The 110278-nt window shown below is 64.5% G+C and carries 113 protein-coding genes, 2 tRNA genes and 1 pseudogene (1 of these 116 cut by a window edge); 64 read left to right on the top strand and 52 right to left on the bottom strand.

Annotated elements, in window-relative coordinates; translation table 11 throughout:
* From nuoI to E2K76_RS12380, 10 genes are all read left to right on the top strand, one after another.
* A protein-coding gene (gene nuoI / locus E2K76_RS12425) for an NADH-quinone oxidoreductase subunit NuoI (protein ID WP_136684635.1) crosses the window boundary here: on the top strand, positions 1-119 show its 3' end. 379 nt of this gene lie to the left of the window's left edge; the window shows 119 of its 498 coding nt (coding positions 380-498); its start codon lies beyond the left edge, outside the window; the stop codon is at positions 117-119.
* Positions 116-526, top strand: a complete 411-nt coding sequence (locus E2K76_RS12420) for a carboxymuconolactone decarboxylase family protein (RefSeq protein WP_136684634.1) — start codon at positions 116-118, stop codon at positions 524-526. Before nuoI ends, E2K76_RS12420 begins: the two co-directional genes overlap by 4 nt.
* Positions 523-1137 carry an NADH-quinone oxidoreductase subunit J gene (locus E2K76_RS12415; RefSeq protein WP_136684633.1) on the top strand — a complete coding sequence of 205 codons (615 nt, stop codon included), beginning with the start codon at positions 523-525 and terminating at the stop codon, positions 1135-1137. Before E2K76_RS12420 ends, E2K76_RS12415 begins: the two co-directional genes overlap by 4 nt.
* Positions 1138-1245: 108 nt before the next feature.
* A complete protein-coding gene (gene nuoK / locus E2K76_RS12410; RefSeq protein WP_136684632.1) occupies positions 1246-1551 on the top strand; it encodes an NADH-quinone oxidoreductase subunit NuoK in 306 nt (101 codons plus the stop codon).
* A 4-nt stretch (positions 1552-1555) separates the two neighbouring features.
* Entirely contained in the window at positions 1556-3655 is a 2100-nt protein-coding gene (gene nuoL, locus E2K76_RS12405) for an NADH-quinone oxidoreductase subunit L (protein WP_136684631.1), read from the top strand.
* A complete protein-coding gene (locus E2K76_RS12400) occupies positions 3655-5196 on the top strand; it encodes an NADH-quinone oxidoreductase subunit M (RefSeq protein ID WP_136684630.1) in 1542 nt (513 codons plus the stop codon). The genes nuoL and E2K76_RS12400 overlap by 1 nt, the downstream gene beginning before the upstream one ends.
* Positions 5197-5206: 10 nt before the next feature.
* Positions 5207-6643, top strand: a complete 1437-nt coding sequence (nuoN, locus tag E2K76_RS12395) for an NADH-quinone oxidoreductase subunit NuoN (protein WP_136684629.1) — start codon at positions 5207-5209, stop codon at positions 6641-6643.
* The gene (locus tag E2K76_RS12390) at positions 6633-7370 is read left to right on the top strand and encodes a biotin--[acetyl-CoA-carboxylase] ligase (protein ID WP_136684628.1); all 738 of its coding nucleotides are present in this window, start codon (positions 6633-6635) and stop codon (positions 7368-7370) included. Before nuoN ends, E2K76_RS12390 begins: the two co-directional genes overlap by 11 nt.
* A gap of 1 nt (position 7371) precedes the next feature.
* Positions 7372-8151, top strand: coding sequence for a type III pantothenate kinase (locus tag E2K76_RS12385; protein ID WP_136684627.1), 780 nt, complete (start codon positions 7372-7374; stop codon positions 8149-8151).
* Complete coding sequence (locus E2K76_RS12380) at positions 8148-9824, top strand: ribonuclease J (protein WP_136684626.1); 1677 nt, start codon at positions 8148-8150, stop codon at positions 9822-9824. Before E2K76_RS12385 ends, E2K76_RS12380 begins: the two co-directional genes overlap by 4 nt.
* 30 nt (positions 9825-9854) lie before the next feature.
* Here E2K76_RS12380 and E2K76_RS12375 read toward each other — a convergent pair whose 3' ends face one another.
* Together E2K76_RS12375 and E2K76_RS12370 are read right to left on the bottom strand one after the other, a co-directional pair.
* Positions 9855-11270 carry a DEAD/DEAH box helicase gene (locus E2K76_RS12375; RefSeq protein WP_136684625.1) on the bottom strand — a complete coding sequence of 472 codons (1416 nt, stop codon included), beginning with the start codon at positions 11268-11270 and terminating at the stop codon, positions 9855-9857.
* Positions 11271-11403: 133 nt separating this feature from the next.
* On the bottom strand, positions 11404-13002 hold the full coding sequence (locus E2K76_RS12370; protein WP_136684624.1) for a peptide chain release factor 3: 1599 nt from the start codon (positions 13000-13002) through the stop codon (positions 11404-11406).
* 51 nt (positions 13003-13053) lie between these two features.
* Between E2K76_RS12370 and E2K76_RS12365 the strand changes: the two genes are divergently transcribed.
* The 5 genes from E2K76_RS12365 to E2K76_RS12345 all read left to right on the top strand — a co-directional run bounded on the left by E2K76_RS12365 (position 13054) and on the right by E2K76_RS12345 (position 16356).
* Entirely contained in the window at positions 13054-13827 is a 774-nt protein-coding gene (locus E2K76_RS12365; protein WP_136684623.1) for an SDR family oxidoreductase, read from the top strand.
* 119 nt (positions 13828-13946) lie between these two features.
* The gene (locus E2K76_RS12360; protein WP_246032955.1) at positions 13947-14165 is read left to right on the top strand and encodes a twin-arginine translocase TatA/TatE family subunit; all 219 of its coding nucleotides are present in this window, start codon (positions 13947-13949) and stop codon (positions 14163-14165) included.
* A 24-nt stretch (positions 14166-14189) separates the two neighbouring features.
* Positions 14190-14702, top strand: coding sequence for a Sec-independent protein translocase protein TatB (gene tatB, locus E2K76_RS12355; protein ID WP_136684621.1), 513 nt, complete (start codon positions 14190-14192; stop codon positions 14700-14702).
* On the top strand, positions 14702-15523 hold the full coding sequence (gene tatC / locus E2K76_RS12350; protein ID WP_136684620.1) for a twin-arginine translocase subunit TatC: 822 nt from the start codon (positions 14702-14704) through the stop codon (positions 15521-15523). Before tatB ends, tatC begins: the two co-directional genes overlap by 1 nt.
* On the top strand, positions 15520-16356 hold the full coding sequence (locus tag E2K76_RS12345) for an ATP-binding protein (protein ID WP_136684619.1): 837 nt from the start codon (positions 15520-15522) through the stop codon (positions 16354-16356). The genes tatC and E2K76_RS12345 overlap by 4 nt, the downstream gene beginning before the upstream one ends.
* Here E2K76_RS12345 and E2K76_RS21055 read toward each other — a convergent pair.
* From E2K76_RS21055 to E2K76_RS12305, 9 genes are all read right to left on the bottom strand, one after another.
* Positions 16353-16490: a hypothetical protein gene (locus tag E2K76_RS21055; RefSeq protein WP_342773635.1), complete on the bottom strand. Its 138-nt coding sequence runs from the start codon at positions 16488-16490 to the stop codon at positions 16353-16355. The genes E2K76_RS12345 and E2K76_RS21055 overlap by 4 nt on opposite strands.
* A gap of 18 nt (positions 16491-16508) precedes the next feature.
* Positions 16509-17912 (bottom strand): choice-of-anchor L domain-containing protein, encoded by a 1404-nt coding sequence (locus E2K76_RS12340; RefSeq protein ID WP_342773634.1) that lies wholly within the window; start codon positions 17910-17912, stop codon positions 16509-16511.
* A 105-nt stretch (positions 17913-18017) separates the two neighbouring features.
* On the bottom strand, positions 18018-18647 hold the full coding sequence (gene tmk, locus E2K76_RS12335; protein WP_136684618.1) for a dTMP kinase: 630 nt from the start codon (positions 18645-18647) through the stop codon (positions 18018-18020).
* A 3-nt stretch (positions 18648-18650) separates the two neighbouring features.
* On the bottom strand, positions 18651-19835 hold the full coding sequence (locus E2K76_RS12330) for a D-alanyl-D-alanine carboxypeptidase family protein (RefSeq protein ID WP_136684617.1): 1185 nt from the start codon (positions 19833-19835) through the stop codon (positions 18651-18653).
* A 71-nt stretch (positions 19836-19906) separates the two neighbouring features.
* Positions 19907-20248 carry a hypothetical protein gene (locus E2K76_RS12325; protein ID WP_169053296.1) on the bottom strand — a complete coding sequence of 114 codons (342 nt, stop codon included), beginning with the start codon at positions 20246-20248 and terminating at the stop codon, positions 19907-19909.
* A 55-nt stretch (positions 20249-20303) separates the two neighbouring features.
* A complete protein-coding gene (locus E2K76_RS12320; protein WP_136684616.1) occupies positions 20304-20465 on the bottom strand; it encodes a YqaE/Pmp3 family membrane protein in 162 nt (53 codons plus the stop codon).
* A gap of 175 nt (positions 20466-20640) precedes the next feature.
* Positions 20641-21399 carry an alpha/beta fold hydrolase gene (locus E2K76_RS12315; RefSeq protein ID WP_136684615.1) on the bottom strand — a complete coding sequence of 253 codons (759 nt, stop codon included), beginning with the start codon at positions 21397-21399 and terminating at the stop codon, positions 20641-20643.
* Positions 21399-22361, bottom strand: coding sequence for a threonine ammonia-lyase (locus tag E2K76_RS12310; protein ID WP_136684614.1), 963 nt, complete (start codon positions 22359-22361; stop codon positions 21399-21401). The genes E2K76_RS12315 and E2K76_RS12310 overlap by 1 nt, the downstream gene beginning before the upstream one ends.
* Positions 22358-23188 (bottom strand): alpha/beta fold hydrolase, encoded by an 831-nt coding sequence (locus tag E2K76_RS12305; RefSeq protein ID WP_136684613.1) that lies wholly within the window; start codon positions 23186-23188, stop codon positions 22358-22360. Before E2K76_RS12305 ends, E2K76_RS12310 begins: the two co-directional genes overlap by 4 nt.
* Before the next feature lie 276 nt (positions 23189-23464).
* On the opposite strand from E2K76_RS12305, the gene E2K76_RS12300 reads away from it, so the two are divergent.
* On the top strand, positions 23465-25240 hold the full coding sequence (locus tag E2K76_RS12300; protein WP_169053295.1) for an ABC transporter transmembrane domain-containing protein: 1776 nt from the start codon (positions 23465-23467) through the stop codon (positions 25238-25240).
* A gap of 69 nt (positions 25241-25309) precedes the next feature.
* A complete protein-coding gene (locus E2K76_RS12295) occupies positions 25310-27199 on the top strand; it encodes an acyl-CoA synthetase (RefSeq protein WP_136684612.1) in 1890 nt (629 codons plus the stop codon).
* A gap of 30 nt (positions 27200-27229) precedes the next feature.
* Here E2K76_RS12295 and tldD read toward each other — a convergent pair whose 3' ends face one another.
* The gene (tldD, locus tag E2K76_RS12290; protein WP_136684611.1) at positions 27230-28651 is read right to left on the bottom strand and encodes a metalloprotease TldD; all 1422 of its coding nucleotides are present in this window, start codon (positions 28649-28651) and stop codon (positions 27230-27232) included.
* Between the two features lie 141 nt (positions 28652-28792).
* On the opposite strand from tldD, the gene coxB reads away from it, so the two are divergent.
* Genes coxB through E2K76_RS12235 form a run of 11 tightly spaced genes read left to right on the top strand, consistent with a single transcriptional unit; the run spans position 28793 to position 38393 of the window.
* Positions 28793-29698: a cytochrome c oxidase subunit II gene (gene coxB / locus E2K76_RS12285; RefSeq protein WP_136684610.1), complete on the top strand. Its 906-nt coding sequence runs from the start codon at positions 28793-28795 to the stop codon at positions 29696-29698.
* A 10-nt stretch (positions 29699-29708) separates the two neighbouring features.
* Entirely contained in the window at positions 29709-30641 is a 933-nt protein-coding gene (gene cyoE / locus E2K76_RS12280; RefSeq protein ID WP_136684609.1) for a heme o synthase, read from the top strand.
* Positions 30641-30826 carry a hypothetical protein gene (locus tag E2K76_RS12275; RefSeq protein WP_136684608.1) on the top strand — a complete coding sequence of 62 codons (186 nt, stop codon included), beginning with the start codon at positions 30641-30643 and terminating at the stop codon, positions 30824-30826. Before cyoE ends, E2K76_RS12275 begins: the two co-directional genes overlap by 1 nt.
* Positions 30823-31392: a cytochrome c oxidase assembly protein gene (locus E2K76_RS12270; protein ID WP_136684607.1), complete on the top strand. Its 570-nt coding sequence runs from the start codon at positions 30823-30825 to the stop codon at positions 31390-31392. Before E2K76_RS12275 ends, E2K76_RS12270 begins: the two co-directional genes overlap by 4 nt.
* 25 nt (positions 31393-31417) lie before the next feature.
* Positions 31418-32227 carry a cytochrome c oxidase subunit 3 gene (locus E2K76_RS12265; protein WP_136684606.1) on the top strand — a complete coding sequence of 270 codons (810 nt, stop codon included), beginning with the start codon at positions 31418-31420 and terminating at the stop codon, positions 32225-32227.
* A gap of 60 nt (positions 32228-32287) precedes the next feature.
* The gene (locus E2K76_RS12260; protein WP_136684605.1) at positions 32288-32953 is read left to right on the top strand and encodes an SURF1 family protein; all 666 of its coding nucleotides are present in this window, start codon (positions 32288-32290) and stop codon (positions 32951-32953) included.
* Entirely contained in the window at positions 32954-34339 is a 1386-nt protein-coding gene (gene thrC, locus E2K76_RS12255; RefSeq protein ID WP_136684604.1) for a threonine synthase, read from the top strand. It abuts the gene before it with no gap.
* The gene (locus E2K76_RS12250) at positions 34336-35595 is read left to right on the top strand and encodes a M16 family metallopeptidase (protein WP_136684603.1); all 1260 of its coding nucleotides are present in this window, start codon (positions 34336-34338) and stop codon (positions 35593-35595) included. The genes thrC and E2K76_RS12250 overlap by 4 nt, the downstream gene beginning before the upstream one ends.
* A complete protein-coding gene (locus tag E2K76_RS12245) occupies positions 35595-36179 on the top strand; it encodes a GNAT family N-acetyltransferase (RefSeq protein ID WP_136684602.1) in 585 nt (194 codons plus the stop codon). Before E2K76_RS12250 ends, E2K76_RS12245 begins: the two co-directional genes overlap by 1 nt.
* A gap of 60 nt (positions 36180-36239) precedes the next feature.
* Complete coding sequence (locus tag E2K76_RS12240) at positions 36240-37004, top strand: MBL fold metallo-hydrolase (protein ID WP_136684601.1); 765 nt, start codon at positions 36240-36242, stop codon at positions 37002-37004.
* Positions 37005-37016: 12 nt separating this feature from the next.
* On the top strand, positions 37017-38393 hold the full coding sequence (locus E2K76_RS12235; protein WP_136684600.1) for an FAD-binding oxidoreductase: 1377 nt from the start codon (positions 37017-37019) through the stop codon (positions 38391-38393).
* A 31-nt stretch (positions 38394-38424) separates the two neighbouring features.
* Here the strand turns inward: E2K76_RS12235 and tig are convergent, their stop codons facing one another.
* The 3 genes from tig to E2K76_RS12220 all read right to left on the bottom strand — a co-directional run bounded on the left by tig (position 38425) and on the right by E2K76_RS12220 (position 41355).
* Entirely contained in the window at positions 38425-39759 is a 1335-nt protein-coding gene (tig, locus tag E2K76_RS12230) for a trigger factor (protein ID WP_136684599.1), read from the bottom strand.
* A gap of 21 nt (positions 39760-39780) precedes the next feature.
* Positions 39781-39865, bottom strand: a tRNA-Leu gene (locus E2K76_RS12225).
* Between the two features lie 77 nt (positions 39866-39942).
* Complete coding sequence (locus E2K76_RS12220; protein WP_342773632.1) at positions 39943-41355, bottom strand: NAD(P)H-hydrate dehydratase; 1413 nt, start codon at positions 41353-41355, stop codon at positions 39943-39945.
* 156 nt (positions 41356-41511) lie between these two features.
* Here E2K76_RS12220 and E2K76_RS12215 point away from each other — a divergent pair, with 156 nt between their 5' ends.
* On the top strand, positions 41512-41850 hold the full coding sequence (locus E2K76_RS12215) for a P-II family nitrogen regulator (RefSeq protein WP_136684597.1): 339 nt from the start codon (positions 41512-41514) through the stop codon (positions 41848-41850).
* Between the two features lie 32 nt (positions 41851-41882).
* Positions 41883-43292 carry a type I glutamate--ammonia ligase gene (gene glnA, locus E2K76_RS12210; protein WP_136684596.1) on the top strand — a complete coding sequence of 470 codons (1410 nt, stop codon included), beginning with the start codon at positions 41883-41885 and terminating at the stop codon, positions 43290-43292.
* Between the two features lie 66 nt (positions 43293-43358).
* Here glnA and E2K76_RS12205 read toward each other — a convergent pair whose 3' ends face one another.
* The gene (locus tag E2K76_RS12205; protein ID WP_136684595.1) at positions 43359-44510 is read right to left on the bottom strand and encodes a cytochrome b/b6 domain-containing protein; all 1152 of its coding nucleotides are present in this window, start codon (positions 44508-44510) and stop codon (positions 43359-43361) included.
* Positions 44511-44662: 152 nt separating this feature from the next.
* Here E2K76_RS12205 and fabD point away from each other — a divergent pair, with 152 nt between their 5' ends.
* A complete protein-coding gene (gene fabD, locus E2K76_RS12200; protein WP_136684594.1) occupies positions 44663-45601 on the top strand; it encodes an ACP S-malonyltransferase in 939 nt (312 codons plus the stop codon).
* Positions 45602-45686: 85 nt separating this feature from the next.
* On the opposite strand, the gene E2K76_RS12195 is transcribed toward fabD, so the two are convergent.
* Complete coding sequence (locus E2K76_RS12195; RefSeq protein WP_136684593.1) at positions 45687-45917, bottom strand: hypothetical protein; 231 nt, start codon at positions 45915-45917, stop codon at positions 45687-45689.
* Positions 45918-46100: 183 nt separating this feature from the next.
* On the opposite strand from E2K76_RS12195, the gene fabG reads away from it, so the two are divergent.
* Complete coding sequence (gene fabG, locus E2K76_RS12190; RefSeq protein ID WP_136684592.1) at positions 46101-46838, top strand: 3-oxoacyl-[acyl-carrier-protein] reductase; 738 nt, start codon at positions 46101-46103, stop codon at positions 46836-46838.
* Positions 46839-47007: 169 nt separating this feature from the next.
* The gene (locus E2K76_RS12185) at positions 47008-47241 is read left to right on the top strand and encodes an acyl carrier protein (protein WP_136684591.1); all 234 of its coding nucleotides are present in this window, start codon (positions 47008-47010) and stop codon (positions 47239-47241) included.
* Positions 47242-47293: 52 nt separating this feature from the next.
* Here E2K76_RS12185 and E2K76_RS12180 read toward each other — a convergent pair whose 3' ends face one another.
* Both E2K76_RS12180 and E2K76_RS12175 read right to left on the bottom strand, forming a co-directional pair.
* Positions 47294-49801, bottom strand: a complete 2508-nt coding sequence (locus E2K76_RS12180) for an HWE histidine kinase domain-containing protein (RefSeq protein ID WP_136684590.1) — start codon at positions 49799-49801, stop codon at positions 47294-47296.
* Positions 49798-50295, bottom strand: a complete 498-nt coding sequence (locus E2K76_RS12175) for a biliverdin-producing heme oxygenase (RefSeq protein WP_136684589.1) — start codon at positions 50293-50295, stop codon at positions 49798-49800. The genes E2K76_RS12180 and E2K76_RS12175 overlap by 4 nt, the downstream gene beginning before the upstream one ends.
* Positions 50296-50427: 132 nt before the next feature.
* On the opposite strand from E2K76_RS12175, the gene fabF reads away from it, so the two are divergent.
* The 19 genes from fabF (at position 50428) to E2K76_RS12080 (ending at position 66656) form a co-directional block, all read left to right on the top strand.
* On the top strand, positions 50428-51690 hold the full coding sequence (fabF, locus tag E2K76_RS12170) for a beta-ketoacyl-ACP synthase II (RefSeq protein WP_136684588.1): 1263 nt from the start codon (positions 50428-50430) through the stop codon (positions 51688-51690).
* Entirely contained in the window at positions 51690-52868 is a 1179-nt protein-coding gene (gene mltG / locus E2K76_RS12165; RefSeq protein ID WP_136684587.1) for an endolytic transglycosylase MltG, read from the top strand. Before fabF ends, mltG begins: the two co-directional genes overlap by 1 nt.
* Positions 52869-53047: 179 nt before the next feature.
* Positions 53048-53371 carry a hypothetical protein gene (locus E2K76_RS12160; RefSeq protein ID WP_136684586.1) on the top strand — a complete coding sequence of 108 codons (324 nt, stop codon included), beginning with the start codon at positions 53048-53050 and terminating at the stop codon, positions 53369-53371.
* Positions 53322-54665 (top strand): DNA-packaging protein, encoded by a 1344-nt coding sequence (locus E2K76_RS12155; protein ID WP_136684585.1) that lies wholly within the window; start codon positions 53322-53324, stop codon positions 54663-54665. Before E2K76_RS12160 ends, E2K76_RS12155 begins: the two co-directional genes overlap by 50 nt.
* A gap of 143 nt (positions 54666-54808) precedes the next feature.
* Complete coding sequence (locus tag E2K76_RS12150; protein ID WP_136684584.1) at positions 54809-55966, top strand: phage portal protein; 1158 nt, start codon at positions 54809-54811, stop codon at positions 55964-55966.
* Positions 55963-56202 carry a GTA head formation protein, RCAP_rcc01685 family gene (locus tag E2K76_RS12145; RefSeq protein WP_136684583.1) on the top strand — a complete coding sequence of 80 codons (240 nt, stop codon included), beginning with the start codon at positions 55963-55965 and terminating at the stop codon, positions 56200-56202. The genes E2K76_RS12150 and E2K76_RS12145 overlap by 4 nt, the downstream gene beginning before the upstream one ends.
* 4 nt (positions 56203-56206) lie before the next feature.
* Positions 56207-56716, top strand: a complete 510-nt coding sequence (locus E2K76_RS12140) for an HK97 family phage prohead protease (protein ID WP_136684582.1) — start codon at positions 56207-56209, stop codon at positions 56714-56716.
* A gap of 24 nt (positions 56717-56740) precedes the next feature.
* Positions 56741-57925 (top strand): phage major capsid protein, encoded by a 1185-nt coding sequence (locus E2K76_RS12135; protein WP_136684581.1) that lies wholly within the window; start codon positions 56741-56743, stop codon positions 57923-57925.
* A gap of 123 nt (positions 57926-58048) precedes the next feature.
* Complete coding sequence (locus tag E2K76_RS12130; protein WP_136684580.1) at positions 58049-58630, top strand: head-tail connector protein; 582 nt, start codon at positions 58049-58051, stop codon at positions 58628-58630.
* The gene (locus E2K76_RS12125) at positions 58627-58947 is read left to right on the top strand and encodes a head-tail adaptor protein (RefSeq protein ID WP_136684579.1); all 321 of its coding nucleotides are present in this window, start codon (positions 58627-58629) and stop codon (positions 58945-58947) included. Before E2K76_RS12130 ends, E2K76_RS12125 begins: the two co-directional genes overlap by 4 nt.
* Positions 58944-59336: a DUF3168 domain-containing protein gene (locus E2K76_RS12120; protein ID WP_136684578.1), complete on the top strand. Its 393-nt coding sequence runs from the start codon at positions 58944-58946 to the stop codon at positions 59334-59336. Before E2K76_RS12125 ends, E2K76_RS12120 begins: the two co-directional genes overlap by 4 nt.
* A 13-nt stretch (positions 59337-59349) precedes the next feature.
* On the top strand, positions 59350-59766 hold the full coding sequence (locus E2K76_RS12115) for a phage major tail protein, TP901-1 family (protein WP_136684577.1): 417 nt from the start codon (positions 59350-59352) through the stop codon (positions 59764-59766).
* A complete protein-coding gene (locus E2K76_RS12110) occupies positions 59763-60071 on the top strand; it encodes a gene transfer agent family protein (protein WP_136684576.1) in 309 nt (102 codons plus the stop codon). The genes E2K76_RS12115 and E2K76_RS12110 overlap by 4 nt, the downstream gene beginning before the upstream one ends.
* A 13-nt stretch (positions 60072-60084) precedes the next feature.
* Positions 60085-60282 (top strand): rcc01693 family protein, encoded by a 198-nt coding sequence (locus E2K76_RS12105; RefSeq protein ID WP_136684670.1) that lies wholly within the window; start codon positions 60085-60087, stop codon positions 60280-60282.
* Positions 60269-60922 carry a phage tail tape measure protein gene (locus tag E2K76_RS12100; protein WP_136684575.1) on the top strand — a complete coding sequence of 218 codons (654 nt, stop codon included), beginning with the start codon at positions 60269-60271 and terminating at the stop codon, positions 60920-60922. The genes E2K76_RS12105 and E2K76_RS12100 overlap by 14 nt, the downstream gene beginning before the upstream one ends.
* Positions 60923-61555, top strand: coding sequence for a DUF2460 domain-containing protein (locus E2K76_RS12095; RefSeq protein ID WP_136684574.1), 633 nt, complete (start codon positions 60923-60925; stop codon positions 61553-61555).
* On the top strand, positions 61552-62427 hold the full coding sequence (locus E2K76_RS12090; RefSeq protein WP_136684573.1) for a DUF2163 domain-containing protein: 876 nt from the start codon (positions 61552-61554) through the stop codon (positions 62425-62427). The genes E2K76_RS12095 and E2K76_RS12090 overlap by 4 nt, the downstream gene beginning before the upstream one ends.
* Positions 62424-62846, top strand: a complete 423-nt coding sequence (locus tag E2K76_RS12085) for an NlpC/P60 family protein (protein WP_136684572.1) — start codon at positions 62424-62426, stop codon at positions 62844-62846. The genes E2K76_RS12090 and E2K76_RS12085 overlap by 4 nt, the downstream gene beginning before the upstream one ends.
* 3 nt (positions 62847-62849) lie before the next feature.
* Positions 62850-66656, top strand: coding sequence for a baseplate multidomain protein megatron (locus E2K76_RS12080; RefSeq protein ID WP_136684571.1), 3807 nt, complete (start codon positions 62850-62852; stop codon positions 66654-66656).
* Here E2K76_RS12080 and E2K76_RS12075 read toward each other — a convergent pair.
* Entirely contained in the window at positions 66653-67684 is a 1032-nt protein-coding gene (locus E2K76_RS12075; RefSeq protein WP_136684570.1) for a flagellar motor switch protein FliG, read from the bottom strand. The two genes, E2K76_RS12080 and E2K76_RS12075, sit on opposite strands and share 4 nt — an antisense overlap.
* Before the next feature lie 58 nt (positions 67685-67742).
* Positions 67743-69044, bottom strand: coding sequence for an adenylosuccinate lyase (gene purB / locus E2K76_RS12070; protein WP_136684569.1), 1302 nt, complete (start codon positions 69042-69044; stop codon positions 67743-67745).
* Positions 69045-69235: 191 nt separating this feature from the next.
* Between purB and E2K76_RS12065 the strand changes: the two genes are divergently transcribed.
* Positions 69236-70288, top strand: coding sequence for a glycerophosphodiester phosphodiesterase family protein (locus E2K76_RS12065; RefSeq protein WP_136684669.1), 1053 nt, complete (start codon positions 69236-69238; stop codon positions 70286-70288).
* Between the two features lie 36 nt (positions 70289-70324).
* On the opposite strand, the gene E2K76_RS12060 is transcribed toward E2K76_RS12065, so the two are convergent.
* Positions 70325-71647, bottom strand: a complete 1323-nt coding sequence (locus tag E2K76_RS12060) for a cellulase family glycosylhydrolase (RefSeq protein WP_136684568.1) — start codon at positions 71645-71647, stop codon at positions 70325-70327.
* Between the two features lie 364 nt (positions 71648-72011).
* Positions 72012-72200 carry a hypothetical protein gene (locus E2K76_RS12055; RefSeq protein WP_136684567.1) on the bottom strand — a complete coding sequence of 63 codons (189 nt, stop codon included), beginning with the start codon at positions 72198-72200 and terminating at the stop codon, positions 72012-72014.
* 161 nt (positions 72201-72361) lie between these two features.
* Here E2K76_RS12055 and E2K76_RS12050 point away from each other — a divergent pair, with 161 nt between their 5' ends.
* On the top strand, positions 72362-73762 hold the full coding sequence (locus tag E2K76_RS12050) for a protein adenylyltransferase SelO (RefSeq protein ID WP_136684566.1): 1401 nt from the start codon (positions 72362-72364) through the stop codon (positions 73760-73762).
* On the opposite strand, the gene E2K76_RS12045 is transcribed toward E2K76_RS12050, so the two are convergent.
* The 6 genes from E2K76_RS12045 to acnA all read right to left on the bottom strand — a co-directional run bounded on the left by E2K76_RS12045 (position 73738) and on the right by acnA (position 79213).
* Positions 73738-74274 carry a DsbE family thiol:disulfide interchange protein gene (locus E2K76_RS12045; protein WP_136684565.1) on the bottom strand — a complete coding sequence of 179 codons (537 nt, stop codon included), beginning with the start codon at positions 74272-74274 and terminating at the stop codon, positions 73738-73740. The genes E2K76_RS12050 and E2K76_RS12045 overlap by 25 nt on opposite strands.
* Entirely contained in the window at positions 74271-74417 is a 147-nt protein-coding gene (ccmD, locus tag E2K76_RS12040; RefSeq protein ID WP_136684564.1) for a heme exporter protein CcmD, read from the bottom strand. The genes E2K76_RS12045 and ccmD overlap by 4 nt, the downstream gene beginning before the upstream one ends.
* Positions 74414-75142, bottom strand: a complete 729-nt coding sequence (locus tag E2K76_RS12035) for a heme ABC transporter permease (RefSeq protein WP_136684563.1) — start codon at positions 75140-75142, stop codon at positions 74414-74416. Before E2K76_RS12035 ends, ccmD begins: the two co-directional genes overlap by 4 nt.
* Positions 75143-75180: 38 nt before the next feature.
* Positions 75181-75834 carry a heme exporter protein CcmB gene (gene ccmB / locus E2K76_RS12030; RefSeq protein WP_136684562.1) on the bottom strand — a complete coding sequence of 218 codons (654 nt, stop codon included), beginning with the start codon at positions 75832-75834 and terminating at the stop codon, positions 75181-75183.
* Positions 75831-76442 carry a heme ABC exporter ATP-binding protein CcmA gene (ccmA, locus tag E2K76_RS12025; RefSeq protein WP_136684561.1) on the bottom strand — a complete coding sequence of 204 codons (612 nt, stop codon included), beginning with the start codon at positions 76440-76442 and terminating at the stop codon, positions 75831-75833. Before ccmA ends, ccmB begins: the two co-directional genes overlap by 4 nt.
* Positions 76443-76507: 65 nt before the next feature.
* On the bottom strand, positions 76508-79213 hold the full coding sequence (acnA, locus tag E2K76_RS12020) for an aconitate hydratase AcnA (protein WP_136684560.1): 2706 nt from the start codon (positions 79211-79213) through the stop codon (positions 76508-76510).
* Between the two features lie 268 nt (positions 79214-79481).
* Between acnA and E2K76_RS12015 the strand changes: the two genes are divergently transcribed.
* The gene (locus E2K76_RS12015; RefSeq protein ID WP_246032954.1) at positions 79482-80126 is read left to right on the top strand and encodes a DUF1223 domain-containing protein; all 645 of its coding nucleotides are present in this window, start codon (positions 79482-79484) and stop codon (positions 80124-80126) included.
* On the opposite strand, the gene E2K76_RS12010 is transcribed toward E2K76_RS12015, so the two are convergent.
* The 6 genes from E2K76_RS12010 to E2K76_RS11985 are packed head-to-tail and all read right to left on the bottom strand — an operon-like array spanning position 80123 to position 85957.
* The gene (locus E2K76_RS12010; RefSeq protein WP_136684558.1) at positions 80123-81007 is read right to left on the bottom strand and encodes a lysophospholipid acyltransferase family protein; all 885 of its coding nucleotides are present in this window, start codon (positions 81005-81007) and stop codon (positions 80123-80125) included. The genes E2K76_RS12015 and E2K76_RS12010 overlap by 4 nt on opposite strands.
* A 48-nt stretch (positions 81008-81055) precedes the next feature.
* Complete coding sequence (locus tag E2K76_RS12005; protein WP_136684557.1) at positions 81056-82033, bottom strand: serine hydrolase domain-containing protein; 978 nt, start codon at positions 82031-82033, stop codon at positions 81056-81058.
* Positions 82034-82090: 57 nt separating this feature from the next.
* Positions 82091-82645 carry a PqiC family protein gene (locus tag E2K76_RS12000; protein ID WP_136684556.1) on the bottom strand — a complete coding sequence of 185 codons (555 nt, stop codon included), beginning with the start codon at positions 82643-82645 and terminating at the stop codon, positions 82091-82093.
* 2 nt (positions 82646-82647) lie between these two features.
* Positions 82648-84726, bottom strand: a complete 2079-nt coding sequence (locus tag E2K76_RS11995) for a PqiB family protein (protein WP_136684555.1) — start codon at positions 84724-84726, stop codon at positions 82648-82650.
* Positions 84723-85319, bottom strand: a complete 597-nt coding sequence (locus E2K76_RS11990) for a paraquat-inducible protein A (protein ID WP_136684668.1) — start codon at positions 85317-85319, stop codon at positions 84723-84725. Before E2K76_RS11990 ends, E2K76_RS11995 begins: the two co-directional genes overlap by 4 nt.
* On the bottom strand, positions 85319-85957 hold the full coding sequence (locus tag E2K76_RS11985; protein WP_136684554.1) for a paraquat-inducible protein A: 639 nt from the start codon (positions 85955-85957) through the stop codon (positions 85319-85321). The genes E2K76_RS11990 and E2K76_RS11985 overlap by 1 nt, the downstream gene beginning before the upstream one ends.
* Positions 85958-86053: 96 nt before the next feature.
* On the opposite strand from E2K76_RS11985, the gene E2K76_RS11980 reads away from it, so the two are divergent.
* Positions 86054-86869 (top strand): exodeoxyribonuclease III, encoded by an 816-nt coding sequence (locus E2K76_RS11980; RefSeq protein WP_136684553.1) that lies wholly within the window; start codon positions 86054-86056, stop codon positions 86867-86869.
* 305 nt (positions 86870-87174) lie between these two features.
* On the opposite strand, the gene E2K76_RS11975 is transcribed toward E2K76_RS11980, so the two are convergent.
* The 5 genes from E2K76_RS11975 to E2K76_RS11960 form a co-directional block, all read right to left on the bottom strand.
* Complete coding sequence (locus E2K76_RS11975; RefSeq protein ID WP_136684552.1) at positions 87175-87801, bottom strand: hypothetical protein; 627 nt, start codon at positions 87799-87801, stop codon at positions 87175-87177.
* Positions 87802-87872: 71 nt separating this feature from the next.
* A complete protein-coding gene (locus E2K76_RS11970) occupies positions 87873-88136 on the bottom strand; it encodes a hypothetical protein (protein WP_136684551.1) in 264 nt (87 codons plus the stop codon).
* A gap of 215 nt (positions 88137-88351) precedes the next feature.
* Positions 88352-88423, bottom strand: a tRNA-Met gene (locus E2K76_RS20355).
* 255 nt (positions 88424-88678) lie between these two features.
* A complete protein-coding gene (locus tag E2K76_RS11965; protein WP_136684550.1) occupies positions 88679-89095 on the bottom strand; it encodes a hypothetical protein in 417 nt (138 codons plus the stop codon).
* A complete protein-coding gene (locus E2K76_RS11960; protein WP_136684549.1) occupies positions 89092-89484 on the bottom strand; it encodes a hypothetical protein in 393 nt (130 codons plus the stop codon). The genes E2K76_RS11965 and E2K76_RS11960 overlap by 4 nt, the downstream gene beginning before the upstream one ends.
* A gap of 355 nt (positions 89485-89839) precedes the next feature.
* Here E2K76_RS11960 and E2K76_RS20840 point away from each other — a divergent pair, with 355 nt between their 5' ends.
* The 3 genes from E2K76_RS20840 to E2K76_RS11950 are packed head-to-tail and all read left to right on the top strand — an operon-like array spanning position 89840 to position 91719.
* Complete coding sequence (locus tag E2K76_RS20840) at positions 89840-90355, top strand: ADP-ribosylglycohydrolase family protein (protein WP_246032953.1); 516 nt, start codon at positions 89840-89842, stop codon at positions 90353-90355.
* Positions 90331-90882, top strand: coding sequence for an ADP-ribosylglycohydrolase family protein (locus E2K76_RS11955; RefSeq protein ID WP_350339345.1), 552 nt, complete (start codon positions 90331-90333; stop codon positions 90880-90882). The genes E2K76_RS20840 and E2K76_RS11955 overlap by 25 nt, the downstream gene beginning before the upstream one ends.
* Positions 90883-90885: 3 nt before the next feature.
* Positions 90886-91719 carry a metallophosphoesterase gene (locus E2K76_RS11950; RefSeq protein ID WP_136684548.1) on the top strand — a complete coding sequence of 278 codons (834 nt, stop codon included), beginning with the start codon at positions 90886-90888 and terminating at the stop codon, positions 91717-91719.
* Here E2K76_RS11950 and E2K76_RS11945 read toward each other — a convergent pair.
* Positions 91665-92363, bottom strand: coding sequence for an 8-oxoguanine DNA glycosylase OGG fold protein (locus E2K76_RS11945; RefSeq protein WP_136684547.1), 699 nt, complete (start codon positions 92361-92363; stop codon positions 91665-91667). The genes E2K76_RS11950 and E2K76_RS11945 overlap by 55 nt on opposite strands.
* A complete protein-coding gene (locus E2K76_RS11940; RefSeq protein ID WP_136684546.1) occupies positions 92360-92806 on the bottom strand; it encodes a hypothetical protein in 447 nt (148 codons plus the stop codon). Before E2K76_RS11940 ends, E2K76_RS11945 begins: the two co-directional genes overlap by 4 nt.
* A gap of 123 nt (positions 92807-92929) precedes the next feature.
* Between E2K76_RS11940 and E2K76_RS11935 the strand changes: the two genes are divergently transcribed.
* From E2K76_RS11935 to E2K76_RS20835, 5 genes and pseudogenes are all read left to right on the top strand, one after another.
* A complete protein-coding gene (locus E2K76_RS11935) occupies positions 92930-93622 on the top strand; it encodes an NAD-dependent deacylase (RefSeq protein ID WP_136684545.1) in 693 nt (230 codons plus the stop codon).
* Positions 93623-93664: 42 nt separating this feature from the next.
* Complete coding sequence (locus tag E2K76_RS11930) at positions 93665-94660, top strand: GTPase family protein (protein ID WP_136684544.1); 996 nt, start codon at positions 93665-93667, stop codon at positions 94658-94660.
* A complete protein-coding gene (locus E2K76_RS11925) occupies positions 94657-96186 on the top strand; it encodes a GTPase (RefSeq protein WP_136684543.1) in 1530 nt (509 codons plus the stop codon). Before E2K76_RS11930 ends, E2K76_RS11925 begins: the two co-directional genes overlap by 4 nt.
* Positions 96183-96665, top strand: a complete 483-nt coding sequence (locus E2K76_RS11920; RefSeq protein ID WP_136684542.1) for a hypothetical protein — start codon at positions 96183-96185, stop codon at positions 96663-96665. Before E2K76_RS11925 ends, E2K76_RS11920 begins: the two co-directional genes overlap by 4 nt.
* A gap of 47 nt (positions 96666-96712) precedes the next feature.
* Positions 96713-97011 (top strand): annotated as a pseudogene (locus E2K76_RS20835) (HNH endonuclease).
* An 11-nt stretch (positions 97012-97022) separates the two neighbouring features.
* On the opposite strand, the gene E2K76_RS11910 reads toward E2K76_RS20835, so the two are convergent.
* The 10 genes from E2K76_RS11910 to E2K76_RS11860 form a co-directional block, all read right to left on the bottom strand.
* A complete protein-coding gene (locus E2K76_RS11910; RefSeq protein ID WP_136684541.1) occupies positions 97023-98393 on the bottom strand; it encodes an LEM-3-like GIY-YIG domain-containing protein in 1371 nt (456 codons plus the stop codon).
* Positions 98394-98473: 80 nt separating this feature from the next.
* The gene (locus tag E2K76_RS11905; protein WP_136684540.1) at positions 98474-99061 is read right to left on the bottom strand and encodes a hypothetical protein; all 588 of its coding nucleotides are present in this window, start codon (positions 99059-99061) and stop codon (positions 98474-98476) included.
* 1 nt (position 99062) lies between these two features.
* Positions 99063-100055 carry a helix-turn-helix transcriptional regulator gene (locus E2K76_RS11900; RefSeq protein ID WP_136684539.1) on the bottom strand — a complete coding sequence of 331 codons (993 nt, stop codon included), beginning with the start codon at positions 100053-100055 and terminating at the stop codon, positions 99063-99065.
* Entirely contained in the window at positions 100048-103143 is a 3096-nt protein-coding gene (locus tag E2K76_RS11895; protein ID WP_136684538.1) for a UvrD-helicase domain-containing protein, read from the bottom strand. The genes E2K76_RS11900 and E2K76_RS11895 overlap by 8 nt, the downstream gene beginning before the upstream one ends.
* The gene (locus E2K76_RS11890) at positions 103140-105641 is read right to left on the bottom strand and encodes a PD-(D/E)XK nuclease family protein (RefSeq protein ID WP_136684537.1); all 2502 of its coding nucleotides are present in this window, start codon (positions 105639-105641) and stop codon (positions 103140-103142) included. Before E2K76_RS11890 ends, E2K76_RS11895 begins: the two co-directional genes overlap by 4 nt.
* A 69-nt stretch (positions 105642-105710) precedes the next feature.
* Entirely contained in the window at positions 105711-106223 is a 513-nt protein-coding gene (locus E2K76_RS11885) for a hypothetical protein (RefSeq protein ID WP_136684536.1), read from the bottom strand.
* 1 nt (position 106224) lies between these two features.
* Positions 106225-107004: a hypothetical protein gene (locus E2K76_RS11880; protein ID WP_136684535.1), complete on the bottom strand. Its 780-nt coding sequence runs from the start codon at positions 107002-107004 to the stop codon at positions 106225-106227.
* A gap of 52 nt (positions 107005-107056) precedes the next feature.
* The gene (locus tag E2K76_RS11875) at positions 107057-108028 is read right to left on the bottom strand and encodes a hypothetical protein (RefSeq protein ID WP_136684534.1); all 972 of its coding nucleotides are present in this window, start codon (positions 108026-108028) and stop codon (positions 107057-107059) included.
* Entirely contained in the window at positions 108028-108690 is a 663-nt protein-coding gene (locus tag E2K76_RS11870) for a hypothetical protein (RefSeq protein ID WP_136684533.1), read from the bottom strand. The genes E2K76_RS11875 and E2K76_RS11870 overlap by 1 nt, the downstream gene beginning before the upstream one ends.
* A gap of 717 nt (positions 108691-109407) precedes the next feature.
* Complete coding sequence (locus tag E2K76_RS11860) at positions 109408-109743, bottom strand: hypothetical protein (protein WP_136684532.1); 336 nt, start codon at positions 109741-109743, stop codon at positions 109408-109410.
* Between the last annotated feature and the right edge of the window lie 535 nt (positions 109744-110278).

Raw genomic sequence — 110278 nt, 5'->3', positions numbered from 1 at the left:
AATTCTCGACCGAGACGCGCGAAGAGCTTTTCTATGACAAGGAAAAGCTGCTTGAGAACGGCGCGCGTTGGGAAGCCGAGATTGCCCGCAACCTCGAACTGGATGCACCCTACAGATGAGCGATGACCTCACCCGGATGTTCAAGGCGATGATCGAGCAGGGCCACGAGATGGCCCGCGCGTTCAACCCTGCGTTGGAGAATTTCCAGGTGAAGGGCTTCGACACCCTGTTTCCCACCATGTCCAAGGACATGATGGAGATGTGGTTCGGCAAGACGTTCAACCGCGACGGACTGGATGCCAAGACGCGGCTTCTGGTCACCGTTGCGGCGCTGACCGTTCTGGGTGCGCAGGCGGAGCCGCAGATGCGGCTGACGATCCGCCACGCGCTTGAGGCGGGCGCAAAGAAGAAGGAGATCGCCGAGGTGATCTACCAGATGAGCATGTTCGGCGGGCTTCCCGCCATGCAGAAGGCCCTGGAAATCGCCCAGAAGGTCTTCAGCGAAACCGAGGAGAAAAGCGAATGACCGTCGCTGATCTGGCATTCTATGCCTTTGCGATCGTGACCGTGGTGGCGGGTGTGCTGGTGACGATGTCGCGCAACCCTGTCCATTCGGTGCTGTGGCTGATCCTGGCCTTTCTTTCCTCGGCCGGGCTGTTCGTCCTTCTGGGGGCGGAATTCGTCGCGATGCTGCTGATCATCGTCTATGTCGGCGCCGTCGCGGTTCTGTTCCTTTTCGTCGTCATGATGCTGGACATCGACTTTGCCGAATTGAAGGGCGAGATGGCGAAATACATGCCGCTGGGCCTGTTGGTCGGGGTGATCCTGCTGATGCAGCTGTCGCTGGGTCTTGGCGCTTGGGTTCAGGCCGAAGGGGCGATGGGGCTGCGCCAGTCGGTGACGCCGGACATGGCGCAGATCGACAACACGCGCGCGCTGGGCCTGTTGATGTATGACCGTTACCTGCTGGTCTTCCAGCTGTCGGGTCTGGTGCTGCTGGTCGCGATGATCGGGGCGATCGTGCTGACGCTGCGCCACCGGACGGATGTGAAGCGCCAGAACGTGCTGCACCAGATGTGGCGCGATCCGGCCAAGACGATGGAAATGAAAGACGTGAAGCCGGGGCAGGGCCTCTGATGGATCTGGCAAGCTGGATCGCCGTGGCCTTTGCCTGCGCGATCCCGCTGCCGCTCCTGCTCGGGAAGAAAAGGAAATAGGGCCGCACGCGCGCCCGGAGGGACGACAATGGTGGGACTGGAACATTACCTTACGGTGGCGGCGGCGCTTTTCGTCGTCGGCATCTTCGGCATCTTCCTGAACCGGAAGAACGTGATCGTCATCCTGATGTCGATCGAGCTGATGCTGCTGGCGGTGAACATCAACTTCGTCGCCTTCTCCAGCTACTTGGGCGACCTGACGGGGCAGATCTTCACGATGCTGGTCCTGACGGTGGCGGCGGCCGAGGCGGCGATCGGGCTTGCGATCCTGGTCACCTTCTTCCGCAACAAGGGTTCCATCGACGTCGAAGACGTCAACGTGATGAAGGGCTGAGCCGATGGCGACGATCATCCTTTTGGCGCCGCTGGTCGGCGCGCTGATCTGCGGCTTCGGCTGGCGGTTCATCGGCGAGAAGCCTGCCCAGATCGTGGCGACCGCGCTGGTGTTCCTTGCGGCGTTCCTGTCCTGGATCGTGTTCCTGACCTTCGACGGGCAGACGCAACAGATCGTTCTGCTGCGCTGGATCGAAAGCGGCAGCCTGTCGACCGAATGGGCGATCCGTCTGGACCGTCTGACGGCGATCATGCTGATCGTGGTGAACTCGGTCTCGGCGCTCGTCCACCTCTACAGCTTCGGCTACATGGCCCATGACGACAACTGGGGCCATCACGAGCATTACAAGGCGCGCTTCTTAGCCTACCTCTCCTTCTTCACCTTCGCGATGCTGACGCTGGTGACGGCGGACAACCTCGTGCAGATGTTCTTCGGCTGGGAAGGGGTGGGGGTCGCCTCCTATCTTCTGATCGGCTTCTACTATCGCAAACCGTCCGCCAATGCCGCGGCGATGAAGGCGTTCATTGTGAACCGCGTCGGCGACTTCGGCTTCGCGCTGGGCATCTTCGCGCTGTTCTTCCTGACTGACTCGGTGCGCTTCGACGACCTGTTCGCGGCTGGCCCCGATCTGGCGCAGACGCAGCTGAGCTTCCTGTGGACCGAGTGGAATGCGGCCAACCTGATCGGCGTGCTGCTGTTCATCGGTGCGATGGGCAAATCGGCACAGCTTGGCCTGCACACCTGGCTGCCGGACGCGATGGAAGGTCCGACCCCGGTGTCCGCGCTGATCCACGCGGCGACCATGGTTACGGCAGGTGTGTTCCTCGTTTGCCGCATGTCGCCGATCTATGAATTCGCGCCGGACGCAAAGACGCTGATCGTGGTGCTTGGCGCGACGACGGCTTTCTTCGCCGCGACCGTGGGCCTCGTGCAGAACGACATCAAGCGCGTGATTGCCTATTCGACCTGTTCGCAGCTTGGCTACATGTTCGTGGCGGCGGGGACGGGGGTTTACTCGGTCGCGATGTTCCACCTGCTGACCCATGCCTTCTTCAAGGCAATGCTGTTCCTTGGCGCGGGCTCCGTCATCCATGCGATGCACCACGAGCAGGACATGCGGAACTATGGCGGTCTGCGGAAGAAAATCCCCGTGACCTTCTGGGCAATGATGATCGGCACGCTGGCCATCACCGGCGTTGGCATTCCGCTGACCCATATCGGCTTCGCGGGCTTCCTGTCCAAGGACGCCGTCATCGAGAGCGCCTATGTCGGGTCGCAATACGCCTTCTGGATGCTCGTGATCGCGGCTTTCATGACCTCGTTCTATTCGTGGCGTCTGATGTTCCTGACCTTCTACGGCAAGCCGCGGGGCGATCATCATACGCATGACCACGCGCATGAAAGCCCGAAGATCATGCTGATCCCGCTGGGCGTTCTGGCTCTGGGCGCGGTCTTCTCGGGGATGCTGTGGTATAACGTCTTCTTCGGCGAGGAAGACGAGATGCGGGCATGGTTCGGGATGGAGGCTGCGCATCACGTCAGCGCCACCGACGAACATGCACCTGCCGAAGTTGCAGGCGAGCCGGCCCCGGCGCATGAAGCTCCGGCGGAAGATCACGCTGCGGCCGAGGTTGGCGCACATATGCCGGCTCCGCAGGGCGCGCTCTATATCCACCCGGAAAACCACGTCATGCACGATGCGCATTACGTTCCGGCCTGGGTCAAGGTTTCGCCCTTCATCGCGATGATCCTTGGTCTGGCACTGGCCTTCCAGATGTATATCCGCCGCCCCGACCTGCCGGGCAAGCTGGCTGCCACGCAGAAGCCGCTTTACGACTTCCTGCTGAACAAGTGGTATTTCGACCAGCTTTACGACTTCATCTTCGTCCGTCCGACGAAATGGCTGGGCGGGTTCCTGTGGAAACGCGGTGACGGCAATGTCATCGACGGGTCCATCAACGGGATCGCCATGGGCATCATCCCGGCGCTGACGCGCCTCGCCGTCCGGGCGCAGTCCGGGTATCTGTTCCACTATGCCTTTGCCATGGTTCTGGGGATTGCGGCCCTCATCACCTGGATGACGTTCTCTGGGGGCTCGAACTAATGGAAAACCTCCTTTCCATCATCATCTTCATCCCGGCGGTTGCGGCGCTGATCCTTGCGCTGTTCCTGCGCGGAGATGATCCGGCGGCCCAGCGCAACGCCAAATGGCTGGCGCTGCTGGCCACCACGATGACCTTCCTGATCTCGATCTTCCTGATCGCGGGGTTCGATCCGTCCGATACCGGCTTCCAGTTCGTCGAGGACTACGCCTGGATCGGCGGGATGCGCTACAAGCTGGGCATCGACGGGATCTCGGTCCTGTTCGTCATGCTGACGACCGCGCTGATGCCGCTGACCATCGCTTCGTGCTGGAGCGTCGAGCATCGCGTCAAGGAATACATGATCGCCTTCCTCGTGCTGGAGACGTTCATGATCGGCGTGTTCTGCGCGCTGGATCTGGTGCTGTTCTACGTCTTCTTCGAGGCGTCGCTGATCCCGATGTTCCTGATCATCGGCATCTGGGGCGGCAAGGACCGCATCTACGCCTCGTTCAAGTTCTTCCTCTACACCTTCCTTGGCTCCGTGCTGATGCTGGTGGCGATGGTTGCGATGTATTACGATGCGGGCACCACCGATATCGTGCAACTGCTGCAACACGACTTCTCCTCCTCGACCATCGCGCTTGGCGGGATGACGATCGTGGGCGGGATGCAGACGCTGCTGTTCCTCGCCTTCTTCGCCAGCTTCGCGGTGAAGATGCCGATGTGGCCGGTTCACACATGGCTGCCCGACGCACACGTTCAGGCACCGACGGCGGGCTCGGTCATCCTGGCCGCGATCCTGCTGAAAATGGGCGGCTACGGCTTCCTGCGGTTCAGCCTGCCGATGTTTCCGGTCGGGGCGGATCAGCTGTCCACGCTGGTGCTGTGGATGTCGGCCATCGCCATCGTCTACACTTCGGTCGTGGCGTTGGCGCAGTCGGATATGAAGAAGCTGATCGCCTATTCGTCGGTCGCCCACATGGGCTATGTCACGATGGGGATCTTTGCCGCCAACCAACAGGGGATCGACGGCGCGATCTTCCAGATGATCTCGCACGGGTTCATCTCGGGGGCTCTGTTCCTGTGTGTCGGCGTGATCTATGACCGTATGCACACGCGCGACATCGACGCCTATGGCGGTCTGGTGATCCGCATGCCCGCCTATGCGCTGATCTTCATGTTCTTTACCATGGCGAACGTCGGCCTGCCGGGCACTTCGGGCTTCATCGGCGAATTCCTGACGCTCATGGGCATCTTCCAGGTGAACACCTGGGTGGCGGTCGTCGCGACCTCGGGGGTGATCTTCTCGGCGGCTTACGGGCTGTGGCTCTATCGCCGCGTGGTCTTCGGCGACCTGATCAAGGAGGCGCTGAAGTCGATCTCCGACATGACCGGACGCGAACGGGCGATCTTTGCGCCGCTGGTGTTCATGACGCTGCTACTGGGCATCTATCCCAGCCTCGTCACCGACATCATCGGGCCGTCCGTCGCGCAGTTGACCCAGAACTACCATGCCTCCCTTCCGGCTGTTGCCGCGACGGGGCAGGCCGCGCTCCATTGAGGGACGAGAGATGACGCAAGCCGATTTTTCCACCATCCTGCCGGAATGCCTTCTGGCCTTCTATGCGATGGCGGCGCTGCTGTTCGGGGTCTCGGCCGGCAAGGACCGGATCGCGGGGCTGATCGTCTGGGCGACCGCCGGGCTGTTCGTGGCGCTTGCGCTGTGGATCGGCCTGTCGGGCGAGGGTGCGCGCACGGGCTTCCACGGGATGTTCAACGACGATCCCTTCTCGCGCTTCGCCAAGGTGACGATCCTGCTGTCCGCCGCCGCGGTTCTGGCGATGAGCCAGGATTACATGGCGCGGCGCAACCTGCTGCGCTTTGAATATCCGATCCTGATCACCCTTGCCGTGATCGGCATGATGGTCATGGTTTCGGCTGGCGATCTGGTCACGCTCTATATGGGGCTGGAGCTGCAATCGCTGTCGCTTTACGTCGTGGCGTCCATGCGGCGGGATTCGGCGAAGTCGTCGGAAGCGGGGATGAAGTATTTCGTCCTTGGCGCCCTGTCGTCCGGCCTGCTGCTTTACGGTGCGTCGCTGACCTATGGCTATGCCGGCACGACCCAATTCGCGGGCATCCTGTCCACGCTGGGCGGCGAGGCTCCGATCGGTCTGCTGTTCGGTCTGGTCTTCATGCTGTCGGGGCTGGCATTCAAGGTGTCTGCTGCGCCGTTCCACATGTGGACGCCGGACGTTTATGAAGGCTCGCCGACGCCGGTTACCGCGTTCTTCGCGACGGCGCCCAAGGTTGCGGCGCTGGGCCTTCTGGCGCGGCTGATGCACGACGCCTTCGGCTCGATCCCCGGCGATTGGGGGCAGGTCGTGGCGGTGCTGGCGGTCCTGTCGATCTTCGTCGGCTCTATCGCCGCCATCGGGCAAAAGGACATCAAGCGTCTGATGGCCTATTCGTCGATCGCGCATATGGGCTTTGCGCTGATGGGGCTGGCCTCGGGGACGGCTGCGGGCGTGCAGGCGATGCTGATCTATGTCGCGATCTATGTCACGATGAACGTCGGCACCTTCGCCTTCATCCTGTCGATGCAGAAGGACGGCAGGCCCGTCACCAGCATCGATTCGCTGAACATGTATTCGCGGCGCGAACCGCTGAAGGCGCTGGCGCTGCTGGTGCTGTTCTTCAGCCTCGCCGGGGTTCCCCCGTTTATCGGCTTCTTCGGAAAGTTCTATGTGCTGCGCGCGGCTGTCGATGCCGGGCTGGTCTGGCTGGCGGTTCTGGGTGTCATCGGCTCGGTCATCGGGGCGTTCTACTATCTTCGCGTCGTGTTCTTCATGTATTTCGGCAAGGAGACCGAGGGTCTGGATCGCGGAATGGCTCCGGTGCAATGGGTCATGCTGATGGGGTCGGCGGCGCTGGTGGCGCTGGGCATCATCAATCTGTTCGGCATCGAGGGCGTTGCGGCTTTGGCGGCGGAAACGCTTGTCCGCTGATTGGCCCAAGGGCGTACGCCGTCACCTGCTGGAGACGGTGGACAGCACGAACGCATACGGCCTTCGGCTTGACGCGCTGCCCGCATGGGTGGTCGCGGGCGAGCAGACGGCGGGACGTGGACGCAGGGGGCGGGCTTGGGCCAGCCCCCGCGGCAATTTCTATGGCAGTCTGATCCTCGCGCTGAACGAGCCGCCGGAGCAGGTGGCGCTGCGGTCCTTCGTCGCCGCGCTGGCGCTGCGCGACGCTTGTATCGCGCTGACGGATCTGCCCGAGGCATTCCGGCTGAAATGGCCGAACGACGTGCTTCTGAACGGCGGCAAGCTGTCGGGCATCCTGCTGGAAGCGCAGCCGGGTGGCAGGCTTGCCATCGGAATAGGGATCAACCTGATCTCGGCCCCGCCGCCCGCCGAGGTGGAAGCCGGCGCCGTTCCTCCGGTCAGCCTCTTGGCCGAAACGGGCGTGCGGGTCAGCCCGGAAGCGTTCCTCGACCGGCTCGCTCCGGCCTATGCCGCGCGCGAGGCGCAATTCCAGAGCGGCTTCGCGTCCATCCGAGAGGACTTCCTGAGCGTTGCGGCTCGGCTGGGCGAGACGATCATCGCCCGCACCGGGCAGATCGAGCGTCGGGGCGTCTATCGCACCATCGACGACAGCGGCGCCCTCGTCCTCGACTGCGCCGAGGGGCGGGTTGCGATCCCCGCCGCCGATGTCTTCTTCCACGGAGGATAGGATGCTGCTGGCCATCGACTGCGGAAACACCAACACGGTCTTTTCGATCTGGGACGGCACGGGCTTTGCCGCGACATGGCGGATCTCGACCGATCATGCGCGCACGGCGGACGAATATTACGTCTGGCTGACGGGGCTGATGCGCCTGACCGGTGTGACGGCCGAGGTCACGGATGCGATCATCTCCTCGACCGTGCCGCGCGTGGTGTTCAATCTGCGCGTCCTGTGCAACCGATACTTCAACTGCCGCCCGCTGGTGGTCGGCAAGCCCGAGTGCCGCCTTCCGGTCGCGCCGCGTGTGGATCAGGGAACGACCGTGGGGCCGGATCGGCTTGTGAACACGGTGGCGGGGTTCGCGCGTCACGGCGGCGATCTGATCGTGGTCGATTTCGGCACCGCGACCACTTTCGACGTGGTGGACAGCGACGGCGCCTATATCGGCGGGGTCATCTCTCCGGGCGTCAACCTCAGCCTTGAGGCACTGCACATGGCTGCCGCCGCGCTGCCGCATGTGGATGTGACCCGGCCACAATCCGCCATCGGCACGAATACGGTGGCCTGCATGCAGTCCGGCGTGTATTGGGGCTATATAGGCCTTGTGGAAGGTATCGTGCGCCAGATCAGGCTGGAACGCGACCGCCCCATGAAGGTCATCGCCACGGGCGGCCTTGCCGCGCTTTTCGATCAGGGGTTCGACCTCTTTGACAAGGTGGAGGACGATCTGACCATGCACGGTCTGGTCCTCATCCACGACTACAACATGGAACTGGACAGGGCATGAAAACCGAACGGCTGATCTATCTACCCCTTGGCGGCGCGGGCGAGATCGGCATGAACTGCTATGTCTACGGCTATGGCCCCGCGGATCGCGAGCGGCTGATCGTCGTGGATCTGGGCGTGACCTTTCCCGACATGGACACGACGCCGGGCGTCGATCTGATCATGGCGGACATCGCGTGGCTTGAAGCGCGGGTCGACCGGATCGAGGCGATTTTCATCACCCACGCGCACGAGGATCACATCGGCGCGCTGGGCCACCTGTGGCCGAAGCTGCGCGCCCCGGTCTATGCCCGCCGTTTCACGGCGACCATCGGGCGGCTGAAATTCGAGGAACACGGCCACCCGCGCGACGCGATCAAGACGGTGGGCGCGCGTCCCGAAACGGTCGAGGCGGGGCCCTTCCGCGTGCAGTTCGTGCCCGTCAGCCATTCGGTTCCCGAAAGCTCGGCGCTGGTGATCGACACGCCGGCGGGGCGGATCGTCCACTCGGGCGACTTCAAGCTGGACCCGGCCCCGATCGTGGGCGAGCCTTGGGACCCGGATGCCTTCGCCGCCATCGCTGCGGAACGTCCGGTCAAGGCGCTGATGTGCGATTCCACCAATGTGTTCAGCCTGCATCCGGGGCGTTCCGAAAGCACCCTCGGCGGGCCGCTGCGCGAGCTGATCGGCAATGCGCGCGGCATGGTGGTGGCGACGACCTTTGCATCCAACGTGGCACGTCTGAAAACGCTGGCCGAAGCGGCGCGGGCGTCGGACCGTTCCATCTGCCTTCTGGGCCGCGCGATGCGGCGCATGGTGTCGGCGGCGCTGGAATCCGGAGTTCTGACCGATTTCCCCCCGACGATCAGCCCCGAACAGGCGCAGGAAATCCCGCGCGGGAACCTGATGCTGCTGGTCACCGGATCGCAGGGCGAACGGCGCGCGGCGGCGGCGCAGCTATCGCGCGGCAAGTATCTGGGAATGGAAGTGAAGGAGGGGGATCTGTTCCTTTTCTCGTCCAAAACCATTCCGGGGAACGAGCGCGAAGTCGGCAAGATCATGAACGCGCTGTCGGAAAAGGGTGTGCGGTTGCAGGATGATGCGGGCGGGCTTTACCACGTCTCGGGCCACGCCAACCGGCCCGATCTGGTGACGGTGCATACGACGCTGAAGCCGAAGATTCTGATCCCGATGCATGGCGAGCATCGCCATCTGCGCGAACATGCCGAAATCGGCGCGGCGTCCGGCATCGTCAGCGGCATCGTGACCAACGGCACGATGGTGGACCTGACCGGCGACGCGATCAAGCTGGCCGAGCATATCGAGGCGGGGCGCACCTATCTGGACGGTTCGGTTCTGATCGGGGCCTATGACGGGGTCGTGCGCGACCGTATCCGCATGGCGCTGAACGGCCATGTCATGGTCACGCTGCTGATGGACGAAGCCGACGAGCCGCTGGGCGACGCCTGGGTCGAGGTGATGGGCCTGCCGAAACGCGGGCGCAGCGGGGCGGAATTGGCCGAACAGCTGGAAGCCGAGCTTGCGGACTTTCTGGACCGGTCGGGTGCCAAGATCATGCGCGACGACGACAAGCTGGAGGAAGGGCTGCGCCGCGCCGTCCGACAGGTCGCGGTGGAGGAGATCGGGAAGAAGCCCGAAGTCACCGTCGTCATATCCCGCCTGCAGGACGAATGAAAAAAGCCCCGGATCATCCGGGGCTTTCTTTTATTCTTCGGTTTCCGGCGCTGGCACTATGGCAAAGCTGCGAAGCAGGAAGTCGGGGACGTGATCGCCCAGACCCACGACGCGGTCATCGCCGCGCCGGTCGGCCCGAGGCGTTTCGACGCGTTGCGGTTCCGCCTGAACTTCGACGCGCGGCGCTTCCACTGCGGGCGCGCTTTCGGAGTTGCGGCCCCGGCTGCGCGAACGGCTGCGCGGGCGACGCTCGCTCTCGCCCTCGGGGGCGGCTGCGGTAGGCTCGGCCATGGTCACTCCTTCCGGCAGGTCGCCGCGCGGGATGGGCTGCTTCACGAGGTTTTCGATCGCGGTCACGTATTTCTCGTCATAGGGCGTCGCGATGGTGAAGGCCTTGCCCTTGCGCCCGGCGCGGCCCGTGCGGCCGATGCGGTGGACGTAATCCTCGGGGTGGGTCGGCACGTCGAAGTTGAAGACATGGCTGACGGTCGGGATGTCGAGGCCCCGTGCGGCAACGTCGGACGCGACCAGCAGTTGCAGGCGGCCTTCGCGGAAATCGTCCAGCGTCGCCATGCGCTGGCGTTGTTCCAGATCGCCGTGGATCGCACCGGCATTGAACCCGTGCTGTTTCAGCGATTTCGCGACGACGTCCACATCCATCTTGCGGTTGCAGAAGATGATCGCATTGGTGCAGCTTTCACCTTCGGCGCGGACCAGCGCGCGCAGCACCTGCCGCTTGTCGGCGAAGCTGCGATCCTTGCGGGACGGGGTCACCTGAATCAGCGCCTGTTCGATGGTTGAAGACGTGGAGTTCTGGCGCGCCACCTCGATCTTCACCGCGGCTTGCAGGAAGGTGTTGGTGATGCGTTCGATCTCGGGCGCCATGGTGGCGGAATAGAAGAAGGTCTGGCGCGTGAAGGGCGTCAGGCTGAAGATGCGTTCGATGTCGGGGATGAAGCCCATGTCCAGCATCCGGTCGGCCTCGTCCACGACCATGATCTGCACGCCGGTCAGCAGCAGCTTGCCGCGTTCGAAATGGTCCAGCAGACGGCCCGGCGTCGCGATCAGCACGTCCACGCCGCGGTCGATCAGCTTGTCCTGTTCACCGAAGGACACGCCGCCGATCAGCAGCGCCTTGGTCAGCTTGGTGTGCTTGGCATAGATATCGAAGTTTTCGGCCACCTGCGCGGCCAGTTCGCGCGTGGGCGCCAGCACCAGCGAACGCGGCATCCGCGCGCGGGCGCGGCCCTTGCCCAGCAGGGTGATCATCGGCAGCGTGAAGCTGGCGGTCTTGCCGGTGCCGGTCTGGGCGATGCCCAGCACGTCCTTGCCTTCCAGCGCATGCGGGATGGCCTGTGCCTGAATGGGGGTAGGGGTCTCGTATCCGGCTTCCTGCACGGCTTTCAGCACGCGGGGGTCCAGCGCGAGATCTGTGAATTTGGTCATTGGCGTCCTGAGTGATGCGGTATCGGACCGCATGGATGTATGGGACGCTACAATTTCCGGGCGCCCCGGCGTCATGTTCCGCCCCCTACAGGAAATTGAGGGGGCGGTCAAGTTTAGCGCGGGAATCCGCCCGTCAGACCATCATTTCCTTGGTCGCGGTCAGCTTCACGTCGGGATGATCGCGCTGCACGCGGTCGATGTCCCATTGCAGGCGGGTCAAGAAAACCGCGTCGCCATCGCTGTCGGTGGCCATGTGGCCCTTGTTGACGTTCGCCAGCTTGTCCACCGCCGGTTTCGGCCCCTGCACCCAGCGGGCCGAGGTGAACTGCGACGGCTCGAACCGGACGGGCAGCGAGTATTCCTGCTCGATCCGGGATGCCAGAACCTCGAACTGCAACTGCCCGACCACGCCGACGATGAAGCCCGAGCCGATTGCAGGTTTGAACACCTTGGCCGCGCCTTCTTCGGCGAATTGCATCAGCGCCTTTTCCAGATGCTTGGCCTTCATCGGATCGCCCGCGCGCACGCCTTGCAGCAGTTCCGGCGCAAAGCTGGGAATGCCGGTGAAGTGCAGGGCCTCACCCTCGGTCAGCGCGTCGCCGATGCGAAGCTGGCCGTGGTTCGGGATGCCGATGATGTCGCCGGCCCAGGCCTCCTCGGCCAGTTCGCGGTCGGCGGCAAGGAACAGGACGGGGTTGGACACCGCCATCTGTTTCTTGGACCGGACGTGCAGCAGCTTCATCCCGCGTTCGAAATGCCCGGATGCCAGACGGACAAACGCCACGCGGTCGCGGTGTTTCGGGTCCATGTTGGCCTGAACCTTGAACACGAAGCCCGCCACCTTGTTTTCCCCGGCATCGAGCTGGCGTTCCTTGGCATTCTGCGGCTGCGGCTCGGGGCCGTATTCGCCCATGCCGTCCATCAACTCCTTCACCCCGAAGGAGTTGATGGCAGATCCGAACCAGATCGGCGTCATATGCCCTTCAAGGAAGGATTGCCGATCAAAGGCGGGCAGCAGTTCGCGCGCCATCTGCACTTCCTCGCGCAGCTTCTCCAGCAGGTCGGCCGGGACGTGATCGGCCAGCTTCGGATCATCGAGGCCGGTGATCTTGATCGATTCCGCCACCTTGTTGCGGTCGGCGCGGTCCATGATCTCCAGCCGGTCGTGCAGCAGGTCATAGGCGCCGACGAAGTCGCGGCCCATGCCGATCGGCCACGAGGCGGGGGCGACGTCGATGGCGAGGTTTTCCTGAATCTCGTCGATGATTTCGAACGTGTCGCGGGATTCGCGGTCCATCTTGTTGCAGAACGTCAGGATCGGCAGATCGCGCAGGCGGCACACCTCGAACAGCTTGCGGGTCTGCGATTCCACGCCTTTGGCGCCATCGATCACCATGATCGCGGCGTCCACCGCCGTCAGCGTGCGGTAGGTGTCTTCCGAAAAATCGCTGTGGCCGGGCGTATCGACCAGGTTGAAGCGATACTGCCCGAATTCGAACGACATGGCCGAGGCGGAAACCGAGATCCCGCGATCCTGTTCCATCTTCATGAAGTCGGACCGCGTGCGCCGCGCTTCGCCCTTGGCGCGGACCTGTCCGGCCATCTGGATCGCCCCGCCGAACAGCAGGAACTTTTCGGTCAGCGTTGTTTTCCCGGCGTCGGGATGCGAAATGATCGCAAAGGTCCGGCGGCGAGCGATTTCGGGCGGAAGGGTCGGGCGGTTGTCCAGCATGGGCAGCGGCATACATCACGGCGCGATGCGCGTCCATAAGGGAGAGACGGGATGGACTTGGGTATTCGCGGCAAACGGGCTTTGGTTTGCGCCTCCAGCAAGGGTCTGGGTTATGGCTGCGCCGAGGCGCTGGCCGAAGCGGGCGTGGATCTCGTCATCAACGCCCGCGGGTCCGAGGCGCTGGAGGCGGCAGCCGAGCGCCTGCGCGGGCATGGCGTGAACGTGACGGCCATCGCCGCCGACGTGACGTCCGAGGAAGGCCGCGCCAAGGTGCTGGCCGAAGGGCCGTTCGACATTCTGGTCACGAATGCGGGCGGACCGCCCCCCGGCATCTGGTCGGATTGGACGCGCGAGGATTTCCTGAAGGCGCTGGATGCCAACATGCTGACGCCCATCGCGCTGATGACGGCCATCGTGCCGGGGATGGTCGATCGCGGATGGGGGCGGGTGGTCAACATCACCTCGCAATCGGTCAAGGCGCCCATCGCGCAGCTTGGCCTGTCGAACGCGGCGCGGACGGGGCTGACGGGCTATGTCGCCGGAACCTCGCGGCAGGTGGCGGCGCAGGGGGTCAATATCAACAACCTGCTGCCGGGCAGCCATGACACCGACCGGATCGCCGCGCTGAACAAGGCCGCGAGCGAGAAGCAGGGTGTGTCGCTGGACGATGCGCGCAGAGCGCATCAGGCGGGCATACCCGCAGGGCGCTACGGCACGGCGGCGGAGTTCGGGGCGATGTGCGCGTTCCTGTGTTCGCAACATGCCGGTTTCATCGTGGGGCAGAACGTGCTGCTGGACGGCGGCGCGACGGTCGCTACCATCTGAAGGCTCAACTTTCCGGGAACGCCGCCGCTTTCACCCTTTGAAAGCGGACGGCGGACGTTTAAAGATCGGGTCTGATCATTAGAACGGGCGGCGTGGCCGCCCGATGGAAGGAGATGGCCATGGGACGCTTTGGTATTACCGAGATCCTGATCATCGGTGTGGTCCTGCTGGTGCTGTTCGGGCGTGGCAAGGTTTCCTCGCTGATGGGTGAAGTCGGCAAGGGCATCACCGCGTTCAAGCGCGGCGTGAAGGACGGGTCCGAGGAGATCGAACAGCAGAAGGCTGCCGATGCCCGCGACGTGACCCCCGAGACGACGCCCGACCAGAAGAAAGTCTGATCGGTCCCATATAAAGGCTGATCCATGTTCGATATCGGGTGGAGCGAGCTCATCATGATCGGCGTCGTCGCGCTGATCGTCGTGGGCCCAAAGGACCTGCCGGAAATGTTCCGCACGCTGGGGCGGTTCACGGCCAAGGCGCGGTCCATGGCACGGGATTTTTCCCGCGCGATGGAAGACGTTGCCAAGGAGGCGGGCGTCGATGACGTGGCGCGCGATCTTCGCAAGGCGACCTCGCCGTCGGCGATGGGTCTCGATGCGTTGAAGACCTCTGCGACCAAGTTCGAGAATTGGGACCCGATGCGGAGCGTCAACGCGCTTCAGCGCACGCCCAAGGCCGAAGTGGACGCCGCACTGGCCAAGACGACGGCAGCCGCCGTGACGGCACCTCCCGTCGCGCCCGCGCCGCCGCCGGTGGTGAAGGCCGAAGCCGCGCCGCCGCGCCCGCGCCCCGAGCCGGTGCGCCGCCGCAAAGTCGTCGATGACCGCCCCGCGCGGCGGGCCGTTCCGCGCAAACCCTTGCCCAAGAAGCCGTGATGACCGACGAGATCGACGACAGCAGTGCCCCCCTTGTCGAACACCTGAAGGAACTTCGCACCCGGATCATCTGGGCGCTGGTCGCCTATGTGGTGGCGGTCTTCGCGATCTTCCCGTTCGCACAGCATGTCTTCAACTTCCTGTCGCGTCCGGTCTGCAACGCGCTGGCCGATCGCGGTCAGGATTGCGGACTGGTGATGATCAAGCTGCAGGAAGGCTTCTTCGTCTCGGTCAACATCGCGCTGTTCGGCGGGTTGGTCGTGGCGTTTCCGATCATCGCCTATCAGCTGTGGCGCTTCGTTGCGCCGGGGCTCTACAAGACGGAAAAGTCGGCCTTCCTGCCGTTCCTGCTGGCGTCGCCCGCGATGTTCTTCTTCGGCGCTGCCTTCTGTTTCTACGTCGTGCTGCCGACCGCCTTCGACTTCTTCCTCGGGTTCCAGCAAACCGCCCCGGCACCGGGCGAGGCGGGGGCACCCCCTGCGGGTATCGTATTCCAGGGCTCGGCACAGGAATACCTCGGGCTGACGATGAAGTTCATCCTCGCCTTCGGTCTGTGCTTCCAGCTTCCGGTGCTGCTGACGCTGATGGGGAAGGCGGGGCTGATTTCGGCGGCGGGTCTTTCGTCGGTCCGCAAATACGCCATCGTGGTCATCCTGATCCTTGCGGCCGTGGCGACCCCTCCTGACATCATGAGCCAGCTGATCCTGTTCGGTGCGGTCTATCCGCTCTATGAAATCTCGATCGTCATCATCCGCCGGATCGAGAAGAACCGCGAGGCGAAGCTGCGCGCCGAGGGTCTGTGGGTGGAGGACGAGGAGTGAGCGATCCGCTGATCCGCATCGCCGAGGCGCTGGAGCGGATCAGCCCGCCCCCTCCGGCCGCGCCCGATCTGAATGCCGCCGAAGCCTTCGTCTGGCACACCGCCCCCGACCGGCTGGAGCCGGTGGCCAAGGTGGCGCGTGTGGATGTCGGCCTGTTGGTCGGTGTGGACCGTGCCCGCGACATCCTGCTGGAGAATACCCGCCATTTCGCCAAGGGGCTTCCGGCGAACAACGCGCTGCTTTGGGGCGCGCGGGGGATGGGGAAATCATCACTGGTCAAGGCGATCCACGCGCAGGTCCGGGCCGAGGGGCTGGATCTGAAACTGGTGGAGCTTGCGCGCGAGGATCTGCCCTCGGTCCAGCGGCTGCTGGCGCATCTGCGCGCATCGGACAAACAGTTCGTGCTGTTCTGCGATGACCTTTCCTTCAGCCATGATGACCAGCATTACAAATCGCTGAAGGCCGTTCTGGATGGCGGGATCGAGGGGCGGCCCGAAAATGTGGTGCTTTACGCCACGTCCAACCGCCGCCACCTGATGCCCCGCGACATGATCGAGAACGAACGGTCCACCGCCATCAGCCCGTCCGAGGCGGTGGAGGAAAAGGTCTCCCTGTCCGACCGTTTCGGGCTGTGGCTGGGCTTCCACCCCTGCACGCAGGATGATTACCTTGCGATGATCCGCGGTTATTGCGACGCGCATGGGCTGCGCATCGACGAAAACACCCTGCGGGCCGAGGCGATCGAGTGGCAGGCGACCCGCGGCGCGCGATCGGGCCGCGTGGCTTGGCAGTTCTTCACCGACCTTGCCGCGCGGCACGGGGTCGCGATCTAGCTGGCCCAGGCGCGGGTTTCATGCGCCTTCAGCGTCAGCCGCGCCGCAGGGCCGTAGCCGAGGCAGGTTTCACGATCCAGCGTCGGGAACAGGCCGAAGATCTCCTCCTGCACGTCCCGGTCGAAGGACCGCATGGTTTCCGGGCCGGGGAGCTAGCTTTCGCTGTCCAGCCCATTCGCCGTGACGATCTGATGTCTGTCGAACAGGACGTGGACATAGGTGACATTGCCGCCCGTCCGGCGGGTGACGGTCAGATCGTTGACCAGGTCGCGCGCCTTGGCCAGCGCCTCGCCTTCGCCGAACAGAAGTTCGGCCCGGTGCCCTTCGATCAGAATGCGGTGATTGGGCGACAGTTCGATCGCATCGTGCCTGCCAAGCGCATTCGGGGCGATGGCGTTGGGGGCGAAGCGCCCCTCTGCTGCGACGGTGGAGGTTCCGATCCAGCGCAGGGGTTGCGGGCCGTCGTCGCGGGTCAGGACCATGTCTCCTGGGCGCAAATCCTCGATCCGCCGCGCGCCGCCGGGCGTCTCCAGCCGCGTTCCGGCGGTGAAGCAGGCAATGGTCGCGACATTGACGAAGCCCGTGTCCGACGCGGCGCTGCCATCGCTGGTGGTATAGCTGATGACCTCCGGCCCGTTTCCAGCGGATGTGATAGCAAGCGTGCCGTTCGGCAGCAGCCTGACCACGGTGCCGGAGGCGAGCGTGACGCTGTCCCCCGCCTTGACCGGGACGCCGTTGATATGGGTGATCGTCAGCGCGGTCTTCAGCGGGCCGATGTCGTTGGCCAGCACATCGACGATGCCCGTGGCGCCCTGTTTCAGCGCGATCTCGTCATCCTGCGCGACGATGCTGGTCTGGACGCTTTTCCCGGCGATCACGAGGTTGGAATCGTAGGTTGAATCGCCCGCATCGGCGATGCCGATCCAGATCGTGTTGTTGACTCCCGGCTTGACGGGGGCCTTCAGCGTCAGGGTCACGGTGAACCCGTCCATCTCGGTGTTGTAGGCGCCGTTGGCGTTGTCTTTGAAAAGACCGCGGTTCGCGCCCGTGGCGTTGATGTTGTTGATCGAGATGTCGCCGTTGCCGACCGTCAACTCGGCCCGCACGCCGTTGACATAGATGCCGACAGCGTCGTTGAATTTTCCGCCGACATATTCGGGATATTCCTCGGACGCGAAGACGATCTGCATCGTCAGGACCGACCCGTCCGGCACGAAGGTCGCCTCGAACACGGCGGCGTCATGGGTCGCCGTGCCTGCGATGGCGTTCAGATACGGGTTGTTGTCAGCACCCAGGGTGTTGGTCGAGGCATTGGTCTTGTTCGCGGTGTTCGCCGCCGTCGTGAAGGCGTCCGCCCGTCCGGTGGACAGGATGACGCCCGTATCGGAAGGCAGCACCCCCGGCGAGGTCGCAAGCCCGTTGCTGTAGATGCCCTTGGATGCGGCATCGCCAGAATATTTCGCAGAAATGACTTTCGTGCCGCTCCCGAAGATCGCATTCGCCATTTGGGTTGCGTTCACATTCGTGACGACGGGCAGCTTGACCGCTTTAACCATTCTAATTTTCCTGAAAGCACTCGCAGCCCAGCTGCGAACGGCGGCTCATGCCACGCCGCGATCGGGGCGTCCATCTCAGGGTTAACGAAAAGCTATTGGAAAACTTTAGGTTGCAGGTTTGCAACAGGCTGCCAGTGCAGCCAGCACTTGCTGCGCCACGATCTCGGGCGCAGAAGCCGCGTCGATGATCGCGTGGCGCTCCGGCGCGCTGTGGGCCTGATCCAGATAGGATTGGCGCACGCGGGAATGGAAGGCGAGGTCGAGGCTTTCGAACCGCCCTTCGTCCACCGCCTCGGCGCTGAGCCGTTTGCGGCTGCGCGACAGGCCGATGGCGGGATCGAGGTCCAGCACGATGGTCAGATCGGGCAGGATACCCCCCACCGCGCGGTCATGCAGATCGCGGATCAGCCCCGCGTCCATCCCGCGCCCCGCCCCCTGATAGGCGAGGGTGGAGCCGAGGAAGCGGTCCGACACCACGGTTCGGCCGGCATCCAGCGCGGGCCGGATCACGCGGCGCACATGTTCCACCCGCGCGGCGGTCATCATCAGCAGTTCTGACATCGGGTCCCACGCCGCGCCATCGCCCGCCAGCAGCAGCCCGCGCAGACGGTCGCCCTGCGGCGTGCCGCCCGGCTCGCGCGTGGTGAGCGCATCGGGGATGGCTTGGGCAATGGCGCGCACGACCCCGGTCTTGCCAGAGCCGTCGATCCCCTCGACCGCGATGAACCGCGCCAAGGGTCAGGAAGCCGGTTGTTCGGCGGGGGCAGGTTCGGCGGCGATGAAGCGTTCGGCCAGCACGCGGGCGGCGGTGGACAGGCGCGTGCCGAAGCCGCCATTCGCAACCGCAGCCTCGGCCAGCAGCGGAACGCGGGTTTCCGGCATCTCGGGGACGCGGATGATCAGTTCGGCAACTTGCTGGCCCTGCGCGACGGGGGCCGAGACCGGGCCGGTATAGACGATGTCCGCCGTGATCGCATCCTGGACCGAGGCGGGAACCAGCAGGTTCACCTCGGATTGCGTGACCAGCCCGACACGTTCGGTCTGGCCCAGCCAGACGTCGGCCTCGCCCACACGCTGCCCGGACCGGACCACGGTCTTCTGCACGAACTGGCGGAAGGCATAGTTCACGATCGCCTCGGATTCGGTCGCCCGGTCGGCATCAGATTGCAGCCCGGTCAGCACGAAGACCACGCGGCGGCCATCGGTCTTGGACACGGCCGAACCGGTCAGGCCGAACCCGGCCTCCTGCGTGTGGCCGGTCTTCAGCCCGTCCGCCGTCCAGTCGCCCGCGCCAAGGCGCAGCAGCGGATTGCGGTTGTTGGCATTGGACGGCACGCGGTTCTTGTAGTTGAACTCGGTCAGCGCGAAGTTTTTGTAAAGCTCGGGGAATTCGGTGATCAGGCGGGTCGCCAGCAGGCCGAGGTCATGCATCGACATCCGGTGTTCCGGGTGCGGCCAGCCCGAGGAGTTGGCGAAATGCGACGCCGTCATGCCAAGCTGCCCGGCGCGTTCGTTCATCAGACGGGCAAAGGCTTCTTCGGACCCGGCCAGCCCTTCGGCCACCACGACGCAAGCATCGTTGCCCGAGTTGATGATGATGCCGTGGATCAGCTCCTCGACCGTGGGGCGGTCGGCGGGTTCGACGAACATCTTCGATCCGCCCATCTGCCACGCCTTGGTGGATACGGGGAAGGTCGTCTCCATCGTGACGCGGCCATCGTGCAGCGCCTCGAACAGCATGTTCAGCGTCATCAGCTTGGACATGGACGCGGGCGGCAGGGGGGTGTTGGCGTTCTTGTCCAGAAGGACGGTCCGGGTCGTGATGTCATAGACCCACGCAGCCGTGGCACGGGTTTCGAACCCGTGGGCAAGCGCCGGAACAGCGGTCATGGCAAGGGCAAGCAGCAGCCGTTTCATCATCATCGTTCCTTGGCGCATCAAAAGTCGCGCGCATCATAGGGACGATGGCGGGGGGATGAAAGTCACCTTCGCGTTCAAAGACCCTGCAAAGCGTCCATGCACCCGGCCTCGTCGCCCGCGGCCATGGCCTGCCGGGCGCGTTCGATGGCGGCATCGCGGCCTTCGGCGGCGTCCTCGGCCGCGGTCGGCGCGCCGTCCTGCTGCGCCTGAACGTCGGCGGGCGAGGTGGCGATGCCCGGATCTGCGTTCAGCGGCGCGGTTGTGCCGTCCTTGGCGATGCCGGCCTGAGGCTGTTCCAGCGGGGCGAGCGAGCCGTCCTTGGAAATGCCGCCCTGAAGGCGCGCAAGTTCGGCGGCGCAATCGGCGCTGGCGGCCGTGGCGGCAAGGCACAACGCGGCGGACAAGATGAGTTTCATGGTTTCCTCCCGATTTGATCGGAGGGAAACAGTCATCCCGCGCGGCTGTTCCAGCCTATCTGCGTGCGATGATCCAGACCGCGTGGACGATGCCCGGGAGATAGCCCAGCAGCGTCAGCAATATGTTCAGCCAGAAGGCCCCACGGAAGCCGACTTGCAGAAAGACCCCGACCGGAGGAAGCAGGATCGCGAAGATGATACGGATAAGATCGCCCATGACCTGTATCTGGGGCTGGAAGCCTGGAGGTCAAGGTTTTCAGAAGCTTGGCTGGCTGCCGATCTGGGGCGCTGGCACGGGGCTGGCTGCCGGGATGGGTCGCTTGCTGCTTGAGGGGACGTGTAGCGCAAGCGAGGGGTGCGACAAATTGGACAGAAGCGCCCGACAGAAAGAGTCAGTGACCGATGCGCGACAGGAAATCACCGATCAGCGCGGCAAGTGCGCCCGGTTGTTCAAGGCAGGGCAAATGCCCCGCGCGCATCAGCCGGAACTCGGCGCCAAGGATCAGATCCGCCGTCTCGCGCGCCAGATCGGGCGGGACTGCACCGTCGCCGGTCCCGGCGATCACCAGCGTCGGCAGGGTCAGCGTGGCGGTGGTGGTGTAGAAGTCGGTGCCCGCCATCGCCGCCATGACGCCCGCATATCCGCTCGGATCGGTGCGGCGCAGCAGGGTGCGCGCCGCGTTTGCAGCGTCGCTTTCGCGGGCGGGACGCGGGAACCAGCGGTCGATCAGCGGCTCCACCAGCGGGTCCATCGCGGTGGCCGATTCCTGTGCGGCCTGCCATGCGGCGGGGGCGGGGATGCGCGCGGCGGTATTCGCCAGCACCAGCCCGCGCACGAGGTCCAGTCGCTTCACCGCCAGCCCCTGCGCGATCAGGCCGCCGATACCAATGCCGACAACCACCGCATCGCGGACCGAAAGCGCATCCATCAGCGCCTCGGCATCGCGGATCAGCGCGCCCATCGCATAGGGCGGCGGCGAGCAGGCGGAAAGGCCATGCCCGCGCATGTCGGGCCGGATGATGCGTCCCGGCAGCTGCACAGCGTCCCATGCCTGCAGCGACAGCCCCTCGGGGTGCAGCAACACCACCGGGGCACCGTGACCGGATTCGGCATAGTTCAGCGCGATGTCGCGAAGAGGCAGAAGCGGCATCAGCCCAGCCGTGCCAAGGCTGAAGCAAAGGTCGCAGGGTCCACGTTCCCGCCCGAGGCGACGCAGATCACCGTGTCCGCCTCGATCTCCGGCGCGTGGGACAATGCGGCGGCAAGGGCGACCGCGCCGCCCGGCTCCAGCACGATCTTCAGCCGCAGGAAGGCTTGAGCGACGGCGTCCAGCGCCTCGTCATCGGTGACGACGATGCCGGGACCGGCAAGGCGCGACAGGATGGGGAAGGTCAGCTCGCCCGGTTTCGGCGTCAGGATCGCATCGCAGATCGAGCTGGCGGGGCCGTTCGCCAGCCGCTCGTCCGCGAGGAGCGAGCGGGCCATGTCGTCGAAGCCCGCAGGTTCCGCCGTCCTCACGCGCAGGGCAGACCCTTCCAAGGCCAGCGCGATGCCGGAGGACAGGCCGCCCCCGCCGCAGCAGACAATGACGTCGGCGGCCTTCACCCCGGCGGCCAGCGCCTGTTCCGCGATCTCCAGCCCCGTGGTGCCTTGGCCTGCGATCACCTGCGGGTCGTCGAAGGGACGGATCAGCGTCAGGCCGCGTTCGGCGGCAAGGGATTCGCCGATGGCCTCGCGATCTTCGGTGGCGCGGTCATAGAGGATCACCTCGGCCCCCAAGGCGCGGGTATTGTCGATCTTCAGCTTCGGCGCGTCGGCGGGCATGACGATGACCGCGCCGGTGCCGTGCCGCGCCGCCGCCAGCGCGACGCCCTGTGCATGGTTGCCCGAGGAGATGGCGATCACCCCCCGCGCCCGTGTTTCGGGGTCCAGAGCCGACACGGCGGACCATGCGCCGCGGAACTTGAACGATCCGGTGTGCTGCAGGCATTCGGCCTTCACCAGCACCCGCCGCCCCGCGATCCGGTCGAGGTCGGGCGAGGAGAGAAGGGGGGTAACGCGCGCGTGGCCGCGCAGGCGTCCGGCGGCGGCTTCGATCATCTGGATGTTCATTGGCAGGCCTTCAGGAACTGGGCGATGGCGGCGATTGCGGGCGGCTCGTCAAGGAAGGGGATATGCGCGCGATCCGGCACCTCGGCGAAGGTCATGTCGGGGCGGCGGCGGCGCATTTCATTCGCGGTGGCGGTGGACAGCAGGTCGGAGTTCGCGCCACGGATCAGCGCAAGTGGCAGGCCGGCGGCGGCATCGAACAGGGGCCACGCGTCGAAGGGCGGGCCGTCCATCGCGGCGATGAAGGCGTCGCGCAGGGCGGGGTCGTAGGTGATGTGCAGCCCGGTCGCGGTTTCGCGATAGTGCAGCCGCGCTTCGGCCAGCCAACGATCCTGCGGGACATTGGCGAAGCCCGGCATCAGCGCGGGAAGGCGGGTTGCCAGCGCCTCATGCGTTTTCGCGGCGGGGTTGCGGCCAAGGTAGTCGAAGATGCGGGTCAGGCCCGTGCGCTCGATCGCCGGACCGACATCGTTGAGGCAGAGCCCGATGAGGCGGTCCTTTGCCGTCGCGGCCAGCGCGAGCCCGATCAGCCCGCCGCGCGAGGTGCCGAGGATTGCGGCCTTTGGGATGCCAAGATGGTCGAGCAGGGCAAGCGCGTCCCGCGCCTCTTGCGCGACGGTATAGGTGGGGGCGCCGGTGAAATCGGACGCGCCGCGCCCCCGGCAGTCCATGCGGATCAGGCGGCAGGGAGGGAGGTGCGGCTTCAGGTAGTCGAAATCGCCCATTGTCCGGGTCAGCCCGGCGAGGCAGAGGAGCGGAAGACCTTCGCCCTCGTCGCGAAAGGCGAGGCGGGCACCGTCGGGGGCTGCGAAATGCTGGAGCGCTGTCATGCTGGGATTGTTGCCACGGTCGCGCCCAAAGGGGAAGGGGCGCGCTCCTCGACCCCTCCACGAGGGAGGGCCCTCGTCGCGCGCGGACGCTTCGCGTCCTGCCCCTCACGCTGGCGGTGGCGTTGCGCCGGGGCATCGCCCCGGCGCCCGGCCCAACGTCGAGAAGGTGCGCGCAGCGCATCGACGAGTGGCGGGAGCGTTCCCGCGACCATTGCACGACTTGCCCCGGAGGCGCGCAGGGCCTAAACCCCGATCCGCATTCGATGGGGGAACGCGATGACCGATACCAGCCAGGCCGAACGCGCATCCTCGCGCCGCGTGGGCGCATTGCGCGCCCTGTCGCCTTTCCTCGCGCCCTACCGGATACTGATGCTGGGGGCCTTTGCTGCGCTGGTTCTGACGGCCTCGGTCAGCCTGATCCTGCCCATCGCCGTGCGGCGGGTCGTGGACGGGTTCACGACCGACACGGCAGAGCTTCTGGACCAGTATTTCGCGGCCTTCCTTGCCATCGCCGTCCTGCTCGCCATTGGGACGGGGCTTCGCTATTACCTCGTGACCCGGCTGGGCGAGCGGGTGATCGCAGACATCCGCCGTGCCGTCTTCGACCGCGTCACCGCCATGAGCCCCGGCTGGTTCGAGCGTATCCTGACCGGCGAGGTTCTGTCGCGCCTGACCACCGACACGACGCTGATCCTGTCGGTCATCGGCTCCTCCGTCTCCATCGCGCTGCGAAACCTGTTGATGCTGGTGGGCGGGCTGGCGATGCTGTTCGTGACCTCGGCCAAGCTGACGGGGCTGGTGCTTTTGCTGGTGCCGGCGGTCGTCGTGCCGATCGTGGTGCTGGGCCGCCGCCTGCGCAAGCTGAGCCGCGCCAATCAGGACTGGATCGCGCAATCCTCGGGCAATGCGTCCGAGGCGCTTTTGTCCGTCGCCACGGTTCAGGCCTTCACGCAGGAGGGTGCGGTGCGCGGTCGCTTCGGCGATCTGACCGAGAAATCCTATGATGCCGCGAAACAGCGGATCACGACGCGGGCGTTGATGACGGTCATCGTCATCTTCCTCGTCTTTGCGGGCGTGGTGGGGGTTCTCTGGATCGGGGCGCGGGACGTGCGTGCGGGCGGGATGACCACGGGCGAGCTGGTGCAGTTCGTCATCTATGCCGTGATGGTCTCCGGTTCGGTCGGGGCGCTGTCGGATATCTGGGGCGAGTTGCAGCGGGCGGCGGGGGCGACGGAACGTCTGACCGAGCTGCTGGCCGCCGAGGACCCGGTGCAGGACCCCGCCGTGCCGCAGGCGCTTCCGCGTCCGGCGCGGGGCGAGATCGTGTTCGACGACGTGCATTTCCACTATCCCGCGCGGCCCGGGCAATCGGCGCTGGACGGCGTGACGCTGCGGATCGCACCGGGCGAGACTGTGGCGCTTGTCGGCCCCTCGGGAGCGGGAAAGACGACGATCCTGCAACTGCTGCTGCGCTATTACGATCCGCAATCGGGCACGGTCAGCATCGACGGCGTGGACCTGCCGACCATGGCGCGGGACGATTTCCGGCGCGACATTGCGCTGGTGCCGCAGGACCCGGTCATCTTCGCCGCCAGTGCGCGGGAAAACATCCGCTTTGGCCGTCCCGACGCCACGGATGCCGAGGTGGAGGAGGCCGCCCGCGCCGCCGCCGCGCATGATTTCCTGACCGCGCTGCCCGAAGGTTACGACACCTATGTGGGCGAGCGGGGGGTGATGCTGTCGGGCGGGCAGAAGCAGCGCGTGGCGCTGGCCCGTGCGATCCTGCGCGATGCGAAGATCCTGCTTTTGGACGAGGCGACCTCGGCGCTGGATGCGGAATCGGAACTGGCGGTGCAGCGCGCGGTCGACAAGCTGGCAGAGGGGCGCACCACGCTGGTCGTCGCGCACCGGCTGGCGACGGTGAAGAAAGCGGACCGGATCGTCGTGTTCGATCATGGGCGCATCGTTGCGACCGGCACGCATGACAGTCTTGTGGCGGAGGGGGGGCTTTATGCCCGCCTTGCGCAGCTGCAATTCACCGCGGCGGCGTGACGCCACGCCACGCCTTGCAATGATGGGCGAAAACGTCATCCTCGGGACCGGGGAACGGAGAGGATCGACATGACAGGTTTCGCATCGCGGGCGGATCTGGTGGCCATCGAGGCCGAGGCGGCCTGGAAGGATCGTGACGTGGCAAAGACCATGCACGAATTTCTGGACCGGGCGCGGCGCGCCCATGGGCCGCGGCCTGCGATCACCTATCGGCTTTTCGCGGACCCGAAGACCGGGGCCGAAACACTGACCTGGCAGCAGCTTCATGCGCAGGTCTGCCAGGCGGCGAACCTGTTCCGCAGCCTTGGTGTGGGGCGGCAGGACGTGGTCGCCTTCGTTCTGCCGAATGCGCTGGAGACGGCTGTGACCTTGCTGGGCGGGGCGGTCGCGGGGATCGTGAACCCGATCAACCCGCTGCTGGAGCCGGAGCAGATCGCGGCGATCCTGCGCGAGACGAAGGCGAAGGTCGTCGTGACGCTGAAAGCCTTTCCCAAATCCGACGTGGCGCAGAAGGTCGGCGCGGCTTTGGCCGAAGCGCCGGGCGTGACGACGGTGATCGAGGTGGACCTGCTGCGCTATCTTGCGCCGCCGAAACGGTGGATCGTGCCATTCCTGCGCCCGAAGAATCCGGCCGCGCATGGGGCGCGGGTGATGGATTTCGCCAAGGCGATCGCGGCGCAGCCGGCGGAACTGACCTTTGACGATCCGCCCGAGGATCGGGTGGCGGCCTATTTCCACACCGGCGGGACCACGGGGATGCCGAAGGTCGCGCAGCACAAGGTGTCGGGCATGGTCTATAACGGCTGGATCGGGCAGCGGCTTCTGTTCCGACCCGACGATGTCGTCATGTGCCCACTGCCGCTGTTTCACGTCTTTGCCGTCTATCCCATCCTGATGTCGATGATCGCATCCGGGGCGCAGATCGTGCTGCCGACGCCTGCGGGGTATCGCGGGGACGGGGTGTTCGACAATCTGTGGAAGCTGATCGAGAAACACCGCGCGAGCTATCTGGTGACGGTGCCGACGGCGCTGGCGGCGCTGATGCAGCGCAAGATCGACGCGGATGTGTCGTCCTTGCGGTCGGCGTTTTCGGGCTCGGCGCCGCTGCCGGTGGAACTGTTCAATCGGTTCGAGAAGGCGACGGGGGTGCAGGTCATCGAAGGCTATGGCCTGACGGAATGCACCTGCCTTGTGTCGGTGAACCCGCCGGGCGGGGCGAAGAAGATCGGCTCGGTCGGGCTGCCCTTTCCGCATACCGAGGTCCGTATCCTGAACGGGGAACGGGTGTGCGACGTGGACGAGGTGGGCGAGATCTGCGTGTCGAACCCCGGCGTGTTCGAGGGTTCGACCTATACCGAGCTGGACAAGAACCGGGGGCTGTTCTCGGGCCGGTTTCTGCATACCGGCGATCTGGGGCGGATCGACGCGGACGGGTATCTATTCATCACCGGGCGGGCGAAGGATCTTATCATCCGGGGCGGGCACAACATCGACCCCGCGCAGATCGAGGCGGCGTTGATGGAGCATCCCTCGGTCGCGTTCGTGGGAGCGATCGGCCAGCCGGATTCCCACTCCGGAGAGTTGCCCTGCGCCTATGTCGAATTGGTGGCGGGCGCGGAGGTCGGGGCGACGGAGCTGATCGATTTCGCCCGCGCGCGGATCTCGGAGCGCGCGGCTGTGCCGAAGCATGTCGAGGTGCTGGACGCGCTGCCGAAGACGGCGGTTGGCAAGGTTTTCAAGCCCGACCTGCGGCGGATGGCGATCAAGCGCGTCTATGACGCGGCGCTGGCCGAAGCCGGGCTGCAAAGCCGGGTGACGGGCGTGGTCGAGGACAAGAAGCTGGGGCTGGTGGCGATGCTGGCGCCGAAGGCGGAGGACGCGCGCGTGCAGGAGGCGCTGCGCTGTTTCACGCGGCCCTGGGACTGGGCGGGGGAAGCGAAAGGCTCTGCGTCCCCATAGGGGACATTCGCCTTTCGCTGCTGCCGCGGTCTAGGTTGCCGATCCGCCCACGGTCAGGCCGCCGATCATGAGGGTGGGCTGGCCGACGCCTACCGGCACCCACTGGCCCGATTTGCCGCAATTTCCGATGCCGGGGTCCAGCGCCATGTCGTTGCCGATGGCGCGGATCTGCTTCATCGCCGTCGCGCCGTCGCCGATCAGCGTCGCGCCCTTGATCGCCTCGCCCACCACGCCGTTCCGCACGCGATAGGCTTCGGTGCAGGAGAAGACGAACTTGCCGTTGGTGATGTCCACCTGACCGCCGCCGAAGCCGACGGCATAGATGCCGTCCTTCAGGCTGGCGAGGATGCCGGCCGGATCGTCCTTGCCACCCAGCATGTAGGTGTTGGTCATCCGCGGCATCGGGATGTGGGCATAGCTTTCGCGGCGTCCGTTGCCGGTGGGTAGGGCGCCCATCAGGCGGGCGTTCTGGCGGTCCTGCATGTAGCCGGTGAGGATGCCGTCCTCGATCAGCGTGTTGCGGGCCGAGGGCGTGCCTTCGTCGTCGATGGAGATGGAGCCGCGGCGGTCCGGGAGGGTGCCGTCGTCCAGCACGGTGACGCCGGGGGCGGCGATGCGCTGGCCGATCAGGCCCGAGAAGGCCGAGGTGTTCTTGCGGTTGAAGTCGCCTTCGAGCCCGTGGCCGACCGCCTCGTGCAGCAGGATGCCGGGCCAGCCGGGGCCGAGCACGACGTCGAACGCGCCGGCGGGGGCAGGGACAGCATCGAGGTTGACCAGAGCGATGCGCAGCGCCTCGCGCACGATCCCTTGCCAATGCGCGGGCTGCATCAGGCGTTCAAGGCCGAAGCGCCCGCCGCCGCCCATGCCGCCGGATTCGCGACGCCCGTCCTTTTCCACGATGACCGAGACGTTGATGCGGGCCATCGGGCGGATGTCGGTCAGGCGCAGACCTTCGGGGCGCAGGATCTCGACCTCCTGAAAGCTGGCGGAGATGGTGGCGGAGACCTGCACGACCTTGGGGTCGAGCGCGCGGGCGAAGGCGTCGATCTCGCGCAGCGTCTCGATCTTGACCGCGAAGGTGGCGTCGGCCATCGGGTCGGCATCGGTGTAAAGGTGGGTGTTGGTGCCTTTGGGGGGCAGGGCGAGCGTGCCGCCGCCATCGCCCACGGCAAGGCGGGCCGTTTCCAGCGCGCGGCGCAGGGCGGATTCGGAAATCTCGGTCGAATGGGCGTAGCCTGCGACTTCTCCGCGCACGGCGCGCAGGCCGAAACCTTCGGAGGCATCGTAGCTGGCGGTCTTGATGCGGCCGTCATCCAGCACCAGCGCCTCGGACCGGCGGCGTTCAAGGAAAAGCTCGCCATCGTCGGCGCCATGCGTGGCCTCGCGCAGGATCGCAAGGGCGGTCGTCTCGTCCAGCAGGGTGTCGAACGGACGGAAGGGGGCATCGGTCATGGGGCGCCTGCTTTGTTTTGCTTGTCGATTGAGCGGTAATATGGTTTTCACGGAAAAGGGAAACAACGGGATTCTGCCCGATATCGCGGGTGGGAGGAGAACGCGGCACAAAAAGCCGCGATACGGGAACGGGATATGAAAATGCGACCTCTGACCTCCGTTTACGGGTTTGCCGTGGGTCTGGCAGCGACATTCGCGGGTGGCACGGCCATCGCGCAGGGGCTGGAAGTGGTGGGACGGCCCACCCCCGGTGCGACCGGATTCCAGCCGGCGGCGACGGAACTGGCGCGGGACCTGCAGGGTCTGGACCACATGCTGCTGATCATCATCGGCGTGATCACGGTGTTCGTGACGGCGCTGCTGATCTGGTGCATCGTCCGGTTCAACACGCGCGCCAACAAGACGCCCGCGACCTTCACGCACAATTCGCCGCTGGAGATCGCGTGGACCATCGTGCCGATCCTGATCCTTGTCTTTATCGGGGCGTTTTCGCTGCCCGTGCTGTTCAAACAGCAGGAGATCCCGGAGGCCGAGCTGACCATCAAGGCGACAGGCAACCAGTGGTACTGGTCCTATGAATATGTCGATGACGAGATCGCTTTCGACAGCTTCATGATCGGTGGCGAGAGCAAAGTGCGCAGCCCCGAGATCGAAGCGGAGCTGACCGCAGCGGGGTATGAGCCTTCGGACTTCCTGCTGGCGACGGATACGGCGGTGATCGTGCCGGTGAACACCACGGTCGTGGTTCAGGTGACGGCGTCTGACGTGATCCATTCCTGGGCCATGCCTGCCTTCGGCGTCAAACAGGACGGCGTTCCGGGACGTCTGGCGGAACTGTGGTTCAGCGCGGACCGCGAGGGCGTCTATTTCGGCCAGTGTTCGGAGCTTTGCGGCAAGGACCACGCCTATATGCCGATCACGGTCAAGGTCGTCTCGCAACAAGTTTACGACGAATGGCTTGCAGCGGCCAAGGCGGAGGGTGGATATGTCCCGCTTCCGACCGAAGTTGCATCGAATGGCGGCCCGCTGACCGTGGCCGCCAACTAAGGATACTGGCATGAGCGACATCAACAGCTTCGAAGGAACCGGCGATGCCGGTTTCAACGACTACTTCTCGCTTTTGAAGCCGAGGGTGATGTCGCTTGTGGTCTTCACCGCGATGGTGGGGCTTCTGGTCGCGCCGGTGGGGGTTCATCCGCTGGTGGCGCTGGCGTCGATCCTGTTCATCGCGCTGGGCGGCGGGGCTTCGGGCGCGCTGAACATGTGGTGGGACGCCGATATCGACGCGGTGATGAAACGCACCCAAAGCCGCCCCATCCCCGGCGGGCGGATCGCGCCGGGCGAGGCGCTTGGCTTCGGGCTGGCGCTGTCGGGCATTTCGGTGATGATGCTGGGGCTGGCCGCGAACTGGTTTTCGGCGGCTTTTCTGGCGTTTACGATCTTCTTCTATGTCGTCATCTATTCGATGTGGCTGAAGCGGACGACGCCGCAGAACATCGTGATCGGCGGGGCTGCGGGGGCGTTTCCGCCCATGATCGGCTGGGCCGTCGCAACGGGCGGCGTGTCGGTCGAAAGCGTGCTGATGTTCGCGCTGATCTTCATGTGGACGCCGCCGCATTTCTGGGCGCTGGCGCTGTTCATGAAGTCGGATTATTCGGCCGCCAAGGTTCCGATGCTGACCGTGACGCATGGGCGCAAATCCACGCGGAAGCATATTCTGGTCTATACGCTGCTGCTGGCGCCTGTGGCGATCGGCGCGGGGTTCACGTCGATCGGCGGGCCGATCTATGTTGCGGTCGCGGTCGTGCTGAACGCGATGTTCATCTGGGGCGCGTGGCGCATCGTCCGGCGCGAGGAGGCGGAGGCCGAGGCCGACGGATACAAGGTCGAGAAGAAGGTCTTCGCCTTTTCCCTGATGTATCTGTTCCTGCATTTCGGCGCGTTTCTGGCCGAGGCCGCGCTGAAGCCCTGGGGATTGGGAGGCTGGTGATGTTTCGCGAACACGAACTGCACAAGCGGCGTTTCGGGCGCAACATGGGGCTGGGGATCGTGCTGGCGGTGTTCGTCGCGCTGGTCTTTGGGCTGACCGTGGTGAAAGTGACCGAGATCGGCGAGAAGGACGGCTTTCAGGGCGTGACCGGAACGGCGGTCCTGCCGGGGGAGGCGACGCGATGAACGCGCAGCAGAAGACGGCCTTGCGCCTTGCGGGCGTGGCGGTGGTGATGTGCGGGCTGTCTTTTGCGGCGGTGCCTTTCTATGACTGGTTCTGTCGGGTGACGGGGTTCGCCGGGACGACCGCGCGGGCTGAATCCGCATCGGATACCGTGCTGGACCGCGAGATCACGGTGCGCTTCGATGCCTCGCTGGACAAGGGGATGCCTTGGACATTCAAGCCCGCCCAGCGCCAGATGACGTTGAAGATCGGCGAGACGGGGCTGGCCTTCTATGAGGCGTCGAACCCGACCGACAAGCCGATTGCCGGGACCGCGACTTATAACGTGGCACCGGATGCGGCGGGCGGGTTCTTTGCCAAGATCGACTGTTTCTGCTTCACCCAGCAGGTGTTGCAACCCGGCGAGACGGTGCAGATGCCGGTGACCTTCTATGTCGATCCTGCGATGGTGGACGACCGGGAAGGCAAGTTCGTCAACCACATAACCCTGTCCTACACTTTCTATCAAACCGACCTGCCGCAAGAGCAGGCCGCGCTTGCCCCCGCAAAGGGCAGCACGCTACAGTAAGCTACGCAGCCAGAGGGACCCGGAGATGGCGCACGCAAAGAACCACGATTATCATATCCTTCCGCCATCCGTCTGGCCGTTCATCAGCGCGGTCGGGGCCTTCGTCATGCTGTATGGCAGCGTGCTGTGGATGAAGACCGAAAGCGGCCCCTGGGTGTTCCTGATCGGCCTTGCGCTGGTGCTTTACACCATGTGGGGCTGGTGGGGTGACGTGATCAAGGAAAGCCTCGTCGGCGATCACACCCCGGTGGTGCAGATTGGCCTGCGCTATGGCGTGATCATGTTCATCATGTCCGAAGTGATGTTCTTCGCCGCGTGGTTCTGGAGCTTTTTCAAACACGCCATCTATCCGATGGACCCGTCCGGCCTGTCGCCCGCCATCGACGGCATCTTTCCGCCCGAGGGGATCGAAACCTTCGATCCGTGGCACCTGCCGCTGATCAACACGCTGATCCTGCTGTGTTCTGGCGCGGCCTGCACTTGGGCGCACCATGCCATCGCGCATGAGGACAACCGCAAGGATCTGGTGAACGGGCTGCTGCTGGCCGTGGGGCTGGGCGTGTTGTTCACGGTGTTCCAGGCCTATGAATACAGCCACGCGGCGTTCGGCTTCTCGGGCAACATCTATGGCGCGAACTTCTTCATGGCGACGGGTTTCCACGGGTTCCACGTCATCATCGGCACCATCTTCCTTGCCGTCTGCCTGATCCGGGCGAAACAGGGCCAGATGAGCCGCGAGAAGCATGTCGGCTTCGAGGCGGCCGCGTGGTATTGGCACTTCGTCGATGTGGTCTGGCTGTTCCTGTTCGCCTCGATCTACGTCTGGGGTCAGTAAACCCTTTCGAGCCTTTGCAACGCGCGCCGGTTCGGGCGCGCGTTTTTCGTTGGAAGATCCATGAAACGATTTCTTGCCCCGCTGCTGATCGGCCTGATCGGCACGGCGATCCTTCTGGGCCTTGGCCGCTGGCAGCTTCAGCGGCTGGAATGGAAGGAAGGCGTCATCGCCGCCATCGACGCGCAGATCCGGGACGTTCCGGGGGACTTGCCCGACGCGCCGACCGAAGCCGACCGATACAAACCCGTACGGCTGGAGGGTCGGTTCACCGGGGACCGGCTTCTGGTGCTGGTCGGCCACAAGGAAATGGGGCCGGGGTTCCGCGTGATCGCCGCCTATGAGACAGGCGGGCGGCGGATCATGGTGGATCGCGGCTTCATCTATGAGGCGTGGCGGAACGATCCGCTGAACGCGGCCGAGGCCGAGGTGAACGGCAACCTGCACTGGCCCGAGGAGGTGGACAGCTACACCCCCGCGCCGGAAGGGGATCTGTGGTTCGCGCGCGATGTGCCTGCGATGGCGTCTGCCTTGGGGACGGAGCCTGTGCTGGTCGTGGCCCGCACGCCGACCGGGGACGGGGTGATCCCGCTGCCCATCGACACGAGCGCGATCCCGAACGACCATCTGGGATACGCCCTGACGTGGTTTTCGCTTGCGGCGGTCTGGGTGGGGATGACACTGCTTTGGCTCTGGCGTATCAGGCGGCGTGGTGAAGGAAATGCGTGAATGAAATATATCTCGACCCGTGGAACCGCCCCCGTCCTGACCTTTGGCGAGGCGATGATGACCGGCCTTGCGCGCGACGGCGGACTTTACGTGCCGGAAACCGTACCGGCGTTCACCGCGCCGGAAATCGCGGCGCTGGCGGGGCAAAGCTATGAGGAGGTCGCGTTCCGCGTCATCCGTCCCTTCACGGGCGATACGTTCACGGATGAGGAACTGCGCGGGCTGATCGACAAGGCCTATGCCGGGTTCGCCCATGCCGCGCGCGCGCCGCTGGTGCAGCTTGCGCCCAACCATTTCCTGCTGGAGCTGTTCCACGGCCCGACGCTGGCGTTCAAGGACTTCGCCATGCAGCTGATCGGCCAGCTGTTCCAGGCCGCGCTGGCGAAATCGGGCGAGAAGATCACCATCGTCGGTGCGACCTCGGGCGATACCGGGTCGGCGGCGATCGAGGCGTTCCGCGGGCTGTCCAACGTCGATGTGGTCATCATGTATCCGCATGGCCGCGTATCGGACGTGCAGCGGCGGCAGATGACGACGCCGTCGGAATCGAACGTGCACACGCTGGCGGTGGATGGCGATTTCGACACCTGTCAGGCGCTGGTCAAGGATATGTTCAACGACTTCACCTTCCGCGACGCGGTGGGGCTGGCGGGCGTGAACTCCATCAATTGGGGGCGGGTTCTGGTGCAGGTGGTGTATTATTTCACCGCCGCCGTGTCGCTTGGTGCGCCGGGGCGTCCGGTGTCGTTCACCGTACCGACCGGGAATTTCGGGGACATCTTTGCGGGCTATATCGCGCGGAAAATGGGGCTGCCGATCGAAAAGCTGGTGGTGGCGACCAACCAGAACGACATCCTGCACCGGGCGCTGAGTTCGGGCGATTATGTGCCGGACGGGGTGAAGCCGTCGATCAGCCCGTCGATGGACATTCAGGTGTCGTCGAACTTCGAGCGGGCGCTGTTCGATGCTTACGGTCGCGACGGTGCGGCGGTGACGCAGCTCATGGCCGAGTTGAAGGCCGGGGGCTTCCACATTTCGCAAGGGGCGCTGGAAACGCTGCGCGCGAGCTTCGATTCGGGCCGCGTGTCCGAGGAGGAGACGAGCGCCACCATTCGCCGCGTGCTGGACGGGACGGGCGAATTGCTGTGCCCGCATTCGGCGGTTGCCGTTGCGGTGGCCGAGCAGCATCTGGGCACCGTGCCGATGATCACGCTGGCGACCGCGCATCCGGCCAAGTTCCCCGATGCGGTCGAGGCCGCTTCCGGCATCCGTCCGGCCCTGCCGCCGCATATGGCCGACCTTTTCGACCGCCCCGAGCGTGTCAACCGCATCGCGAACGATCTGTCCGCGGTGGAAACCTTCATCCGCGAAAGGACCGGCCGTTGACGATCAGGCTCGACACGCTTCCCAACGGTTTCCGTATCGTGACCGAGCAGATGCCGGGGCTGAAATCGGCCTCGGTCGGGGTCTGGGTCACGGCGGGCGGACGGCACGAGCGGGTCGAGCAGAACGGCATCGCGCATTTCCTTGAACACATGGCGTTCAAGGGCACGAAGCGCCGGACCGCGCTGAAGATCGCCGAAGAGATCGAGGATGTGGGCGGTTACATCAACGCCTATACCAGCCGCGAGATGACCGCCTATTACGCGCGGGTGCTGGAAAATGACGTGGCGCTGGCGCTGGACGTCATTGCCGACATCGTGTTGAACCCGGTGTTCGAGCCGCGCGAGATCGAGGTCGAACGCGGCGTCATCCTGCAGGAGATCGGGCAGGCGCTGGACACGCCGGACGACATCATCTTCGACTGGCTGCACGAGGCGTCCTATCCCGACCAGCCGTTCGGGCGCACGATCCTTGGACCGGAGGAACGCGTCGCGGGCTTCTCTCGCGAGGATCTGACGCGGTTCGTGGCCGAACATTACGGGCCGGACCAGATGATCCTGTCCGCGGCAGGCGGGATCGACCATGACGCCATCGTGGCGCAGGCGACGGCGCTGTTCGGGCATCTGAAGCCGGTCGGCAACGGGCTGGTGCAGCCCGCCCGGTTCATGGGCGGCGAACGGCGCGAGGTGAAGAAGCTGGAACAGGCGCATTTCGCGCTGTCCTTCGAATCGCCCGGCTATCGGGCCCCCGATGTCTATGCCGCGCAGGTCTATGCCACGGCGCTGGGCGGGGGCATGTCCTCGCGCCTGTTCCAGAAGATCCGCGAGGAGCGGGGGCTGTGCTATACCATCTTCGCGCAGTCGGGCGCCTATGAGGATACGGGGCAGATCACCGTCTATGCCGGGACGTCTTCGGACCAGATTCAGGACCTGACCGGCCTGACCATCGACGAGCTGAAACGCGCCGCCGAGGACATGACCGAGGCCGAGGTGAACCGGGCGCGGGCGCAGATGAAGGCCGGGATGCTGATGGGACTTGAATCGCCCTCGTCGCGGGCCGAGCGTATCGCGCGGCTGCTGGCAATCTATGGCCGCGTGCCGGACGTGGACGAGGCGGTGGCCAAGATCGACGCAGTCACGGCATCGGACGTGCGCGATTATGCCGGGCGGATGCTGTCGGCCCCCGCGGCGCTGGCGCTATACGGCCCGGTCAAGAAGGCGCCCGGGCTGGAGGGTATCAGATCGAGGCTCGCCGCCTGATGCTGGGCCTGCGGCGCAACGTCAGGATCGAGACGGAGCGGATGACCCTGCGCCTGCCGCAGCACGGCGACTTTGCCGCGTGGTCGGGTCTGCGGTCGCGCAGCGCCGATTTCCTGCAGGCGTGGGAGCCTGTCTGGTCGCCCGAGCATCTGACACGCCGCGCCTTCACCAACCGCGTCGCGTGGTCGTCGCGGGCGGTGGGCGACGGGTCGGCCATGCCGCTGCTGCTGATCCGGCGCGATGACAAGGCGCTGGTCGGGGCGATCACGCTGGACAATATCCGGCGCGGCCCGGCACAGGCGGGCACCTTGGGCTATTGGGTGGGCCAGCCCTATGCCCGCAAAGGGTATATGCGCGAGGCGATTCTGGCGGTCACGCATTATGCCTTCACCACGCTGGATCTGAGCCGGATCGAGGCCGCCTGTCTGCCGGAGAACGCTGCCTCGCGCGGGGTGCTGGAAAAGTGCGGCTTCAAATACGAGGGCGTGGCGCAAAGCTATCTTCAGATTGCGGGGCGTTGGCGGAACCATGTGCTTTACGCCAACCTGCGCGGGGATCGGCGCGGGCGCACGGATGTCGGCTGACGTATCCGTGAACTGACCTCTGCGCGCCAAAGCCGCATCCTTGGCGGTGGAGGTGACCCGATGATCCGATTCGCCGCTGCCCTGCTTTTCGCCACCGCCGCCCATGCTCAGACGCCCAGCCATTGCATTGCGCTGGCCGATACGGGCGTCACGCGCGCGGCGTTCGAGGACCCGCTGCCCGAGGGGCGGGTGCGCATCCATTACGTCGGGCATTCGACCTTTGCGCTGCGCACGCCCGGCGGGGTCACGGCGGCGACGGATTATCACGGGTGGCTCGGCGGGCTGGTTCCGGACATCGTGACGATGAACAACGCCCATTCCACGCATTTTACCGACACTCCCGATCCGGCGATTACCCATGTGCTGCGAGGGTGGGAGGGCGACAAGCGGCTGGAGTTGCCGGAAGTGATCGTGCGCAACGTCACCACCGATGTGCGCGACTGGGCTGGCGGCATCCGCGAGGATGGCAATTCGATCTTCGTGTTCGAGGTGGCGGGCCTGTGCATCGGCCATCTGGGACATCTGCATCACGAACCGGATGCCGCGCAATATGCCGCGCTGGGCCGGGTGGATGTGCTGATGGTGCCGGTGGATGGCAGTTATACGATGGACGTGGCAGTGATGGGGCGGGTGGTGCAGCGGCTGCGATCCTCGGTCGTGCTGCCGATGCACTGGTTCTCGGGGCGGTCGCTGGAGGTGTTTCTGGGCAACATGGAGGGCAGCTTCGATATCGTGCGTCCGGGGGTCTCGCAGATCGATCTTGGGCTGGACAGCCTGCCGAGGCGTCCGACGATCATGGTGCTGGAGCCGTCGCTGCCGGAGTGATAACCCGGAGGGATGAACCCATGCGATCCCGCCTTTCTTGAAACGCTTGGTGCGCGGCTGGCGCCCGACACGCTGCGCGCTGTGGAGCCGCGCCATCTGAGCGAGCCGCGCGGCAAGTTCGGCGGTGGGGCGGGTGCGGTCGCGCTGCCCCGGACCGCGGCGGAGGTTTCGGTGATCGTCGCAGCCTGTGCGGCGGCGCGGGTGGCGATCGTGCCATTGGGTGGCGGAACGGGGCTGGTCGGCGGGCAGGTGATGCCGGGGCTGCCATTGCTGATCTCGACCGAGCGGATGACCGGGATCGAGGTGTTTCCCGCCGAAAACGCGCTTGTGGCCGGGGCGGGGGCGATTCTGGCCGATATCCAGACGGCGGCGCGGAATGCGGGGAGGCTGTTTCCGCTGTCGCTGGCGTCGGAAGGTTCGGTGCGGATCGGCGGCGCGTTGTCGACCAATGCAGGCGGGCTGAACGTGCTGCGATACGGCACGGCGCGGGATCTGTGTCTTGGGCTTCAGGCGGTGCTGCCGGACGGGACGGTCTGGAACGGGCTGAGGCGGCTGCGGAAGGACAATACCGGCTATGATCTTCGCGGGCTGATGATTGGGGCGGAGGGCACGCTGGGGATCATCACGGCGGCCAGTCTGAAGCTGTTTCCAATCCCGGCGCGGGTGGGGACGGCGCTGTTGGCGGTGGAAAGGCCGGCCGCGGCTCTGGAGCTGCTGGGGCTGGCCGAGGGACGGTTGCCGGGGATGGTGCAGGCCTTCGAGCTGATCTCGCGCCAAGGGCCGGATTTTCTGGCGCAGACGATGCCCGAGGTGCGTCTGCCGCTGGTGTCGGACTGGATGGTGCTGGTGGAGTTGGGGTTGCCCGAGGGGCTGGACCCGGTGGAGGCGCTGGAAGGGCTGTTCGTCGATGCCGGGCTGGAGGATGGCCTGATCGCCATGTCCGAGGCGCAGCGGCAGGAGTTCTGGACGATGCGCGAAAGCATCCCGGAGGCGAACCGCCATATCGGCGCCATCGCCAGCCATGACGTGTCGTTGCCATTGGGGTTGGTGCCGGAGTTCATTGCGAGGGCCGAGGTGGCTCTGGCCGGGTTCGGCCTGCGCGTGAATTGTTTCGGCCATATGGGCGACGGGAACCTGCACTACAACGCTTTTCCGGCCGAGGGGCGGAGCCGTGCGGAATATGATGCGGCGGCGATCACCCGCGCGGTGCACGATCTGGTGCACGACATGGACGGTTCGGTCAGCGCGGAACATGGGATCGGGCGGCTGAAGGTTCCGGATCTGGTGCGCTATGGCGATCCGGCGAAACTGGCCGCGATGCGCGCGATCAAGCGGGCGCTGGACCCGGCGGGGATCATGAACCCGGGGGCGGTTCTGGCGCTGGAATGAAAAGGCCGCCCCGAGGGGCGGCCTTTCAGTTTCAGAGTTCGTCCAGAGCTTCGATGGACTTCTGCAGATCGTCCTTCGACACTTCCTTGTCGGTGACCTTGGCACCGGCGACGATGTGGTCGACGACCTTGTCTTCGAAGATCGGGGCGCGCAGTTGCTGTTGCATCTGCGGGTTCTTCTGCACGAATTCGAAGAACTGACGCTCTTGCCCCGGGTATTGGCGGGCTTGGGTCAGGACGGCTTGCGTCATTTCCTGATCGGTCACCTGCACGTCTGCCTTGCGGCCGATTTCGGCCAGCAGCAGGCCCAGACGGACGCGGCGTTCGGCCAGCGACTTGTGCTCGTCCGTCGGTTCGACATGACCGTGGTTGTGGTCATGGACGTCCGGGTTTTCTTCGTGCCACAGCTGGTGCGCGATCTGCGCGGCTTCGGCCTCGACCAGTTTCGAGGGCAGTTCGAACGACACGAGGCCGTCAAGCTGGTCCAGCAGGGCGCGTTTCAGGATCGCGCGCGAGGCGCCTTTGTATTCGGCCTCCAGACGCTCGGAGATCTGGCCCTTCAGCGCGGCGAGGTCTTCGGCGCCGTATTTCTTGGCCAGCTCGTCGTCGATCTCGGCCTCTTTCGGGGCTTTGACGGCTTTGACGGTGCAGGCGAACGACGCTTCCTTGCCAGCAAGGTGCTTTGCGCCGTATTCGGCGGGGAAGGTCACCTTCACTTCGACTTCGTCATCGACCTTGGCGCCGACCAGCTGGTCTTCGAAACCGGGGATGAAGGAACCTGAACCCAGAACCAGCGGGTAGTCTTCGGCGGTGCCGCCCTCGAACAGCTCGCCATCGACCGAGCCTTTGAAGTCGATCGTGATCTGATCGCCGTCCTTGGCTTTCGATCCCTTGCGACGGTCTTCGAAGACCTGCGCGGTGGATGCGAGGTTCTTCAGCGCCTCGTCGACCGAAGCGTCGTCAGCCTTCACGACCAGACGCTCCAGCGCGACCGAGGAGGTGTCGAGTTCCGGGATTTCCGGCAGGGCTTCGTAGGACATTTCGACCACGACGTCCTGGCCCTCTTTCCACTCCTCGCCGCCGACCATTTTCACGTCGGGCTGGAGGGCGGGGCGGTCGCCGGTCTTTTCGAAATGCTCGCGCATGGCGCCGTCGACGGCGTCCTGCATCGCGTCACCCAGAACGCGGGGGCCGAACTGCTTTTTCAGCATGGCCATCGGGACCTTGCCCTTGCGGAAGCCCTTGATTTCCACGTCCGGCTGCGCTTCGAGCAGCTTTTCGTGCACCTTGGCGTCCAGTTCGGCCGCCGGAACGGTGATCGTGTAGCTGCGTTTCAGACCTTCGTTCAGCGTCTCGGTGACCTGCATGTATCGTCCTTTTTCAACCTTTGGTGCGGGTGGAGGGACTTGAACCCCCACGCCTTGCGGCGCCAGAACCTAAATCTGGTGCGTCTACCAATTTCGCCACACCCGCATTCCCGCGAACCCCGCAGGGCACGCAATTGGGGGGCCTTCTAGCAAACGCCTTTGAGGGATGCGAGAGGAAAAGCGTCACGGAAGCAGTGCGCGCAGCACCTTCGGCAATTCTTCGGGAATGTCTTCGGCGATCAGGCCGGGGCCGAAGCTGCGGGCGGCCTCGACGTGGAGGCAGGCGGCGGTGGTCGCGGCGGCGAAGGGGGTGGCGCCGCGGGCCAGAAGCCCGGCGATCATCCCCGCCAGCACGTCGCCCGATCCGGCGGTCGCAAGCCAGCCCGCGCCGCGCCCGTCCACGATCGCGGCGCGTCCGGATGGTTCGGCGATGACGGTGTCGTGGCCTTTCAGGAGGATCGTGCATCCGGCCCGCCCGGCGGCTTCGCGGACGGCATCGACCTTGGAGGTGCGGGTCATCGCGGCGGCAAGGTCGGGAAACATCCGCGCGAATTCGCCCTGATGCGGTGTCAGGATGCAGCGCGGGTGCAGGTCCGGGTTCGTGCCGAGCGCAGTCAGGGCGTCGGCATCGAGGACGGTGGGACGGCCCGCCGCGAGGATGGCGGGGATGGCATCCCTTGCGCGGTCGATGCCCATGCCGGGGCCGAGGCAGATACCAGTGATGCGCTTGTCCGTCAGCAGATCGGCCAAAGGGTCGGTGCGCAGCATGATGGCGTCCAGTCGGGCGGCGTTCTCGGCCTGCGCCTCGGGCGGGGCGACAAGCGTGACCAGCCCCGCGCCGATCCGAAGCGCAGCCCGGGCGGACAGCCGCGCCGCACCGCCGCGACCGGGCGGGCCGCCGAGGATGATGGCATGGCCGTGATCGTATTTGTGACCGTCGCCCTTCTGCAGCAGTCGGATATCCGGCGCGGCGAGGTGCAGATCGGACGCGGGGGCAAGGCCGAGGTCCGCGATGCGAAGTCGCCCGGTCGCCGCCGGGCCCGCGCCAAGGAAATGGCCGGGCTTGGCCGCGTGGAACGTCACCGTTAGGTCGGCATCGAAGGCAGGCTCGGTCCGCAGGCCCGTGTCGAGGTCGATTCCGGTCGGCCCATCCACCGCGACCCGGTATCTGGCGCGCGGGACGATGGCCGAGATCGGGCGGGGGCGGCCGATGCCGAACAGCGCGTCGATCATCAGGTCCGTCTGCGGCGCAAGCTGGGATGCCACAGGGTCGCGCGCCTCCCACCTGCGGCGCATCGCCTGGGCTTCGTCGGTGCGGCTGTCCGCATAGGCGAAGACTTCGACCGGCCAGCCAAGATCGAGGAGGAGGCGCGCGATGACATATCCGTCGCCACCGTTGTTGCCCGGACCGCAGAGAACGAGCGTGCGCGGGGGATCGTCCCGCAGGTCGGGCCACTGGGACAGGATCGCATCGACGACCGCCTGTCCTGCGTCTTCCATCATCTGCCCTGCGGTTGTCATGCCGGCGGCGAATGCGTGCTCCTCCATGCCTTTGATTTGGGCAGAAGTGAGGATTGGGACGCCTTCGGATGGCAAAATCTTCTCAAGATGCTGCGAATGCGGGCGATGTGCTGAATTTTTGTGCGTCACTTTGCGCTTTCCCGCCTTGGCCCGGATGGTTTCTTCATGTCCGATTGTAGCGCCGCATGAGAAATGGTCAGTGGCATGTGAAACGAAACGGGGAGTCGGCCCATGAAGAAGATCGAGGCGATCATAAAGCCCTTCAAGCTTGATGAAGTGAAGGAGGCGCTGCAGGCCGCCGGGGTTCAAGGGCTGTCCGTGACCGAGGTGAAGGGCTTCGGCCGTCAGAAGGGTCACACCGAACTGTATCGCGGTGCCGAATATGTCGTCGATTTCCTGCCCAAGGTGAAGATCGAGGTCGTCATCGCCGACGATCTGGTCGATGCCGCGGTAGAGGCGATCGTATCGGCGGCCCGCACCGAAAAGATCGGCGACGGCAAGATCTTCGTCAGCCCCGTCGAACAGGCAATCCGCATCCGCACCGGCGAGACCGGCGACGACGCGCTGTAATTTCTACTGATTAAAGGAAGGAGTTCATCCTGATGAGCAAGGTTCAGGACGCCCTGAAGCTGATGAAGGACGAGGAAGTCGAATACGTCGATATCCGCTTCACCGACCCCAAGGGCAAGCTGCAGCACGTGACGCTGGTCGCAGATCTGGTCGACGAGGACTTCTTCGAGGAAGGCTTCATGTTCGACGGCTCGTCCATTGCGGGCTGGAAGTCGATCGACCAGTCGGACATGAAACTGATTCTCGACCCGAGCTCGGTCTACATCGACCCCTTCTATGCCGAAAAGACGATGTGCGTTCACTGTAACGTCGTCGAGCCGGACACGGGCGAAGCCTATTCGCGCGACCCGCGTGGCACGGCCGAAAAGGCCGAGGCTTACCTGAAGTCCTCGGGGATCGGCGACGCGTTCTACTGCGGTCCCGAAGCCGAATTCTTCATCTTCGACGACGTGCGTTACTCCGTCTCGATGAACAAGGTTTCGTTCCAGGTGGACGCGATCGACGCGGCATGGAACACCGACACCGTCTATGAAGGCGGCAACTCGGGCCACCGTCCGGGCGTCAAGGGCGGTTACTTCCCGGTCAACCCGATCGACGACGCGCAAGACCTGCGCGGCGAGATGCTGTCCACCATGAAACGCATGGGCATCAAGGTCGACAAGCACCACCACGAAGTCGCATCCTGCCAGCACGAGCTGGGCATGATCTTCGGTGGCCTGACCGAGCAAGCCGACAACATCCAGAAATACAAATACGTCATCCACAACGTCGCCCATGCCTATGGCAAGACCGTGACGTTCATGCCGAAGCCGATCAAAGGCGACAACGGCACGGGCATGCACGTGAACATGTCGATCTGGAAAGACGGCAAGCCGCTGTTCGCTGGCGACAAATACGCCGACCTCTCGCAAGAGGCGCTGTATTTCATCGGTGGTATCCTGAAGCACGCGAAAGCGCTGAACGCGATCACCAACCCGTCGACGAACAGCTACAAGCGTCTGATCCCGGGCTTCGAAGCGCCGGTTCTGCGCGCGTATTCGGCACGCAACCGTTCGGGCTGCGTCCGTATTCCGTGGACGGAATCGCCCAAAGCGAAACGTGTGGAAGCCCGCTTCCCCGATCCCTCGGCCAACCCCTATCTGGCTTTCGCAGCATTGCTGATGGCGGGCCTCGACGGGATCAAGAACAAGATCGATCCGGGCCCGGCTTCGGACAAGGACCTCTACGATCTGCCGCCGGAAGAACTGGCCGCGATCCCGACCGTCTGTGGTTCGCTTCGCGAGGCGCTGGAGGAGCTGGAGAAGGACCACGAGTTCCTGCTGGCTGGCGATGTGTTCACCAAGGACCAGCTGGACGGCTACATGGCGCTGAAATGGGAAGAGGTCTATGCCTACGAGCATACGCCGCACCCGATCGAGTATCAGATGTATTACAGCTGCTGATCGCAGCAAAGGCCGCCCCCTCCGGGCGGCCTTTTCCGTTGGATCGCGGGGTCTTGCCCCGCGGTCTTAGCGTTTTGCGGTAAGGTTTGCCTGCACCTCGACCGGGAAGCCGACCGTCGCCTCATCGCCGTAGCTTTGGCCGATGGCATAGTCGCGGCGGTCCAGCGTAACGCTGCCCTGCATCGTGGCTGTGCCATTTTCGATGGTCAGCGTGAAGGGCATCGCCACGGGCGCTTCTGCACCGCGCAGGTTCAGCGTTCCCTTGGCGATGAACGCGTCGCCCTGTGGTTCGATATCCGCTTTGAAGGTCGCCGTGGCGTGATTGGCGACGTCGAAGAAGTCCGCACCTTTGGCCTGTTCGCTGACCGTGCCCAGTGTGACGCTGGGCATGGCGATGGTGACGTTCACGTTGCCGGTGCCCGTTGCCTCGTCGAAGGCGATTGAGGCGGTCCAGTCTGCGAAGCTGCCTTGCACCTCGGTTCCCATCTGGCGGACGGTGAAGCCCAGCGTGCCCTCGGTGACGTGCCAGTCGGAGGCGACGGCTTCCAGCCTTTGGGCGGGCGCTTCAGTGGGTGGGACCATCGCAAAGGCGATCCCGGCGCCGGCGGCATAGATGACGAACGCGGCGGCGGCGGGCGCGGTGCGGTGGCCGTGATGGCCCGGCCCGGCAGGTTCGCCCCGCACCATCCGCGACAGGGTCTCGTCCCGGTCGATGACCGCGTGTTTCACAGCACCTGCGATATGCAGGACCAAAGAGCCGACCAGCATCCACGCGAAGGTCTGGTGCGCAAGGCCCATGACGGTCGCGAGGCTTTCGGATTTGGGGATGAAGGGCAGCCCCTGCGACAGCGGCCAGAGGATCTGCGAAAAGCCTTCGGTCGCGGCGTGCTGCACCCAGCCGGTCAGCGGCACCATCACCAGCGCCACATAGAGCACCCAGTGCACCGTTTCCGCCAGCAGGGTTTCAAAGCGGCGTTCGGGGTGCAGCGATGCCGGGCGCGGCTGGCCAAGCGCCCAGAGGATGCGCAGCAGGGCGACCGCGAAGATCGCGACGCCCAGCGTCTTGTGCAGCGAGAACAGTTGCACCTTGCGGTCGATGTCCGTGATCCAGCGATTAGCGAGGAGGCCGAGCGGGATCTCGGTCAGGATCAGCAGGGCGGTCAGCCAGTGCAGGATGCGCGCGACGCTGCCATAGCTCCGGGTGGTGTTTCTAAGCATGGGTGGCTCCGGGGGATTTGGCGCAAGAATAGCGGCTGGCGGCCGGCTTGCATTCCCCCGCGCGCGCACATCGGTTGTGCAGGCTGCGGGGGCGTCATGTTGCGCGGGCGTTCAACGCGCGGTATCCCCGAAGAAAGCATAAAGGAGCAGATATGAGCCGCGCATTCGTATTTCCCGGGCAGGGCGCCCAGACCATCGGCATGGGCCGCGCCCTTGCGGAAGCCTATCCGGCGGCGAAGGCCGTGTTCGACGAGGTGGACGACGCGCTGTCCGAAAAGCTGTCGGCGCTGATCTGGGAGGGCAGCATCGAGGATCTGACGCTGACGCGGAATGCGCAGCCGGCGCTGATGGCGACCTCGATCGCGGCCCTGCGCGCGTTGGAGGCCGAGGGCGTGGGGATCGAGGCGGCAAGCTTCGTCGCGGGGCATAGCTTGGGCGAGTATTCGGCGCTGTGTGCGGCAGGCTCGCTGGGGCTGGCGGACACGGCACGGCTGCTGCGCGTGCGCGGGACGGCGATGCAGGAGGCGGTGCCGGTTGGTATCGGGGCGATGGCCGCATTGCTGGGGCTGGATTTCGAGGCGGCGACTGCGGTTGCGGCCGAGGCGGCGCAGGGCGAGGTTTGCCAGGCGGCGAACGACAACGATCCGGGGCAGGTCGTGGTTTCGGGCCACAAGGGCGCTGTCGAACGCGCGCTGGAGATTGCGAAGGCGCGTGGTGCGAAGCGGGCGATTCTGCTGCCGGTGTCCGCGCCGTTCCACTGTTCGTTGATGCAGCCCGCTGCTGCGATCATGTCCGAAGCGCTGTCGGCGGTGGAAATCTCGGCGCCCAAGGTGCCGGTGGTCGTCAACGTGCGCGCCGAAGCGGTGAGCGGGCCGGACCGCATTCGCGCGCTTTTGGTGGCGCAGGTGACAGGCTCGGTCCGGTGGCGCGAGTCGGTCCTGTGGATGGAGCAGGCTGGGGTGACCGAGTTCTGGGAAATTGGCGCCGGAAAGGCGCTGTCGGGGATGATCCGGCGGATCGCAAAGGATTCGGCGACCCGCGCGGTTGGCAGTCCGGAGGATGTGAAAGGGGCCGTGGAGGCTCTTGGCTGACCTTTTTGCCGCCCCTTTGCGGGGGCGGCGGACCCGTCGTGGCGGAAATCCGCCGAAACCAAGGCTAACGATTAAACTTTGAGCGTTAGAGGGGTCCGACAGACTTGTCTTTTTCGACAATAAAGGGTTTGTTCACCTTGTTGGCGCGAGCCTCATGGCAGTCCGATGCGATGACTTGACGCCAAGCGGCAAGCAGAAGACCTGCTGTGCCGCCCAGCACATAGGCTAGGAAAACCATGGCGACGCCATGGCCGGACAGCGCAGCCAGCAGGCTGGCGCAGATAGCGCTGAGCAATCCGATAAGTATCGCGGGCATGATGTTCCTCCACAAACCCATTGTGGGGTTAAAATTCCTGTTACGCAACCACGAGTTGCCTCGTTTGGTTCCTGTCCCCTCATCGTGATCAAGACTGTGGCATGAATGAGACTTCATTCCGACTTGGCGGGGCGGCCCGCATGCTGCTATGTGCGCCGCCAACAATGAGGACAGGAGACGGACATGTTCGATCTGACGGGAAAGACCGCGCTTATCACCGGCGCGTCGGGTGGCATCGGTGCCGAGATTGCGCGCGTGCTGCACGGTGCCGGCGCGACGGTGGGGCTTTCGGGAACGCGGATCGAACCGCTGGAGACGCTGGCGGCGGAGTTGGGCGCTCGTGCTTTCGTGCTGCCCTGCAATCTTTCGGATGCCGCGGCGGTCGAGGAGTTGCCCAAGCAGGCCATCGCCGCGATGGGGTCGGTGGACATTCTGGTGAACAATGCCGGGATCACGCGCGACGGGCTGATGATGCGGATGTCGGACGAGGACTGGGAGCAGGTGATCGACGTGAACCTGACCTCGACCTTCCGGCTGTCGCGCGGGGTGCTGCGCGGGATGATGAAGACCCGCTGGGGGCGGATCGTCAACATCTCGTCCATCGTGGGGACCGGGGGCAATCCGGGGCAGGCGAACTATGCCGCCGCGAAGGCCGGGATCGTGGGCATGTCGAAAAGCCTGGCGGCCGAGGTTGCGACGCGCGGCGTGACCGTCAACTGCATCGCGCCCGGCTTCATCGCGACCGCCATGACCGACAAGCTGAACGACGAACAGCGCGAGCGGCTGCTGGTGAAGATCCCCGCGGGCCGTATGGGCGAAGTGCGCGACATCGCGGCGGCGGTGCTTTATCTTGCCAGCGACGAGGGCGGTTACGTCACCGGATCGACCCTGCATGTCAATGGCGGCATGACGATGGTCTGATGGGCCTTGAAAGGGTTTGCCTTGGCATCATACCCTTGCTATAGCGCGCTTCAAGACCACGGGGGCCGCAATGCCACCGGGGCAACCCGTCACGAAAGTCGGGACAATCGCCCTTCCGGGGCAAGTGACAAAATGACGGGACCGCTCCCGCAACGAATGAGGAAGTGACATGAGCGACATCGCTGATCGCGTGAAGAAGATCGTCGTCGAGCATCTGGGCGTCGAAGAAGAAAAGGTGACCGAGAATGCCTCGTTCATCGACGATCTGGGCGCGGACAGCCTCGACACCGTCGAGCTGGTGATGGCTTTCGAAGAAGAGTTCGGCATCGAGATCCCGGACGACGCTGCGGAAACCATCCAGACCTTCGGCGATGCGGTGAAATTCATCACCGAAGCCGCCTGAGCTTTCCTGCCTTCTAAGGAAAAGGGCGCCCTGTTGGGCGCCCTTTTTCGTTTCAGCCGTAGGCGCGGGCCAGGGCTTCGAGCAGGTTCTCCACCTCGTAGGGTTTGCGGACCACCGGGACGTGGCGCAGCCCTTCGGGCAGGGCCGAGCGTTCGTCATAGCCGGTGGCGAAAACGAAGGGGATGCCGCGGCGGTGCAGTTCTTCGGCCACCGGAACCGAGGTTTCGCGCCCGAGGTTCACGTCCAGCATCGCGAGTTCCACGCCTTGGTCGATGATGGCCAGCGCCTGTTCGACGTTGCGGGCCAGCGAAATGCGCGTGAAGCCGGATTCCTGAAGCATCGCCTCCACATCCATCGCGATGAGAAGCTGATCTTCCAGAAGCAGCAGATGCGCGGTCTCCGGCAGGCGTTTGGTATCGGTCGTCACGGTCTTCTCCGCGAGAGGGGTGGGGCCGGAGTCGAACCGGACGTGGCGGGCGGGCAGGATGAAATCCGCCTCGACCCCGCTGGGGAGGTAGTCGATGCGGCTGGAGCCGCCAAGATCGAAAGGCAGCGAGCGTTCCAGCAGCAACGAGCCGAAGCCCGATCGCGAGGGTGGCACGACCGGGGGGCCACCGCTTTCGCGCCATGCGAGGCGGCAGTCGCCTTCGGGTGTCGGGCCCCATGTGACGGAAAGCTGGGCCCCCGCGCGCGAGAGGGCGCCGTATTTGGCGGCGTTGGTTGCCATCTCGTGCAGGACCTGCGCCATGACGGAAAAGCCGCGGCTGTCCAGAAGCGCCTCGGGGCCGTCCAGATGCAGGCGGGCGCTTCCGGCATAGGGGGAGAGTTCGGCTTGCAGCAGCCCTTGCAGCGAGCCGCCGCCATCGCCGCGCATCACCTGATCATGGGCGAAGGACAGCGCCTGAATGCGGCCCTTGAGTGCCGAGACGTAGGATTCCAGCGTGCGGCCCTGTTCGACCGGCTGGCCGATCACCGATTTGATGACGGCGAGGATGTTCTTGACCCGGTGGTTCAGCTCGTCGTTCAGGACGCGCTGGCGCAGATCGGCCTTGGAGCGTTCCTCGGCCAGCAGCTCGTTGTGCAGCAGGACGATTTCGACGATGGCCGTGCGCAGGGCATTGGCGGTGCCGAAGTCGTCATCCGTCCACGGGGCGGAGCGGCGGTGCACTTCCTCTTTCCAGATCGCGAAGCTTTTGCGCGGGGTCAGGCGGTCGCCCAAGGGGCCGGTGTCATAGGTCTTGTCAGGGTTGCCCGCCCAGTTCAGCGTGTGGACCTGTTCGCGGCGGAAGAACAGCAGCCAGTCGCGCGGAAGCTGGGACAGCGGCAGGGCGAGGACACCGGCGGCGCGGGTGTGGAACGCCTCGGCCTGCGGGAAGGTGCGGACGAGGGATTCGCTGGCCCAGACATTTCCGTTCGCCCTTTGGGCGATGGACCGGGCGAGACTGCGCACGTCATCCTCGGCGGGGGTGAGGCCCTGGGTCTGAAGTTCGTTCTCCATCAGGACGGCGATGCCGTCGCATTGGATCATCGACATGAAGCCCGAAAGATTGTCGCGGATCATCGCGCCCAGATCCTCCACCTCGGTCAGGCGGGAGAGGCGGTCGAGCTGGGTGCGGATGGCGGCGGCGTTGTCCAGCTTGCGTTTGCGCAGGATGGTGCCGAGGTGGAGCGACAGAAACTCGCCAAACATTTCCGCCGCGACGCGTTCGGCCATCGACAGGATGCGCGGGGCGTAGTGGTGGCAGGCGATCAGGCCCCAAAGCGCGCCATCCACGATGATCGACACGGACATGGAGGCGGAGACGCCCATGTTGCGCAGGTATTCGCAATGGATGGGCGAGACGGCGCGCAGGTGGGCCTGCGACATGTCCAGCGGGCGGCCGTCGAGAAGTTCGGGGACCAGCGGGATGCGTGCGCCCGACGCGTCGGAGATCAAGCGGATCGTGTTGCGAAGGTAGAGCGCGCGGGCCTGGGCCGGGATGTCGGAGGCCGGGAAGTGCTGGCCGAGGAAGCTTTCGAGGTGGTCGGCCTTTTCTTCGGCCAGCACCTTGCCCGATCCGTCGCGTGCGAATTCATAGACCATGACCCGGTCGTAGCCGAGTGTGCGGCGCATCAGGCGCGCAACCTCGGGGGCGAGGGTTTCGACGCGGTCGATGCCGGTGATGCGATCGATCAGCAGGCGCGTGGTCTGCAGCGGGACCGTGCCGGAGCGGCGGGCGGGCTCGATCTCGACCACGATGGTGCTGCCGCTGACATGGACGGCGATGTCGGCCGCGATGCCCGACGGAAGCTGCAGGTCGAAGATCAGCGCGGGGCGACGGTCGGAATCGGTGACCTCCAGCGCGGAAAGGGCGGCTTCGCGGATGGTGGGGCCGATGATGGCGCCCGCGTCGAGGCCGGTCGCGACCGGGGTGCCGAGGATTTCGGCGGCATTGGCGGAATGGCGCAGCAGGCTGTCGAGCGTGCTGTCGAAGGCCAGCAGCGCGCCGTGGGGTTGGGTGGCGCCGGGGATGTGGATCGGTTCCTGATCGCAGTTGCTGAGCGTGACGGGTTCGGTCATTCGTCGGCTTTCGTGAAGGCGTGCAGCGCGAGGGCGAAGGTGGCGTTGGCGGTGTCGATCGCCGCTTGCGCGTCGTATTCGGGTTCGGCATCGAGCCTTGCGAGGAAGGCGAGCCAGCCTTGGGTCGTGACCGCCAGATGCCGCGCGCCGAAGGTTTCGTCATAGCCGAGGCGGGCGGCGCGCTTGCGCAGGATCTGCCCGCCAAGCGCCGCGCCTTCGAGGACGTAGAGCTGGCCGAGGAGTGCGCTGCCCTTAGGCTGCGGCGCGGGGTGGGTCGCGGGAACGGGAAGGCCCAGATCGGCCATGTCCTGCGCAACCAGAGGCGTTATGTCGCTGTTCAGCGGCGCGCGGAAGGCGTGGATCGCGGTCAGGTAGCGCGCATAGCTTCCGGCATCGTCAAAGGAGCCCACGGCGGCATCGAGGGCGGCGTGGGAATGGGCCGTCGCGTCGCGCAACTGCCAGCGTCTGTCGGAGTTGCGCCGCATCGTATTCATCGCGCAGAACCTAGCCGGATCACGGCGCGGCGCAAGGGTTGCGATGGCATGGCCGGGCGGTTTTGGCGCGTTATGTTGCGAAGGGTCGCACCGAAGTGTATCAGGCGGCGAAGTCTTCAGAGAGGTATGCCGATGCGTCGGGTCGTCGTCACGGGTCTTGGTATGGTCACGCCGCTGGCATGCGGTGTCGAGGAGACGTGGAAGCGTCTGCTGGAAGGGCAATCGGGGGCGGGGACGATCACGCGGTTCGATCCGGTCAATGTGGTGACGAAATACGCTTGCGAGATTCCGCGTGGCGACGGGTCGGACGGGACCTTCAACCCCGACGACTGGATGGAGCCGAAGGACCAGCGCAAGGTGGACGATTTCATCGTCTATGGCATGGCGGCGGCAGTGCAGGCGGTCGAGGATTCGGGCTGGAAGCCGGAATCGGACGAGGATCGCGAGCGTACGGGCGTGATGATCGGGTCGGGGATCGGCGGCTTGTCGTCGATCGCGGATACGGCGGTGCTGATCAAGGAAAAGGGCGCCAAGCGGGTGTCTCCGTTCTTCATTCCCGGATCGCTGATCAACCTCGTGTCGGGGCAGGTTTCGATCCGCTTCGGCTTCAAGGGGCCGAACCATGCTGTCGTGACGGCCTGTTCGACGGGTGCCCATGCGATTGGCGATGCGGCGCGGCTGATCGCCTTTGGCGATGCCGACGTGATGGTCGCGGGCGGGGCCGAGAGCCCGATTTCCGAGATCGGGATCGCCGGGTTCAACGCGTGCAAGGCGCTGTCGACCAAACGCGGGGACGAGCCGGAGAAGGCCTCGCGCCCCTATGACGCGGATCGCGACGGGTTCGTGATGGGCGAGGGTGCCGGCATCGTCGTGCTGGAGGAATACGAGCACGCCAAGGCGCGCGGCGCGAAAATCTATGCCGAGGTGCTGGGCTACGGGATGTCGGGTGACGCCTATCACATCACCGCGCCGTCCGAGGATGGCGACGGCGGATACCGCGCGATGGCGGCCGCGTTGAAACGCGCTGGGCTGGAGCCGTCGGCAGTGGATTACATCAACGCGCATGGGACTTCGACCATGGCGGATACGATCGAACTGGGCGCGGTGGAGCGGCTGATGGGGGATGCGGCGGCTTCGGCCACGATGTCTTCGACGAAATCGGCCATCGGGCATCTGCTGGGCGCGGCTGGCTCGGTCGAGGCGATCTTCTGCGTGCTGGCGATCCGTGACCAGATTGCGCCGCCGACGATCAACCTGGACAATCCGGCGGTGGCGCCGAAGCTGGATCTGGCACCGAACAAGGCGGTGAAGCGCAAGATCGACATCGCGCTTTCGAACTCGTTCGGGTTCGGCGGGACGAATGCGAGCCTCGTTCTTGGGCGGGTTGAGGGCTGATGTGGAAATCCGTCGCCTCGAACGCGCTGACGCTGTTCATCGTGGTGCTGGTGCTTGCGGCGGGCTTGCTCGCCTGGGGGCGGCAGAAATTCTATGAGCCGGGGCCGCTGGCGCAAGCGGTTTGCGTGCGCGTGGACCGGGGCGCGTCTATGCGGGCGGTGTCGGGCGATCTGGCGGAGATGGGGGCGATTTCCAATGCCAGCATCTTTCGCGTCGGTGCCGATTATACCGACAAGGCCGGGCTGCTGAAGTTCGGCGCATGGCTGGTTCCGGCGAATGCGTCGATGCCGCAGGTGCTGGATGCCATCACGACGGGCGGGCAATCGACCTGCGGGACCGAAGTTGTGCTGCAGATCGGGGTGAACCTTGCGCAAGTCGTACTGCGCGATCTGGACCCGGCCAGCGGACGGCTGGTCGAGGTGGCGAAGTTCGACCCCTCGGGCGAGGTTCCGGCGGCCTATACCGATGCGGTGGCCGAGGGCGATCTGCGCTGGCGGGTGACCTTGGCTGAAGGCGTGACCAGCTGGCAGGTGGTTGAGAGCCTGAAGAAAGCCGACTTTCTTGAGGGCGAGGTTGCTGCGCTGCCTGCCGAGGGGAGCCTTGCGCCCGACAGCTATGCCGTGGAGCGGGGCGATGACCGCGAGGCGCTGCTGGATTTGATGGTGGCGCGGCAGGAAGGTATTCTGGCGGATCTTTGGGCCTCGCGCGAGGAAGGGCTGCCGTATGAGACGCCGGCGGAGGCGCTTGTGATGGCGTCCATCGTCGAGAAGGAGACCGGGGTGGCCGCCGAGCGGCCGATGGTTGCGTCGGTATTCGTGAACCGGCTGCGGCAGGGGATGCGTTTGCAGACCGACCCGACGGTGATCTATGGCGTGACCAACGGCGAGGGCGTGCTTGGGCGCGGTCTGCGGCAGAGCGAGTTGCGGCGGGCGACGCCCTACAACACCTATGTCATCGACGGGTTGCCGCCGACGCCGATCGCCAATCCGGGGCGGTTGAGCATCGAGGCGACGCTGCATCCGGCGCAGAGCGACTATGTGTTCTTTGTGGCGGATGGGTCGGGTGGGCATGCCTTTGCGCGGACGCTGGATGAGCATAACGCCAATGTCCGGCGCTGGCGCGAGATCGAGCGGCAGCAGGGACAGGTGCCCGAAGGCGGGGTTCAGACGGCGGAATAGTTGACGGGGCGTTAACGCGGCGTTCGCGCAACGCATTGATATTGCTTGACTTTGCGCGCGGCTGCGTGTAGGGGTTATGGCATGCTAGGAGAAGTGGGCGAAGCGGCTCGGGGGGTGACCCCGGTGCCGCTTTTTTCGTTTCGCTCGTGCGGGGATGGCATGAGAGGCGGGGTGCAGTGATGAAGATGGATTTTCCGTTCGAGGAGGCTTCGCAGGTCGATCTGCTTGCGGAGACCGAGGAGCTTTACCGGGAAGTTGCGGGAGAACTGGCGCTTGCGCGGCGAAAGCTGGGCGAGGGGGATCTGGGTGAGGTCGGGAATGCGGTGAAGGCGGTCAAGGACCTGCGCGCTGCGCTTCAGATGGTGATGGATGAAAGGACACGGGTTGAAAAACTTCGCAAGCAGGTTGGAGGAATCGTCGGGGGAGGTGCGCTCGACCTTGGAGCCGCGCGCGATGAGATCGGGCGCAGGCTGGCTCGCCTCCGCGACGCAGGAGCAGGTTGACGAGTTTCTGGGGGGCTTGAGCGAGAACGCGTTGTTGGCGTTGCCGTGGATGTTCGAATTCTGGGCGTTGCCGCATCAGTTGCCGCCCGATGGGGTTTGGAAATCCTGGGTGATCATGGGTGGGCGCGGGGCGGGGAAGACCCGTGCCGGGTCGGAATGGGTGCGGGCCGAGGTCGAGGGGGCGGGGCCGCTGGATGCGGGGCGGTCGCGGCGCGTGGCGCTGGTGGGCGAGACGTTCGATCAGGTGCGGGAGGTGATGGTGTTCGGGGAGAGCGGGATTTTGGCGTGCTCTCCGCCTGATCGAAAGCCGGAATGGGAGGCGGGGCGGAAGCGGCTGGTCTGGCCGAACGGTGCGGTTGCGCAGTGTTTTTCGGCGCATGAGCCGGAGGCGCTGCGGGGGCCGCAGTTCGATGCCGCTTGGGTGGACGAGTTGGCGAAGTGGAAGAAGGGAGAGGAGGTTTGGGACATGCTGCAATTTGCGCTGCGGCTGGGGGATAATCCGCGGCAGGTGGTGACGACGACGCCGCGGAACGTGCCGGCGTTGAAGGGGGTTTTGAAGAACCCGTCCACGGTCGTGACACATGCGCCGACGGAGGCGAACCGGGCGTATCTGGCGGCCTCGTTCCTGGAGGAGGTGCGGGCGCGGTATGAGGGGACGCGGCTGGGGATGCAGGAGTTGGACGGCGTTTTGCTGGACGATGTGGAGGGGGCGATGTGGACGACCGCCATGTTGGAGGCGGGGCGGTTGGACTCGGTGGGGCGGATGGACCGGGTGGTCGTGGCCGTCGATCCGCCGGTGACGGGGCATGCGGGGTCGGACGAGTGCGGGATCGTTGTGGTGGGCTGTGTGATGGACGGCTCGCCGACCGGGTGGAAGGCTGTGGTGCTGGAGGATGCCAGTATGAGCGCGGCGTCGCCGGATGCTTGGGCGCGGGCGGCTTTGGCGGCGATGGCGCGGCATGGGGCGGACCGGTTGGTGGCGGAGGTCAATCAGGGTGGGGATCTGGTGGAGCAGGTCATCCGCTCGATTGATCCCTTGGTGCCGTTTCGGGCGGTGCGGGCGGCCAAGGGGAAGGTCGCGCGGGCGGAGCCTGTGGCGGCTTTGTATGAGCAAGGGCGGGTTCGGCATGTGCGCGGGCTGGCGAAGCTGGAGGATCAGATGTGCCGCATGAGCGTGCGCGGGTATGAGGGGAAGGGATCGCCAGACCGGGTGGATGCATTGGTCTGGGGGTTGTGGGATCTGATGATCGATTCGGCGGCGAGTTTTTCGCGGCCGTCGGTGCGGCGGCTTTGACCGTGCGGTGGTGTTAAGCGGGATTAACCTTTCTTCGGTAGGTTGATTTCATCGAAGGACGGCAAGGTCCTGATCTTGGAAATGGTTGGTCGGCAGGACGGGCGGTTGCCTGATCGGTGGCGGCTTGGCTGGTGGAGGTGCGGATGTTCGATTTCCTGAAACGGGCGGCGCCGGAGGTGAAGGCGTCGGCCACGGGGCCGGTGATCTCGTATCAGAGCTCGGGGCGGGTCGCGTGGTCGCCGCGGGATGTGGTGAGTTTGACGAAGAACGGGTTTCTGGGAAATCCGGTCGGGTTTCGTGCGGTGAAGCTGATTGCCGAGGCGGCGGCGGCGTTGCCGTTGGTGCTTCAGGATTGCGAGCGTCGCTATGACGCGCATCCGGTGCTGGATCTGGTGACGCGGCCCAACCCGGTGCAGGGGCGGGCGGAGATGCTGGAGGCGGTCTATGCGCAGCTTCTGCTGTCGGGGAACGCCTATGTCGAGGCGGTGCCGGGTGGGGTGATGCCGGGGGAGCTGCATGTGCTGCGCTCGGATCGGATCAGCCTGGTGCCGGGTGCGGATGGGTGGCCGGTGGCCTATGACTATACCGTCGGGGCGCGGAAGGTGCGGTTCGACATGACTGGAGAGTTTGCGCCGATCTGCCATATCAAGTCGTTCCATCCGCAGGACGATCACTACGGGTTTTCCGCGCTTCAGGCGGCGGCGGTGGCGCTGGATGTGCATACGAGCGCGTCGCGGTGGTCGAAGGCGCTGCTGGACAATGCGGCGCGGCCTTCGGGGGCCATCGTCTATAAGGGTGCGGATGGGCAGTCGGCGCTGAGCAACGATCAGTATGATCGGTTGGTGAGCGAGATCGAGGCGAACCATCAGGGCGCGCGGAATGCGGGGCGTCCGATGTTGCTGGAGGGCGGGCTGGACTGGAAGCCGATGGGGTTCTCGCCCTCGGACATGGAGTTCCAGAAGACCAAGGAAAGCGCGGCGCGGGAGATTGCGGTGGCCTTCGGGGTTCCGCCGATGTTGCTGGGGATTCCGGGGGACGCGACCTATGCCAACTATCAGGAGGCGAACCGGGCGTTCTATCGCCTGACCGTGCTGCCTTTGGCGTCGAAAGTGGTGTCGGCGCTGTCGCACTGGCTGTCGTCGTTTTCCGGGGAATGCGTGGAGTTGCGGCCGGACCTGGACCAAGTGCCCGCGCTGGCGGTGGAGCGGGATCAGCAATGGGCGCGTGTGGGTTCGGCGGATTTTCTGAGCGTGGCCGAGAAGCGGATGCTGTTGGGCCTGCCGAGGCTTGCGGAGGAATGAGACCGGGCGAGACGGGCTCGCGGTTTCTTTACGACAGCTTCGATGCGGCGACGGCGCGGATCGAGGCGAATGAACGGGTCCATGACGAACGTTGGAACGGGCTGGAATACCGGCTGGTGCAGATCGAGGGCTCGCTTGATCGGCTGGAACGGCGGATCTGGCTGGGGGTGTATGGGGTCGCGGCCTTTCTGCTGACGCAGGGGGCCGAGGCGCTGGTGAACGCGGCGATGAGGTAGAGCGATGGAATACGGGTATGGCGGTGCGCCGGAGCGGAAGTTCCATGCGGGGCTGACGGTCGCGGATGGGGTCGTCGAGGGCTATGCGTCCTTGTTCGGGGTGCGGGACGGTGGCGGCGATGTGGTGCTGCCGGGGGCCTATGCGGGGAGCCTCGCGCGGCGCAAGTCGGTGAAGATGCTGTGGCAGCATGATCCGAACCAGCCGATCGGCGTGTGGGATACGGTGCGTGAGGACGGCGTTGGCCTTTACGTGAAGGGCCGGCTGCTGGACGGGGTGCAAAAGGCGCGCGAGGCGATGGTGCTGCTGGAGGCGGGGGCGATCGACGGGATGTCGATCGGTTATCGCACCGTGCGGGCCGAGCGCGACGGCAAGGGGCGGGCACTGGCCGAAGTGGAGCTGTGGGAGGTGTCGCTTGTGACCTTCCCGATGCTGCCGGAGGCGCGGGTGCAGGCGAAGTCGGATGACTGGCGGTCGATTGCCCAGATCTTCCGGGATGCCGCCGCCGCGATCTGAGGTTTCAACGAAGGAGTGGAGTGAATGACCGAGACGAAGTCTCGGGCCGGGCAAGGTTTGTCCGGTCCGCAGGAGGTGGCCGAGGCCATGTCGGGTTTCCTGAACGAGCTTAAGGGCTTTCAGGGTGAAGTTTCCAAGGCGCTGCAACAACAGGAAGAGCGACTGAACATGCTGGATCGTAAGACTGTGACCTATGGCCGTCCCGCCCTTTCGGCTGCTGCCGAGGTGGAAGTGCCGCATCAGAAGGCGATGGGCGCCTATTTGCGTTCGGGTGACGATGACGGGCTGCGCGGGCTGGTGCTGGAAGGCAAGGCGATGTCGACCGCGGTTTCCGCCGATGGTGGCTATCTGGTCGATCCGCAGACCTCGGACACCATTCGGTCGATGCTGGTTTCGACCTCGTCCATCCGGGCGATTGCCAATGTGGTGGCGGTGGATGCGTCCAGCTTTGACGTGCTGATCGACCGTTCCGAGGTTGGTTCGGGCTGGGCGAGCGAGACGGCGGCGCAGGGCGAAACCTCGACCCCGGCGGTCGAGCGCATCTCGATCAAGCTGCACGAGCTGTCGGCCATGCCCAAGGCGAGCCAGCGCCTGCTGGACGATTCCGCATTCGACGTCGAGGGTTGGCTGGCCGGCAAGATCGCGACGCGCTTCATCCGTGCGGAATCGGCGGCGTTCGTGAACGGTGATGGTGTGGACAAGCCGAAGGGCTTCCTGACCGCGCCGAAGGTGGCGAATGCCTCTTGGGCCTGGGGCAGCCTTGGCTATGTTGCATCCGGTGCGGCGGCGGATTTCGCGGCGACGGGGTCGGCGGATTGCATCGTCAATCTGGTTTACTCGCTGTCGGCGGAATACCGGGCGAATGCGTCCTTCGTGATGAATTCGAAGACGGCGGGTGCGGTTCGCAAGATGAAGGATGCGGACGGGCGCTTCCTGTGGACGGACGGTCTGGCAGCGGGGCAGCCGAACACGCTGATGGGTTATCCGGTGCTGATCTGCGAGGATATGCCGGATATCGCGGCGGGTGCCTTTGCCATGGCCTTTGGTGATTTCACCGCCGGATACACCATCGCGGAACGCCCGGACCTGCGCGTGCTGCGCGATCCTTTCTCGGCCAAGCCGCACGTCCTGTTCTATGCCACCAAGCGCGTGGGCGGGGATGTGACCGACTTCGCGGCGATCAAGCTTCTGAAATTCGCGACCTCCTGATCGCGGATGTCCGGCCCCTTCGGGGGCCGGGCGATGGGCGCGCCGAGGTGCTGCCTAGCTGCTCCCTCCGTCCGAGCAGTGTCTGGGTGCGCCCGTTTTATCAATGGCTTGTGAGGTGAATTTATGATGTTGACCGAAGAAGGGCCTGTCTTAGCGGATGATCTGCCCATCGCGCGGATGAAGGAACATCTGCGTCTTGGGACCGGGTTTTCCGATGACGGGATGCAGGACGGGCTGGTCGAGAGCCATCTGCGCGCCGCCATCGCGACCATCGAAGGGCGGATCGGCAAGGTTCTGATAGCGCGCCGTTTCCGTTGGGAGATTTCGGGTTGGCGCGGGCGTTCGGCGCAGGCGCTGCCGGTCGCGCCGGTGTCCGAGGTGGTGTCGGTCGAGATCGTCGGTGCGGATCGGCGCGCCGTGACCGGGCTGCGGCTGGAGCGGGACGCGCATCGGCCCCGGCTGGTGTCCGGCTTCGTGCTGCCGGAAGTGCCGGCGGGAAGCCATGTGGAGATCGTGTTCGACGCGGGCTTTGGCGTCTGGGACGCGGTGCCGGCCGATCTGCGACAGGCGGTGCTGCTGCTGGCGGCAGAGTTTTACGAGAACCGGCACGAGGCTGGGCTGCGGGCCTCTGGCCTGCCGATGGCGGTGGTCACGCTGATCGAACGTTGGCGCACCGTGCGCGTGCTGGGCGGGGGTGCGGCATGACGCTGGACCGGGCGCTGGTGCTGGAGGCTTCGGAACGCATCGGCGATGGCGCGGGGGGCTTTCGGACGGAATGGACCGCTCGGGGCACGCTCTGGGCGGATGTGAAGCCGGGGACCGGGCGCGAATTGGCCGGGGTCGAGGTGACGGGGCCGCAGGTGTCCTATCGCATTACGGTGCGGGCTGCGGCGGTGGGTGCGCCCTCGCGCCCCAGGGCCGGGCAGCGGTTCCGGGATGGTGTGCGGCTTTTCCAGATCCTGGCCGTGACCGAGGCCGAGGGCCGGTTCCTGACCTGTTTCGCGCGGGAGGGGATGGCATGAGCTATGGCGTGGCGGCGGCTTTGCAGGAGGCGATCTTTGCGCGTCTTCGCGGGCTGGGAGGGTTGCAGGACGTGGCGATCCACGATGCGGCCCCCGATGCGACCGCCGGGACCTGGGTGCTGATCGGGCCGGAGACGGTGCGCGATCGGTCCGACGCATCGGGCGCGGGGGCCGAGCATCAGGTGGTGCTGAGCGTGATTTCGGATGCCGAGGGGTTTCTGGCGGCCAAGCGCGTGGCCGGGGCGATCTCGGACGGGCTGGCGGTGCCGCTGGAAATGTCGCGCGGGCGGATCGCGGGGCTGTGGTTCGACCGCGCGGTGGCGCGGCGGCTGGAGGCGGGGCGGACCCGCCGGATCGACCTGACATTCCGTGTCCGGGTCGAAGGATAACAAGGAGAACGACATGGCTGTTCAGAACGGCAAGGACCTTCTGGTGAAACTGGACCTGACCGGCGACGGCCAGTTCGAGACGATCGCGGGCCTGCGGGCAACGCGCGTCAGCTTCAATGCGGAGACGGTGGACGTCACCTCGTTGGAGAGCCAGGGCGGCTGGCGCGAATTGCTGGGCGGGGCGGGGGTGAAGTCGGCCTCGATCTCCGGCTCGGGGGTGTTTCGCGATGCGGGGACGGACGAGCGGGCGCGGCAGATCTTCTTCGACGGCGAGGTGCCCCAGTTCCAGGTCATCATCCCCAGCTTTGGCGTCGTGCAGGGCGCGTTCATGATCACCGCCATCGAATATGCCGGCAGCCACAATGGCGAGGCAACCTATGAGCTGACGCTCGCCTCGGCCGGGGCGCTGACCTTCACGGCGCTGGCATGAACCCTTTTGCGGGCGAGGTGACGGTCGTTCTGGACGGGGTTCCGCATGTGGCCAAGCTGACGCTTGGCGCGCTGGCCGAGCTGGAGACGGTGCTGGAGGCCGGATCGCTGATCGATCTGGTGCAGCGGTTCGAGGGCGGGCGGTTCACCACGCGCGACGTGCTGGCGGTGGTGGTCGCGGGTCTGCGCGGTGGCGGCTGGACCGGGACGGCGGCGGACTTGCTTCACGCGGATGTGGGCGGTGGCGCGACCGGTGCGGCGCGGGCGGCGGCAGATCTGCTGCACCGTGCCTTCGCGATGCCCTGATGGCCCGATCGTGATGGATTGGCCGGGGCTTTTGCGCGCCGGGCTGTTCACGCTGCGGCTGACGCCCGAGCAGTTCTGGCGGCTGACGCCCATCGAACTGCGGATGATGCTGGGGGCGGAGACGGCGATCCCGCCCCTGACCCGCGCGCGGCTGGAGGAACTGGCCCGTGCGTTTCCCGATGTGAAAGGGCTGGAAAATGGCCACGATTGAGGAACTGGAGGAGCAGCTTGCCGCGTTGGAGCGGTCGTTGGACGACACCTCGCGCGTGGTGGGGGCGTTCGAAGGGCAGATGAAGCAGGTCGGCGTGTCTGCCAGTGCCGCAGAACGCGAGGTCGGGGCGCTTTCGAACAGCATGGGCCGAGGCTTGCGCAAATCCTTCGAGGACGTGGTCTTCGATGGGGCGCGCCTGTCCGATGCGCTGCGCGGCGTGGCCGAGAACATGGCGCAGGCAGTGTATCGCGCGTCGATCAAGCCGGTGGAGGGGGCGATCGGCGGCGTGGTGTCCGGGGGCCTCAGCGCACTTTTGGGCGGCTTGATGCCCTTTGCGGCGGGCGGCGCGTTTTCGCAAGGGCGGGTGATGCCTTTCGCCAAGGGCGGCGTCGTGTCCAGCCCCGTCACCTTTCCGATGCTTGGCGCGACCGGGCTGATGGGCGAGGCGGGGCCGGAGGCGATCATGCCGCTGACGCGCGGGGCCGATGGACGTCTGGGTGTGCAATCGCAGGGCGGCGGGCGGGCGGTGAACATCGTCATGAACGTGACCACCCCCGACGTGCAGGGGTTTCAGCGCAGTCAGGGGCAGATCGCCGCGCAGGTCAGCCGCGCCCTGTCGCGCGGACAAAGGAACAAGTGAATGACATTTCATGAGATACGTTTTCCCGCCAACCTGTCCTTCGGGTCGGTCGGCGGGCCGGAGCGGCGGACCGAGATCGTCACGCTGGCGAACGGGTTCGAGGAGCGGAACACTCCTTGGGCCCATTCGCGCCGCCACTATGATGCCGGCGTGGGGCTGCGGTCGCTGGACGATGTGGAATCGCTGATCGCATTCTTCGAGGCGCGGCGGGGGCAGTTGTTCGGCTTTCGTTGGAAGGATTGGTCGGATTACAAATCCTGCCTCCCGTCGCAGGCCGTCGGGCCGCTGGATCAGGTGCTTGGGCGCGGCGATGGCGTGACGACCGTGTTCGCGCTGCGCAAGCTGTATCGCTCGGGCGAGGAGACCTATCTGCGGCCCATCGTCAAACCCGTCGAGGGCACGGTGCGTGTGGCTCTGGCCGCCGATCCGGCGGTGGAGGGCGTGCAGTTCTCGGTCGATGTGGCGCGCGGGACCGTGACCTTCGCCACTGCACCCGCGCGCGGGGTCGAGGTGACGGCGGGCTTCGAGTTCGACGTGCCGGTGCGCTTCGATACCGACCGCATCCAGACCTCGGTTTCGTCGTTTCAGGCGGGCGACGTGCCGAACGTGCCGGTGGTGGAGGTGCGGGTATGACGCTGGGATCGCATCTGGCGCTGGGCGTCACGACCGTTTGCCGTGCATGGGCTGTCGCGCGGGCCGATGGTGTCGTGCTGGGCTTCACCGATCATGACACGGACCTTGCCTTCGACGGCATCACTTTCACCGCCAGCAGCGGGCTGACGGCGATGGCGCTCCAGCAGACGACCGGGCTTGCGGTGGACAATACCGAGGCGCTCGGCGCGCTCAGCGATGCCGGTGTGACCGAGGCCGATCTGCTGGCCGGGCGGTTCGACCGGGCCGAGATGCGCTGCTGGCTGGTGAACTGGGCCGACCCGTCACAGCGCAGTCTGCAGTTCCGCGGCACGTTCGGCGAGATCACCCGCGCGGGCGGTGCGTTCCGCGCGGAACTGCGCGGGCTGACCGAGGCGCTGAACCAGCCGCAGGGGCGCAGCTATCAGACCGGCTGTTCGGCCCTGCTGGGGGATCGCGCCTGCGGGTTCGAGCTGTCGAAACCCGGATACAGCGCCGAACGCGCCACCGAGGAGGTCGAGGACCGGCGCATCTTCCGCTTTGCCGATTTTGCGGGTTTCGATGACCGCTGGTTCGAGCGGGGGCGCCTGGTCGTGCTGACGGGGGCGGGCGCGGGGGTGGTCGGGCTGATCAAGAACGACCGCCTCTCCGCCTCGGGGCGCGAGATCGAGTTGTGGCAGTCGCTGGGGCCGCAGGTCGCGCCCGGCGACATGCTGCGGATCGAGGCGGGCTGCGACAAGCGGGCCGAGACCTGCCGCCTGAAATTCGCGAACTTCGCCAATTTTCGCGGCTTTCCGCATATTCCGGGCGAGGATTGGCTGGCCTCCTATCCCACCTCGGGCAGCGTCAAGGATGGGGGGAGCCTGTTCAGGTGAGCATCATCATCGACGAGGCGCGGTCGTGGATCGGCACGCCCTATATCCATCAGGCCTATTGCAAGGGTGCGGGGACGGATTGCCTTGGCCTCGTGCGCGGGGTCTGGCGCGTCTGGATCGGGCCGGAGCCCGAGGCGATCCCGGCCTATACGCAGGATTGGTCCGAACCTTCGGGCGACGAGACGGTGCTGGCGGCTTGCGAGCGTTGGCTGGTCCGCAAACCGCAGGCCGATGCTGCCCCCGGCGACGTGCTGCTGTTCCGCATGCGCGACGGCTGCGTGGCCAAACACCTTGGCATTCAGGCCGAGGGCGCGAGCTTCATCCACGCCTATACCGGGCACGGGGTCATCGAAAGCCCGCTTTCCGCCCCCTGGGCGCGCCGGATCGCGGCGCGCTTTCGTTTTCCCGACAGGAGCTGACATATGGCAACCCTTCTGCTTGCAACCGCCGGCGCCGCGATCGGCGGCGGCATCGGCGGCACGGTCATCGGCCTGTCCGGCGCCGTCATCGGGCGCGCGGTCGGCGCGACGCTGGGTCAGGTGATCGACCAGCGCCTTCTGGGCGCAGGGTCTGAACGGGTCGAGATCGGCAAGCTGGACCGTTTCCGCATCATGGGCGCGTCCGAAGGCGCGCCGGTCGCCCAAGTCTATGGCCGCACCCGCGTGTCGGGTCAGGTCATCTGGGCCACGCGGTTTCTGGAACATGTCAGCAAGTCCGGCGGTGGCAAGGGCACGCCGAAGCCCAAGACCACAAGCTATTCCTATTCCGTCAGCCTCGCCATCGCCCTGTGCGAGGGCGAGATCGCCAGCATCGGGCGCGTCTGGGCCGACGGGATCGAGCTTTCGCCCCACGATCTGAACATGCGCGTTTATGAGGGCAGCGAGGACCAGCTTCCCGACCCCAAAATCGCGGCGGTCGAAGGTCACGCGCCAGCCTATCGCGGCATCGCCTATGTGGTACTGGAGGATCTTCCGCTTGGCCAGTTCGGCAACCGGGTGCCACAGTTTTCGTTCGAGGTGCTGCGCCCGGCGCAGGGCGGTCAGGCCGACCGCGACGTGAACCTGCAGCGCGGGGTGAGGGCGGTCGCGCTGGTTCCCGGCACGGGCGAATACGCGCTGGCGACGACCCCGGTTCATGTGTCCAGTGGACCGGGCGCAAACCGTTCGCTGAACGTCAACACACCCTCGGGCAAGACCGACCTGACGGTGGCGCTGCGCCAGTTGGGCGAGGAACTGCCCGCCGCGCAATCCGTTTCGCTGGTGGTGTCGTGGTTCGGCAACGATCTGCGCTGCGGCGACTGCACGGTGCAGCCCTGCGTCGAACAGCGCGCGGATGGCGTGCCGATGCCATGGACGGTTGCGGGGGTCACGCGCGCGCAGGCGGCGCTGGTGCCGCAGGCCGACGGTCGCCCGGTCTATGGCGGCACACCCGCCGATGCCTCGGTGATCGAGGCGATCCGCGCCATTCGGGATGGCGGGCGCGAGGTGATGTTCTATCCCTTCATCCTGATGGATCAGATGGAGGGCAATACGCTGCCCGATCCGTATTCGGATGCGGATGGCCAGCCCGTCCTGCCGTGGCGCGGACGGATCACGACCTCGCAAGCGCCGGGACGCACGGGGACCACCGACCGCACCGCCGCCGCCGAGGCCGAGGTCGCCGCGTTTTTCGGCACCGCGATGCCCGAGCATTTCGGCGCGAGCTATACCGGTCCGCAGGAATGGCGGTATCGGCGGTTCATCCTGCATTACGCGCATCTTTGCGCGCAGGCGGGCGGTGTGGACGCCTTCTGCATCGGATCGGAAATGCGCGGGCTGACCCAAATCCGGGGCGCTCATGACAGCTTCCCCGCCGTGCAGGCGCTGCGCCAACTGGCGGCCGAGGTGCGGGCGATTCTGCCGGATGCCAAGATTAGCTATGCCGCCGACTGGTCGGAATATTTCGGCTATCACGCGGATGGTGACGTGTATTTCCATCTGGACCCACTCTGGGCCGATCCGGCGATCGATTTCGTCGGCATCGACAACTATATGCCGCTGTCCGACTGGCGCGACGGCGAGGATCATGCCGACGCGCATTGGGGCTCGATCTACGACCTCGATTACCTGAAATCCAACGTCATGGGCGGCGAGGGGTTCGACTGGTATTACGACAGCCCCGAGGGTCTGGCCGCCCAGAACCGTAAGCCGATCACCGATGGCGCTTACGGCGAGCCGTGGGTGTTTCGCAACAAGGACCTGAAAAGCTGGTGGTCGCTGCCCCATCACGATCGCCGGGGCGGGGCGCGTATCCGCACGGCGTGGGAGCCGGGATCGAAGCCGATCCGCTTCACCGAATACGGCTGCGCGGCCATCGACAAGGGATCGAACGAGCCGAACAAGTTCCTCGACCCCAAATCGTCGGAATCCGTGCTGCCTCGCGCGTCGGACGGGCGGCGGGACGATCTGATCCAGATGCAATACCTACGCGCCATGGCAGAGTTCTGGGGCGATCCGGCCAACAACCCGGCGGGCGCCTATGGCGACCGGATGGTCCAGATGCAATACGCCCACGCTTGGGCCTGGGATGCGCGGCCCTTCCCGGCCTTCCCGAACAACCTCGATTTCTGGAGCGATGGCGACAACTACCCCCGCGGCCATTGGCTGTCCGGGCGTGCTTCGGCGCAACCGCTGTCTTCGGTCGTGGCCGAGATATGCGAGCGGTCGGGCGTGACCGCCTATGACGTCTCGGGTCTTCATGGAACGGTGCGCGGCTATGCACCCGGCGATGCCGGCTCGGCCCGCGCATCGCTGCAACCGCTGATGCTGGCCTATGGGTTCGAGGCGGCCGAGCGGGACGGGATGCTGGTCTTCACCATGCGCCACGGCCGCGTGGGGCTGGAACTCGATCCCGACACGTTGGCGCTGACCGAAGACGATACGCTGGAACTTGTCCGTCTGCCCGAGGCAGAGATCGCGGGCCGCGTTCGTCTTGCCCATACCGAGGCCGAGGGCGATTACGCCGCGCGGCAGGCCGAGGCGATCTTCCCGGACGAGACCAGCAATGCCGTCTCGCAGACCGACCTGCCGCTGGTGCTGACGGCCTCCGAAGGGCGGCGGATCGCGGAACGCTGGCTGTCGGAATCCCGTGTGGCGCGGGATACCGCGCGCTTTGCGCTGCCGCCGTCGGCGCAGGTCGGGGCGGGGGACGTCGTGGCACTGCACGGGATGCGCTGGCGGATCGACCGGCTGGACCGCGCCGGTGCCCAGATGGTCGAGGCGGTGCGGGTCGAACCCGCCGTCTATGTCGCCAGCGATGCGGTCGAGCAGCGGGTCCCGGCCAAGCCCTTCGTGGCCCCTGTTCCGGTCCATCCGGTCTTCCTCGACCTGCCGCTGTTGCGCGGGGACGAGGTTCCGCACGCCCCGCATGTCGCCATCGCCGCCACCCCCTGGCCCGGCACCGTGGCCGTCTGGTCGGCATCCGAGGATGCAGGGTATGAGCTGAACACGCTGGTCCAGCGCGGCGCGATCCTCGGACTTACCCAGACCCCTATGGCCCCGGCGCGAAGCGGCCTCTGGGACCGGGGGGCGGCGCTGCGGGTGAAAGTCCACGGCGGCGATCTCTCCTCGGCCAGCGCGGCGCAGGTGCTGAACGGTGCGAACGTCATGGCCATCGGTGACGGCACCCGGTGGGAGCTGTTCCAGTTTGCCGATGCCGTTCTGGTCGGCACTGGCACCTATGACCTCTCTGCCCGCCTTCGTGGCCAGCTTGGCACCGAGGCGTTCATCCCAGCCGAAGGCTGGCCCGCCGGATCGACCGTCGTGCTTCTGGACGAGGCGATGACCCAGATCACCGTCCCCGCAGAGGCACGCGGCCTCGCCCGCCACTACCGCACCGGCAATGCCGGTCGCAGCTATGACGACCCGGCGGTGGTGCATCAGGTGTTGGCCTTCGAAGGGGCGGGCCTGCGCCCCTATGCCCCGGCGCATCTGCGCCGCAGGGGTCAACGGATCACATGGGTGCGCCGCACCCGGATCGACGGCGACAACTGGGCATCCTATGAGGTGCCGCTGGGCGAGGAGCGCGAGGCCTATCTGGTCCGCGTCATCAAAGGGGATCAGATACTGCGCGACGTCACGGTCACCACGCCGGAATGGACGCTGCCCGCAGCCGAGGGCGCGACGGCCATCGCGGTCGCGCAGATCTCGGATCGGTTCGGGCCGGGGCCGTTCCGCAGGCTCGCGCTCTAATCCTCGGTGATCAGCGTGATCTCGCCCGTGCCTTCAAGCTGGCGGATCGCGCCGATCACGGTGGTCATGGCCGCCTCTGCATCCTTGGGCCGGGGCGTGCCGCGATCCGCGATCTCCTCTCGCAGCGTCTGGGCCATACGCTGCGACAGGTTCGCCAGAATGAACTCCCGCGTCTCGGTCCCGCCGGGCGCGGCCATTGCCGTGATCAACACCCCCTGATCGACCGCGCGCAGCAGCTTCGGCACCTCGGCTGGCGTCATCCGCGACGGAATATGCGAGAAGGTGAAGATCGCCCGCCGCACCTTGGCGCCGAAATCCGCGTCTTCCTCGTCCAGCCCCGTCAGCACATCCTCGCGCGTGACGGTCTGCGATACGTTCAGGATCGCGCCCACCCGTTCCACCGGATTCGCATCGAAGGCCCGTGCCGGTTGCTGGTCGATCTGCTGTGCCAGCGATGCGCCGATCCGCTGCACCGTCGCCGGGTCCACATTGCCCGTCATCGACACCGCAAAGGCGACCTTGCGCGCCCGTTCCCCCGGTAGTTTGCCCAGCAGTTCGGCCGAACGCGCCACCGGCAGCTTCGACAGCATGACGGCAGCCACCTCGACCGCCTCCTCCTCCAGTATCGGCAGAAGACGATCCGGGGGCAGGGCGTTCAGCCGCTCCCACGGGTCCGCGGGGCCGATACCGCCCCGCCGCAGCCGCGTGACCGCCCCGGCCGAGATGTGGCCGTCCATCGCCTTCAGCGCGCCCTCCATCCCGCCCGGAAAGGCGATCCCAAGCTGTTCCAGCTCGGTCGAGAATTCCTCGATCACCGCATTCATCGTGGCGCGGTCCACGGGGGTCATCTGCCCCATCTGCGCAGTCAGTTCGGCCTGCAATTCTTCCGGCAAGGACGACAGGGGGATATTCGCCCCCTCGGATATCAAAAGGCGCACGACGATGGCGGCCTTTTCCAGCCCGTTCAGCGGTCGCGCCACACGCACGGCGCGCTGCGCCGGTGTGATCTGTGCCAGTGCCTGAGACATCCTGCCCCCGAGATTCGTGATCCAGGGGGCAGGATGGTTTCATCGGGTTAACGTGGGGTTAGCCGAAGACCCGTTTGAAGATCGTGTCCACATGCTTGGTGTGATAGCCCAGATCGAACTTCTCCTCGATCTCGGCGGGCGACAGGGCTGCCGTCACCTCGGCATCGCCCAGAAGCTCGGTCTTGAAATCCGCGCCCTGTTCCCAGACCTTCATCGCGTTGCGCTGCACCAGACGATAGCTGTCCTCGCGCGACACGCCGGCCTGCGTCAGCGCCAACAGCACGCGCTGGCTCATCACCAGACCGCGGAACTTGTTCATGTTGGCCAGCATGTTCTCGGGATAGACCACCAGCTTTTCCACCACGCCCGCCAGACGGTGCAGCGCGAAATCCAGCGTGATCGTCGCATCCGGTCCGATCGCGCGTTCCACCGACGAATGCGAGATGTCGCGCTCATGCCACAGGGCCACGTTCTCCATCGCTGGGATCACGGCCATCCGCACCAGACGCGCCAGGCCCGTCAGGTTTTCCGTCAGCACCGGGTTGCGCTTGTGCGGCATCGCGGACGAGCCCTTCTGGCCGGGGCTGAAGAACTCCTCGGCCTCCAGAACCTCGGTCCGCTGCATGTGGCGGATCTCGATCGCGATGTTTTCCATCGACGACGCGATCACGCCCAGCGTGGCAAAGAACATCGCGTGACGGTCGCGCGGGATGACCTGCGTGCTGATCGGCTCGGGGATCAGGCCCAGCTTTTCGCAGACATGCTCCTCGACGCGCGGGTCGATATTGGCGAAAGTGCCGACGGCGCCGGAAATCGCGCCCGTGCGGATTTCCTCGCGCGCGGCGACCAGACGGTCGCGGCCCCGCGCCATCTCGGCATAGAACCGGGCGAAGGTCAGGCCCATCGTCGTCGGTTCCGCGTGGATGCCGTGCGAGCGGCCGATGCGCACCGTGTCCTTATGCTCGAACGCGCGGGTCTTCAGCGCGGCCAGAACGCGGTCCATCCCCGCCAGCAGCAGGTCCGACGCGCGGACAAGCTGGATGTTCAGCGTGGTGTCCAGAACGTCGGAACTGGTCATCCCCTGATGGACGAAACGCGCGTCGTCCGAACCCACATGCTCGGCCAGATGGGTCAGGAAGGCGATGACGTCATGCTTGGTCACGGCCTCGATCTCGTCGATGCGGGCCACGTCGAATTCCACATCCTTCGCGCGCCAGACGGCATCGGCATTGGCGCGGGGGATGACGCCCAGATCGGCCTGCGCGTCGCAGGCATGGGCCTCGATCTCGTACCAGATGCGGAACTTCGTCTCGGGCGACCAGATGGCGACCATGTCGGGGCGGGAATAGCGGGGGATCATGCGCGTGGCCTTTCAAGGGATCGGGGCGCGGTTTCCTTACGCCGCAGGGGCCAAAAGGGCAAGTTCCGCGCGCCCTTGGCATTGTCGCATTAACTTCGCGTTAACTTTGCCGTTCCGCCACAATGCGCCCCTAGTCACGATCCCGTGCGGTGCGAGTGCCGCCATTTCATAGTAAATTCAAGGGACAGACCATGAAAGCCATGCTTCTTGGCACCGCCGTTCTGGGCGCGATGCTTGCCGCGCCGGTCACTGCTGCCACCATCGACCGTTTCGCCACGCTGAACGGCGAAGCGCCGATCCTGATCGCCCATCGCGGCGCCAGCGGCTATCTGCCCGAGCACACCATCGCCGCCTACGAGCTGGGCATCCAGATGGGCGCCGACTACATCGAGCCGGATCTGCAACTGACCGCCGACGGCCATGTCGTCGTGATGCATGACGGCACGCTGAACCGTTCCACCAATGTCGAAGAACTGTTCGAGGCCCGCAACGGCGGCTATGCCGTCAAGGACTTCACGCTGGACGAAATCCGCACACTGACCGCCGAGCCGACCCGCACAGCCACGAACGAATATCCGGGCTTCTCGTCCGACTATCCCTTCGTCGTGCCGACCTTCGACGAAGTTCTGGTCTGGCTGGACGAATACAATGCCGAGAACGGGACCGATATCGGCATCTATCCGGAATCGAAGGCGCCCTACAACGCCGCGCTGAACACCGCCATCGCGCAGTCGCTGTCGACCCACGGCTATACCGAAGCCGCCGACAAGGTGATCCTGCAAAGCTTCTCGTTCGACTCCGCCGAAGAACTGGCCGCGCTGACCGATTCCATGATGATCGACGCGACCATCGCGCAGCTGGGTTCGGCCACGCTGCTGGATGGCGTCTTCGGCATGACCTATGGCGGCGAGTTCCGCAGCCTCGAAGCTCTGGCCGAATATGTGGAGGGTCTGGGCGTTTCGATCTCCAGCCCGGCGCTGGGCGCGGAATTCATCTCCGCCGCGCATGATCTGGGTCTGGTCGTCCATGGCTGGACGTGGCGCCCGACCTCGCTGGAGGAAGCCTTCGCGCAGATCCAGCCGCTGATCGAGGCCGGGATCGACGGCATCTTCACCGACTATCCCGATCTGGGCCGCGCCGTGATCGACGCCAACATGCCCGCGCCGGTGCCGCTGCCGGCTGCGCTCCCGATGCTGCTGGCGGGTCTGGGCGGTCTGGCCGTCCTGCGCCGTCGTCGCAAGTGATGAAAAGGGCCGGGGGATCACCCCGGCCCGATCCGATCACAGGATGAAATCGTCGGCGGTCAGCTTGTGGATGCCGTCGATCACCAGGTTCAGATCAAAAGCCCCGTCGCCATCGACGTCGCCCTGAACATAGGTCCGGTTCTGACCGCTGTTGTGATACACGCCCAGATCGCGCGGATCGTCCAGCCAGTTGGACCCGATGAAGTTGAACGCCTGATTGCCGCGCACGGTGGAATTGGCATCGATGGCGCTCAGATCGATGGTGTCGCCATCGTCATACGCGATCTTCTGCCACTTGGTCAGCGTGCCGACCTTGATGATATCGCCAGCCGCGTCGTCCTGCTCCACCGGCTTGGGGGTGGGCTGGGGCGTGATCGCGGGTTCCTTGATCGGAGCGGTGACGGCGCCGCCATCCTTGTTGCCCAGATCCTTGAACGTGTTGTAGGCGGCCTTCTTCTCGCCATTCGGGCCCACGAGGCCGAACCAGTTTTCCGCCGTCCCGGTCGAGCCGCCACGGTCCTTGTAGGAATACCACATGATCGGACCGGCCCAGTCGTAATCCTGCGCGATGTCCACCGCCTCGCGGATGACCTGCGCCTGCTGGGCCTGGGTCAGCGCGGTGTTGCTGCCTGCGGTGGGCGCGCCGAATTCGGTCATCCAGATCTGCTTGCCACCGTCGCCATTGGCCAGCATCTCGCCACGGATGCCGTCTTCCATGATCTGCCACCCGTTCCAGGACGAGCTGCTGGAGGGCATCTGCGGATAGGTGTAGGGGTGATAGCCGACAGCGTCGAAATAGTTCTTCGCGCCCGCATCATACATCTGTTCCAGATAGTCCACCGCGCCGACCATGCCGTTGCCGGTGTTGGGAACCGGGGCGGTGCCGCCGGTGATGACGGTGTCATCCGCATCGACCGCCTTGATCGCGGTATAGGCCGCCTTCAGACCCGCAGTATAGTTCTGCGCGTTGATATGGTCCTTGTTGGGCTCGTTCAGGATTTCCCAATGATCCACGCGGTCGCCATAACGCTTGGCGGCCTCGCCTGCGAAGGTGCCAAGCGCGGCTTGCGAAGCCTTGGTGCCCAGACCTTGATCCAGCCAGCCGGGCACGCCTTCAAGGATTGCGACGACCTTGATCCCATGTGCGTTGGCAGCATTCACGACCTTGTCGATCAGCGACCAGTTCCAGACGCCCGCGCGGGGCTGCACGAGATCCCAGTGGAAATCCATGCGGATCCAATCCGCGCCAAGAGCTTTGTAATCCTTGAACTCGGCGTTCATCTCCTCGGTCGAGGAGCCGAGGATTTCGCCGAACGGGGTGGCCATGCCAAGCTGGCCGGGCTTTACTTTCTGGGGCATTGGTCAGTTCCGATTGTTGGGGGGATATACGCGCCTTGATAGTGACTGTTTCCGATCCGGCAACGATTGATGCCCTCGCGCTGAATGACCGGCGAGGTTTCGCTGGAATGGTCGCATTCGATTGGCGAAAGACCGCGAACAGCACAACCTTGGGTTGTATAGCTGCAATAAAGGAACGAGCAGGGTATTTTCAAGAAACGCGAAGCGGAAACGGCGCAATAAAATCGCCGGATTTCCCCGCGGCGCAGCCTGTGTCCACGGTGGCGATTCAGGAAACGTTTGAACACGCTGCGGAAACGTCTGGCCGAAACGAAAACAGCCCGCGGCATGGACCGCGGGCTGTGATGCAATAATGTAACGGTGATCAGCGAACGGCGCCGATGCCCCCGCCGATCAGTGCGCCGGCAACCGGCTCGCCGCCCAGCACTTCGCCCGCCACTGCGCCGCCCAAGGCACCCGTCGCGACACGCTGGCCACGGGTATTGCCGCAGGCGGAAACGGTGGCGACGATGGCGAGTGCGGAAATTGCAAGCGCGACCTTACGGGTGATCATGGTATTCTCCTCTGAATGTCCCGCCCGTGGAATACGGGTATGCGCGCGGTAAACGCCAGCCCCCCGGCCTCCGGTTCCCGAAAATCCTTTGCATCCGGCAATTTTTCGCCGGGTTGCCCCCGCTGCGCGCATCCCCATATGGTGCGGCAAAGGAGCCGCCCATGACCATCGCCTTCGACAACAGCTATGCGCGCGACCTTCCGGGGTTCTATCTGGACTGGCAGGCGGCGGCGGCACCTGCGCCGCGCATCCTGCGCCTGAACCGCGATCTGGCGGCCATGCTGGGACTGGACGCGGACGCGTTGACACCCGAGTTTCTGGTCGGCAACGATCTGCCGCCCTCGGCCCATCCTTTGGCCCAGGCCTATGCCGGGCACCAGTTCGGCGGCTTCTCTCCGCAGCTTGGCGATGGCCGCGCGTTGCTTCTGGGCGAGGTGGTGCAGGAGGGCCAGCGCCACGACATCGCGCTGAAAGGCTCGGGGCGCACGCCGTTCTCGCGCGGGGCCGACGGCAAGGCAGCGCTTGGCCCGGTGCTGCGGGAATATCTGATGGGCGAGGCGATGCACGCGCTTGGCATCCCCACCACCCGCGCGCTGGCCGCAGTCACCACGGGCGAGACGGTCTATCGCGATGCGGGGGCCTTGCCCGGAGCGGTGCTGGTTCGGGTCGCCTCCAGCCATCTGCGGGTCGGCACGTTCCAGTTCTTCGCCGCGCGGGGCGAGGGGGACCGGGTGAAGAAACTGGCCGACTATGCCATTGCCCGACATTACCCGAAGCTTGCGGGCGACTACCTCGGCTTTTTCGCCGCCGTCGCGGATCGACAGGCGAAACTGGTCGCGCAGTGGATGCTGGTCGGCTTCATCCATGGCGTGATGAACACCGACAACATGACCATCTCGGGCGAAACGATCGACTACGGCCCCTGCGCCTTCATGGAAGCCTATGCGCCGGGGACGGTGTTTTCGTCCATCGACGCGCAGGGGCGCTACGCCTATCGCAACCAGCCGATGATCCTTGGCTGGAACCTTGCGCGGCTGGCGGAAACGCTTTTGCCGCTGATCGACGCCGACGACAACCGCGCCATCGAAAAGGCAACCGAAGTGTTGGAGGGCGTCGCGGGCAAATATCACGATGCCTGGCTGGACGGCATGCGCCGCAAGCTTGGGCTGGCGGGCGAGGATGCGGGCGACGCCGCGCTGGCCGAAGATTTCCTGAAAGGGATCGAGGGCGTGGACTGGACGCTGGCCTTCCGCCGTCTTACCCGCGCCATCGACGGTCCGCATCCGCTGCCCGGCGTGCGGCTGGACGATTGGCTGCCACGCTGGCGTGCGCGCCTTGCGCCGAATGCCGCGCAGATCATGGATGCTGCCAACCCCGTCTACATCCCCCGCAACGAACGGGTCGAGGAGGCGCTTGCCGCCGCGCAGGAGGACAACATGCAGCCCTTCGACGATCTGCTGGCCGCGATCACGCAGTCCTTCGGGGAGCGCAAGGGCTGGGACCGGTTCGCGCTGCCGGCGTCCGATGGCTTCGGCCCTTACCGGACGTTCTGCGGCACCTGAGCCTGTTCCAGCGCCGGCCGGATCATGTCTTCAAGGTTGCGGGCCGTGATCGGTCCCGCCAGCCGGGTCACGATCCGCCCATCGGCATCCAGCACGAAGGTTTCCGGCACGCCGTAAAGCCCCCAGTCCAGCCCCGTCCGCCCCGTGGCATCCGCGCCCTTGATCGCAAAGGGGTCGCCCAGTTCGGCCAGAAAGCCCAACGCATTGTCCGGCTGGTCCTTGTAGTTGATGCCGACGATTTCGACCCCTTCGGCCGCAAGCTGTTCCAGCATTGGATGTTCCGCCCGGCAGGGTGCGCACCAGCTGGCCCAGAAGTTCACCAGCTTCACCCCGCCGCGCAGGTCGGCATTGGTAGGGGCGGGCGCATCGCCAAGCGCCGACAATGCAATCGACGGCGCCTGACCGGCCAGGGCGGTCGGCAGCCCATCCGGGTCCGTCCGCATCATTCCGACGTAAAAGGCAGCGGCCAGCCCGGCGAACAGCACCGGCGGCAGGAACAGCAGCGGCTTCATTTGCGGGCCTCCACCTCGTCCAATGCGCGGCGGGTGCGCGCGGATTGCCACAGCGACAGCGCCACCAGCCCCGCGATCAGCAGGATCGACACGGCATAGGCCCCCAGAACGGTGCCCGCATATTTCCCCAGGTCGGGCATCATGCCATCCTCTCCCTCGCCAACAGCGCGGCCAGACGGCGCGCGCGGATCTCGGTCCGGGTGCGCAGCAGGACCAGCGCCACGAACAGCAGCACGAACCCCGTGATGCAGACAAGCAGCGGCAGCCAGAACACGTCCGAGATGTTTTCCTTCTTGTCCATCGACAGCGACGCGCCCTGATGCAGCCCCTGATTCCAGAAGTTCACGGCATAGCGGGACAGCAGCGCAAACACCGAGCCGACCATGCACAGAACCGAGGTCAGGTCCGCAGCCGTATCCGGATCGTCGATGGCCGACCACAGCGCGATATAGCCCAAATAGAACAGGAACAGGATCAGGAACGAGGTCAGCCGCGGGTCCCACGCCCACCACGTTCCCCACATCGGCTGGCCCCAGATCGCGCCGGTGACCAGCGCGATCACCGTCATCGTCAGCCCGATCGGTGCCGCAGCCTTCGCCGCCAATGCCGAAACGTGGTGCCGTCGGATCAGCCAGATCAGCGAGCAGACCAGCATCATCAGCCACGCATTGATCGCCATCAGGGCGGCCGGGACGTGCAGGAAGATGATCTTGACCGTCGATCCCTGCCGATAATCGTCCGGTGTCAGGAAGAAGCCCCAGATCAGACCGATCAGCAGCGCAGCCGCCGCCAGCCCGGTGGCCCAAGGCAGCAGCCTGCCCGAGGTCTGCATGAACTTCTTCGGGTTTGCGTATTCCCAGATCGACATGGCGCCTGTGCTAGTCCCTTTTCCCGCCGGGGTTCAAGTCATCTTAGGTTGATGCGCACCGCAAGCGCGGCGGCAAAAGGAAGCAGCGCCAGCGTTCCCCCGGTGATCGCGGCCAGAAGCGCCAGCGGCGTTCCAAGCTCCATCCCCATCGCGCCGCGCCGCGCAACCTCGGCCCCGAAGATCAGCGTCGGCACGTAAAGCGGCAGCACCAGCAGCGACAAAAGCAGCCCGCCGCGCTTCAGCCCGACCGTCAGCGCCGCGCCGAAGGTGCCGATCATCGACAGCGCGGGCGTGCCCAGCGCCAGCGAGATCGCAAGCCACCCATGCCCGCCGGGCAGTTGCAGCATCACCGCCAGCCCCGGCGCAGCCAGCGCCAGAGGCAAACCCGTCACCAGCCAATGTGCCAGCGCCTTCACGGCGACCACGCCTTCCATCGGGATGGGCGAAGTGGCCAGCAGGTCGAGCGACCCATCCTCGCGGTCCAGCGCAAATATCCGGTCCAGCGACAGAAGGCAGGCCAGCAGCGCGCCGACCCAAAGGATGCCCGGCGCAATCCGTGCCAGCAGCGAAGGCTCCGGCCCGATGCCCAGCGGCACCAGCACCGCAACCAGCAGGAAAAACGCCAGCCCCAGCCCGAATCCACCGCCAGCCCGGACCGCAAGGCGCAGATCGCGCAGCAGCAGGGCGATCATGCGAATGCCTCGTCGAAGCCGCCCGCGATGCGGGGGCGGGCGCGGAAGGCGGACAGGTCCAGCACCTCGGTCTCCAACCCCAGATCGATATGGGTGGCGATCAGCGCCATGCCTCCCGCAGCCAGATGGTCGCGCGTGACGCTTGCAAACAACGCGACCGCCTCGGTGTCGAGCGAGACCGTCGGCTCGTCCAGCAGCCAGACCGGCCGACCCGCGACCAGCAGCCGCGCAAGACCCAGCCGCCGTTTCTGCCCCGCAGAAAGGTTCATTGCCGGGCGGTCCGCCAGCCCCGCAAGGTTCATCCGGTCCAACGTGTCGCCGATCCCGCGACCGTAGATTCTGGCCCAGAAGGTCAGATTTTCGGCCACCGTCAGGGTCGGCTTCAGCCCGTCAGCGTGGGCGGCATAGGCGATGGTGTCGGGGGGAAGGGAGATCGTGCCGCCCGCGGCATGTTGCAGCCCCGCGATGGTCCGCAGAAGCGTGGTCTTGCCCGCACCGTTCGGGCCGCGCAGCACCAATGCCCGTCCGGCGGCAAGGCGAAAGCTCACGCCCTCCAGCACGATCACCCCGCCACGGGCGCAGGACAGGTTTTCAACGATCAACTCCATCCGCAAGGCACTAGCCCAAGCGGGGGGAAAGAAGAAGGCCCCGGATCGCTCCGGGGCCTTGATCATCAGGATTTGGCCAGATCGCGCAGCACGTAATGCAGCACACCGCCGTTTTCGACATATTCGATCTCGATCGCCGTATCGATGCGGCACTTGATCTGGATCGTCTTGGTGGTGCCATCGGCGTAGGTGATGTGGCACGGCACGTTCGACAGCGGTTTCAGATCGCCCGCCAGCCCCTCGATGCTGACCGTCTCGTCGCCCTTCAGGCCCAGCGACTTGCGGGTTTCGCCGCCGGTGAACTCGAACGGGATGACGCCCATGCCGACGAGGTTCGAACGGTGGATGCGCTCGAAGCTTTCCGCGATCACGGCCTTCACGCCCAGAAGCGCGGTGCCTTTCGCAGCCCAGTCACGCGACGAACCTGCGCCGTATTCGACGCCGCCGAAGATGACCAGCGGGGTGCCAGCCTCCTGATAGGCCATCGACGCGTCATAGATCGAGGTCTGCTCGCCATCCGGCCCCTTGGTGTAACCGCCTTCGACCCCGTCCAGCATCTCGTTCTTGATGCGGATGTTGGCGAAGGTGCCGCGCATCATGATCTCGTGGTTGCCGCGGCGCGAGCCGTAGGAGTTGAAGTCGCGCACCGGAACCTGACGTTCGGTCAGATACTGGCCAGCGGGGGTAGTCGCCTTGAACGAACCGGCGGGGCTGATGTGGTCGGTGGTGATCATGTCGCCAAGGATCGCCAGCACCTTCGCGCCTTCGATGTCCTTGATGACGCCCGGCTCTTTCCCCATCCCTTGGAAATAGGGCGGGTTCTGGATGTAGGTCGAGGTCGGCGGCCAGTCATAGGTCTCGCTGTCCGTCGTTTCCACGCCCTGCCACTTCTCGTCGCCTTTGAACACGTCGGCGTATTTCTTCAGGAACGCCTCGCGCGTGACGGTCTGGTGGACCAGATCGGCGACTTCCTTGTTGGTCGGCCAGATGTCTTTCAGGAAGACGTCGTTGCCGTTCTGATCCTGCCCCAGCGGCTGGGTGGTCAGATCGATGTTCATGTCGCCCGCGATGGCATAGGCGACGACCAGCGGCGGCGAGGCCAGATAGTTGGCGCGCACGTCCGGGGAAATCCGGCCCTCGAAGTTGCGGTTGCCCGACAGCACTGCGGTCGCGACCAGATCGTTCTCGTTGATCGCCTTGGAGATTGCCGGATCGCCCAGCGGCCCCGAATTGCCGATGCAGGTCGTGCAGCCGAAACCGACAAGGTTGAACCCGACATAGTCGAGGTCTTCCTGAAGGTTCGCCGCGTCCAGATATTCCTGAACGACCTGGCTTCCCGGTGCCAGCGAGGTCTTGACCCACGGCTTGCGCGTCAGGCCCAGCGCCCGCGCCTTGCGGGCAACCAGACCGGCGCCGATCATCACATAGGGGTTCGACGTGTTGGTGCAGGAGGTGATCGCCGCGATCACGACCGACCCATCGTTGATCTGATAATCCTTGCCCTCGACCGGCACCGACTTCACCAGATCCAGCACGTCGCCTTCGGTCTTGCGGTATTCGCCCAGCGTCTTGCGGAACCCTTCGACCGAGTTCGTCAGCGGGGTGTAATCCTGCGGGCGTTTCGGGCCGGAAATGGCCGGAACGATCTCGCCCATGTCGAGGTGCAGCGTGTCGGTATAGATCGGCTCGTAATCCGCACCGCGCCAGAAGCCGTTCTCCTTGGCATAGGCTTCGACCAGTGCCACGCGGTCCTTGTCGCGGCCGGTCTGGTCCAGATAGCGCAGGGTTTCATCGTCGATCGGGAAGAAGCCGCAGGTCGCGCCGTATTCCGGGGCCATGTTGGCGATCGTCGCGCGGTCGGCCAGCGGCAGGTTGTCGAGGCCTTCGCCATAGAATTCGACGAACTTGCCCACCACGCCCTTTTTGCGCAGCATCTGCACGACCTTCAGCACGAGGTCGGTCGCGGTGGTGCCTTCCATCATGCGGCCGGTCAGCTTGAAGCCGATGACCTCGGGGATCAGCATGGACACGGGCTGGCCCAGCATCGCGGCCTCGGCCTCGATCCCGCCGACGCCCCAGCCAAGAACGGCAAGGCCGTTGACCATGGTGGTGTGGCTGTCGGTGCCGACCAGCGTGTCGGGGTATGCGACGGTTTCGCCGTTCTGGTCGTTGTCGGTCCAGACGGCCTGCGCCAGATATTCAAGGTTCACCTGGTGGCAGATGCCGGTTCCGGGCGGCACCACGCGGAAGTTGTTGAACGCCTTCTGACCCCATTTGAGGAAGGTGTAGCGTTCCATGTTCCGGGCATATTCCAGATCCACGTTGGCCTGAAATGCGCGCGGGTTGCCGAATTCGTCGATCATGACCGAATGGTCGATGACCAGATCGACCGGGTTCAGCGGGTTGATCTTCTGCGCATCGCCGCCAAGGCCAAGGATGCCGTCGCGCATCGCGGCAAGGTCCACCACGGCGGGAACGCCGGTGAAGTCCTGCATCAGCACGCGGGCCGGGCGGTATGCGATCTCGCGCGGGTTCTTGCCGCCTTGCGCGCCCCATTCGGAAAACGCCTTGATGTCATCGACCGTGACGGTCTTGCCATCTTCGAAGCGCAGCATGTTCTCCAGCACGACCTTCAGTGCGGCGGGCAGCTTCGCGAAGTCGCCCAATCCGGCAGCCTCGGCCGCGGGGATCGAGTAATAGGCGACGGTCTTGCCGTTCGCGGTAAGGGTTTTGCGGGTCTTCTGGCTGTCGTGTCCGACGGTGACGGTCATACGGGCCTCCTGGCACTGGCTCGGGTTGTCGCGCGATCGCTTGCGTCGTGATGCCCCACAAAGGCACGTCACGCAAGGAGTCGCGCGTTTTGTATACCGATGTATGCCGAATGGGAAGGGGGATAAGGGGGCTGCAAAAAATCTCGCAAAACCTTGATTGGCAGAGCGATCTTGCCAAGGCTAGAACAAGGAGCAAGTGACGGGGGCGTTGATGCGACATGTAATGGGTGCGGCCTGTGGCCTGATGATCGGATGTGCCGGGGCTGCGATGGCACAATCCCGGCCCGCGGTGGTGGTCGAACTGTTCACCTCGCAGGGCTGCGCGTCCTGTCCGCCTGCCGACGCCTTCTTGGAGGAACTGGCCGCCAACCCCGACGTGATCGCATTGGCGCTGCATGTGGATTACTGGGATTATATCGGCTGGGAGGATGCCTTCGGTCAGGAAGCCTTTACCGAGCGGCAGAAATCCTATGCCAAGGCGGTCCGCAGCCGCACGATCTATACTCCGCAATTCATCGTCGGCGGGCGCGAACGGGTGGAGGGCAATCAGCCCGATGCCGTCGCCTCGCTGGTGCAGGACCATGCCGCGGCCGCGGGCCCGGTCACGCTGAACGTGACCCGCAGCGGCGATCAGGTGACCATCCATGCCGAGGCGGACCCGCCGCTTGCCGCGCCCGTCCGCGTGCAGCTTGTCCGTTACCGACCGTCCGAAACCGTCGCGATCGAGCGGGGGGAGAATGCGGGAATGGTCGTGAACTACAGCAACATCGTCACCCAGTGGAATGACGTCGGCACCTGGCCGGGGCAGGAACCGCTGGAGATGTCGGCCCCGGCAGAGGGCGACGATCCGCTGGTCGTGATCCTTCAGACCGAAGGGCCCGCCGATATTCTGGCCGCCGCCCGGCTTGATTAAGTGCGCCGGGTGCGCGACGGCTTCCAGCGGCGGTGAATCCAGAACCACTGGTCCATGTGCTGACGCACCAGCGCCTCAAGGGAATCGTTCAGCGCCTGCGTCATTTCCTCGGGCGTGGTGTGCGGGATCGGGTCTTCGAGGATGACGCGGAAATCCAGCCCATTCTCCAGCCGCACGGCATAGGCGGGGATCAGAAGCGCATCGTATTTCAGCGCCAGCTCGCCCGCGGTCAGCGCGGTCATGGCGGTATGGCCGAAGAATTGAAGCGGAGCGCCGTCGTCGATATGCAGATCGACCAGCATCCCCAGCTTGCCGCCGCCGCGCAGGAATTTCAGCATCCCGCCAAGCCCCTGCCGACCACGCGGAAAGACCGGCTCGCCCAATGACGCCATCGCGGCGACGTAATGTTCGTTGAAATAGGGGTTGTTCATCGGGCGATACAGCGCGCCGATCTGGTATCCGCGCCCGGTCATCGCGGCGCGGCTGGCCTCGTAATTGCCGAAATGGGCGGTCACGAAGATGACGGGGCGCTTGTCGCGGTCGGCGGCCACGGCGGCGGCAAGGCCACCGCCGATGACTTCGCTGCGGGCGGCACGCTGGCGGAATTCCTCGCCGGAATAGGCTTCGATGACGGTGCGGCCCACGTTGTCGGGCACGCGGCGCATCAGGCGGCGGACCTCGTCCTTGGGCATGTCGGGCATGATCATCGCGAGGTTTTCGCGGATTCGGCTGCGGTATCCGGCCAGTGGCGCGATGATCCATGTCATCACCCAGCCGCACAGCGGCACGCGCCAGTCATAGGGCAGGGCCAGAAGGGCCTTGAACAGCGCGCGCAGGAATGCGTTTTCCACGCGGTCGCGCGCGGTGCCCTCTCGTTTCATCTTCGCCCCATGCTTTGCCGCAAAGGACATAGCCCGCGCGGGCCCGGATCACAAGGCAAGCGCCTCGGGGACGATGACGTCCAGAAGCCGCATCAGGTCGCCGAAATACCCCTCGCTGCGGGCCGGGCGGCTGGCGTCGGAGGCGATGGCGATGGTGGTCTCGGCCTCTGGCACGATGCAGATGATCTGCCCGCCATAGCCGCGCGCAAGGGCGATATCCGCCCCGCCCGCCCGCCCGAGGAACCAGCCATAGCCATAGTCCAGCCCCGAAAACGGCGACCGGGTGCGCATCTGCATCGACGCGCGCATCCAGTCCGCCGACAGCACGCCATCGCCGCCCTTGCGCGCCATCTCGCCGAAAGCCAGCATCGCGCGCGGGGTCAGGCCCATTTCGTTCCCGCCGAAGTAGAAGCCCTGCGGGTCGCGCGTCCATGCGGGGATGTCGATACCCAGCGGCTGGCCGATCCATTCGCGCGTCAGGGTCAGCAGGTTCTTGTCCGTCACCTCGGCCAATGCCGCGCCAAGGATGTGAAAACTGCCGGTGGAATAAAGCATGCGCCCGCCGGGTTCGGCCTCGAACGGGCGGGTCAGGGCATAGGACACCCAGTTCGGGCTGCTGACCCAGGCGCCGTAATTCGCGCCCGAGGTCCGGCCCAGCCCCGCCGTCATCGTCACGAGGTTTTCCAGCGTCAGCCGCGACACGCGCGGATCGGCCCCGCGCGGGATCAGTTCGGGCGCGACATCGCCCAGCTGGTCGGCGACCCGGACGATCCCGCGATCCACGGCAGCGCCCAGAACGGCGGCGTTGATGGTCTTGGACACGGATTTGACGTTCACCGTTCGCGTGGTCGGCGGTCCGCGAAACGCCATGTCCACCACCGTCTGGCCTCGATGGGCGATCAGCAGCGCGTGAAGCTGGTCCATACCCCGCGCCATTTGCGTGCTGGCCGCGAAAGGTTCCTGCGCGAAGGCTGGCGCCGCCAATGCCGCGCCCGTCAGGACCATGAACCCGCGTCGTGAAATCATCCGCACCCCCTAAGTCACGATGACAGAGGGCGCGAAAATACGCGCGGTGGCAAATAACTAGCGCGCGACCGAGGCGGCGATCACCGCTGCAAGCTGCGCCAGTGCCGCCGATTGCGCGGCGGCGATTCCGGCGGGGCTGTCATCGGGCATCGGCACCGCGATGGCGAACTCGCGCGACGGTGCACCCAGCGAGACACCCTCGGCCCGGACATAGAAGATGCCGTCCAGCCGGAAGGTGCCGTTGGTGCCGGCAAGGATGCGGCTGACGCGGATGTCCACCTCGCCATCCGGCAGGCCGGACAGCGGCCACGGCTCGGGCGCAACGGTGGCGTCCAGCGTGCGGTCAAGCTGCCGCGCCAGCGCCAGCGTCGCCGCGCGGGGCTGAAGGTCGGCCCAGCGCGTGCGGCGGATGAATTCCACCGCGCCGCCCGACCCCTGCCGCGCCATGTAATCGTCGGCGGCATAATCGGGCATCGACACTTCGCGCAGCATGATGGTGCGGGCGGGGGTGGACAGGCGGCTTTGCACGGCCGGCAATTCCATCATGTATCCCGGCCCGGCGCCGCAGGCGGCAAGAAGGATGGTCAGGGCAAGGGGGGCAAGGCGTTTCATGGTCACCGTCCAAGGATGATGGAATTGGGATTGCGCTGGATCGTGCGGGCCAGCGTGGTCAGCGCGTCCGCAGCCTCCTGCAGGCTGCGCAGGGCGGTGACGAGTTCCACGTTGAAGCGGGAATCGTTGCCATAGCCCGACACGGTGGCACCCGCCTGATCCAGCACGCGGGCAGCACGGGCGGCGAGGTCCGGCAGACCCTGCGCCGCGCTGCCCAGATCGGTGGCGGCGGATTCGGCTGCGGCCAGCGCAGAATTGACGTTGCCCACCGCGCCGCCTTCGCGCAGTTCGGCCAGCATCGCATCCACCTCGCGCAGCGCACCGGCTAGCGCGCCGGGCACCTGCCGCGCCTCGGGGGAATCGATCAGGGCGTCGGCGCTGCGCAAAAGGTTCTCGGCCGAGGCGGCAAGCTGGTCCACCTCCATCCGGTTGGCCTTTTCCGCCAGCTCGCGCAGTTGCCCGGTGATCTGCGGCACGTCCGCCGCGCCTTCCAGCGCCTGATTGGCGCGGTCGATGGCTGACATCAGGTTCGCGACCGTCTGGCCCTGTTCGATCTGGCGGGTCAGGCTGGACAGCCCGGCGGTCGTCTCGCGCAGGTCGGACACGATGCCTGACACCTCGTCCGATTCCACCAGCGCGCGGGCGGCGGACAGAAGGTTCGCAGCCTCGGTCGGGACGCGCTGCGTCTCGGGGTTGCCGGCAAGCTGCTGCACGCTGTTCAGCGCGCCGATCGCCGATTGCATCAACCCTTCGATCGGCAGGCCGCCGATACGGTCGATCACGCCCTGTGCGGTGGTTTGGAATTCGGTGATGGCGGGGGCGGTGGTGGGCAGCAGCGGGAAGGGCTCGCCTTCAAGGTCCAACTCCGCATCCGGCGCTTCCGGCACCTCGACCAGTTCGACCATCAGCGATCCGGTGAACAGGGACGCGGTAGCAAGGCGGGCGCGCAGGTGATCCTCGGACACGAGACGCGCGATGAAGTCGCGGGCGGCGTCGATGCTGACATCCTCGCCCAAGCCCAATTGCCCCGTGCCGATTTCAAGATTGGCCAGCAGGCGCACGCGGCGGTCGTCGCCTTCGCCTTCGACGATGGCGCCAAGGTCGGTGACCGTGCCGACCGTCAGGCCGCGATAATTCACCGCCGCCCCGACCGTCAGGCCCGCGACCGATCCGTCGAAGACCACCGACAGCGGCAGCATCTTGTCCACGGCGGTCGAGGTGAAGACGGAGCTGCGGGCCGCAGTCTCGTCCGCGAAGACGTCGTATTCCTGTCCCGGATCGACCGGATCGCCGCCCGAGATGACATTGTCGAAATTGATGCCGCCTTGGATGAGCGAGGCGAGCGAGCGGACGTCAAGCTCCACCCCTCCGGCCCCGAAACGGATGTCGAAGCCCGACGCATCCCAGAAGCGGGTGTTCGAGGTGATCATCCGGTCATAGGGCGCGTCGATCACGGCGTCGATCAGCACCAGATCGCCATCGGGGGCAAGGCGCGGCTCGCCCACCGATCCGACCTCGATCCCCTTGTGGATGATGGGGGCTCCGGCGGAGATCTGGTTGCCGTCGCGCAGGCGCAGGGTGATCGACAGACCGCCCATGTCGGACCCCGACATCAGGGGCGGAACCTCCAGCCCGGTGAAGGCATATTGCGCGCCTGTGCTGGTATTGTCCCAAAGCCCGGCGATATAGGCGCCCGACAGAACGGTGTCCAGACCGCTGATCCCGCGCACCGACACTTCGGGGCGGACCACCCAGAACTGCGCCTCGGCGTCGATATATTCGGCCACGTCGTTGGCCACGCGGACCGAGGCGACGACGTTGCGCAGATCGGGCGCGAAGCCGACCTTTTCCACCACGCCGATGGTCACGTCACGGTAACGCAGCGTGGTCTGCCCCGCCTCCAGCCCGGTGGCGTTCTGGAACGTGATCTCGATCAGCGTGCCGCGCCCGGCATAGCTGTTCCATGCGATGCCCAGCGCGACCAGAAGCGCGATGACCGGCACCAGCCACACGACCGAGATGCGCTGCCACCATGCGGGGCGGGGCGGCTGGATTTCCATTTCGGGGGGTGTCTCGGTCACTTTTCGTCATCCCAGATGATGCGGGGGTCGAAGCTCAGCGCCGCTTGCATGGTGAAGGCGACGGAAAGCGCGAAGGATACGGCGGCGATGCCGGGGTTGATCGTGGCGACCACGCTGAAACGGACCAGCGAGGCAAGGATCGCGACCACGAACACGTCGATCATCGACCATCGGCCGATGAACTCGACCACGGAAAACAGCTGGTGCTGGGCATGTTCGCCCATGATGTGCCGCTTGTTGATCGACACGGCCAGAAAGGCGATGGCCATGAACTTGGCGATCGGGATCACGACCGAGGCGATCAGCACGATCAGCGCGACGCCGACATCGCCGTGCAGGAACAGCTCGACCGCGCCGCCGACGATGGTGGATTCGGTGTTCGATACCAGCGTGCTGGTCAGCAGCATCGGGTAGAGGTTCGCGGGAATATAGGCGATCAGCCCGGCCCACCACCACGCCCAGACACGTTGCAGGCTGGTATCGTCGCGGCTGGACAGCGGCGCGCCGCATCGGTTGCAGGCGGGGGTGCCCATGTGATGAACCCGTCCGCAGCGGGTGCAGCCGACCAGGCCGGCGTCGCGCGCCGTGACCATCACTTGGCCCGTCCCGCGTCGATGGCGGCCCAGATCTGTTCCTTGTCCATGAAACTGTCTTGCAGGACCGTCACGAAGACCAGCGCGCCGAAGGCCCAGAAGGCGGGGCCGGGGGTGACGGTCGCAAGGCCCGCGACCTTGACCAGCGCGACGGCGACGCCGATCACGAAAATCTCGGCCATGGACCAGGGCTTCAGCGCCTCGGCGAGCGAAAAGGCGACGGGAGCGCGGGCGGCGGCGGGGCGGCCTGCGACCAGCGGGACCAGAGTGTAGAGGATCAGCAGCAGGCGCAGCACCGGGATCACGATGATGAACGCCCCGACCGCCAGCGACAAAGGCAGCATGATCCCTTGGGAGAACGCCATCGCCGCATCCAGAATCGAGGCGTTGGAATGCATACCCGCCGCCGTCAGGTCCAGAAACGGCGAGAACAGCGCCGCCACCATCAGGATCAGCGCGGTCGCGGCCAAGGCGATGATCCGCGTGAACGCCCCGCTGCGCGGCGCTATCAGCACCGATCCGCACCGTCCGCAGACCGCCTTGGCGCGCGAGCGGACATGGCTGGGCAGACGGTGCAACGCATCGCAATGCGGGCAGGCCCGCAGCTCGTCCAGCGGCACACCCGCGAATTCTTCCATGCTGACCGGCTTTTGCATCGCGCGAATTGTAGCTTACGCACCGCCGCAGTCAACGAGAGGTGGAACGCCATGCCGTCGGCCCTAGCTGGCCGTGACATGAAGATCGCAACGTGGAACATCAACGGCGTGAACGGGCGGCTCGCTTTGCTGCTGGAGTGGCTGGAGGCGGCGAAACCCGATGTCGTTTGCCTGCAGGAGTTGAAGGCCGCCCCTGCGCGCTTCCCAGCGGCCGCGCTGAGCCGCGCGGGATACGAGGCCGTCTGGGCGGGCGAGAAAAGCTGGAACGGAGTGGCCATCCTTGCCCGCGGCGCGCTGCCGATCGAGACACGGCGCGCCTTGCCCGGCGATCCGCGCGACACCGAGGCCCGCTATGTCGAGGCGGCGGTGGATGGCGTTCTGATCGCCAGCCTTTACGTTCCCAACGGCAACCCGGTCGAGACGCGGATCGATCGAAAAAGACGCTGGATTTCGCGGTTTTTGAAGCACGCGGAAGGGTTGATCGAATATCCCGCGATTCTCGCCGGTGACTTCAACATCATCCCGACCGAGCGCGATGTCTATAATCCCGCCCGATGGCAGGGCGACGCGCTGTTCTTGCCAGAGATGCGCACGGCCTTCACTGCGCTTCTTGGGCAGGGCTGGCTCGATTCGCTTGATGTCATGCAACCCACGGGCGAACGCTTCACCTTCTGGGACTATAAACGCAACGCGTGGCAGCGGAACGCCGGGCTGCGGCTGGATCACATCCTGATTTCACCGCCGATTTCCGGCGCATTGCAAGCCGCAGAAGTTGATCGTGAAATGCGCGGTAAAACGGGCGCAAGCGACCACGCCCCGGTCTGGGCACGTCTTTCCCTGACGAAAAAGGACATGTCTGAATCGTCTAGTTGTGCGGGTGCAGCACGAAGGTGAATATGACCTCAAGACGGGCCCGGTCTGGTGTTGGTACGAGTTCGACCTCGACGGGAAATTCGCTGTCCCCGAGAGGATTTTCCCGGGCCCGGTTGCAGCGGTTCAAGGTGCTCTGAGCTTCGGCTCAGGCGCCGATGACCGCCCGAAGGATCGCGATCCACAAAAGCACGGCCAGCGGTATCGCCCACAGGATCCACCATCCGCTTTTCATCGCCATACCTTCCGATCGATCCATCCGTCCCGACCTTTCAGAGACCTGCGACACTAGCTGAGACTTTTGGCGGCGCAGTCAATGGGGCAGGGCATCAAAAGCGAAATCCGACCGAAAGCTGAAGATAGGGGATGATGTCCAGATCGCCGAGATCGCCGCGGATATCCTCGATCTCGGCATCGACATCTTCTTGCGGCACCAGCCCGGTGCTTTCGCGGGCGGTGACGTCGAAACCATCGCCGAACAGCCCGCCCGCCGTGACCGAGATCAACCCGTTGCGCCCGACCGCGCCGCCATAGCCGACCGCCAGCGCCGGCATGAGGTTCTGCCGCTGGCGCACCTGCGCCGTGACGTCCGACACCACGCCGCCGAATTCCACGCCGTCGCTCGTCAGGTCCGCCGAATAGTCGGTCAGGAACACCCCGGCAGAGAGTCTGAAGCCCGACCCCGCGAAAGGATAGTAGTCCCCGAGAAGGCCGATCCCGCGCGCATCCAGATCGCCCGAGTAATCCTGCCCGTTGCTTTTGTCATCAAGCCCGATGGACCCCGCACCGAACGGTGCGCGCAATGCCCAGCGGTCGCCCAGACGCAGCGACGGCTCGAGCGTGGCACCAAGGGTCGAGATGCCGCCGCCGAGCGAGAAATCACCGCCAGAGCTTTCCTGCGCCTGCACCGCCGAGGCGGCAAGCACGAACGTCGCCGTAAGAAGTCCGAAGCGCATGGCGATACACCTTTGCTGGCTTGACCGGGATCATCCCCCCCGTAACCTCCATGGCGCAACTTTCTATCTCCTTAAGGGCGATGCTGTTCGCTATCTGTTGCTGATTTGCCGATTTCATCTGCAAGGGCGAAAGCGAATTCCCGGTCCAGTGCCAGCCCCGAGACAAAAGCCCGCAGCGCATCCTCGTCTATGGGATCGTCCAGCGCGAAGATTTCATCCTCATCGGGGAAGTTGGCGATGAAGGCATCGATTACCGCATCCATCGCGCCCCTTCGGTCGGGAAACACCGTATGCGTCGAAACCTCTCCCACCGTCAGATCAAGTGTCACGCCCATGCCCACCTCCGTTTGCAGGGTCATCTAGGCCCGAAGCGTCTGATTGGAAGAAGAAGTCTATACGTCCAACCGCAGCGGGTAGATTGGCCCTTTTCAGCGGCGATGACTGTTATTTGCAGAACGGCCGGTCAATACGCAGGCCCGAAAGGAAGTTGCCAAAACAGCCCATCGTTTCGACAAGATCCCCACTGATCCGCCGGAAGAATGCAATGGAATGGTAGGCCCGGAGGGACTCGAACCCCCAACCAAGGCGTTATGAGCACCTCGCTCTGACTGTTGAGTTTCCGAGGTGTGCCTGCATTTAGGTGGGGCGTTCTCCTTAAAAACAAGGGAAATGTAGCGCAGTCTACGTTCGCCTATGCACTTCTTGTCACATCTGCGACGCCGATGTGACCCGACTTCAAACTTTCGCCGAAATCTTATAAGTAGCTGATTTTAATATATATTGCTTCACTACCCATCCTTGATGAGGTTCACTGTACCCGAGAGCAAACCGTTCCTCTGTTTGACGGTGACATCATGCTCGATGCCACCGTCAGAAGTCATAGACCCATTTGCAACGCTATTTGTGCTGCGCGCGCGTGGTAACGAACATCGTCAGACCACCTAAGGAATGTCTCCAGACACTTCGCGGCTTCGTCGAAGGCCCAGCTTGAGTCAGTCTGTACCTCTGTATCATAACCTCCGGATACGTATCCATCGTCAGAGATATGGTGAACTTGCTTGCCCGCGTCAGCCAAGGTGCGCAGCTCGTTTATCAATTCTTGGATCTCATGACGATTATCCTCTCCGACGAGGTCTTCGAGAAGGATCTTTTCAATTATTGCTGCCCGCTTCATTGTGTGAGAAGGAGTTCTGCCGCCCTTGGTTGCTCTGTAGAGTGCGTGCAACGCGTTGTCCTTCTCACGTACCATCCTGTAAATCGAAAAGTGTAAGGTATTCCTCTGGGAAGTGATCATGCGCTGAGCTCCCAGAAATCTAACTCATCAACATCATCAATTGAATTCTGGAGAGGAAGTCCATGCGCCTCGGCGGCATCTTCGAGCGCTTCGGTAAGAAGGCAGATATCTTCCATCTCGGATCCCCCTGGGTCAAGCATAGCAAAGTATAGGGAGGCGTCAGTATTGATATCACACACATTCTGAAGTGTGAGTAGGTCGTAGAACTTTTGAATTTCGCATAGAGTCAAGCGGGTAGGCGCATATGGTTGCATCAGAGTGGCCGATATTTTATTTACTCTGCGAAGCCAAAAATTTCCACCTAACAGTAAAGCCGCGCTTCTAACTGCATCGGCATAATCGTGAAAGAATTTTTGCAGCGGGTTTGTCGAGAAGGTAAAATCATACATGGGTGTATATTCCCACTATGCCCAGAACTCCGTGTGCCGGGTGACAAGATATTGAAAGGAGCTTTTTGTCGTCGCATTCATGAAGAAATGTGAGGATCAAAAGGCTCTTTGAAAAATCTAACATTGAACATTGAAGATATTGGCAGTAGCAGCGACCTTGGATAATATGTTGTAAACAAGTGTTGCGCGTGGCCGCCAGTCCTCGGGCGTGGTATAAAATGCTACCTTTCGATAGATTCTTAAGAGCTTGGCGATTATGTCCTTCGCTCGACGATAATGTACTCACCGAAATAAGCGGTATATGACAATCAGATGACTGATTGCCGGAAAATCCCGACAGACGCCCCCCGCCGTAGTGACGCGGCATAGTCGCTGCATAACGCGAGAAGGAAACGCTACGCAGCATCTGGAACACATCCGCGCCTGCCTGTTTGGCGGGGCTATTGGCGACGCTTGGGGGGCAGAGATCGAGTTCTGGTCTCTTGGCCGCATCCGCAGGCAATTTCCCGACGGTATCACAGAAATGCCCGCCCATGACGGGCGCGTCGGCCGGATAACCGATGACACGCAAATGACGCTTTTTACAGCTGAGGGGCTTATCCGCGCGGTGGTTCGCGCCCAATCGCGCGGAATATGTGCGCCCAAAGGGGTCGTTCACCACGCGTTGCTTCGTTGGTATCGCACCCAAGGCGGCACTCCGAGCACGCAGATCTGCGATGTCGGTCGATTGCGGATGCGCGGCTGCGCAAGCGCCGCGCTCCCGGTAACACCTGTCTGTCGGCGCTCGGCGATGCCACGCATTTCGGTGAAACCGCCCGCAATGACAGCAAGGGTTGCGGGACGATCATGCGGGCCGCGCCATGTGCACTGATCGCCACTGACCCGCAGCAGGCGGAGCGACTGGCGCGCGACACGTCTGCCCTGACGCATGGTCATGTCCTGGGGCAGGAAGCAGCGGTCGCCTTCGCCCGCATCCTGTTTGAGGTATTGCATGGGGCAACTCTGGAGCGGGCGGTCCAGTGCATCGCGTTGTCACGCCCCATCATGCAGGCGCTGGATGCGGCGATGATCCTCGGGCCGGATCTGGTCGAGCGGCTTGGCGGCGGCTGGGTTGCCGAGGAGGCGCTGGCGATAGCTGTCTATGCCGCCCGCAACGCGCGGGATGTCACGCATGGATTGCAGATCGCCGTGACCCATTCCGGCGACAGCGACAGCACTGGTGCTATGGCGGGTAATCTTCTGGGCTTGATGTATCCGCGTGAGGTGTTGCGCCACCACTGGCGGGACGATTTGGAATGCCGCGACGTGATCGACCGCATCGCGCGCGATCTTGCAGCTGCGCGCGAAACGCGCGAAAGCTTTGCCGACGAATTCTTTGACCGCTATCCGGGCTGGTAACACATGACAATTACCGTAATTCCCGACCTTCATGCCGATCTCGGGCGGCTCGATGCAACGCTGGCGGCGGTGTCTGGCCCGCTGGCTTTTCTTGGTGACTTCATCGATGGAGGGGCCGACGACCGCGCCGTTTTGAAATGCGTTCGAGGCCTAATCGACGGCGGCGCCATGGCGGTGATCGGCAACCATGAACTGAACGCTGCACTATTCCAGCGTGGTCTGCGCGAGAACAATGAAAAGAATCGAAAGCAGCACGCGAGTTTCCTTGCCGCATTCAACGAAGCCGAGCGTGCGGAGTGGACGGACTGGTTTCTGACCCTTCCGCTTTGGCGCGATCTTGGCGGTTTGCGGATCGTCCACGCTTGCTGGTCCAGACCTGACATCGCCCTGATCGCTCAGCGGCGCCCGAACGGGCTGCTGCATGAGGATGACCTGCCAGAGATCGCTGCCGAATCTACCCCTTTCGGTCGAGCAGTGCAGCGCATCGTCTCGGGGCCGGAGATGACTTTGCCTGCGGGTCATTTCTTCGCGGACAAAACAGGGCATCCCCGCACCCAGATGCGTGTCGCATGGTGGCGCAGTGATGCGACCACCTATCGCGAGGCGGCGCTGTCCGTTCCCGATCCGCTGGCCATACCAGACATGCCGCTGCCCGAAGGAATCCGCGGCGAAATCTATCTGGAGGATGCGCCGCCTGTTCTCGTCGGTCACTATAAAATGGCTGGCCAACCGCACGTGTCCGGTAATGCGGCCAGCCTCGACTATCCTGCTTTGCCGTGTGCCTATCGTTGGGCGGGCGAGGCGGTGCTGTCGGATGCGGGATTGATCCTTGTCTGACTGCGCACATGCTGCCGCCAAGGCGCGGCCGCTTTGCCGCGACCGCCGGTCGAGAACAGGCAGCTTTCGACATGCTCGCCCGTTCTGTCCAATTTAGACGCCAGATCGTCCACCACGTCACAGAAGTGATCATAGACTTCCGGACCATTCGACTTGCAGACGCTGACGCGGTTTACCATTTGGATTGCGGACTTACCCAGAAGCAAATTGACGGAACGCGCCGTCCATTGATCCATGATGTAAGCCGACAGGTCTGGCCGCTCGAAGAATAGGATTTTCGTGAAGTAAGCTGGCCCCATGCCTTTGGTCGCCAGCGCGGCGGCCTGGAACGCGGTGTAAGCCTGCGCCCGCGTGGTTGCATCGACGGCGCGTTCCATCGCCGCAAGCCAGATACGCTCGTCCCGCAACACCGCTCCGGCATGGAAGCGATTGATCCGTCCCCACGCGAGAATCAGCCAGAACCGTTCGCGCAACGTCGCCGTTTCGCGTAGCTCTCGGAGCTTTTCGCGGCTGAGTTGGGTGTCTGACAGGGCTGCTCCCATGTTCCGGTCGCCCAGCCAGTCACGCAGCGATGTTGTTGGCCAGACGCCAGGGGTTGCGGAGCGGAACACATCGAAATGCTGAGGATGATATTCGAAGGTCATTCCGGTAGCACCACCTCAAGCGCGCGCAGCTTTTGAATGGCAGCTTCAACGACCTCGGGAGCGAAGCGGTCGCGAAACTCGACGACGACATATTCGCCTGTGAACCGTGCCATGCCTGCCGCGACCAGCGCCGCGAAACCCGGCGTGGGCTTGGGGTCTATTGCCCAGTCGCTTAACGTGACGATCGCGCCTTTGGCAGCAATTTTGCGACGGGTATAGGAGGCCTGCTGAGTCTTGCCATGCTTTTGCCTCAGGGTTTCCTCATACGCGGTGACGGCTTGCCAAAGCCGCCGTTCGACCGGATCTTCGATGTCTTGCCCGCCAAGCTCGTAAAGGCGGCGCTGACAGGCTGCGACTACTTCCGGATTTTCCAGCCTCTCTGCGTTTGCAAGAAGCCTGCGAACTGCGGCTGGGTCGGTCATCTTATCGGGATCGGCGGCCATAATCGTTCCTTGAAAATACCAGACGAGTGATAACGGCTTTCAACGACAAGTCACCCTTCATTGCGACAGGGGTGACCATTTCTGTCTCGCAACGCGGGTAACAAGTCGAAAAGGAGATTGCTGATGCAGACGATTACGATCCTGACCGGCGCGGGTATTTCGGCGGAAAGCGGGCTCGGCACGTTTCGCAGCAAGGATGGCATCTGGGCAAAATATGATCTGACAAAGGTCGCTACGCCAGAGGCGTTCGCCCGCGATCCGGAAATGGTGCACGAATTCTATAACCTGCGTCGCGAAGCCTGTGCCAAGGCAGCGCCGAATGCGGCTCACGTCGCCCTGGCGCGTCTGCAACGTGAATGGCCGGGAGAGGTCGTGATCGTAACGCAGAACGTGGATGATCTTCATGAGCGGGCTGGGGCATCCGTGCTGCACATGCATGGCGAATTGATGCGGGCACGCTGTAGCGATTGCGACCATCGTTGGCCCGCGCCTGCGGTGATGCAAATATCCGATCCTTGTCCCGCTTGTGGTGCGGCCAAGGCCCGGCCCGATGTCGTCTGGTTTGGAGAGTATCCATATTTCGATGACGAGATTTCACTCGCTGTGCGGCGAAGCGATCTGTTTGCGGTGATCGGCAGCTCGGGGCAGGTATATCCAGCAGCGGGGTATGCGGGCATCGCAAAGCGGGCGAGGATACGCACGATCGAGTTCAATCTGAAACGCACGGGCGGCAAATTCGATCAGGGGCGTTACGGTCCCGCTACGGAAACCGTGCCGTTTTGGGTGGACGAGATTTTGCGCTTGCCGAAGGAATAAACCCTCGCCAATGATCGCGATAATTTGTGCAAGGTGCATTTCATGTCAGACGGTTCCGCCGACGAAAACCTCCCGGTCATCTGGCTTTTGGGCAAGACGGGGGCGGGGAAATCCTCGCTTGTGCATCAGCTGACAGGATTGCCCGATGCGGTGATCGGCAACGGTTTCTCTCCTTGCACCCGCACCGCTACGCATTTCGACTTTCCGCAGGGCGCGCCATTGATGCGCTTTCTGGATACGCGCGGTCTGGGTGAAGCGCATTACGATCCGACCGAAGATCTGGCCAAGGCGGAAGAGGCCGCGCACCTGCTGATCGTTGTGGCGAAGGTGGACGATCCCGTACAGGGCGAAGTTGCGGATGCGCTGGCCAAGGTGCGTCGTGGCGTAAAAGCCCATGTCGTTTTGGTGCATAGCGGTGGTGATCTGATCCCCGACACGCAGGAACGTGCACGGGCGATGGTACGGATGCAGGCGGTCTTCGCCAAGGCGCTTGGCGCGAAGGTTCCCGAGGTAGAAGCGAACCTGAAGACGGGCGAGGGGATGGACGCGCTCCGCGACATCATCGCCGCCAAGCTGCCCGAATTGGCAGAGGTGCTTGCCGATGCCGAGGGTCGTCGCTGGTTGGCGCATCGGGAACTGGTGCTTTGGTACGCGGGGACGGCGGCGGGGGCGGATACCTTGCCGATCGTGGGCGCGGTCGGTGCGCCTGCTGCTCAGGTGGCGATGCTGACCTCTCTGGCTTTGAAATACGGGGTTGAGTGGGACTGGAAGCGGCGGGCGGAGTTCGCCGCAGCACTCGGATTGGGGGCGGCTGCTGGCTATGGCGCAAGCTATGGCGTTCGGCAACTCGCGAAATTGGTGCCGGTCGTGGGGCAGACGGCGGGGGCGGCGGCATCGGGGCTCATGTCCTTTGCCGCGACGGTTGCGCTTGGCCGCGCCGCTGCCGTCTATCTTCACCGCGTCAGTTCGGGCGAGCAGGTGGAGGCTGACGAGATCAAACGTAAGTACAGCGATGCCCTGCGGCGGAGGCAATCATGATCCGACTTTTGCGCGCCCGCATGTTGCGCTGGCAGGGTGTCTTGGCGTTCATCGTTTTGGCGGCACCTTGGGTGGTCTGCATAGGGCTCGGGATCCTCTGGCTCCGCGATAACGGGCTGATGCTGCATTTCGTGATGGGTTCGGCTGCTTTGTCGCTGATGGTGGCGGGCATACGCTGGCTGCCCCGCCGCAAGGGGCGCGAAGCGATTGCTGCGCAAGCGCGCCAGAATGCCGTTGCACCCGATGCCGACTGGCTACCGCGCGAGGTCGAGATTTTCGAGGCCGCCCGTGCCCGCATCGCCAACCGCGTCACACGTCCCTTGCCATGGCCGATGATGGCGGCCGAGTCGCTGGACACCGTCCGCGACGTCGCCCGCCGTTTCGGCCATAGTGGAGAGTTGGACTTCACCCTCCCCGAGGCGCTGCTGCTTGTTGAACGCGCAACGTCGCGCTATCGCAGCCATGTCAAGCAGATGGTGCCTTTCGCTGACACCGTCCGCATCAGCACATTGTTCTGGATTTGGCAGAGGCGCGAGGCACTTGGCTGGGCGGGCAAAGGATACCGCGTTTTCCGGATGCTCACCAACGCGCCTGCCGCCATTGCGGCCGAAATACAAGGTATCGCTTCGGGCGGCAGCACCAGCTGGCTGACAGCGCAGATGGAGGCTGTCGCCCAGATCGTGCTGCTGGAGGAGATCGCATTCGCCGCGACCGAGCTTTACTCGGGCCGATTGAAATTCTCCGATACCGAGCTGTTGGAAATCGGCCTCGCTTCGACCGACGCCGACCGCTCGCGACTCGCGACGCCGGATGCACCGCTGCGGATCGTCGTAGTGGGCCAGACCAGCGCCGGCAAATCATCGGTCATCAACGCGCTTCTGGGGCGCTCGTGGGCGGGAACCGATCTTGCGCCGACCACTGCTGCGCTGACCACCTATGAAGCGGTCCTGGCTGGGATGCCTTGCCATTTGGTCGACACGCCCGGCATTGATGGCGAGGCAAGCCGCGCGGCTGCACTGGCCGAGATGGTGGACGCGGACATGATCATCTGGCCCGTCCGTTCCAACCGTGCCGGCCGCGCGGAGGATGTTCGTCTGATGGCCGCATTCGAAGCGCATTTCGCCGCCCTTTCCGATCGTCGCCGCCCAGAGGTCGTGCTGGTCGCCACCTGCGTCGATCTGCTGGTGCCATGCCCACCAAAAGGTCGCGGCGCCACCCGCACGATCGCGGACGCGGTCGCTACTATCGGCGCAGACCTGTCCGGCCACCCGATTCCCGTTTCACTGTCGGGCGAAGGCTGGAATCTGACGACCCTGCGCCCCACAGTCGAATCCGGCCTCGCCGGAGCGCTTATGGTTCAACGAAACCGCCAACGTCTCGCCGCCCCCAAAGGGGTGCTTGGCCGGATTGCGGACGAAGGCCGCAATGCGTCGGCTGGTAGTGCGAAGCTTGCGACCGTTTTGTGGAAAAGGCTCTCGCCCTTCGGTGGCAGCTCCGTTTTGACCGAAAAGGACACGACCATATGATCGAACGCAAATTCCCTATGCAGCAGGGTGATCTCGATTACTTCTGCAGCATCTACGCTGTCATCAATCTGCTGCATACAAAAGGTCAGGTCGCAGATCTTTCAGCAGCGGGCGTTTTGTTCACCAAATTGATTGAGGCCATCGATGCTGAGGATGGCGGGAGCGTAGCTGCTACCGCAACGCGCGGTGTCTATCGTGAAGACGTACTGTGGCTCCTCGAAGTCCTCGGGCATGAGTGCAGCAAAAGCCAGAAACCGACTGCCAGACAAATCGTCGAGGGAGCAGGGAAAGGTGCGATCGTTTTCTTCAAAGCTCCCGGAGAGCAATTTGATCACTACACCGTGGTTTCGGCAGATGCGACCGAGGATCGGCTCGCCCTTTTCGACAGTTATGACTTCGAGGCAATCCTGCGTGACGGTGACCGCTGGACGCTGAATGGAAAAACGGTCGAAATCCTTAACCTTTATGTCCTTGGCTGACATCGGGGCGATGCGGTTTACATCACTGTTCCTCTACTGGAGGAACAGTGACAGACGATCCTATATGCCCGTTATGCCTGCGCCCCATTCCACCGGATGTGCCGCAAAGCCTTCATCACTTGATCCCGCGTCTCAAAGGTGGGGCCAAGGGACCCGTCGTGTTGTTGCATCACATATGCCACAAAGAAATTCATGCCGCGCTGTCGGAAACCGAACTGGCGCGGCGTTACAATACGGTCGAGGCGCTGCGCGCGCACCCGCGAGTGGCAGCGTTTGTGGAATGGGTTGCCCACGCCCGCCAGGTTTTCTGTCACGCGTGCCAAAGAGAACACGGCGACAGAAATGAGCAGCTTATTCTTACGTTTGCTTCTGACCGAAAATCACGCGGGCGCCGCTTCCGTCTGCGGGTATGGTGATGATGAGGTGCCTGCCAAACTTCCAGAAGCCGTTGCTGTTCACGATTGATTGGAAATTGCGGTTCAGCAACTCGTCCACCTCGGGCATTATGGGGCCGGGGACGATTTTCCATCTTTCCTGATCGACGGCTTCCCAACTGTCGATAACAACAGCCGAGCGTGACACGCCCTCGTTCAGGCCGATCGCGATCGCGCCCACCTTCTCCCGCCAGTTTTTGCTTACTTTCCAGTTGCCCAAAGTCGCGTCAACGGGATTTGCGCCCGCACTCATGGCGTTTCGAATGTTGAATAGGAAGATATCCCGTCCAGCAAGCGCGGTATGGTCCACTGCGTTGAAGCCAAGCGCGGCGCGGGCGTAAAGGTCGTCGCGCTCGACCAGGCCGCAATCTTTCGCCCCGTGTCCGCCTTGGATGTTGGTCAGTTCGACGCCGCTGGCTCGCAATGCGTCGATCAGCGTTGCTTCTACCACTGTCGCCTCTGCCTCGGAGGCCAGTTTGCGGCGAAGAATTTTCCAGTCCACATCACGCTGCCGCCCCCAGATGTCGTGGATCATACGAATTTTCGCGCTTTCCGCGTCGGGTTTGGCACGCGCCTCGACAAAGTGGTGCAGAACACGCTGGTTTCCTGCCCCGTTGCCACCACCCTTGCCGATATAAAACGGCAGCCCGGTGTCGGGGTCGAACAGACCGTAGACATAGAGCCCGAGGTATTCGTTGATGTTGCCGTCGAAATCTTTTTCGTCGTTGAAATTCGTCATCGTGGTTCGTTTCTTCAGATGTGCTGCGGTCTGCGAAAGCAAATACCGCATTTGGTGGTCAAGCGGGGCTGCTCCGTTTCGAGCTCCAGCAATGCGGTTGAGTGCCACTGCAAGGGGATAGCCCCGTTCGGCCAGAATGAGGCAGGCCATCATAGCGGCTCGTTCCAGCCCGCCGCGACAGTGGATCAGGATCCGCCCGCCATTGGTCAGGACGGTATGTACTTCGTCCGATGTGCTCTGCCATGCTGCGGTCCATTCCTGATCAGGCGCTCCGCCGTCAGGTATGGGAAGATGCAGCCACCCGATGCCGCGTGCCGCGATCTCTCTGCCCAGATCGGGAATACCGAGGACCGCCATCTCGTCCGTTTCCAGCAGTGTGATGACGCGGTCGGCGCCCCATGCCGCCACTGCATCCAGATCGTCCTGAAGCGAACGGTCCCACGCGGTCCCTAATGCCGAAGGGCCGCGTTTTCCGGGCGCAAAGGTTAGGCCGATCAAACCAGCATCAAGGGTGATCGCGTCGATGCGCAGGGGGTGGGTCTGGCTTGTTCGCATAGGTGTCTCCGTATCGTGTTTGCCCCGATTTCATAACCAAAACGCGGAGATGGCCGTCGATTCGGCGGGATTTTCCGCCGTCATGGAGACGCGACTTTCAGAAAGTGGCGGATGTTGTCGGGTGTCCACGGCCTGCCGCCATGGGTCCGCAGGCCAAGATCGTTCAGATAAGATGCCAGCGGGGTGGGACGGGTATCGGGTGCGTTCGCAACCGCCGCAAGAATGTCGACGCGGTGCGCCTCCTTGCCGACCTTCTGGGAGTTGTGGCGGTTTGACCATTTGCGGAAATGCTGCACTGGGTCGAAATCGCCCAACGGTTCCGGCAATAGGAATTCAGCCTTCGCCTGGTCCATCGCCTGTTTCAGATGATAATGGCTGCGCCAGCCGAACGCTGCCGAAAAGTCGACCAGCATCGGTGTCAGGTCTGAACGTTTGGCGACGATGGCCGCGATCTCGGCTGCGACTTCGGGTGATCCGCGGTCGGGCGCGCGTTCGATGAAGGCGGCCTCGGCCACAAGGGTGGCGCGACGGTCCTTGACCTCGCGGCGGATCATGTCGCGTTGGTAGCGGATTGTGCGGCTGACACTGGCGGCGTGGTCCACATCGCCGAAGGTGGTAAATCCAAGCCACGGGACAGGGTGGGTCCAATAGATACCGAAGTACTGCACCTCAGACCGCCAACTTTGCGCCCAATTCGCGCAGCATCTCTCGCAGCCGTGGGGGTTCCAGCACTTCCACCTCGCCGCCCCAACGCGCCAGATGCCATGTCATCTCTTGCAGCCCGCCCGCGCGGAAGCGGAGGATGAGGCTGCCATCGGGCTGATCTTCGATCGTTTGGGTGGGGTGGAAGCGGTAGGTTCTTGCGTCCTTTGCTACTGTTGCCGAAAAGCGCCACGCGATGTCCTCCGGTTCCTCCTGCCACACGCCGAAGGCATTGTGGGCATAGGCTTGCAGGCTGAAGCCTTCTGGCGGTGTGAAGATTTCGTCTGTCAGTTCTACCTTCTCGAACCCTGCCAGAGCGAACAGGCGGACGGCCTTGGCGTACTCGCTCCATGCGACCAGATATTGGCGACCCTGACCGAGCAGCATCCCGAGTGGGCCGAGGCGGACATTCCATGTCAACTGTCCCGCGCGCGTCCGATGCTCCACGGTAATCCAGACGCCGTTGAGGATCGCGCCACGCAGTTGGTGCATGATCGCCTTGTCCAGATCCTCGTGCGGGCCGGGACGGAGGGCGACGCCATCGGCCTCCATCAACACCTCGATGTCCGGCTCCAGCCGGTTGCGCAGAGGGCGGTCCACGGCGCCGACGACGCGATCGGACAAGGTCTGCAGCATATCGGCCGTTCCGGCATCCCCTTCGCGACGCAGGAGTTCGGCTGCACGGTGCAGGGCGCTGATTTCCTCGGCACGGATGGCCGAGAGACGACCAAGACCGCCGTGCGGGATGGTCAGATGCACGCGGCGCGTGTCGGGGTCGATCTTTTCCTCGATCTGCGGAAAGGCGCGGAGGAGGGCGTCTCTCATCCGTTGAGCGGTGCGATGGCCCTTGCCTGATTCCTCGGCGATGTCTTGAAGCGTAATGCCCTGTGCGCTTGCCTGCATCTTGATGGCAAGGCGCATGAGGACGTCCAGCTTTTCATAGCGCAATTCGTCAGACATTGGCTGTCTCCATCTCCAGCACCTCGATCGTGCCGTTGTTCATCCAGTGGATCGCCACCTTGACGACCGAAAGGTTCAATGCGCGGCTGGCGGCATCGGCATAAGCGGCAAGTTGCGGCCAATAGCCAGCGAAGCCGCCACCGCCGGTCTTGTGATCGACGATAACGATCCCGCGCGGCCCGATGGCCAGCAGGTCTATTACGCCGTTGAGCTGCGATCCATCGGGGTTGTCGATCTGGATAGGCAGTTCGGCGTGAAGCTCCGGGAAGCCTTCGCGCGTTAGCCAGTCGCGCAGCCCCTGCGCCTGCGCCGCGATGGCAGCCAGGGTCGCGGCATCAAGGCTGGTGGCCGCGTTCAGGCGGTCCGCCAGATCGGGGCGCATGGCCAGCGTGCGGAAGGCCAGATGCCATGCAGTTCCTTTTTCGGTGGCGGCGGCAAAGGTTTCGTCGCCAAGATGCGCCGTGCCAAGGGCCAATACTGCAGGCGCGCCTGGCATCGGCTGGGTATGGCCAAGCTGCGACGGGCGCTGGCGCCACTCGGTTTGCGGTGGGGTTGCGGCGCCAAGGGTGCCGAAGCGGACCGGGGCCGTGGGGGCTTCGGGTTCGCCGACAGCCGTGGCGGTCGATCCGAGTGGGAAGCTTTCACCGCCTATAGTCAGTGAGGCGCCGATCTCCATCCCCGTTTCGGCGACCAGAAGACCCGCGGCAAAAGGATCTTCCTTTTTGAACGCGAAATCAGGCCACTCGAGGATCAGCCGATCCCGCGCCCGCGTCAGTGCGACGTAAAGCAGGTTGCGCATTCCCGCTTCGGCTGCGGCGTGCCGCGCTTGAAGGAAACGGTCCAGCCTTTCCGGCACGTCCAGCTTTGGTGTGTGCAGGATGAGTGCGGTGTCCAGCACACGGGACAGGTCCGAGAAATCCGCAAACTCGGCCACCGTCGTGCCGGGCCATTCGCCAATCTTGCGGTCCAGTTCTGCCACCACGGTGATCGGCCATTCGCGGCCTTTCGAGGCGTGCCAAGTGACGATCTCGACGCCCAGCGCCGAGCCGGACGAGGGGTCGGGATGACGGTCGAAATCCTTGGCTGACTGCGCAGCCAACCAGCCGAGAAATACTTTTGGTGAATACCCGTGGAAACCCGCAGCCGCCTTCATGTCCGGATGGGCAGCGTCGAATTCGGCCGCCTCATGTTCCAGCCGCAGCAGGTCGGCATGTGACTGTGCCGCGTCCGGCAGATGATCGGCCCATTCCGACAGGCCCGACGCCGCCAGCACTTGCGGCACCAGTGCCGCCATTGGCGCGGTGCGGGCCAGCGGAGCAAGCGCCAGAAGTGGCTGAAGGTCAGGATGATCCAACAGGTTGCCATCTGTAAGGTTCGTTAGCGCCTGTTGCAGGTCGGCAGCCGAAGGTCCAAGCGTCAACAGGCAAAGTGCGGCGTGGGTGTCGGCAGGATCGGCCACCAGCGCAAGCGCATGGCGCGCGGCGGCGATGGCGCGGGAAGCGGCCCAGCCATTGCCGCTGATACGAACAGGGATGCCATATGCGGTCAGCGTTTCGGCGTATTTTGCGGCGACCGAATGCCGCCCGACCAATACGGCGATGTCGGACGGGCGGGCGGGGCGCAACGTTCCGTCGTGCCGGTCGGTAATCAGATCACCGTCGTTCAGAATCGCGCGGATGCGGGCAGCGATATGGTGATCCGGTGTCGGCTTCGTGCGGCTGCCGCGCCCGTCGGGAATGCGGATCGCCTCCAGAAATGGCTGGCCGGTTTCGTTCCGCGTCGGCTCCAACCGCGTGTAGTGCGGGAACAGGCCCGCGCCAATGTGGTTGACGACACCCATGATGCGCGGATCACTGCGCCAGTTCTTTGGCAGTGGATCGACGTTGTCGGGGAACGCGTCGACAAGGGCCTGCGTCAGACGCGGGTCCGCGCCTTGGAACCCCATGATCGATTGCTTCACGTCACCCACCAGCAATGTCCGCTTTGCACGCGAGGCCAGCCGCCACAGCAGCGCGAATTGCACGGGGTTGGTATCCTGGAACTCGTCCACGATGACGCAATCGACCTCGGCCAGAACGGCGTCGAGCACTTGTTCGTTCGTGCGCAGAAGGCGTTCCGCCTCGACGATCATGTCGGCGAAGTCGATCACGCCAAGGGCGCGTTTGCGGGCGGCGTAGCTGGCCATGATCGCCTGTGCGCCGCCGATCAGACAGCGGAGTTGCAGAACGGCGTCGGCATGAGGGCCGGGGTGGTCGACGATGCGTTCGGCGGCCAGGATCACGGCCTCGGCATGCGCGTCATAGCCTTCGGGCGTGGGGCTGCCGCGTTTGGACTGGCGCAGGGCGCGCAGCTTGCCCCACAGCTTCCAGTCGCGCGATAGACGGTTAGTTTCAGCTGCCGCTCGCAAGTTGGCAAGATCGTCGCGGAAGGCTTTGACCGCAGCGTCGCTGGTGCCGGTCGTGCCCTCGGGGAACATGGCCAGCATCGCTTGTGCCGCATCGCGCAGGGCGGTTTCCAGCGGCGCACCATCCGCTTCGGTCGCGCCATAGACCTCGGTCACACGGGCGCAGGCGGTTTCGATCAACGCGGGATCGGTGCCGCTGTCACCAAGACCGCGCAGCAGGTCGATAGTCGACAGCACCTTGGCGCGGAACCCATCCTCCAGCGTGTCACCCGTGCCAAAGCTGGCGGCGTAGCCGAAGCGTTCGGGGTCTTTCATCACCGGCCCCAACTCGTCGCAATGGGCAAGCGACTGGCGGATAAGAAGATCGCGTTCGGCATCGGATAGGTGACGCGGCTGCGGCGAGGCACCTGCGGCGAAGGCGTGTTCGGTCAGAACCCTCAGGCCAAGCCCGTGGATGGTCGAGACATAGGCCCGTTCCACAGCCAGTGCCTGATCGATCATACCTGCGTCCAGAAGGCTGGCGCGGATGCGTTCGCGCAGTTCTCCCGCTGCGGCTTCGGTGAAGGTAACTGCGAGGATGCGGTCGGGGCGCACCTCGCCCGCCTCGACCCATGTCTTCAGCGTTTCCTTGATGCGGTGCGTTTTGCCCGCACCTGCGCCGGCGGGAACGATGGTCAAGGTCATTCTTCCGGCTCCGTCAGAAAAGCTGCGACAAGGGGATTGTCCTGCAGCGCATAGGGGGTGAGCTTCGCCGTCTTGGCAAAGAAGTCCGCGTCGGCGGTGCTATTGAGGCGGATGGTGCCCGCGCCGACCTCGGCCAGCCGTTCGGCCAGCTGTTCCAGCGCGTGTTCCGAGATGTCGTTGCCGATGGCCTCCATCCGCGACTGGCGCGGGGACAGGCCGTGATGCAGCACCCCGCTGTCGCGCAGCAGATGATAGGCGACGCCGGGCGTTGAGCCCTGCAGGGCGTCCAACCCGTCGCCTTCGGACCGGATCGGGCGCATCAGCATGTCGCGGTAAAGGCCCAGTTGCAGGTCCCAGCCAGCCTCCATCCGGCCCCGCCGAGTTCGCGTGCCAGAGGATTTGTGATCCACGATCAGCATCTGCCCATCGCCAAGCCGGACGATGCAATCGGCATAGCCGCGGATGGTGATGCCGTGCGCCTCGCCGTGCAGACGGATCTCGGTGGCAAGGATCGTCGCGTCCTCGGCTGCCAGAAGATCGCGCCAGTTGGTAGCGGCGCGCAGGATCTCGCGGTGCAGGGTTTCACGTTCAAGCGCCCATGCGGGGGCGAGCATGAAGGCGGCATTGGCGCGGATCGCGTCGTCCAGATGCGCGGTGACGCCGGAGGCGATGGTGTCCGCCTCGGGGACGGGGCCGGCGGGAAACAGCTTTTCCAGAACGTGATGCGCGATGTTGCCGCGTGTCATGATGTCGAGCCCGTCCGGCTCCCAAGCGCAATCCTCGGCGCCCGTTTCCTTCAGCAGCCAGGCCAGCGGGCTGACCAGCAGCGTCTCCAGCCGCGAGGGGGATTGCGGGATCGCTGCGCCATCCTCTGACATGCGGAGACGTAAAAGGTCGTGTGGCAGGCGGATCGGGGCAGCGGGGATGGTCAGAGCGGTCGGACGCTGGACGATGCCCCGCGCGGCGCAGGGCCAGGCGGCGGTGGTTTGCAGGTCGATCACTTGGGCGGGCACGGTGCGGGCGACCAGCGACAGGCCGGTCGAAGGGTGCAGACGCGTCCCGTTCCCCGCGCGATAGGGTTGCAGGAAAGTTATCGTTTCGGATGCCGCGCAAAGCTGTCGGTGGAACAGGTCCAGTGCGCGGGACAAGTGTGCGGCTCGGCCGGTCATGTCGATGCCGATGGCCGCGATCTGTGAAAGCTCGCTGTCGAGGAAGAAGGGATCGTTCGGTGCGGGGGCGGGATATGCGCCCTCGGCAAAGCCCGCGACGATCAGGTGGCGGACAGGGCGCCACGGCAATTCGTTGGCCTGCATGAGGGCCACGCCCTCGACATGGCGCAGGGGATCGGGGGAGGTGGCGGCACCCGGTGCGGCATCGCGTATCATCGCCTCCCAATCCAGCGGATCGGCGATCTGCACGGTGCGGATGCGAGCCTTCAACGCTGTCACATGGGCTTTCATCGCGGGCGCGTCGGTCAGGCTGTCAGCAAGCATGTTCAGCTTGACTCGCAGCTGTGCCGCGCTGGTCACGGGGCGGAGTTCCGAATGCAGGCGCGCGCCGCGCTCCGTCAGCGTCTCGTGTGCGCGGCGGCGGTGTCCTGCCATCAGTTCCTTGGCCAGCAGATCGCCAGTGCCAACGGGCCAAGGCATCAGCGGCGAGGCATAGAGGCTGGCGCGCGCCATTGTCGGAGCCAGCGGGCGCAGGGTCAGAAGGGCGTGCAGGAGCGTCTCGCCCGCAATGTCGCGGGTGGCGGCGCCGGTCTGGCCGGTGAGTGGAACACCGGCAGCGGCAAAGGCACGGACCATATGCGCCGGATCGCCCGGCAGCAGCACGGCGATGTCCTGTGGCGCGGCACCGGCAGCGATCAAAGCCTGTGCGCGGGCGGCGGCGAAATCCGCTTGTTGGGCGGTATCGCGCAGGCCGTAGAACGCCAGCGAGCCATCATTCGCCCGCCGTTCCGTTGCGGTCAGTAATGTGCGTTGCAGGTGCCCGAGGCTGCCCGGATGCGTCGGCTGCAGTTCGACATGCGGCAGGCTGCCGTGATGCGCGATCAGACGGGCCTTCAGTGCCCGCTCCACCGCGCTGGCATGGGGGGCGGGGGCGTCGATGATCGGCAGCGGTTCCAGATACGCATCCGTTTCCAGCACGTGGCGGATCGCCCAAAGATCTTCGGGCAGGGCGTCGCCCAAGGAGCGCCAGATGCGAAGAAGCGCCTCCAGATGATCACGCGCGCGAGAAGGGGGCAGGCGCGACAGGTCGGCGTCGGGGCGTAGCGTCGGGCTTGCTTCCATCAACCGCCGAAACGCGCGCTCCACCGCTGTCTGCGTCTCCAACGGCGCGACCTCGAGGCTGGCCGACCACGGCGTGTCGATACCTGCCAGCTGAACCGAGAAGGGAAGGGGGCGCGGTGCCAGATACACTTCGGCCAGAAGGGCGGGTGTGACGGGGCGGATCGCGCCGCTGAATGGATGGCGGGTCAGGAGAGGGAAAAGGCTCATACGCTGCTCGGAAAACTTCTTCTGCTCAGAGGGCTGAAATATCTCGGTCAGGGGAGGCGGGGCCGCGCCTTACTGTATCAGTGTTTTGCTGCGGATTTTCGGCCGCCTGCGCTGAGGGGTTGTGATCGTAACGGTGAACCTTGCATCCGGCCAGAACAGGCGCCCCTCGCAAAACTCCAGCGCCTCCGGAGTGCAGACGAAGGTGAGCAACTTGAGCTTCGGCATTTCCGATATTGCGTTCCAGAACGCCTGGACATGGTCATCGTCAAATGCGTGGCCGGTGACATAGATTATCAGAACCTCGGCGTTTGTCAGCAGGGTCAAGCCGTGCCAATCCATGAAAACGTCGGACTGCAGGTATGCTTCGGTGATGAATGGAGCGAAGCTGCACCCTTCGAGATCGCAAATGTCGAGCCACGGCTGCGGTTTTAAGCTGCCTCGGTGGGGACCGATGGTGATTTTCGGTTTGGCAGCCGAAATCCACTCATCCACTGTGCCGCAAGGGGTAGCGATTAATGTGATCGCACCTATCGGCGCCAGAAGGGCCGTGAGATCCTCGCTGTCGATGTCGTGACGTTCCATGTCAAATGACCTCTATCAAAGTTATGCCTTCAAAACGGTTCGTCGGAGTGCCGATGCAATTATCCGCCAGCCAGCCATCGGTAATGATTTCGGTGAAATTGCGGTAGGGCGTTCCGACGCCCCGCTCGTGCGAGCCAATGTTGAAATCAGGCGGAGCCATTACATAGGGCACATCAAAGCCGCGGTGTTTGCCATAGGCGTGAAGAAGGGCCTTGCGGCCATCCTCGTGCGTCATCTGCAGCATGGCGTAGTCGTCGCGGATCATATCCTCCAGCGCGAGCCGCGTCAGGGCTCGGGCCAGGATGACGTCGGCTGAAGCGGCTCCTTTCAATTCGCAGGCATAAAGCATCAGGTCATCTTCGCGAAACCACATGAAAGGTCGGTGCTTGCCCCATGTCACGCGAATACGGTGTTGGGCCCATCGAGGATCGGGGACCCCTACGAAATGGGCGGTGAAGCCGTCATCTGCGTCTTCGCGCACATTGAGCCACGGGCAAGGCAGACCGGGATCGTCCGGTCGCCCCGGATAGGCCATGTCGGCATGGATCAACTGGCCGCCGAGCTTACGCGTAAGGCGAAGACCCATCGCCTCCAGTTTGCGTTGGATCTCGAGCATATCCTGATCGTTCATCGCGCCAAAGCGGGTCAACGGACCGTCGTGGTTGTTGCCGCCTTCAAGTTCCCAATAAAAATCGCGTGTAAGTTGTTCCCAACCGCCGGGATAGCGATCGCGCAGGCGATCGGTGCGAACGATCAGGTTCAGGAATTCAAGGCGGATCATATGCGGCTCCTTTTGCAAGGATGACAATACTGTCGACGGGCGACAGTTTTGGTCATGCCGCAAGGAAGGCGATAGGCTGGTCCGCCTCACGCGCTTGGCGCAGATAGTCGATGCCGCGTGTTCCGTTGCCTTGCAAAGTGCTTGCGATGGAGATTTGGCCCGCGAGCGAGATAACACCGCCCCGAATGCCGTCGCACAGGGTTTGCGCCTGCGCCCGTGCATCCTGGCCGTGCTGGCGCGCGACAAGGCGGGCAAGGGCGTCGGGACTGAGAATCTCCAGAAGTGTCATGTGTTCTTGCAGGCAAAGATCGGCGTAATCTTCGGCCACCTTCAGCTCGTCTGCGGCGAACAAGGCCTGAATACCCGCCTCCTGACAAAGCCTGATCGCGGCCGCGAGGGTCCAAAGGCGGTCGAGCTGTTCCACCGGGATCGAGTCCACGCCGGCAAGGTCGGCCTCGCGCCGGAAATGCACGTCGAGCTTTGCGGCACTTCGCGACAAGCCAACCTGCAGTTGTTCAGCAACGCGCTGGGGATCGCGACGGCTGGTCAGGCTATCGACATTGCGTAGGTCGGCAGACACTTCGGCAAGGATTTGCTTCAGGTCGTCGCCGCGACGGTCGGCGGTAATCTGACCGATGGCTGCCGCGATCTCGTCCAGTCGGCTTTCGATCCCGCGTAGCTTTGCGGCCATCAGCGCGAATCCAGCGACAGAGACACCGATGCCCAGGCCCGACAATGCGAGTGTGCCGTATTGCAGACCCTGCATCAGCACCATTCCCTCTTTCAGCGCAGCAACGCCTTGGCGCAGGTGTTCGTTCTGCACCACCGATACGAGGCCAAGTGGCGTGAACCCGTTTATTGCGGCGCCGCCAAGTTGGCTCAAAAGCTGGTTCATCATGCCGGTCTGTTGCACATGTCCAAGGATCTGGCCCGTAGCAGTGTCCTTGATGATGGCGCCAAACAACTCCGCGCCACCGTTGTCGATTGCCAGTTTCAGCAATGGTGGAGTTTCGTAAAGCAGCATCAGGCGATTTCCAGTTCCGTTTGCCCGGCCTTGAGCACGAGAGCTTGCGTGTCGTTCAAAAAACATCGCGCGGAAGGTGGCTGCCCGTCGCCGAAGATGACGGTTCGCGCATGTGCCTTTAGCCGGTCTTCAAGGTGTTTGCGCGTGCGGTTGTTGGCGCGGCCGAGCACGCCAGATCCGGTAAGGGAAAGCGCGGCAAGCGCTGCGCCTCCTGCCAGAAGAATGGGTGTGCTGATCGTAGTGCCGATTAAGAGGAACGGAATCGTGGCGACCGTTGCGTATGATACTACCGCCGGCACGGCAACGACGGACGCTGCGATCAGTCCCACACCAGCCAAGGCTGGCAGCGCCGTCATCGCGTGATCGCCAAGACTGTTGACTGGAAGCGTTGCCATGATCTGCACCAAGGCGTCTTCGGCCCGAGTGGCGGCTATGCGGGCTTGTTCCTCGACCCATGGGGCGATCAGTGCGTGGGCAAGCGGCGTGATATCGTAATGTGCCTGTGCGACCTGCCAGAGCCAAAGGTCTGCCACCTGTTTCTCAATCGCGCTCTCAAGCGCGGGCCAGGCGGCGTTAAACTGGGCAGTGATCGCCGAAAGTTGGGCGTCGCGCCATGCCAGAAGGCCGAGCCGCGCTTCGATGACAGAAAGGTCGAATGCCATTAACAACTCGTGATTAAATCTTCCTTGGTATCGCCGGTGCGTTTGCGGCAGGCAAATAAATTCGCGCGTCAACGCGACATTTTCGGACATAGTGAATTTTGAGCCAATTGCCGCGCCTCTCGTACCCCAACTGTAGTGGGCAGGGGGTGACAAATGGCAAACTGGTACACGGCCGATACGCATTTTGGGGATGACGGTATAAGGCGGTTCTTCGAGCGCCCGTTCAGGTCTGTTGAAGCGATGGATGCGGCAATGGCGAAGACAATCTCTGCGTGTATAAGCGCTGACGACGACCTATGGATCATCGGCGATTTTGCTTTGGAGGGGACAGGGCCCGCCATTTTCGACCGCCTTCCCGGTTCGCAAACATCTCGTGCGTGGCAATCACGATGCTCCGTCGACCGAGGCCCTCGGCTGGGCCAGCATCCATGATCTGGTGGAGGTCGAGGACAACGGGCAGAGGTTCGTCCTGTGTCACTACCCGCTTCTGACTTGGAATGATGCCCGCAATGGTTCGATGAACCTCTTCGGTCACGTCCATACGAATTGGCTGGGGGCGGACAACCAAGTAAACGTGGGCGTAGACTGCTGGGATTTTAGGCCCACAGGATCCAGAGACGTGCTGCTGCGATCGGCACGTATGCCAGAGAACGAAAGGTGGCGAGAGGTCGAGCAGATCGCCTGAAGTATGCTTACACCATCCGTCATGTATTGGTCTCATCGGAAATCGCGCAGCGCTGACGGTCTCCCATGCTGCGACGACGCAATCACTGAGTATGACCATTTCTGGCATACGTGCCGTTCAAACATAAATTTATCGTATTTAACGTGATGGGCGCCATCTGATGAATTGACAGTATCTATATAGATCGCATTCCGGCGGGAAGGTCTTTCAGTTTGATGTAGCGTTTGCTGCGCAACGAAAAAACTGATGACATGAGGAAAGGTCAGTTCAGGCTGATGCAGCTCGTCGATAGACTGCAGATTGAACACTTCGCTCATTTCGATCGACAGATCGAGATGGTACAACAGGGGGTTGCCGAAGTGCTGCATCTGCGCGACTGGTTGGTCGCATGCAGACCTGCGGTGGGCTCGATGGTCAAACTTGATAGAATAAGACGATGTTTAGGTTCCAGTATCTTTCCGGCTTGCTTCTGAGCCGCACCTCAGACAGTTGCCCGGAGACGATCTGTAACCGTCCTCGTGGGGCGCGGGACGGCTTCGTCGTCGGTTTGGCAAAGGAGGCTACTTGGGGCGGAGGCGCGAGGATAGCTGTGACCATGGGTAACGCCTTTCGTCTGGAAGCTACGGCTCTGGATCCCGCTCTTTCTCGATTCGCTGAAGATCAACAACTTCTGACACCGACCTGTCGCCTACGCGCGCTCTTTGTGCTTGGTGGGGATCGTGTTCCGGTATTGAACTGCGAAGCTTGAGCAAATGATTTACCCCACCGAAAACTATCGGATGTCGTTCAGCGTTGGTGGACTAATGCTAAACGAGAGTGTCGCACTGGTCCGGCATTGCCGCGTAGGGGAGACTTGGCCGACCGCGCGGGTGAGCCACTCCCCTGAAATCGGACAGTGACGGA

It is taken from the genome of Falsirhodobacter xinxiangensis (assembly GCF_004959935.1).
Lineage (GTDB): Bacteria > Pseudomonadota > Alphaproteobacteria > Rhodobacterales > Rhodobacteraceae > Falsirhodobacter > Falsirhodobacter xinxiangensis.
The sequence above is the reverse complement of the archived record's forward strand: the minus strand, read 5'-3'. Positions and strand labels throughout refer to the sequence as shown.

Bases quoted from the DNA above. Each gene is read 5' to 3' on its own strand.
- E2K76_RS12420 (WP_136684634.1), top strand. From the start codon at position 116: ATGAGCGATGACCTCACCCGGATGTTCAAGGCGATGATCGAGCAGGGC.
- E2K76_RS12415 (WP_136684633.1), top strand. From the start codon at position 523: ATGACCGTCGCTGATCTGGCATTCTATGCCTTTGCGATCGTGACCGTG.
- nuoK (WP_136684632.1), top strand. From the start codon at position 1,246: ATGGTGGGACTGGAACATTACCTTACGGTGGCGGCGGCGCTTTTCGTC.
- nuoL (WP_136684631.1), top strand. From the start codon at position 1,556: ATGGCGACGATCATCCTTTTGGCGCCGCTGGTCGGCGCGCTGATCTGC.
- E2K76_RS12400 (WP_136684630.1), top strand. From the start codon at position 3,655: ATGGAAAACCTCCTTTCCATCATCATCTTCATCCCGGCGGTTGCGGCG.
- nuoN (WP_136684629.1), top strand. From the start codon at position 5,207: ATGACGCAAGCCGATTTTTCCACCATCCTGCCGGAATGCCTTCTGGCC.
- E2K76_RS12385 (WP_136684627.1), top strand. From the start codon at position 7,372: ATGCTGCTGGCCATCGACTGCGGAAACACCAACACGGTCTTTTCGATC.
- E2K76_RS12380 (WP_136684626.1), top strand. From the start codon at position 8,148: ATGAAAACCGAACGGCTGATCTATCTACCCCTTGGCGGCGCGGGCGAG.
- E2K76_RS12375 (WP_136684625.1), bottom strand. From the start codon at position 11,270: ATGACCAAATTCACAGATCTCGCGCTGGACCCCCGCGTGCTGAAAGCC.
- E2K76_RS12370 (WP_136684624.1), bottom strand. From the start codon at position 13,002: ATGCTGGACAACCGCCCGACCCTTCCGCCCGAAATCGCTCGCCGCCGG.
- E2K76_RS12365 (WP_136684623.1), top strand. From the start codon at position 13,054: ATGGACTTGGGTATTCGCGGCAAACGGGCTTTGGTTTGCGCCTCCAGC.
- E2K76_RS12360 (WP_246032955.1), top strand. From the start codon at position 13,947: ATGGGACGCTTTGGTATTACCGAGATCCTGATCATCGGTGTGGTCCTG.
- tatB (WP_136684621.1), top strand. From the start codon at position 14,190: ATGTTCGATATCGGGTGGAGCGAGCTCATCATGATCGGCGTCGTCGCG.
- tatC (WP_136684620.1), top strand. From the start codon at position 14,702: ATGACCGACGAGATCGACGACAGCAGTGCCCCCCTTGTCGAACACCTG.
- E2K76_RS21055 (WP_342773635.1), bottom strand. From the start codon at position 16,490: ATGCGGTCCTTCGACCGGGACGTGCAGGAGGAGATCTTCGGCCTGTTC.
- E2K76_RS12340 (WP_342773634.1), bottom strand. From the start codon at position 17,912: ATGGTTAAAGCGGTCAAGCTGCCCGTCGTCACGAATGTGAACGCAACC.
- E2K76_RS12330 (WP_136684617.1), bottom strand. From the start codon at position 19,835: ATGATGATGAAACGGCTGCTGCTTGCCCTTGCCATGACCGCTGTTCCG.
- E2K76_RS12325 (WP_169053296.1), bottom strand. From the start codon at position 20,248: ATGAAACTCATCTTGTCCGCCGCGTTGTGCCTTGCCGCCACGGCCGCC.
- E2K76_RS12320 (WP_136684616.1), bottom strand. From the start codon at position 20,465: ATGGGCGATCTTATCCGTATCATCTTCGCGATCCTGCTTCCTCCGGTC.
- E2K76_RS12315 (WP_136684615.1), bottom strand. From the start codon at position 21,399: ATGCCGCTTCTGCCTCTTCGCGACATCGCGCTGAACTATGCCGAATCC.
- E2K76_RS12310 (WP_136684614.1), bottom strand. From the start codon at position 22,361: ATGAACATCCAGATGATCGAAGCCGCCGCCGGACGCCTGCGCGGCCAC.
- E2K76_RS12305 (WP_136684613.1), bottom strand. From the start codon at position 23,188: ATGACAGCGCTCCAGCATTTCGCAGCCCCCGACGGTGCCCGCCTCGCC.
- E2K76_RS12300 (WP_169053295.1), top strand. From the start codon at position 23,465: ATGACCGATACCAGCCAGGCCGAACGCGCATCCTCGCGCCGCGTGGGC.
- E2K76_RS12295 (WP_136684612.1), top strand. From the start codon at position 25,310: ATGACAGGTTTCGCATCGCGGGCGGATCTGGTGGCCATCGAGGCCGAG.
- tldD (WP_136684611.1), bottom strand. From the start codon at position 28,651: ATGACCGATGCCCCCTTCCGTCCGTTCGACACCCTGCTGGACGAGACG.
- coxB (WP_136684610.1), top strand. From the start codon at position 28,793: ATGCGACCTCTGACCTCCGTTTACGGGTTTGCCGTGGGTCTGGCAGCG.
- cyoE (WP_136684609.1), top strand. From the start codon at position 29,709: ATGAGCGACATCAACAGCTTCGAAGGAACCGGCGATGCCGGTTTCAAC.
- E2K76_RS12275 (WP_136684608.1), top strand. From the start codon at position 30,641: ATGTTTCGCGAACACGAACTGCACAAGCGGCGTTTCGGGCGCAACATG.
- E2K76_RS12270 (WP_136684607.1), top strand. From the start codon at position 30,823: ATGAACGCGCAGCAGAAGACGGCCTTGCGCCTTGCGGGCGTGGCGGTG.
- E2K76_RS12265 (WP_136684606.1), top strand. From the start codon at position 31,418: ATGGCGCACGCAAAGAACCACGATTATCATATCCTTCCGCCATCCGTC.
- E2K76_RS12260 (WP_136684605.1), top strand. From the start codon at position 32,288: ATGAAACGATTTCTTGCCCCGCTGCTGATCGGCCTGATCGGCACGGCG.
- thrC (WP_136684604.1), top strand. From the start codon at position 32,954: ATGAAATATATCTCGACCCGTGGAACCGCCCCCGTCCTGACCTTTGGC.
- E2K76_RS12245 (WP_136684602.1), top strand. From the start codon at position 35,595: ATGCTGGGCCTGCGGCGCAACGTCAGGATCGAGACGGAGCGGATGACC.
- E2K76_RS12240 (WP_136684601.1), top strand. From the start codon at position 36,240: ATGATCCGATTCGCCGCTGCCCTGCTTTTCGCCACCGCCGCCCATGCT.
- E2K76_RS12235 (WP_136684600.1), top strand. From the start codon at position 37,017: ATGAACCCATGCGATCCCGCCTTTCTTGAAACGCTTGGTGCGCGGCTG.
- tig (WP_136684599.1), bottom strand. From the start codon at position 39,759: ATGCAGGTCACCGAGACGCTGAACGAAGGTCTGAAACGCAGCTACACG.
- E2K76_RS12215 (WP_136684597.1), top strand. From the start codon at position 41,512: ATGAAGAAGATCGAGGCGATCATAAAGCCCTTCAAGCTTGATGAAGTG.
- glnA (WP_136684596.1), top strand. From the start codon at position 41,883: ATGAGCAAGGTTCAGGACGCCCTGAAGCTGATGAAGGACGAGGAAGTC.
- E2K76_RS12205 (WP_136684595.1), bottom strand. From the start codon at position 44,510: ATGCTTAGAAACACCACCCGGAGCTATGGCAGCGTCGCGCGCATCCTG.
- fabD (WP_136684594.1), top strand. From the start codon at position 44,663: ATGAGCCGCGCATTCGTATTTCCCGGGCAGGGCGCCCAGACCATCGGC.
- E2K76_RS12195 (WP_136684593.1), bottom strand. From the start codon at position 45,917: ATGCCCGCGATACTTATCGGATTGCTCAGCGCTATCTGCGCCAGCCTG.
- fabG (WP_136684592.1), top strand. From the start codon at position 46,101: ATGTTCGATCTGACGGGAAAGACCGCGCTTATCACCGGCGCGTCGGGT.
- E2K76_RS12185 (WP_136684591.1), top strand. From the start codon at position 47,008: ATGAGCGACATCGCTGATCGCGTGAAGAAGATCGTCGTCGAGCATCTG.
- E2K76_RS12180 (WP_136684590.1), bottom strand. From the start codon at position 49,801: ATGACCGAACCCGTCACGCTCAGCAACTGCGATCAGGAACCGATCCAC.
- E2K76_RS12175 (WP_136684589.1), bottom strand. From the start codon at position 50,295: ATGAATACGATGCGGCGCAACTCCGACAGACGCTGGCAGTTGCGCGAC.
- fabF (WP_136684588.1), top strand. From the start codon at position 50,428: ATGCGTCGGGTCGTCGTCACGGGTCTTGGTATGGTCACGCCGCTGGCA.
- mltG (WP_136684587.1), top strand. From the start codon at position 51,690: ATGTGGAAATCCGTCGCCTCGAACGCGCTGACGCTGTTCATCGTGGTG.
- E2K76_RS12160 (WP_136684586.1), top strand. From the start codon at position 53,048: ATGAAGATGGATTTTCCGTTCGAGGAGGCTTCGCAGGTCGATCTGCTT.
- E2K76_RS12155 (WP_136684585.1), top strand. From the start codon at position 53,322: ATGAGATCGGGCGCAGGCTGGCTCGCCTCCGCGACGCAGGAGCAGGTT.
- E2K76_RS12150 (WP_136684584.1), top strand. From the start codon at position 54,809: ATGTTCGATTTCCTGAAACGGGCGGCGCCGGAGGTGAAGGCGTCGGCC.
- E2K76_RS12145 (WP_136684583.1), top strand. From the start codon at position 55,963: ATGAGACCGGGCGAGACGGGCTCGCGGTTTCTTTACGACAGCTTCGAT.
- E2K76_RS12140 (WP_136684582.1), top strand. From the start codon at position 56,207: ATGGAATACGGGTATGGCGGTGCGCCGGAGCGGAAGTTCCATGCGGGG.
- E2K76_RS12135 (WP_136684581.1), top strand. From the start codon at position 56,741: ATGACCGAGACGAAGTCTCGGGCCGGGCAAGGTTTGTCCGGTCCGCAG.
- E2K76_RS12130 (WP_136684580.1), top strand. From the start codon at position 58,049: ATGATGTTGACCGAAGAAGGGCCTGTCTTAGCGGATGATCTGCCCATC.
- E2K76_RS12125 (WP_136684579.1), top strand. From the start codon at position 58,627: ATGACGCTGGACCGGGCGCTGGTGCTGGAGGCTTCGGAACGCATCGGC.
- E2K76_RS12120 (WP_136684578.1), top strand. From the start codon at position 58,944: ATGAGCTATGGCGTGGCGGCGGCTTTGCAGGAGGCGATCTTTGCGCGT.
- E2K76_RS12115 (WP_136684577.1), top strand. From the start codon at position 59,350: ATGGCTGTTCAGAACGGCAAGGACCTTCTGGTGAAACTGGACCTGACC.
- E2K76_RS12110 (WP_136684576.1), top strand. From the start codon at position 59,763: ATGAACCCTTTTGCGGGCGAGGTGACGGTCGTTCTGGACGGGGTTCCG.
- E2K76_RS12105 (WP_136684670.1), top strand. From the start codon at position 60,085: ATGGATTGGCCGGGGCTTTTGCGCGCCGGGCTGTTCACGCTGCGGCTG.
- E2K76_RS12100 (WP_136684575.1), top strand. From the start codon at position 60,269: ATGGCCACGATTGAGGAACTGGAGGAGCAGCTTGCCGCGTTGGAGCGG.
- E2K76_RS12095 (WP_136684574.1), top strand. From the start codon at position 60,923: ATGACATTTCATGAGATACGTTTTCCCGCCAACCTGTCCTTCGGGTCG.
- E2K76_RS12090 (WP_136684573.1), top strand. From the start codon at position 61,552: ATGACGCTGGGATCGCATCTGGCGCTGGGCGTCACGACCGTTTGCCGT.
- E2K76_RS12080 (WP_136684571.1), top strand. From the start codon at position 62,850: ATGGCAACCCTTCTGCTTGCAACCGCCGGCGCCGCGATCGGCGGCGGC.
- E2K76_RS12075 (WP_136684570.1), bottom strand. From the start codon at position 67,684: ATGTCTCAGGCACTGGCACAGATCACACCGGCGCAGCGCGCCGTGCGT.
- purB (WP_136684569.1), bottom strand. From the start codon at position 69,044: ATGATCCCCCGCTATTCCCGCCCCGACATGGTCGCCATCTGGTCGCCC.
- E2K76_RS12065 (WP_136684669.1), top strand. From the start codon at position 69,236: ATGAAAGCCATGCTTCTTGGCACCGCCGTTCTGGGCGCGATGCTTGCC.
- E2K76_RS12060 (WP_136684568.1), bottom strand. From the start codon at position 71,647: ATGCCCCAGAAAGTAAAGCCCGGCCAGCTTGGCATGGCCACCCCGTTC.
- E2K76_RS12055 (WP_136684567.1), bottom strand. From the start codon at position 72,200: ATGATCACCCGTAAGGTCGCGCTTGCAATTTCCGCACTCGCCATCGTC.
- E2K76_RS12050 (WP_136684566.1), top strand. From the start codon at position 72,362: ATGACCATCGCCTTCGACAACAGCTATGCGCGCGACCTTCCGGGGTTC.
- E2K76_RS12045 (WP_136684565.1), bottom strand. From the start codon at position 74,274: ATGAAGCCGCTGCTGTTCCTGCCGCCGGTGCTGTTCGCCGGGCTGGCC.
- ccmD (WP_136684564.1), bottom strand. From the start codon at position 74,417: ATGATGCCCGACCTGGGGAAATATGCGGGCACCGTTCTGGGGGCCTAT.
- E2K76_RS12035 (WP_136684563.1), bottom strand. From the start codon at position 75,142: ATGTCGATCTGGGAATACGCAAACCCGAAGAAGTTCATGCAGACCTCG.
- ccmB (WP_136684562.1), bottom strand. From the start codon at position 75,834: ATGATCGCCCTGCTGCTGCGCGATCTGCGCCTTGCGGTCCGGGCTGGC.
- ccmA (WP_136684561.1), bottom strand. From the start codon at position 76,442: ATGGAGTTGATCGTTGAAAACCTGTCCTGCGCCCGTGGCGGGGTGATC.
- acnA (WP_136684560.1), bottom strand. From the start codon at position 79,213: ATGACCGTCACCGTCGGACACGACAGCCAGAAGACCCGCAAAACCCTT.
- E2K76_RS12015 (WP_246032954.1), top strand. From the start codon at position 79,482: ATGGCACAATCCCGGCCCGCGGTGGTGGTCGAACTGTTCACCTCGCAG.
- E2K76_RS12010 (WP_136684558.1), bottom strand. From the start codon at position 81,007: ATGAAACGAGAGGGCACCGCGCGCGACCGCGTGGAAAACGCATTCCTG.
- E2K76_RS12005 (WP_136684557.1), bottom strand. From the start codon at position 82,033: ATGATTTCACGACGCGGGTTCATGGTCCTGACGGGCGCGGCATTGGCG.
- E2K76_RS12000 (WP_136684556.1), bottom strand. From the start codon at position 82,645: ATGAAACGCCTTGCCCCCCTTGCCCTGACCATCCTTCTTGCCGCCTGC.
- E2K76_RS11990 (WP_136684668.1), bottom strand. From the start codon at position 85,319: ATGGTCACGGCGCGCGACGCCGGCCTGGTCGGCTGCACCCGCTGCGGA.
- E2K76_RS11985 (WP_136684554.1), bottom strand. From the start codon at position 85,957: ATGGAAGAATTCGCGGGTGTGCCGCTGGACGAGCTGCGGGCCTGCCCG.
- E2K76_RS11980 (WP_136684553.1), top strand. From the start codon at position 86,054: ATGAAGATCGCAACGTGGAACATCAACGGCGTGAACGGGCGGCTCGCT.
- E2K76_RS11975 (WP_136684552.1), bottom strand. From the start codon at position 87,801: ATGCGCTTCGGACTTCTTACGGCGACGTTCGTGCTTGCCGCCTCGGCG.
- E2K76_RS11970 (WP_136684551.1), bottom strand. From the start codon at position 88,136: ATGGGCGTGACACTTGATCTGACGGTGGGAGAGGTTTCGACGCATACG.
- E2K76_RS11965 (WP_136684550.1), bottom strand. From the start codon at position 89,095: ATGATCACTTCCCAGAGGAATACCTTACACTTTTCGATTTACAGGATG.
- E2K76_RS11960 (WP_136684549.1), bottom strand. From the start codon at position 89,484: ATGTATGATTTTACCTTCTCGACAAACCCGCTGCAAAAATTCTTTCAC.
- E2K76_RS11955 (WP_350339345.1), top strand. From the start codon at position 90,331: ATGCGGGCCGCGCCATGTGCACTGATCGCCACTGACCCGCAGCAGGCG.
- E2K76_RS11950 (WP_136684548.1), top strand. From the start codon at position 90,886: ATGACAATTACCGTAATTCCCGACCTTCATGCCGATCTCGGGCGGCTC.
- E2K76_RS11945 (WP_136684547.1), bottom strand. From the start codon at position 92,363: ATGACCTTCGAATATCATCCTCAGCATTTCGATGTGTTCCGCTCCGCA.
- E2K76_RS11940 (WP_136684546.1), bottom strand. From the start codon at position 92,806: ATGGCCGCCGATCCCGATAAGATGACCGACCCAGCCGCAGTTCGCAGG.
- E2K76_RS11935 (WP_136684545.1), top strand. From the start codon at position 92,930: ATGCAGACGATTACGATCCTGACCGGCGCGGGTATTTCGGCGGAAAGC.
- E2K76_RS11930 (WP_136684544.1), top strand. From the start codon at position 93,665: ATGTCAGACGGTTCCGCCGACGAAAACCTCCCGGTCATCTGGCTTTTG.
- E2K76_RS11925 (WP_136684543.1), top strand. From the start codon at position 94,657: ATGATCCGACTTTTGCGCGCCCGCATGTTGCGCTGGCAGGGTGTCTTG.
- E2K76_RS11920 (WP_136684542.1), top strand. From the start codon at position 96,183: ATGATCGAACGCAAATTCCCTATGCAGCAGGGTGATCTCGATTACTTC.
- E2K76_RS11910 (WP_136684541.1), bottom strand. From the start codon at position 98,393: ATGCGAACAAGCCAGACCCACCCCCTGCGCATCGACGCGATCACCCTT.
- E2K76_RS11900 (WP_136684539.1), bottom strand. From the start codon at position 100,055: ATGTCTGACGAATTGCGCTATGAAAAGCTGGACGTCCTCATGCGCCTT.
- E2K76_RS11895 (WP_136684538.1), bottom strand. From the start codon at position 103,143: ATGACCTTGACCATCGTTCCCGCCGGCGCAGGTGCGGGCAAAACGCAC.
- E2K76_RS11890 (WP_136684537.1), bottom strand. From the start codon at position 105,641: ATGAGCCTTTTCCCTCTCCTGACCCGCCATCCATTCAGCGGCGCGATC.
- E2K76_RS11885 (WP_136684536.1), bottom strand. From the start codon at position 106,223: ATGGAACGTCACGACATCGACAGCGAGGATCTCACGGCCCTTCTGGCG.
- E2K76_RS11880 (WP_136684535.1), bottom strand. From the start codon at position 107,004: ATGATCCGCCTTGAATTCCTGAACCTGATCGTTCGCACCGATCGCCTG.
- E2K76_RS11875 (WP_136684534.1), bottom strand. From the start codon at position 108,028: ATGCTGCTTTACGAAACTCCACCATTGCTGAAACTGGCAATCGACAAC.
- E2K76_RS11870 (WP_136684533.1), bottom strand. From the start codon at position 108,690: ATGGCATTCGACCTTTCTGTCATCGAAGCGCGGCTCGGCCTTCTGGCA.
- E2K76_RS11860 (WP_136684532.1), bottom strand. From the start codon at position 109,743: ATGCAGCACTTCGGCAACCCCCTGTTGTACCATCTCGATCTGTCGATC.